General features: G+C 43.4%; 96 protein-coding genes (1 of these 96 only partly in view). 32 read left to right on the top strand and 64 right to left on the bottom strand.

Translation table 11 applies throughout. The features are described from left to right. Positions 1 to 94 carry the final stretch of a type 1 glutamine amidotransferase gene (locus tag ACFGVS_RS16180; RefSeq protein ID WP_439694727.1) on the top strand. It extends 737 nt beyond the left edge of the window, so 94 of the gene's 831 nt are visible here — the last part of the coding sequence; its start codon lies off the left edge, out of view; it ends in the stop codon at positions 92 to 94. Between the two features lie 438 nt (positions 95 to 532). Here the strand turns inward: ACFGVS_RS16180 and ACFGVS_RS16185 are convergent, their stop codons facing one another. Then, positions 533 to 1,882, bottom strand: a complete 1,350-nt coding sequence (locus ACFGVS_RS16185; protein WP_090642099.1) for an efflux RND transporter periplasmic adaptor subunit — start codon at positions 1,880 to 1,882, stop codon at positions 533 to 535. Between the two features lie 39 nt (positions 1,883 to 1,921). Continuing rightward, complete coding sequence (locus ACFGVS_RS16190; protein ID WP_274211471.1) at positions 1,922 to 3,370, bottom strand: TolC family protein; 1,449 nt, start codon at positions 3,368 to 3,370, stop codon at positions 1,922 to 1,924. Positions 3,371 to 3,464: 94 nt separating this feature from the next. Here ACFGVS_RS16190 and ACFGVS_RS16195 point away from each other — a divergent pair, with 94 nt between their 5' ends. From ACFGVS_RS16195 to ACFGVS_RS16210, 4 genes are all read left to right on the top strand, one after another. Continuing rightward, positions 3,465 to 4,091: a polysaccharide deacetylase family protein gene (locus ACFGVS_RS16195; protein WP_439694728.1), complete on the top strand. Its 627-nt coding sequence runs from the start codon at positions 3,465 to 3,467 to the stop codon at positions 4,089 to 4,091. Positions 4,092 to 4,238: 147 nt separating this feature from the next. After that, positions 4,239 to 4,613 carry a four helix bundle protein gene (locus tag ACFGVS_RS16200; protein ID WP_439694729.1) on the top strand — a complete coding sequence of 125 codons (375 nt, stop codon included), beginning with the start codon at positions 4,239 to 4,241 and terminating at the stop codon, positions 4,611 to 4,613. 327 nt (positions 4,614 to 4,940) lie between these two features. After that, positions 4,941 to 7,208, top strand: a complete 2,268-nt coding sequence (locus tag ACFGVS_RS16205) for an aconitate hydratase (protein WP_439694730.1) — start codon at positions 4,941 to 4,943, stop codon at positions 7,206 to 7,208. A 159-nt stretch (positions 7,209 to 7,367) separates the two neighbouring features. Beyond that, the gene (locus ACFGVS_RS16210; RefSeq protein ID WP_439694731.1) at positions 7,368 to 7,691 is read left to right on the top strand and encodes a hypothetical protein; all 324 of its coding nucleotides are present in this window, start codon (positions 7,368 to 7,370) and stop codon (positions 7,689 to 7,691) included. A 26-nt stretch (positions 7,692 to 7,717) separates the two neighbouring features. Here the strand turns inward: ACFGVS_RS16210 and ACFGVS_RS16215 are convergent, their stop codons facing one another. The 5 genes from ACFGVS_RS16215 to ACFGVS_RS16235 all read right to left on the bottom strand — a co-directional run bounded on the left by ACFGVS_RS16215 (position 7,718) and on the right by ACFGVS_RS16235 (position 12,942). After that, a complete protein-coding gene (locus ACFGVS_RS16215; RefSeq protein ID WP_439694732.1) occupies positions 7,718 to 9,352 on the bottom strand; it encodes an ABC transporter substrate-binding protein in 1,635 nt (544 codons plus the stop codon). 387 nt (positions 9,353 to 9,739) lie between these two features. Further along, the gene (recA, locus tag ACFGVS_RS16220) at positions 9,740 to 10,762 is read right to left on the bottom strand and encodes a recombinase RecA (RefSeq protein ID WP_090642077.1); all 1,023 of its coding nucleotides are present in this window, start codon (positions 10,760 to 10,762) and stop codon (positions 9,740 to 9,742) included. Positions 10,763 to 10,944: 182 nt separating this feature from the next. Beyond that, on the bottom strand, positions 10,945 to 11,703 hold the full coding sequence (gene nth / locus ACFGVS_RS16225; protein ID WP_439694733.1) for an endonuclease III: 759 nt from the start codon (positions 11,701 to 11,703) through the stop codon (positions 10,945 to 10,947). 233 nt (positions 11,704 to 11,936) lie between these two features. After that, positions 11,937 to 12,080, bottom strand: coding sequence for a hypothetical protein (locus ACFGVS_RS16230; protein ID WP_158642931.1), 144 nt, complete (start codon positions 12,078 to 12,080; stop codon positions 11,937 to 11,939). 277 nt (positions 12,081 to 12,357) lie between these two features. Continuing rightward, positions 12,358 to 12,942, bottom strand: a complete 585-nt coding sequence (locus ACFGVS_RS16235; RefSeq protein WP_090642067.1) for an RNA polymerase sigma factor — start codon at positions 12,940 to 12,942, stop codon at positions 12,358 to 12,360. 708 nt (positions 12,943 to 13,650) lie between these two features. On the opposite strand from ACFGVS_RS16235, the gene ACFGVS_RS16240 reads away from it, so the two are divergent. The 4 genes from ACFGVS_RS16240 (at position 13,651) to ACFGVS_RS16255 (ending at position 16,803) form a co-directional block, all read left to right on the top strand. After that, positions 13,651 to 14,142 carry a hypothetical protein gene (locus ACFGVS_RS16240; RefSeq protein WP_274211465.1) on the top strand — a complete coding sequence of 164 codons (492 nt, stop codon included), beginning with the start codon at positions 13,651 to 13,653 and terminating at the stop codon, positions 14,140 to 14,142. Positions 14,143 to 14,176: 34 nt separating this feature from the next. Then, complete coding sequence (gene asnS, locus ACFGVS_RS16245; RefSeq protein ID WP_274211464.1) at positions 14,177 to 15,613, top strand: asparagine--tRNA ligase; 1,437 nt, start codon at positions 14,177 to 14,179, stop codon at positions 15,611 to 15,613. Positions 15,614 to 15,748: 135 nt separating this feature from the next. Then, positions 15,749 to 16,234: an SRPBCC family protein gene (locus tag ACFGVS_RS16250; RefSeq protein ID WP_439694734.1), complete on the top strand. Its 486-nt coding sequence runs from the start codon at positions 15,749 to 15,751 to the stop codon at positions 16,232 to 16,234. Positions 16,235 to 16,266: 32 nt separating this feature from the next. Further along, entirely contained in the window at positions 16,267 to 16,803 is a 537-nt protein-coding gene (locus ACFGVS_RS16255) for an RBBP9/YdeN family alpha/beta hydrolase (RefSeq protein ID WP_439694735.1), read from the top strand. Positions 16,804 to 16,956: 153 nt separating this feature from the next. Here ACFGVS_RS16255 and lepB (ACFGVS_RS16260) read toward each other — a convergent pair whose 3' ends face one another. From lepB (ACFGVS_RS16260) to ACFGVS_RS16290, 7 genes are all read right to left on the bottom strand, one after another. Further along, complete coding sequence (gene lepB, locus ACFGVS_RS16260; protein WP_439694736.1) at positions 16,957 to 18,426, bottom strand: signal peptidase I; 1,470 nt, start codon at positions 18,424 to 18,426, stop codon at positions 16,957 to 16,959. A 23-nt stretch (positions 18,427 to 18,449) separates the two neighbouring features. After that, complete coding sequence (lepB, locus tag ACFGVS_RS16265; protein WP_439694737.1) at positions 18,450 to 19,592, bottom strand: signal peptidase I; 1,143 nt, start codon at positions 19,590 to 19,592, stop codon at positions 18,450 to 18,452. Between the two features lie 614 nt (positions 19,593 to 20,206). Next, complete coding sequence (gene lepB / locus ACFGVS_RS16270; RefSeq protein ID WP_439694738.1) at positions 20,207 to 21,664, bottom strand: signal peptidase I; 1,458 nt, start codon at positions 21,662 to 21,664, stop codon at positions 20,207 to 20,209. A 14-nt stretch (positions 21,665 to 21,678) separates the two neighbouring features. Then, entirely contained in the window at positions 21,679 to 22,428 is a 750-nt protein-coding gene (gene dapB / locus ACFGVS_RS16275) for a 4-hydroxy-tetrahydrodipicolinate reductase (protein WP_439694739.1), read from the bottom strand. Between the two features lie 186 nt (positions 22,429 to 22,614). Next, positions 22,615 to 23,265, bottom strand: a complete 651-nt coding sequence (locus ACFGVS_RS16280; RefSeq protein WP_439694740.1) for a DUF5683 domain-containing protein — start codon at positions 23,263 to 23,265, stop codon at positions 22,615 to 22,617. A gap of 360 nt (positions 23,266 to 23,625) precedes the next feature. Further along, entirely contained in the window at positions 23,626 to 24,549 is a 924-nt protein-coding gene (locus ACFGVS_RS16285) for a ParB/RepB/Spo0J family partition protein (protein ID WP_439694741.1), read from the bottom strand. Between the two features lie 4 nt (positions 24,550 to 24,553). Next, positions 24,554 to 25,357, bottom strand: coding sequence for a ParA family protein (locus ACFGVS_RS16290; protein ID WP_090641197.1), 804 nt, complete (start codon positions 25,355 to 25,357; stop codon positions 24,554 to 24,556). A 288-nt stretch (positions 25,358 to 25,645) separates the two neighbouring features. Between ACFGVS_RS16290 and ACFGVS_RS16295 the strand changes: the two genes are divergently transcribed. Beyond that, positions 25,646 to 26,167, top strand: a complete 522-nt coding sequence (locus tag ACFGVS_RS16295) for an NADPH-dependent FMN reductase (protein WP_090641195.1) — start codon at positions 25,646 to 25,648, stop codon at positions 26,165 to 26,167. Positions 26,168 to 26,295: 128 nt separating this feature from the next. Here ACFGVS_RS16295 and ACFGVS_RS16300 read toward each other — a convergent pair whose 3' ends face one another. From ACFGVS_RS16300 to ACFGVS_RS16350, 11 genes are all read right to left on the bottom strand, one after another. Next, the gene (locus tag ACFGVS_RS16300) at positions 26,296 to 28,242 is read right to left on the bottom strand and encodes a gliding motility-associated C-terminal domain-containing protein (RefSeq protein ID WP_439694742.1); all 1,947 of its coding nucleotides are present in this window, start codon (positions 28,240 to 28,242) and stop codon (positions 26,296 to 26,298) included. Positions 28,243 to 28,537: 295 nt separating this feature from the next. Then, a complete protein-coding gene (locus ACFGVS_RS16305) occupies positions 28,538 to 28,846 on the bottom strand; it encodes a GIY-YIG nuclease family protein (RefSeq protein ID WP_439694743.1) in 309 nt (102 codons plus the stop codon). A gap of 246 nt (positions 28,847 to 29,092) precedes the next feature. Continuing rightward, positions 29,093 to 30,019: a hypothetical protein gene (locus ACFGVS_RS16310; RefSeq protein WP_439694744.1), complete on the bottom strand. Its 927-nt coding sequence runs from the start codon at positions 30,017 to 30,019 to the stop codon at positions 29,093 to 29,095. A gap of 235 nt (positions 30,020 to 30,254) precedes the next feature. Continuing rightward, positions 30,255 to 31,439 (bottom strand): M20 metallopeptidase family protein, encoded by a 1,185-nt coding sequence (locus tag ACFGVS_RS16315; protein WP_439694745.1) that lies wholly within the window; start codon positions 31,437 to 31,439, stop codon positions 30,255 to 30,257. Then, positions 31,432 to 31,896, bottom strand: a complete 465-nt coding sequence (locus ACFGVS_RS16320) for an SPOR domain-containing protein (RefSeq protein ID WP_439694746.1) — start codon at positions 31,894 to 31,896, stop codon at positions 31,432 to 31,434. The genes ACFGVS_RS16315 and ACFGVS_RS16320 overlap by 8 nt, the downstream gene beginning before the upstream one ends. Positions 31,897 to 32,108: 212 nt before the next feature. Further along, the gene (gene secA / locus ACFGVS_RS16325) at positions 32,109 to 35,420 is read right to left on the bottom strand and encodes a preprotein translocase subunit SecA (RefSeq protein ID WP_439694747.1); all 3,312 of its coding nucleotides are present in this window, start codon (positions 35,418 to 35,420) and stop codon (positions 32,109 to 32,111) included. A 321-nt stretch (positions 35,421 to 35,741) separates the two neighbouring features. Next, positions 35,742 to 36,671, bottom strand: coding sequence for a bifunctional riboflavin kinase/FAD synthetase (locus ACFGVS_RS16330; RefSeq protein WP_439694748.1), 930 nt, complete (start codon positions 36,669 to 36,671; stop codon positions 35,742 to 35,744). A 134-nt stretch (positions 36,672 to 36,805) separates the two neighbouring features. Continuing rightward, positions 36,806 to 37,507 carry a tRNA pseudouridine(55) synthase TruB gene (gene truB, locus ACFGVS_RS16335; protein ID WP_274211450.1) on the bottom strand — a complete coding sequence of 234 codons (702 nt, stop codon included), beginning with the start codon at positions 37,505 to 37,507 and terminating at the stop codon, positions 36,806 to 36,808. 493 nt (positions 37,508 to 38,000) lie between these two features. Next, a complete protein-coding gene (locus ACFGVS_RS16340) occupies positions 38,001 to 38,804 on the bottom strand; it encodes an undecaprenyl-diphosphate phosphatase (RefSeq protein WP_439694749.1) in 804 nt (267 codons plus the stop codon). 122 nt (positions 38,805 to 38,926) lie between these two features. Then, positions 38,927 to 39,214, bottom strand: coding sequence for a DUF3098 domain-containing protein (locus tag ACFGVS_RS16345; protein WP_090641179.1), 288 nt, complete (start codon positions 39,212 to 39,214; stop codon positions 38,927 to 38,929). A gap of 88 nt (positions 39,215 to 39,302) precedes the next feature. Beyond that, complete coding sequence (locus ACFGVS_RS16350; RefSeq protein WP_090641177.1) at positions 39,303 to 40,181, bottom strand: cell division protein FtsX; 879 nt, start codon at positions 40,179 to 40,181, stop codon at positions 39,303 to 39,305. Between the two features lie 334 nt (positions 40,182 to 40,515). Between ACFGVS_RS16350 and ACFGVS_RS16355 the strand changes: the two genes are divergently transcribed. Continuing rightward, complete coding sequence (locus ACFGVS_RS16355; RefSeq protein ID WP_439694750.1) at positions 40,516 to 40,719, top strand: hypothetical protein; 204 nt, start codon at positions 40,516 to 40,518, stop codon at positions 40,717 to 40,719. 77 nt (positions 40,720 to 40,796) lie between these two features. Here the strand turns inward: ACFGVS_RS16355 and ACFGVS_RS16360 are convergent, their stop codons facing one another. The 4 genes from ACFGVS_RS16360 to ACFGVS_RS16375 all read right to left on the bottom strand — a co-directional run bounded on the left by ACFGVS_RS16360 (position 40,797) and on the right by ACFGVS_RS16375 (position 46,053). Further along, positions 40,797 to 42,545: an ABC transporter ATP-binding protein gene (locus ACFGVS_RS16360; protein ID WP_090641707.1), complete on the bottom strand. Its 1,749-nt coding sequence runs from the start codon at positions 42,543 to 42,545 to the stop codon at positions 40,797 to 40,799. Positions 42,546 to 42,753: 208 nt separating this feature from the next. After that, positions 42,754 to 43,479, bottom strand: coding sequence for a LytR/AlgR family response regulator transcription factor (locus ACFGVS_RS16365; RefSeq protein ID WP_090641173.1), 726 nt, complete (start codon positions 43,477 to 43,479; stop codon positions 42,754 to 42,756). Between the two features lie 57 nt (positions 43,480 to 43,536). Further along, positions 43,537 to 44,871 (bottom strand): 3-keto-disaccharide hydrolase, encoded by a 1,335-nt coding sequence (locus ACFGVS_RS16370; RefSeq protein WP_439694751.1) that lies wholly within the window; start codon positions 44,869 to 44,871, stop codon positions 43,537 to 43,539. A 129-nt stretch (positions 44,872 to 45,000) separates the two neighbouring features. Next, positions 45,001 to 46,053 carry a sensor histidine kinase gene (locus ACFGVS_RS16375; RefSeq protein WP_090641169.1) on the bottom strand — a complete coding sequence of 351 codons (1,053 nt, stop codon included), beginning with the start codon at positions 46,051 to 46,053 and terminating at the stop codon, positions 45,001 to 45,003. A gap of 234 nt (positions 46,054 to 46,287) precedes the next feature. On the opposite strand from ACFGVS_RS16375, the gene ACFGVS_RS16380 reads away from it, so the two are divergent. Genes ACFGVS_RS16380 through ACFGVS_RS16390 form a run of 3 tightly spaced genes read left to right on the top strand, consistent with a single transcriptional unit; the run spans position 46,288 to position 48,196 of the window. Next, positions 46,288 to 46,500: a hypothetical protein gene (locus tag ACFGVS_RS16380; RefSeq protein ID WP_090641167.1), complete on the top strand. Its 213-nt coding sequence runs from the start codon at positions 46,288 to 46,290 to the stop codon at positions 46,498 to 46,500. Next, positions 46,494 to 47,393 carry an ABC transporter ATP-binding protein gene (locus tag ACFGVS_RS16385; protein WP_439694752.1) on the top strand — a complete coding sequence of 300 codons (900 nt, stop codon included), beginning with the start codon at positions 46,494 to 46,496 and terminating at the stop codon, positions 47,391 to 47,393. The genes ACFGVS_RS16380 and ACFGVS_RS16385 overlap by 7 nt, the downstream gene beginning before the upstream one ends. A gap of 5 nt (positions 47,394 to 47,398) precedes the next feature. Then, positions 47,399 to 48,196 (top strand): ABC transporter permease, encoded by a 798-nt coding sequence (locus ACFGVS_RS16390; protein ID WP_439694753.1) that lies wholly within the window; start codon positions 47,399 to 47,401, stop codon positions 48,194 to 48,196. A gap of 85 nt (positions 48,197 to 48,281) precedes the next feature. Here the strand turns inward: ACFGVS_RS16390 and ACFGVS_RS16395 are convergent, their stop codons facing one another. Together ACFGVS_RS16395 and ACFGVS_RS16400 are read right to left on the bottom strand one after the other, a co-directional pair. Further along, positions 48,282 to 49,085 carry an alpha/beta hydrolase gene (locus tag ACFGVS_RS16395; protein WP_439694754.1) on the bottom strand — a complete coding sequence of 268 codons (804 nt, stop codon included), beginning with the start codon at positions 49,083 to 49,085 and terminating at the stop codon, positions 48,282 to 48,284. Between the two features lie 168 nt (positions 49,086 to 49,253). Continuing rightward, the gene (locus ACFGVS_RS16400) at positions 49,254 to 50,564 is read right to left on the bottom strand and encodes an OmpA family protein (protein WP_274211442.1); all 1,311 of its coding nucleotides are present in this window, start codon (positions 50,562 to 50,564) and stop codon (positions 49,254 to 49,256) included. A 148-nt stretch (positions 50,565 to 50,712) separates the two neighbouring features. Here ACFGVS_RS16400 and ACFGVS_RS16405 point away from each other — a divergent pair, with 148 nt between their 5' ends. Continuing rightward, entirely contained in the window at positions 50,713 to 52,005 is a 1,293-nt protein-coding gene (locus tag ACFGVS_RS16405; protein ID WP_439694755.1) for an aminopeptidase P N-terminal domain-containing protein, read from the top strand. Between the two features lie 80 nt (positions 52,006 to 52,085). Here the strand turns inward: ACFGVS_RS16405 and meaB are convergent, their stop codons facing one another. Next, positions 52,086 to 52,952: a methylmalonyl Co-A mutase-associated GTPase MeaB gene (gene meaB, locus ACFGVS_RS16410; protein WP_439694756.1), complete on the bottom strand. Its 867-nt coding sequence runs from the start codon at positions 52,950 to 52,952 to the stop codon at positions 52,086 to 52,088. A 184-nt stretch (positions 52,953 to 53,136) separates the two neighbouring features. On the opposite strand from meaB, the gene ACFGVS_RS16415 reads away from it, so the two are divergent. From ACFGVS_RS16415 to ACFGVS_RS16430, 4 genes are all read left to right on the top strand, one after another. After that, positions 53,137 to 54,132, top strand: coding sequence for a glycosyltransferase family 9 protein (locus tag ACFGVS_RS16415; RefSeq protein WP_439694757.1), 996 nt, complete (start codon positions 53,137 to 53,139; stop codon positions 54,130 to 54,132). Beyond that, the gene (locus ACFGVS_RS16420) at positions 54,129 to 55,190 is read left to right on the top strand and encodes a glycosyltransferase family 4 protein (protein WP_439694758.1); all 1,062 of its coding nucleotides are present in this window, start codon (positions 54,129 to 54,131) and stop codon (positions 55,188 to 55,190) included. Before ACFGVS_RS16415 ends, ACFGVS_RS16420 begins: the two co-directional genes overlap by 4 nt. A gap of 143 nt (positions 55,191 to 55,333) precedes the next feature. Further along, complete coding sequence (locus tag ACFGVS_RS16425; protein WP_439694759.1) at positions 55,334 to 57,202, top strand: ABC transporter ATP-binding protein; 1,869 nt, start codon at positions 55,334 to 55,336, stop codon at positions 57,200 to 57,202. A 22-nt stretch (positions 57,203 to 57,224) separates the two neighbouring features. After that, the gene (locus tag ACFGVS_RS16430; protein WP_143065356.1) at positions 57,225 to 58,022 is read left to right on the top strand and encodes a DUF5672 family protein; all 798 of its coding nucleotides are present in this window, start codon (positions 57,225 to 57,227) and stop codon (positions 58,020 to 58,022) included. A gap of 6 nt (positions 58,023 to 58,028) precedes the next feature. On the opposite strand, the gene ACFGVS_RS16435 is transcribed toward ACFGVS_RS16430, so the two are convergent. Continuing rightward, entirely contained in the window at positions 58,029 to 58,922 is an 894-nt protein-coding gene (locus ACFGVS_RS16435) for a glycosyltransferase (RefSeq protein ID WP_090641142.1), read from the bottom strand. A 287-nt stretch (positions 58,923 to 59,209) separates the two neighbouring features. Here ACFGVS_RS16435 and ACFGVS_RS16440 point away from each other — a divergent pair, with 287 nt between their 5' ends. Beyond that, positions 59,210 to 60,238, top strand: coding sequence for a hypothetical protein (locus tag ACFGVS_RS16440; RefSeq protein ID WP_439694760.1), 1,029 nt, complete (start codon positions 59,210 to 59,212; stop codon positions 60,236 to 60,238). An 81-nt stretch (positions 60,239 to 60,319) separates the two neighbouring features. Here ACFGVS_RS16440 and ACFGVS_RS16445 read toward each other — a convergent pair whose 3' ends face one another. Further along, on the bottom strand, positions 60,320 to 61,003 hold the full coding sequence (locus ACFGVS_RS16445; protein ID WP_439694761.1) for a porin family protein: 684 nt from the start codon (positions 61,001 to 61,003) through the stop codon (positions 60,320 to 60,322). A 213-nt stretch (positions 61,004 to 61,216) separates the two neighbouring features. Between ACFGVS_RS16445 and ACFGVS_RS16450 the strand changes: the two genes are divergently transcribed. Beyond that, entirely contained in the window at positions 61,217 to 62,941 is a 1,725-nt protein-coding gene (locus tag ACFGVS_RS16450) for a glycoside hydrolase family 3 protein (protein WP_439694762.1), read from the top strand. 158 nt (positions 62,942 to 63,099) lie between these two features. On the opposite strand, the gene ACFGVS_RS16455 is transcribed toward ACFGVS_RS16450, so the two are convergent. Both ACFGVS_RS16455 and ACFGVS_RS16460 read right to left on the bottom strand, forming a co-directional pair. Next, the gene (locus ACFGVS_RS16455; protein ID WP_439694763.1) at positions 63,100 to 63,528 is read right to left on the bottom strand and encodes a hypothetical protein; all 429 of its coding nucleotides are present in this window, start codon (positions 63,526 to 63,528) and stop codon (positions 63,100 to 63,102) included. Positions 63,529 to 64,071: 543 nt separating this feature from the next. Beyond that, positions 64,072 to 64,305, bottom strand: coding sequence for an addiction module protein (locus ACFGVS_RS16460; RefSeq protein ID WP_439694764.1), 234 nt, complete (start codon positions 64,303 to 64,305; stop codon positions 64,072 to 64,074). 126 nt (positions 64,306 to 64,431) lie between these two features. On the opposite strand from ACFGVS_RS16460, the gene ACFGVS_RS16465 reads away from it, so the two are divergent. Further along, positions 64,432 to 67,605, top strand: coding sequence for an ATP-dependent helicase (locus tag ACFGVS_RS16465; protein ID WP_439694765.1), 3,174 nt, complete (start codon positions 64,432 to 64,434; stop codon positions 67,603 to 67,605). A 52-nt stretch (positions 67,606 to 67,657) separates the two neighbouring features. On the opposite strand, the gene ACFGVS_RS16470 is transcribed toward ACFGVS_RS16465, so the two are convergent. The 23 genes from ACFGVS_RS16470 to ACFGVS_RS16580 form a co-directional block, all read right to left on the bottom strand. Beyond that, on the bottom strand, positions 67,658 to 69,673 hold the full coding sequence (locus ACFGVS_RS16470) for an alginate lyase family protein (RefSeq protein ID WP_439694766.1): 2,016 nt from the start codon (positions 69,671 to 69,673) through the stop codon (positions 67,658 to 67,660). Between the two features lie 79 nt (positions 69,674 to 69,752). Continuing rightward, positions 69,753 to 71,420 (bottom strand): hypothetical protein, encoded by a 1,668-nt coding sequence (locus ACFGVS_RS16475; protein WP_439694767.1) that lies wholly within the window; start codon positions 71,418 to 71,420, stop codon positions 69,753 to 69,755. A gap of 13 nt (positions 71,421 to 71,433) precedes the next feature. Beyond that, entirely contained in the window at positions 71,434 to 73,068 is a 1,635-nt protein-coding gene (locus tag ACFGVS_RS16480; protein WP_439694768.1) for a glycoside hydrolase family 43 protein, read from the bottom strand. Between the two features lie 57 nt (positions 73,069 to 73,125). Next, complete coding sequence (locus ACFGVS_RS16485; protein WP_439694769.1) at positions 73,126 to 74,055, bottom strand: ROK family protein; 930 nt, start codon at positions 74,053 to 74,055, stop codon at positions 73,126 to 73,128. A 109-nt stretch (positions 74,056 to 74,164) separates the two neighbouring features. Then, complete coding sequence (locus tag ACFGVS_RS16490) at positions 74,165 to 76,060, bottom strand: glycoside hydrolase family 97 N-terminal domain-containing protein (protein ID WP_439694770.1); 1,896 nt, start codon at positions 76,058 to 76,060, stop codon at positions 74,165 to 74,167. Beyond that, positions 76,061 to 77,338, bottom strand: a complete 1,278-nt coding sequence (locus tag ACFGVS_RS16495) for a glycoside hydrolase family 88 protein (protein WP_439694771.1) — start codon at positions 77,336 to 77,338, stop codon at positions 76,061 to 76,063. It abuts the gene before it with no gap. Positions 77,339 to 77,654: 316 nt separating this feature from the next. After that, positions 77,655 to 78,884 (bottom strand): DUF2264 domain-containing protein, encoded by a 1,230-nt coding sequence (locus ACFGVS_RS16500; RefSeq protein ID WP_439694772.1) that lies wholly within the window; start codon positions 78,882 to 78,884, stop codon positions 77,655 to 77,657. Positions 78,885 to 78,889: 5 nt separating this feature from the next. Beyond that, positions 78,890 to 80,242 (bottom strand): BNR repeat-containing protein, encoded by a 1,353-nt coding sequence (locus ACFGVS_RS16505; protein ID WP_439694773.1) that lies wholly within the window; start codon positions 80,240 to 80,242, stop codon positions 78,890 to 78,892. 48 nt (positions 80,243 to 80,290) lie between these two features. Further along, on the bottom strand, positions 80,291 to 81,913 hold the full coding sequence (locus ACFGVS_RS16510) for a RagB/SusD family nutrient uptake outer membrane protein (protein ID WP_439694774.1): 1,623 nt from the start codon (positions 81,911 to 81,913) through the stop codon (positions 80,291 to 80,293). Between the two features lie 19 nt (positions 81,914 to 81,932). After that, on the bottom strand, positions 81,933 to 85,202 hold the full coding sequence (locus ACFGVS_RS16515) for a TonB-dependent receptor (RefSeq protein ID WP_439694775.1): 3,270 nt from the start codon (positions 85,200 to 85,202) through the stop codon (positions 81,933 to 81,935). 226 nt (positions 85,203 to 85,428) lie between these two features. Then, positions 85,429 to 86,580 (bottom strand): FecR family protein, encoded by a 1,152-nt coding sequence (locus tag ACFGVS_RS16520; protein WP_439694776.1) that lies wholly within the window; start codon positions 86,578 to 86,580, stop codon positions 85,429 to 85,431. A gap of 75 nt (positions 86,581 to 86,655) precedes the next feature. Continuing rightward, on the bottom strand, positions 86,656 to 87,237 hold the full coding sequence (locus ACFGVS_RS16525) for an RNA polymerase sigma factor (protein ID WP_439694777.1): 582 nt from the start codon (positions 87,235 to 87,237) through the stop codon (positions 86,656 to 86,658). Between the two features lie 244 nt (positions 87,238 to 87,481). Then, positions 87,482 to 88,321 (bottom strand): SDR family NAD(P)-dependent oxidoreductase, encoded by an 840-nt coding sequence (locus tag ACFGVS_RS16530; RefSeq protein ID WP_439694778.1) that lies wholly within the window; start codon positions 88,319 to 88,321, stop codon positions 87,482 to 87,484. Positions 88,322 to 88,325: 4 nt separating this feature from the next. Continuing rightward, positions 88,326 to 89,414: an NAD(P)H-dependent flavin oxidoreductase gene (locus ACFGVS_RS16535; RefSeq protein ID WP_439694779.1), complete on the bottom strand. Its 1,089-nt coding sequence runs from the start codon at positions 89,412 to 89,414 to the stop codon at positions 88,326 to 88,328. A gap of 9 nt (positions 89,415 to 89,423) precedes the next feature. Continuing rightward, positions 89,424 to 89,876, bottom strand: coding sequence for a nuclear transport factor 2 family protein (locus ACFGVS_RS16540; RefSeq protein ID WP_439694780.1), 453 nt, complete (start codon positions 89,874 to 89,876; stop codon positions 89,424 to 89,426). A 1-nt stretch (position 89,877) separates the two neighbouring features. Then, positions 89,878 to 90,612, bottom strand: coding sequence for an SDR family NAD(P)-dependent oxidoreductase (locus ACFGVS_RS16545; RefSeq protein ID WP_439694781.1), 735 nt, complete (start codon positions 90,610 to 90,612; stop codon positions 89,878 to 89,880). Between the two features lie 4 nt (positions 90,613 to 90,616). Next, complete coding sequence (locus tag ACFGVS_RS16550) at positions 90,617 to 90,835, bottom strand: tautomerase family protein (protein WP_090641102.1); 219 nt, start codon at positions 90,833 to 90,835, stop codon at positions 90,617 to 90,619. A 29-nt stretch (positions 90,836 to 90,864) separates the two neighbouring features. Then, complete coding sequence (locus ACFGVS_RS16555; protein ID WP_439694782.1) at positions 90,865 to 91,383, bottom strand: YceI family protein; 519 nt, start codon at positions 91,381 to 91,383, stop codon at positions 90,865 to 90,867. 109 nt (positions 91,384 to 91,492) lie between these two features. Then, positions 91,493 to 92,065 (bottom strand): Crp/Fnr family transcriptional regulator, encoded by a 573-nt coding sequence (locus tag ACFGVS_RS16560; protein ID WP_274211407.1) that lies wholly within the window; start codon positions 92,063 to 92,065, stop codon positions 91,493 to 91,495. Between the two features lie 548 nt (positions 92,066 to 92,613). After that, positions 92,614 to 94,242 (bottom strand): GH35 family beta-galactosidase, encoded by a 1,629-nt coding sequence (locus ACFGVS_RS16565; protein ID WP_439694783.1) that lies wholly within the window; start codon positions 94,240 to 94,242, stop codon positions 92,614 to 92,616. A gap of 67 nt (positions 94,243 to 94,309) precedes the next feature. Beyond that, complete coding sequence (locus ACFGVS_RS16570; RefSeq protein WP_439694784.1) at positions 94,310 to 95,146, bottom strand: alpha/beta hydrolase; 837 nt, start codon at positions 95,144 to 95,146, stop codon at positions 94,310 to 94,312. Positions 95,147 to 95,156: 10 nt separating this feature from the next. After that, complete coding sequence (locus ACFGVS_RS16575; RefSeq protein ID WP_439694785.1) at positions 95,157 to 96,266, bottom strand: glycoside hydrolase family 43 protein; 1,110 nt, start codon at positions 96,264 to 96,266, stop codon at positions 95,157 to 95,159. Positions 96,267 to 96,289: 23 nt separating this feature from the next. Next, positions 96,290 to 98,473 (bottom strand): alpha-glucuronidase family glycosyl hydrolase, encoded by a 2,184-nt coding sequence (locus tag ACFGVS_RS16580; protein ID WP_439694786.1) that lies wholly within the window; start codon positions 98,471 to 98,473, stop codon positions 96,290 to 96,292. A gap of 364 nt (positions 98,474 to 98,837) precedes the next feature. Here ACFGVS_RS16580 and ACFGVS_RS16585 point away from each other — a divergent pair, with 364 nt between their 5' ends. Together ACFGVS_RS16585 and ACFGVS_RS16590 are read left to right on the top strand one after the other, a co-directional pair. Beyond that, positions 98,838 to 99,878: a LacI family DNA-binding transcriptional regulator gene (locus tag ACFGVS_RS16585; protein WP_274211402.1), complete on the top strand. Its 1,041-nt coding sequence runs from the start codon at positions 98,838 to 98,840 to the stop codon at positions 99,876 to 99,878. Positions 99,879 to 99,884: 6 nt separating this feature from the next. Continuing rightward, a complete protein-coding gene (locus ACFGVS_RS16590; protein ID WP_274211401.1) occupies positions 99,885 to 100,631 on the top strand; it encodes an SDR family NAD(P)-dependent oxidoreductase in 747 nt (248 codons plus the stop codon). A gap of 90 nt (positions 100,632 to 100,721) precedes the next feature. On the opposite strand, the gene ACFGVS_RS16595 is transcribed toward ACFGVS_RS16590, so the two are convergent. From ACFGVS_RS16595 to ACFGVS_RS16610, 4 genes are all read right to left on the bottom strand, one after another. Then, positions 100,722 to 101,519 (bottom strand): polysaccharide deacetylase family protein, encoded by a 798-nt coding sequence (locus ACFGVS_RS16595; protein ID WP_274211400.1) that lies wholly within the window; start codon positions 101,517 to 101,519, stop codon positions 100,722 to 100,724. Between the two features lie 24 nt (positions 101,520 to 101,543). Further along, positions 101,544 to 103,073 carry a glucuronyl esterase domain-containing protein gene (locus ACFGVS_RS16600; RefSeq protein ID WP_439694787.1) on the bottom strand — a complete coding sequence of 510 codons (1,530 nt, stop codon included), beginning with the start codon at positions 103,071 to 103,073 and terminating at the stop codon, positions 101,544 to 101,546. 21 nt (positions 103,074 to 103,094) lie between these two features. Next, positions 103,095 to 105,035 (bottom strand): sialate O-acetylesterase, encoded by a 1,941-nt coding sequence (locus tag ACFGVS_RS16605; protein ID WP_439694788.1) that lies wholly within the window; start codon positions 105,033 to 105,035, stop codon positions 103,095 to 103,097. A gap of 351 nt (positions 105,036 to 105,386) precedes the next feature. Beyond that, positions 105,387 to 108,146 (bottom strand): glycoside hydrolase family 2 TIM barrel-domain containing protein, encoded by a 2,760-nt coding sequence (locus ACFGVS_RS16610; protein WP_439694789.1) that lies wholly within the window; start codon positions 108,144 to 108,146, stop codon positions 105,387 to 105,389. Positions 108,147 to 108,509: 363 nt separating this feature from the next. On the opposite strand from ACFGVS_RS16610, the gene ACFGVS_RS16615 reads away from it, so the two are divergent. The 8 genes from ACFGVS_RS16615 to ACFGVS_RS16650 all read left to right on the top strand — a co-directional run bounded on the left by ACFGVS_RS16615 (position 108,510) and on the right by ACFGVS_RS16650 (position 114,432). Further along, positions 108,510 to 108,938 (top strand): ubiquinol-cytochrome c reductase iron-sulfur subunit, encoded by a 429-nt coding sequence (locus ACFGVS_RS16615; RefSeq protein WP_439694790.1) that lies wholly within the window; start codon positions 108,510 to 108,512, stop codon positions 108,936 to 108,938. Between the two features lie 10 nt (positions 108,939 to 108,948). Next, on the top strand, positions 108,949 to 109,386 hold the full coding sequence (locus tag ACFGVS_RS16620) for a thioredoxin family protein (RefSeq protein WP_274211395.1): 438 nt from the start codon (positions 108,949 to 108,951) through the stop codon (positions 109,384 to 109,386). Positions 109,387 to 109,441: 55 nt separating this feature from the next. Continuing rightward, entirely contained in the window at positions 109,442 to 109,672 is a 231-nt protein-coding gene (locus ACFGVS_RS16625) for a DUF4266 domain-containing protein (protein WP_439694791.1), read from the top strand. Positions 109,673 to 109,688: 16 nt separating this feature from the next. Further along, positions 109,689 to 110,897, top strand: a complete 1,209-nt coding sequence (locus ACFGVS_RS16630; RefSeq protein ID WP_439694792.1) for a DUF3570 domain-containing protein — start codon at positions 109,689 to 109,691, stop codon at positions 110,895 to 110,897. A 110-nt stretch (positions 110,898 to 111,007) separates the two neighbouring features. Then, positions 111,008 to 111,940: an FAD:protein FMN transferase gene (locus ACFGVS_RS16635; RefSeq protein WP_439694793.1), complete on the top strand. Its 933-nt coding sequence runs from the start codon at positions 111,008 to 111,010 to the stop codon at positions 111,938 to 111,940. A 13-nt stretch (positions 111,941 to 111,953) separates the two neighbouring features. Further along, positions 111,954 to 112,175: a DUF4266 domain-containing protein gene (locus tag ACFGVS_RS16640; RefSeq protein ID WP_090641074.1), complete on the top strand. Its 222-nt coding sequence runs from the start codon at positions 111,954 to 111,956 to the stop codon at positions 112,173 to 112,175. Positions 112,176 to 112,210: 35 nt separating this feature from the next. Further along, complete coding sequence (locus tag ACFGVS_RS16645) at positions 112,211 to 113,509, top strand: DUF3570 domain-containing protein (protein ID WP_439694794.1); 1,299 nt, start codon at positions 112,211 to 112,213, stop codon at positions 113,507 to 113,509. Between the two features lie 68 nt (positions 113,510 to 113,577). Next, positions 113,578 to 114,432 carry a hypothetical protein gene (locus tag ACFGVS_RS16650; RefSeq protein ID WP_439694795.1) on the top strand — a complete coding sequence of 285 codons (855 nt, stop codon included), beginning with the start codon at positions 113,578 to 113,580 and terminating at the stop codon, positions 114,430 to 114,432. 173 nt (positions 114,433 to 114,605) lie between these two features. On the opposite strand, the gene ACFGVS_RS16655 is transcribed toward ACFGVS_RS16650, so the two are convergent. Next, positions 114,606 to 115,274, bottom strand: a complete 669-nt coding sequence (locus ACFGVS_RS16655) for an MgtC/SapB family protein (protein ID WP_439694796.1) — start codon at positions 115,272 to 115,274, stop codon at positions 114,606 to 114,608. Positions 115,275 to 115,343: the final 69 nt, after the last annotated feature.

Here is a 115,343-nt window from a genome sequence, read left to right on the forward strand (position 1 = left end):
CCTTGCCGACCCGGATAAAATTAGTCACACCCAACAAACCCTGATTCCTAATTTTTTAGATCAGGCTGTAATGAGTTTGCAGGGGTTGGCGTAGGGTTGTTACTCAACCATCGTCATCGTGCCTCGTAGTAATGGCGTGATTATCTTCTTTAGAGAACTATCATGCTGAGGCACGAATCTGTTCGGGAACTTTATAAGTGAAATAAGCATGGTGTAGAATAGATTCTTCGTACCTACCCATGACATGCTGTCTTTTCGAGGTGCACGGGCCTGTCAGCCTGAGCCGGTCGAAGGGTCGCGCGGAGAGACCTTTGCCCACTATGGTTCGACAAGCTCACCATGACAGCCCTTTTTACGATGTCATTCCCCCTTCAGAATTTCGCGAAATTTTACTACTCAGAATGACAGTAAGGATAGCTTTCAAACCGGTTACAGGTAACACCACGTAGTAAGATGATATCCTAAATCCTGCAAAACAACAAAGCCGCGATCAATTAAAGATCGCGGCTCCAATGATTTTATCTTTTATAGCTTAGTTCGCCTTGTTGTTATTATCGGCATTAAACAGTTTCGATTTGTCAACCTTTTCTACAATCATCCCATCGGCAAGTGTTTTAGTAATTGCTGCATAAGGGGCAGACACTACTTCTTCGCCGCCTTTAAGGCCACTTAATATTTGAATGTAGGTATCATTCTGGATGCCTGTAGTAACCTGCACTTGTTTTAGCTTGTTACCTGCAGTTAACACAAATACGTATTCTTTTGATGGCTGTGTAATTGATGGTTTACTCTTGTCGTCGTCCTTTTTAGGCGGCCCGTTCTGATCTTTTTTCTCCTCGCGGGTGGTTACCGATTGAATAGGTACCGATAATGATTTTACCTGGTTGGTGTTAATGTCAACAGTAGCTGTTAATCCCGGACGGAAAGGAGACGGGTTATCTGCAGATTTTTTTAATAACGACATGTATGAATCTGCGTTGATGCGTACTTTAACAGTAAAGTTAGTCACCTGGTCGGCAGTGGTACCAACCACATTGGCCGAACTTCCTATCTCAGAAACAACACCTGTAAATTTCTTACCCAAAAACGCGTCAATCTCGATATTCGATGAATCGCCTAATGAAATGCGGTTAATATCGTTTTCGTTCACATCAACGTTAACATCCATTTTGCTCAGGTCAGATATGGTCATGATCTCGGTACCGGCAAATTGCTGGGTACCTAAAACACGCTCGCCCAATTCAATAGATAGTTTTGATACCACGCCATCAACAGGTGAATAAATGGTTGTTTTGGCCAGGTTATCCTGCGCTTCTTTTACCGAAGCAGATGACTGTGCCAAACCATATTGTGAGCCAATAACGTTTTGCTTGGCAGCTTCTAAGGAAGCTTTGGCGCCTTCATAAGCAGCTTTGGCATTTTCATATTCAGATACGGTAAGCACCTTATTTTTATATAGCTCCTGGCTGCGTTTAAATATACCAGCCTGGTTATCAAATGTAGCCTGGGCTTGTTTTAGCAATTGACCAGAGTTACCCACACTGGCTTTTTGAGTATTATAAGATGCGATGGCTCTATCGTAACCCGACTTTAAAATGTCCGGACGGATTTTACAAAGCAACTGGCCTTTTTTAACAACGTCGCCTTCTTTAATGGGCAATTCAACCACTTCGCCAGATACTTCGGGGCTTATTTTAACTTCGATATGCGGTTTTATTTTGCCGCTGGCAGATACGGTTTCGTTAATAACGCGTGTATCAGCTTTTTCGGTGGCAACCTGGGTTAAAGGCGGCTTACCAATAAGGCCGGTTACCTTGGCAATGATCAACAGAACAATCAGCGAACCAAGTCCTATCAGAATATATTTAGTAGTTTTTCCCATGATTATGAGTTTGGATATTTACGGTTTTAGTTTTTTTATTTACAATGATATTGGTTTGCCCAGGTAGTAATCAATAACTTTCGCCCTAAACACAACCATATATTGCGCATTGATCATGTCAAACTGCGATTTATTGAGGTTGGTTAACGATGTATTATAGTCAAGCGAGTTTACCAAACCAACATTATAACGCTGTTGTATAATATTAAAGGCTTCTTTATTGGCCTGGTAAGTTTGCGTATATGACAGGTATGATTTTTCGGCAGCTTTTACATCCAATACCGCCTGGTAAATAATCTTGCTCAGGTTATTACGGGCCAACTGTGTTGTTACCTTAGCGTTTTCATACTGTATTTTTGCTTTGCGTACCGATGTACGTGAGCTAAAACGGTTAAAAATGGGTATCTGCAAACTAACCCCAACCGATTGGTTAAAGTTATCGCTCAGCTGCTTAAAAAACGGATATTTATTATACACAGCGGCATATTGTGGTACTGTGGCCGGCTGGTTACGGTTACCATTAACAAAACCAACTGTATCTATCCTGCCGGTGGGTGTTATCCCTCCTAATAAAGTACGCGCGTCTGAATAATTGGAACCTAACTGGCCAAACAATACCACGCTTGGATAATAATTGCCCTGGGCTATTTTAATACCCTGCTGGGTAGCCTTTTCCCGTTGCTCTGCCAGCAATAAATCCGGGTTAACCAATTCGGCGCTTTTTAAAACTTCCTCGGCATTATATAATGTTTGAACGTCTGTCAGCTTACTTATATCCGGTTTCTCAACAACAATATTTGTTTGCGGGGCCATTTCCATGTATTGCTTTAAGGTAAGCAACGAAATTTCATAGGCATTTTGAGCATTGGTATAATTCAAATCGGCTGTTGACACAGTTGCTTTAGCCTGCGACAGATCTGCCAGCGTTTGGTTGCCAACATCGAAGTTTTTTTGAGCCCTATCTAAAGTAATTTTAGATACATCTATTTGCTGTTGAGCCGCTTTTACCAAATCCTGGTTGGTTAATACCTGTAAATAAGTGGTAACCACGTTTAAAATAAGATCGTTCCTTACTTTTGCTGTGGCAGTCTTATCAGCATCAAGCAATAAACGGTTCTGAATGATAGTATTGCGCAACTGGCCACCCTGAAACAGGGTTACCTGTGTTTGTATGGTACCATTTAACGCAAAAATGCGTTGGTTGATGAACTGGTTGGTAGATGGGTCGATGTTACGGCCAAAGTTAAATGATGCCTGCGGGCCTGCGGTAAGGTTTGGGAGCTGATTATATTTCGACTGTTTTAAAGTTTCATCATCCAACGCCTCGGTAAACTGCGATTGTTTGATGGTAAGGTTACGCTCCAGGGCCATATCAACAGCCTTTTGCAACGATATTACCTCCTGCGCATTAGCCCGGAAACTTAACGACGAAAACATGATGGCGCAAATTACAGTAGCTTTAAAAGATGGTATAAATTTTAGTTTCATAAGGTTTTTCTATACAATGGTAAGCAACTGATTACTACCTTGCGGTGTTGTTTTCTATCTACCGGAAAATTTAACATTAACTTTTGTTTTGAATATGTACCTGGTTAAAACTCCCTGGCTGCTAAAAAAGCTTTATCCCGAGCTTATCTGGAATGTAAACCAAACTAACCGTTGTATTTATCTCACTTTTGACGATGGACCTATACCTATTGTTACACCATTTGTTTTAAATATTTTAAAACAGTACAATGCCAAAGCAACGTTCTTTTGCATTGGCGACAATGTAGGCAAACATCCCGATATTTTTGAGCAAATTGTTAACGATGGGCATGCTATTGGCAACCACACCTACAACCACCTTAAAGGATGGAAAACTGATAACAGAACCTACGTTGATAATTTTCTCTCAGCAGATAAAATACTGCATACTAATTTATTTCGGCCACCATATGGCCGCATCAAAAAACAACAGGCAAAGGATTTAAAATCTGTTAAACCCGACATCAAAATCATCATGTGGGATGTACTGAGCGGCGATTTTGACATCAAACTAAAGCCGCAGGACTGCCTTAAAAATGTTATAAAACATACGGAAGCAGGCTCAATAGTGGTATTTCATGATAGTTTGAAAGCCTTTGACAGGTTGAAGTATGTTTTGCCAAAGGCGATGGAGACCTGGAGTAAGGAGGGGTATAGTTTTGAGTTGCTTGGGTTGGATTGAGTTGATTGGGTTGATTGAGTTGATTGGGTTGATTGGGTTGATTGGGTTGATTGGGTTGATTGGGTTGATTGGGTTGATTGGGTTGATTGGGTTGATTGGGTTGAAAATTAACTATGAGGAAGTACTTCACAAAAAATAAAATATTAAATGGCATCATTTATCGAACTGGAAACTTGGAAGCAGGCCCGAAAAATACGGATGTCGATTTCTGACATTGTCAAAAGCTTTCCAAATGAGGAAAAATTCAGGTTAACGGATCAAATAATTCGTTGTTCGAGATCAATAGGTAATAATATTGCCGAAGGCCATGGACGTTTTCATTTTCAGGATAATATCCGTTTTTGCATCATCGCTCGCGGCTCACTGTCAGAAACGCTTGACCACATGATTATTGCGAGAGATGAAAACTACGTTGATGACGCGGTATTTAAATCGTTTCAAAATGACTACGATCAATGCCTTAAACTATTAAACGGCTACATCTCCTTTATCAAAAAGAAAAAAAATGACGAGTTAGGTTGAGTGAGTGGTTGATTGGGTTGGATTGAGTTAATTAAGTTATAAATTTCATTAAATTAAATTAAACAGTCCAACCTAATCAACCTATTCCAACCCGATCAACCCAATCCAACTGAATCAACTTATTCTAACCTAATCAACTCAATCCAACCCAATCAACTTATTCCAACCCAATCAACACCCTAACCTATTTAGAACCTATCCAAATAAGAATTGACGAAACCTTGATTATTAATTAGATGTTATATTTTGTAAATTCGCCGCACTAAGTTTCTGACAATCAATTTTAGTGTCAATTTCTTTTACTTTTCACCTAAAAATCAAATACAAATGGCTTTTGATTTAGATATGATCAAAAAAGTTTACGACCGCTACAGCACCCGCGTGGATGCTGCCCGTAAAGCGACTGGTAAACATCTTACTTTAACCGAGAAAATTTTATACGCCCACCTTTCAGAAGGCGACGCTAAGACAGCGTTTGGCCGCGGTGTGGATTACGTTGATTTTGCACCCGACCGCGTGGCTATGCAGGATGCAACAGCGCAAATGGCTTTATTGCAGTTTATGCAGGCTGGCCGTCCGCAGGTTGCTGTTCCATCTACCGTACATTGCGATCACCTGATACAAGCAAAAGTTGGCGCCGTTGCCGATTTAAATACTGCCATTGACATTAACCGCGAGGTTTATGATTTCCTGGCTTCAGTATCTGATAAATATGGTATTGGTTTCTGGAAGGCCGGCGCCGGCATCATTCACCAGGTAGTGTTAGAAAACTATGCATTCCCGGGCGGTATGATGATTGGTACAGATTCGCACACGCCAAATGCGGGTGGTTTAGGTATGATAGCTATTGGCGTTGGTGGCGCCGATGCCTGCGACGTTATGGCAGGTTTACCATGGGAGCTTAAATTCCCTAAGTTGATTGGTGTTAAATTAACCGGTAAATTATCCGGATGGACATCAGCTAAAGACGTTATTTTGAAAGTAGCAGGTATCCTTACTGTAAAAGGTGGTACCGGTGCTATTGTTGAATATTTTGGCGAAGGCGCACGCTCACTTTCTGCTACAGGTAAAGGAACTATCTGTAACATGGGTGCCGAAATTGGCGCAACCACTTCGGTGTTTGGTTATGACGATAAAATTGCCGCTTACCTTAAAGGTACCAAACGTGCCGACATAGCCGAATTGGCCGATGCTGTTGCTGAACACTTAACCGGCGACCAGGAAGTTTACGCCAACCCTGAGCAATATTTTGACCAGGTTATCGAGATTAACCTGAGCGAACTGGAACCGCACATTAACGGTCCGTTCACACCGGATCTGGCATGGCCTATATCTAAATTTGCTACCGCTGTTAAAGAAAACAACTGGCCTGCAAAATTAGAAGTTGGCTTAATTGGCTCATGTACCAACTCATCTTACGAAGATATCACCCGTTCTGCATCTATCGCAAAACAGGCTGTAGATAAACGCCTTACTACCAAGGCTGAATTTACCATCACCCCCGGATCGGAGCTTGTGCGTTATACGGTTGACCGTGATGGCTACCTGGATACCTTTGCACAAATGGGCGGCGTGGTATTGGCAAACGCTTGCGGACCATGTATTGGTCAGTGGGCCCGTCATACCGACGATCCTACACGTAAAAACTCAATCATCACCTCGTTTAACCGCAACTTTGCTAAACGCCAGGATGGTAACCCAAACACACATGCGTTTGTAGCTTCACCAGAAATTGTAACAGCTTTGGCTATTGCAGGCGATTTAACTTTTAACCCACTTACCGATACTTTAACCAACATTAATGGCGAACAAGTTAAACTTGATGAGCCAATGGGTATAGAAATGCCGGTTAAGGGTTACGCTGTTGAAGATGCCGGCTACCAGGCCCCTGCCGAAGATGGTAGCCAGGTACAGGTATTGGTTGATCCAAAATCGGCACGCTTACAGTTATTGGAGCCGTTTGCCGCATGGGAAGGTGTAGACATTAAAGGCCTTAAATTGCTGATTAAAGCAAAAGGCAAATGTACAACCGACCATATTTCGATGGCTGGTCCATGGTTAAAATTCCGTGGCCACCTGGATAACATATCAAACAATATGTTGATTGGTGCCATCAATTACTTTAACAACACTGCCGATAGCGTTAAAAACGAATTGACCGGCGAGTACGGCCCGGTTCCTGCTACTCAACGTGCTTATAAAGCAAATGGCATTGGATCAATAGTAGTAGGCGACGAAAACTATGGTGAAGGTTCATCACGTGAGCACGCTGCCATGGAGCCACGTCACCTTGGTGTACGTGCCATATTGGTAAAATCATTTGCCCGTATTCACGAAACCAACCTTAAAAAACAAGGTATGTTGGGTATCACCTTTGCTGATAACAACGATTACGACAAAATCCAGGAGGACGACACTATTGACATTACCGGCTTAACAGAATTTGCCCCCGGCAAACAGTTAACTGTTGTATTAAACCACAAAGATGGTTCAGTTGAATCGTTCCCGGTTAACCATACCTACAACGCTCAACAAATTGAGTGGTTTAAAGCAGGTGGTGCGTTAAACATCATCCGTAAACAAATGGCATCTTAATAAGGCTGAAAGCCGAAAGGTTAACGCTGAAAGTTAATTATATGAGCCTCCCTTTGGGGAGGCTTTTTTGTTTGCACTATTAATTGTAATATCACTTTTACATAATATTCAGTAAACTGTCCCGCGATATCTTAGTCTCAGTTATCTAAGTACGCACTTATGAAAAGGTTCCTTTTATTCTCCGCTGGCTTTTGCCTTATTTTATCTGCCTGCAATACTCCCATCACCTATTTTGGCGACAAGCTTAGCCCCACAAATTCCGTCGATATTTATTATTCCGCCCACGATGTCAAGAGGGAATATAAAGTAATTGGGCATTTAACCTGCCCCAATTATATTCACCAGGAAACGGTAATGAAAAAACTTTCTGCTTACTCAAAAACAATCGGGGCTGATGCTATAGTCATTTTAGGTACTGCTGCCGTAAAAGATTCCCAGGCAGCTGTAGTTAATGCCGATGCGCTGAAGTATGCGGATAAATAGAACGGAGGCTTTTCCATTGAATGATATCAGGGTGTTTTCATCACCCGTTTCAACACCAACAAATTCTGACCATTTAAGCTAAAGCCCGATATATTATTTTGATACAGATTTACCAATTTATCATAATACAAAACCACCACCGGCGACTGCTCCATTACCAGGTTATCCATTTGCTGGTAAATGGCATAGCGAGCCGAATCGTTTTTTACCTGGTAGGTTTGTTCAAACAATGCATCAAACTTTTTATTGTTGAAGCCGGTATAGTTGGGGCCAAACGGGATCTTATTTTTTGAATAGAAAACCGACAGATAATTTTCACCATCGGGATAATCGGCAATCCATTGACCGTAAAAAAAGTTGATGCCATTTTTAGATACTAATTCGCGCAGGCTCGCTCCCTGGGTTATTTCTACGCTGGTTTTAATGCCTATCCTATCCAGTTGACCTTGCACATATTCAATCAGGCTGCGATAGCCTACGGTAGTAGCCAACGATATTTCGGGTAATCCCTTACCGTCGGGAAAGCCGGCTTCGGCTAATAGTCGCCGCGCTTTATCAGGATCGTAAGAGTACCCTTTAACACATTTACCATCAAAACCTGGCATACCATGGGGAATAAAGCCGGCATAACCGGGAGTTCCCATGCTATTACGCAGGTATTTAATCATCTTTTGGCGGTCGATAGCGTAGTTTATCGCCTGCCTCACTTTCAATATTTTCAGGGGCGACTTTTTGACGATGGCCAAATTACTGTCGACCAAAATGCCGAGGTACATGGTATTAAGGTAAGGCGCCGTATTTAAAATGAACTTCCCCTTATATTTTTGTGTAACCGCGCCCGATTTGGTGAGGATATCATCGCGATAGCTGCCATCTATATCATTTAAAAAATCAAGCTTCTTTTTTACAAACTCTAAAAACGACGTTTGCTTATCGGCAATAAATGTAGACCTTACAGCATCCAGATACGGCAGATGCCTGCCATTTTTATCGGTTTCCCAGTATTTATCGTTTTTAAGCAGCACCAGCACCTCCCCCTCTTTCCAATACTTAAACCTAAAGGGGCCGGTTCCTATAGGATGACTCCTGAAATCTTTGCCATAAAACTCAACAACCTCCCTGGGAACAACCGAGCAATATTGCGCGGTAAGCATGCTCAAAAAAGGCGCGAAAGGTTGTTTCAGCCTAATCAGGAAAGTACTATCATTGGGGGCCGTAAAGGCATTGCAACCCTTTACTTTATCACTAAAAATCCAGGAACCCGATGAGGCAACTTTAGGGTCTATTAACCTGCTAAAGCTGTAAACAAAATCAGATGCCACAGCCCTCCGGCCTATGCCATTTTTAAAATGCGGATCATCGTGAAAATAAACATCATTGCGCAGGTGAAATGTATACAGCAGCCCATCAGCAGAAACCTCCCAGTTTTTTGCAATACAGGGCGTAACTTTTAAACTGTCGTTAACCTGCACCAACCCATTAAAAACCTGGTTATCCATCCAGATGGTATAACGATTGCGGCAAAAAGCAGGATCAAGCGAGGTGAGGCCCTCCTCCAGGTTAATGTTAAAAACCGTTTTATGCGAATCTGCAGATTTTGAAGAGCAAGCCGAAAGCTGGATCATCAATCCCAAAAACAGCAATAAGACCAGTTTATTCATCAAAAGCTAATGTAATAATTATTGAATTAGCGATTTAACGCATTAGTGATTTATTACGCAGGGATGAAGGTTTACAATTAATGATTTATTGAATTACTGAATTATTGATTTTTTTATTTTTATTGGAATTAACGGTTCCGTGTTCGCACATTTAACCAGCTTAGCGAGGTCTTTATTTTATCACCTTACAAATCCTCTTCGCACCCGTTCCGGTATCTTTCAACACCTCCTCAACACCCCAACTTACCCCTCCGGGAACTAAACTTACACCAAGCTAACAAATGCAAAAAGCCTCCCAAATTGAGAGGCTTTCAAATATCTATAAGCTTTTAAAATCGAACAGGGTTTCAAGAAATCCTGTCAATCACGCTAAATCCTAAAATCGTGTTATACTTCGGCTAAATGTTCGCCGGTAACGGTTTCTTTAATTTTAGTTTCCAGTTCTTCCATCAGCTCGGGGTTATCCAATATTAATTGTTTAACCGCATCGCGGCCCTGGCCTAAGCGGGTATCGCCGTAGCTGAACCACGAGCCTGCTTTTTTGATGATGTTGTATTCAACACCCAGGTCGATGATTTCGCCGGCTTTAGAAATACCTTCGCCAAACATGATATCAAACTCGGCAATGCGGAACGGCGGTGCAACTTTGTTTTTAACAATCTTCACCTTAACGCGGTTACCGGAAACCTCGTCGGTATCCTTAATTTGTGATATACGGCGTACATCCAAACGTACCGACGCATAAAACTTCAAAGCATTACCGCCGGTGGTAGTTTCGGGATTACCAAACATTACGCCGATTTTATCGCGCAGCTGGTTGATAAAAATACAGCAACATCCTGTTTTGCTAATGGTACCGGTTAATTTACGCAAGGCCTGCGACATTAAACGTGCATGCAAACCCATTTTTGAGTCGCCCATTTCGCCTTCAATCTCAGCCTTTGGCACCAACGCGGCAACAGAGTCAATAACCAGGATATCTATCGCTCCTGAACGGATCAGGTTATCGGCAATTTCTAAAGCCTGCTCACCGTTATCCGGTTGAGAGATCAACAGGTTTTCCACATCCACCCCCAGTTTTTTAGCATAGAAACGATCAAACGCGTGCTCTGCATCAATAAATGCAGCAATGCCGCCTTTCTTTTGCGATTCGGCAATGGCGTGGATAGCCAAAGTTGTTTTACCGGATGATTCCGGCCCGTATATTTCAATGACCCTGCCTTTAGGCAAGCCGCCAACGCCCAGGGCGATGTCGAGCCCCAATGAGCCGGTTGATATTACCTCCGTAGCCTCAATAACAGAATCGCCCAACTTCATGATGGTGCCTTTTCCGTATGATTTTTCAAGCTTATCCAGCGTAAGCTGTAATGCCTTTAATTTGTCTGAGTTATTTTTATCTGTGTTAGCCATCTTCAAATTATCTTTAGCAAATATAAATGTATTATTTAAAAATACTAATTTTTTTAGTAAATATTTTTGTTTGGTGAGTGGTTGATTAGGTTGGATTAGGTTGATTAAGTTTTAGCTGCCCGAATAGCATCAAATATACAAACTAACTACTCACTCAATCAACTTAATCAACCACTCACCAATTAACCTTTCTCCACACTTCTTTTCTTCAGTTCCTTGCTTATCGAGTTCAGAGCCTTTTTCTTTTTTGCTTCCTTGGCTTTTTTAATCTTGGCGGCCTCGGCTTTCAATAAAGCGGTTTCGGTATTGTTTCGCTCGTAATACCTGCAAAACCAGGTGAGCGGGCAAATATCGCATTTGGGGCTGCGGGCCACGCAAATGTACCTGCCATGTAATATAAGCCAGTGGTGGGCTACGGCTATATGCTCTTTAGGAATGTGTTGTATTAATTGCTTTTCAACAGCCAGCGGCGTAGTTGCATTATTGGTTAAACCTATACGGTTGGCTACTCTAAAAACGTGCGTATCTACTGCCATTGCCGGCTCTTCAAATACTACAGATGCAATAACATTGGCAGTTTTACGGCCAACGCCCGGCATTTTCTGCAGGTTATCTATACCCGATGGCACCTCGCTGTTAAATACATTTACCAGTATTTTGGCCATGCCCACCAGGTGCTTTGCCTTATTATTAGGATAACTTACACTACGTATATAAGTAAAAACCTCATCGGATGTTGATGCCGCCAACGCTTCAGGCGTAGGGAAACGTTCAAACAGCGCCGGGGTTACCTGGTTAATGCGTTTATCGGTGCATTGTGCCGACAGGATGACCGCCACCAATAACTGGAACGGATTTTCATAATGCAGTTCGGTAACAGGGTTAGGCTGATTTTTCGAAAAATATTCAACAAAGTGTTTGTAGCGGTCGGCTTTCAGCATTCTTTAGTTCATGGTTGATAGTTCATAGATCATGGCCAAAAGCAAAGTTACGTTTGATATCCAGTTATCCAAATTCAATGTATTTTCAAACTATGATCCATGAACCATCAACTATGAACCACATAGAAATAGAAAGGTTCATAAATCATTTATCGGATTCTGGCAGGGTCGATTCACATCGGGTACCGTAATCAACAATTTATGATCTATGAACCAGTGAGGGGATGCAATGCTTAACGCAGGCTCTTCGAATAGTCCAATATCTGGTGTATGGTTTGCACTTTGGGCTTTTTAGCTAAAAGGTCCAAATCGGCACGAATTGAATTATAAAAAATCAACTCGTCGGCGTCCAGGTTTAAATGTACATTATCGTTCATCTCAGCTTGGTTAGCATTAGCATTTAACGTTTTTGTAAAGGTTTCATCCATAAGCTTTATTACTGTAATTTTTATACGATTTATAACGGTGGCTTAAAGATAATATTTTGTTAGATGAAAATTAAATGAAATATTTTTTATTAATTAATTTTTCCTGATTATTTAATTAACTGGAAATGTGATTAATAAAGTTACTTCCACAAAAAATCCGGTTAATTGATAATTAATCAACAACCGGATTTAATATTAAAATAGCTTATTACTTAATGTTTAATGACTAATTTTTTAGGCTAAGCTCCCTGCCCTGCATCATTTTACGCAGGTTATTAAGTGCATAGCGCATACGGCCAAGCGCAGTATTGATGCTTACATCGGTAATATCGGCAATCTCTTTAAAACTCATATCGCCAAAGTGACGCATAATCAGCACTTCCTTTTGTTCAGATGGCAAAAGCTGTATCAAACCTTTAAGGTCCTTATAGGTTTGCTCCCTAACCATCTTATCTTCAGTACTTTCATCGTAATTACCTAACACCTCAAAAATATCAAAATCGTCGCCATTGCTCACCATTGGTGCGCGTTTTTCACGGCGAAAATGGTCGATAACCAAATTATGTGCAATGCGGGTAACCCAGGGCAAAAACTTACCTTCTTCGTTGTACTTCCCGGCTTTGAGGGTATTTATCACTTTTATAAAAGTATCCTGAAAAATATCCTCGGCAAGGTATTCATCCTTTACCAGCAAATAAATAGAGGTGTATATTTTTGATTGGTAACGCCTGATCAATTCTACAAGCCCCGCTTCATCACCGGCAATGTATAGATGGATTAGATCCTGATCACTATTCAATTGAAAATCCATAGAAAGTACTACTTTAAACTTAATTTTTAGTTAAACTCTTAAAAAGTAAAGTATATTCTATAGCGTGCTCGTTAGGGTAAAAAAATTGTTACGTCAAATAAAACAAATTCTACATTAAAAAACAAATTATATTTTTTTTTGCAGTGCTTTTTTAATAATACATCGGGTTTAAAACCCACAAAACAATTTATTATTTGGCAACAATAATATTAGACTAATTTATATTACCAAAGGTTTAACCAGCACCAAAATAAATTCTCAAAATCAAATTGATTAAAAAATATGATACTGTTAATTTGTATTAAATCCGTTACAAATATTTTGTATTGTAAATTTATTAAAAGACATCAACTTATTGCCCGGCTATATGTTAAAAAATGTTAAATATTAAATACTATTAGTGTTAAGTTGCAGCGTTTACACATTTCTTAATAAAAGAAAATGTAATTACCGGGCCGGAGGCGAAAATAACATCCTCTTTTATTTTATTGATAAGATCCAAAAGATGCGGGCACATGGCAGCCCCAAAAGAGCCCCGGCAGCGATTCAACAAAAGTTGGCTTTAGTTTAATTAACGGATATCAGGCTATCACCTTCAACAATGTTCATTTAGCGCCAATTTGATTAACGCTCCTATTTAAAAGCTTACCCAATAATTTACATATCTTTAGTAAACCTTTTGCTGCCACCCGTTTTTGTTTCACCGTTATGAAAAAATGCCTGCTTTCATTTTTTTGCGCCACCCTATTGCTTTTGAGCTCGTGCGCTAAAAAAAAGTGCTGCGATTTCCCGGTATACAAGGATTTTATCCTTGCCGATAAAAACGGGGAAGCCTGGAATATTCCTCCTTCAAATTCAACCATTAAACAAGATACCTTCATTATATCGGGCAGTAATACTATCGCAGGTACCGAGGAGCGGTTTGGTTTTAAAATACGGTTTGATGGCCTGGGCTATTATGAATTAAAAAGCAACGAGGCTTATTACACATTTATTAAAAACAATGCCACCGTAAGCAACTATAAACTCAGCTTAACACAGGGCAGCACCATCGCCGTGTTTGGAGCCAATGAAAGTGACAAGATAATCCAGGGCTTTTTTGAGCTTCATTTTACCCGGACAACCGGTACCGGCGGCCCCGGACAACCAGACAGTATACGCTTTTTAAACGGAAAATTCAAAGTGCGGTTACAGAATTAATTGTATTTTTGCGGCTCTAAAATTTATACTTATTATGAGTCAGCGCACAAAGATCAAAGCATTGCTGCAAAGCCAGCAAACGGATATTGATGTAACAGTTAAAGGATGGGTTCGCGCCTTCCGGTCAAATCGTTTTATTGCTTTGAATGATGGCTCAACTAATAATAACATCCAGATTGTTGTTGATTTTGAAAACACCGACCCTGCATTGCTAAAACGCATTACAGTTGGCGCGGCACTAAGTGTATCGGGTAAACTCATCGCTTCGTTAGGCAAAGGCCAAACAGTTGAAGTTATAGCGCAGGATATCGAAATTTTAGGCGACAGCGATCCCGAAAAATATCCTATCCAGCCCAAAAAACACAGCCTGGAGTTTTTAAGAGAAAACGCGCACCTGCGTTTCCGTACCAGTACGTTTGGGTCGATATTCCGCCTGCGTAACAGCCTGGCATTCGCGGTACACCAGTTTTTCCAGGAGCGTGGCTTTATTTACCTGCATACACCGGTTATCACACAATCAGATGCCGAAGGCGCAGGCGAAGCTTTTCACGTAACCAACTTCGACCTGAACAACGTACCTAAAACCGATACCGGCGAGGTAGATTACAAACAGGACTTTTTCGGCAAATCAACCAACCTTACCGTATCCGGTCAGCTGGAAGGCGAGCTGGGTGCTATGGCCCTGAGCGATATTTACACCTTCGGACCAACATTCCGTGCCGAAAACTCGAACACTACCCGCCACCTGGCCGAGTTTTGGATGATTGAGCCGGAAGTAGCATTTAACGACCTGCGCGATAACATGGACCTTGCCGAGGACATGCTGAAATACGTGATCAAATTTGCCCTGGATAAAAACCCGGATGATATTGAGTTTTTATCCCAGCGCCTGGCCGAAGAAGAAAAGCAAAAACCACAGAACGAACGATCTGACATGACCTTGTTAGAGAAGTTGAACTTTTGTTTAGATAACGATTTTGAGCGCCTTACCTATACCGAGGCTATCGGGATATTAAAAGAATCGACGCCGAATAAAAAGAAAAAATTCCAATATATCGTGGAAGGCTGGGGTACCGACCTGCAAAGCGAGCACGAGCGCTACCTGGTTGAGAAACACTTTAAAAAACCGGTGATCCTGACCGATTACCCTAAAGAGATCAAATCGTTTTACATGCGCCAGAACGACGATGGCAAAACAGTAGCCGCTATGGATATCCTTTTCCCGGGTATAGGCGAGATTGTAGGCGGTTCGCAACGTGAAGAGCGTTTGGATTTGTTAGAGAAACGCATGGACGAAATGGGCATCCCTAAAGACGAACTTTGGTGGTACCTGGATACCCGCCGCTTTGGCTCGTGCCCTCACTCAGGTTTTGGTTTAGGCTTTGAGCGCCTGGTGCTGTTTGTTACCGGCATGGGAAACATCCGCGACGTGATCCCTTTCCCAAGGTTCCCAAAGAATGCGGAATTTTAATCAGGGTTTCTGTTGAAAAAAAACATGTCATTGCGAGGAGGAACGACGTGGCAATCGCAAACTTTGCATTTCCGCTTTGCAAATTCGCGATTGCTTCGTACCTCGCAATGACATGATGGCTTAATTTTATTTACCATGCCCATTATCGAATTAGCCACCCACATTAATGCCCCCGTTGCCCGGTGTTTCGACCTGGCCCGGAGCATTGATATGCATGTAGATTCGATGCAGCAAAGCGGCGAAACAGCCGTTGCCGGGCGTACCAGCGGCCTTATTGAACTGGGCGAAACCGTTACCTGGCGGGCAAAGCACTTCGGCATCTGGCAAACCTTAACCTCGAAGGTTACCGAAATGGATTATCCCAAATACTTCACAGATGAAATGGTTCAAGGAGCATTTAAAGCCTTCCGCCACGAACATTATTTTTATCCCATCAATAACCAAACCCTGATGAAAGATGTTTTTATGTTTGATGCACCCTTGGGATTTTTAGGAATTATAGCTAACTTCCTGTTTTTGGAACGATATATGACCCGCTTGCTGAAACAACGTAACCAGGAAATTAAAAAAGCGGCAGAAGCCCCCCGGCCTCCTGAAGGGAGAGTTGGAACGCGGCGTTAAGGTTTCAAAAAGCCTGTTAACTTTGTAAAATCATGTTTAAATCAACTATCCTCATCATCCCGGGCCTGGGTAATTCGGGGCCGCAGCATTGGCAGTCACTTTGGCAAAAGCAGTTTGGTTTCATCCGCGTTGAACAGCAGGACTGGGAAACACCCGTTTGTGCCGATTGGATAACTATCCTGCAGGCTTATGTAGACAGACATGATCCTAAAGACGTGATATTGGTAGGCCACAGCCTGGCCTGCGCCACTATAGCCTACTGGGCAAAGGAATATAACGTAGCCATCAAAGCTGCCCTGCTGGTTGCCCCAAGCGACACAGAAGCCCAAAGCTACCCAACCGGAACAACCGGCTTTGCACCCGTGCCGCTGATAAAGCTGCCATTTAAAAGCACCACGGTAATGAGTACCAATGATTTTTATGTAACGCCCGAGCGTGCCCAACTATTTGCCGATTCCTGGGGCAGTAAGTTGGTGAATATAGGCGATGCCAGCCATATTAACGCGGCATCGAATTTAGGAACATGGGAAGCTGGCCTGGAGCTTTTGCAGGAACTGGACGGATTTTAGGCGAAAGGTGAAAGGCCAAAGGCAAGCCGCATACTTCGTAAGTCTAATTCAACTTATTCAATCGTTTATATTATAAAAAACAAAAAAGGCAGTAAACCAATTAGCTTACTGCCCTTTTTTTGAATTTTTCCTTTTGAATTTTGACTTTAGTCCCTATCTAATAACATTAAACAACCTGCTCCACCTGATCTTGTGCAGGAAGCTGGCCTGGTCATCAACACTCATCCAGATAAACAGGGCTTTGCCAACAATATGATCTTCGGGAACAAAACCCCAGAAACGCGAATCTTCAGAGTTATGGCGGTTATCGCCCATCATGAAATAATAATTCATTTTAAAGGTATAGCTATCTACTTTTTTACCATTAATCAGGATGTCTTTACCAACCACTTCCACTTTGTTGCCTTCGTAAATTTCGATAGCGCGGCCGTATACCGGGAATGTTAAGCTATCCAGCTTTACCGTCCAGCCTTTTTTAGGCACAATGATAGGTCCGTAGTTATCCTGGTTCCAGGTAAAACGGGGAAAACTTGGGGTAATTTTATAGTTAGGGTATTTCAACGGAAAAACAGTATACCCGTCAAAAGCGCCGGGCTTAGTCAAATCGGGTGTAACCGACTTAATATTCGCGTACCCTTTTAAAGCATTGGCCGATGCTACCGTAGTGTTTGTTATAAACTCATTAGCCCTATCTGTTGTGGCAATATCGGCCAGGTGCAATTCACTTATCAGGTCGGGGTTAATTGCCGTCCCGTCGTATTGTACACGGTAAGTAATTTCGCCATTTACAGGAGTTGTTTTGGCTTTACCATTAATAAACACCTGCGCGTTTACCACACTAAGCGTATCGCCGGGGGTACCCTGGCAGCGTTTTATAAAATTCTCTCGTTTATCAACCGGGCGGCTCAAAGGCGCATCAGCATCCATAGGGTAGTTAAATACCACCACATCGCCTTTTTTAATCTCGCTTAAACCGGGCAGGCGGTAATAAGGCAGCTCGATGCCGTCCCAATAAGCCTTGGTATTAATAAGGGGCATGGTATGGTGTGCAAACGGAAAGGCTACAGGTGTCATGGGCAGCCGTGCGCCATAGTTTACCTTGCTTACAAACAGGTAATCGCCAATCAGTAACGAACTTTCCATAGATGCACTCGGGATTACGTAAGCTTCAATAAACAGCGTGCGAATCAGTGTAGCAGCTATCACCGCGAAAATAATGGCATCGGCCCACTCGCGCGCAACAGTTTTTTTAAGTGCCTTTTTATATTTCTCCCTAAACTCCAGGCTGACCGATGGGCCAACGTACTTAGTATCTTTATCAAAACCCCATTTTGGCAAAAATATAAAGGGCAGGGCAACACCGCCAATATGTTCGCTCAATGAAAACTTGCCATACGACTTTAAAAAGTCGACCATAAGGCCAATAAACACCAATATATTTAGCCCTGGCAATAACATAAGTGCCAGCCACCATAACGGCCTGCCACTCAGTTTTATCATTACGTAAATATTATAAACGGGTATTACACCCTCCCAACCCGGCCTGCCGGCTTTTTCAAATAATTTATATAAACCAATAAAAGGCAGAACAACAAATAACAAAAACGCAATTATAATATTCACTATATATTTTCTTTAAGTAACAGCTATTTTATACCCCTGAACAACCTGCTCCACCTTATTTTATTTGCAAACGATGCCGTACTATCAATACTCATCCAGGTAAACAAGGCTTTGCCAACTACGTGATCTTCGGGCAAAAAGCCCCAATAGCGCGAATCGGTGGAGTTATGGCGGTTATCGCCCATCATCCAATAATAGTTCATTTTAAAGGTGTAAGTATCGGCTTTTTTTCCGTTTATAAAAATATCCTTGCCATTAACTTTAACTGTATTATGTTCATAAACGGCAATAGCGCGGCCATATAAAGGAAAATTAAGGCTATCCAGCTTAACCGTCCACCCTTTTTTAGGGATGATAACGGGGCCAAAGTTGTCTACATTCCAGCCGTAGCGAGGCATAGTACCTATTTTATAGTCGGGGTGCGATAGCGGGTAAACCGGGTTAAAATCATCAACCACGCCTTTAATAGCAATATCAGGCGTTACCGACTTAATATTGGAATAACTTTTCAACTTATTGGCCGATTCTATCGTGGTGTTTGTTCTAAAATCGGTAGTCGAATTTTCGTAATAAGCTATGTCGGTCAAATGCAGTTCATTGATCAGTTCGGGGTTAATTGTACTGCCGTCGGTTTTTACCTTATATGCCATCTCACCGGTTACCGAAGTCAGTTCGGGTTTGCCGTTGATGTATACCTGCGCATTTACCAGGCTTAAGGTATCGCCGGGCGTACCCTGGCAGCGTTTAATAATGTTCTCGCGCCTGTCAACCGGGCGGTAATATGGCGAATCGGCCTCCATTGGCAGGTTAAATACCACTATATCGCCTTTTTTAATGTCGCTAAGGCCTGGGAGGCGATAGTAAGGCAATTTCACATCCAGGTACGATTTGGTTTCGGTAAACGGAATGGTATGGGCGGTAAACGGTATAGCGAGTGGTGTTATAGGCATCCGTGCGCCATAGTTAACCTTGCTTACAAAAAGGTAATCGCCAATTAGCAATGAGCTTTCCATCGATCCGCTGGGGATTACATACGCTTCGATAAAAAGCGTACGGATGAGGGTAGCCGCTATAACTGCAAATAAAATGGCATCGGCCCACTCACGGATGGCCCCTTTTTTCTTTTTCGGCGTGGTTTTATCTTTCTTCCAGAATTTCCAGTTCATTTTTGATCAGATGTGCAAATTTCAAATTTCAGATGTGCAGATGATTAAGATCAATGCACACTCATACTTCACAAATTTGTCTATTTTTTGATGAATATATTATTAATTATTTTCCTATGACTACCATGTAAGCAATATGTTACCCGCTTAGCGGTGCAAATATGCAATTTCAAAAAGGCAATATGAAGATTAAGTCCGAAAGTCTTTTGTCGGCAAGTCCGAAAGTTGAAAAATATGGTTCTTTACTTCAAAAATCTGATACCTAATACTATTTGCAGGTACTTTTCAGGGCAATCTTGAACGACTATACGCATTGCTCATATGGATCGAACCTACGGCGCTCACCCGTTTTCTTCACGGGTTAAAACCCGTGGCTACCAAATTGGCCGAGGCTACGCCTCTGATTCGTGTTGAACAAGCCCTGATGTGCAAACAAAACATATGGCTATAAACAGAACAAACCAAAACAACCTCATTTTAAACCAAATCATTGCTACTTTTTCGAGCCCGGCCGCAGCTCACCCGTATGGCATGGGGATTTCATCTCCACATCTAAAATTTGCATATCTGTACATCCACAATCTGCACATCCACAATTTGTACATCTAAAAACATCACCTGATTATTCGCATCACCCTGTCCCAGCGTATTTTATCGGTAAAAGGGGCATTGGTATCCCAGCTCATCCAAACAAAGATGGCTTTGCCTACAATATGGTCTTCGGGTACAAAACCCCAGAAGCAGGAGTCGATGGAATTGTGCCGGTTATCGCCCATTACCCAGTAGTAGTCCATTTTAAACGTGTAGGTATTGGTTTGGTGGCCGTTGATGCTGATGGTGCTGCCTTTTAACTGAAGCTTGTTATTTTCGTAAACTTCGATAGCGCGGCGGTAAATCGGGAGGTTAAGCATGTCCAATTTTACTGTGAGGCCCCGTTTGGGCAGGGTGAAGGGGCCAAGGTTATCCACATTCCAGCGGTGGCCCGGATTATGCGGAAATACTTCGGGATCATACACGCCCCCAAACTGGATATTAGGCCTGATGTATTTGACACCCCCAACTTTTTTTAACGCCAGCGACGATTGCCGCGTCATGGTCATCAGATAATCGGTACTTGTAAAGCCCTGGATATTGGATATATGAAGTTTATAAATCAGCTCGGGATTTAAGTTAAATGTGTTGCTATCGGTGTGTATGGCATATTCCATCTCGGCATTAGGCGGTGGTGGCACGGGCTGGCCATTAATATACACCTGGCCGCTTATCAACCTCACATTATCGCCGGGGGTTGCCTCGCAACGTTTAATGTAATGCTCGCGCTTATCAACCGGCCGGTACCACGGCGAATCGGCCTCCATCGGGAAGTTAAAAACCACTACATCGCCCTTTTTGATATCGCCAAAACCCGGCAGCCGAAAGTATGGGAGTTTGATGCCATCCCAATATGATTTGATACCCATGCCGGGCATGGTATTATGTGTAAACGGAAATGAAACCGGTGTTATAGGCAACCGGGCGCCGTAGTTAAGCTTACTCACAAACAGGTAATCGCCTACCATGAGCGAGCTTTCCATAGATGAAGATGGTATGGTATAAGCTTCAATAAGCAGCAAACGGATAAGCGTAACCGCCAGCACAGCAAAAAAAACAGTCTCGGCCCATTCGCGGGCCGATGATTTATGTAAAAGGTGGTGATATTCTTCGCGAAACTCATGGCTGGCCGATTGGCCCAGGTACCGGGTATTTTCATCAAAACCCCATTTGGGCAAAAAGATGAATGGCAAAAGTACCGCGCCGGCTATCTGGCGCATTTTTGTTTTGCCAAAGCTTTTCACAAAATCAATGGTGATGCCAATAGTTACAATAAAACCGATACCTGGTATCAATAACAGCAACAGCAACCACACAGGCCTGCCGCTTAACTTTAGCATTACATAGGTAGCGTATACCGGGATCAACGATTCCCAGCCATGGCGGCCGGCTTTTTGAAACAGCTTCCAAAGGCCAACCTGCATCAATAACAATACAGGGGCCAACAGCAAATAAACGCCTGCGTAACCCGCTATATCCATTGATAAAACGGGGGTTAGCTTTTAAAATCAAACATGGCATCAACCGTGTAAAAGCCCTTTTTGTCCTGTATCCATTCGGCGGCCAATACCGCGCCAAGGGCAAAGCCGCTACGGTTATGCGCAGTATGTTTAAATTCGATAGTATCCACCTCCGAATCGTAAATAACGGTATGCGTGCCGGGTACGCTGTCAATCCGCAGCGATTCTATCAATAGCTGATCGGGCAGCGGGGTTTCGTCGTCGGGCCGGTCATCTGTAGTCAGCACGTTCAGCCAGTCTTTTTTGGAGTCGAGGTTATCGATAATCCCTTCGGCAATAGTAATGGCTGTGCCGCTTGGGGCATCCAGTTTTTGCATGTGGTGAATCTCTTCTACCTGTACATCGTAGTAGGGATAGTTATTCATCACCCTGGCCAGCATCTTATTGATATGGAAAAATATGTTTACCCCTACGCTAAAATTAGTGGCATACATTAATGAAGCGTTACTATCCTGGCATTGTTGTTTTACCTCATCCAATTTATCATACCAGCCGGTGGTGCCTACTATTATAGGTACACCGGCATTAAAGCAATGCTGAATATTGGCCAATACCGTTGCCGGCATGCTAAACTCAATTACGGCATCGGCCTTTTGCAGGTTTTCGGCAGTAAGCTCGTGCAGGTTTTCGTGATCGATAGTTAAAACAATTTCATGATTGCGGCTAAGGGCAATTTTTTCAATCATTTTGCCCATTTTTCCGTAGCCCAGTAACGCTATTTTCATTTTTAATGTATGTGTTGAGTTAAAATCAAGAATCGTGATGTTAAGGTCAGGATTCAAGACAGAAAACAATAATAGGCTAATTTGCAATAATTACAGGAATTTTTGTGTTAACCCCTTTCATCGTCATGCTGATAGCTGATCCTTACCCCCCTGAATCACGTTGATAGCTAAACTATAAATGTGCTCTTAAAACGTAAAGGTAACTTTTACAGCCGGAATATAGCTACCGAATGCTGTTTGCGCATAAACCGGCTGGTTGATTAAGCCCGGGCTAACTTTAAAACCAAAGTTATTATCAACCGAGTACGAATGAATAAACTTGGCATCAATATAGGCATCAATGGCTTGAATGCCCCATGCACCCAAAATACCCAGGATACTTAAATCGCGGTTGCGGCGATAGCTGTCGAGCGCATCATATATATTTTGGGCGGGTACCTGGTTAGTTGTATAAGCTATATATTCTGCATAATAGGCATCGCCCTTTACCGGGGCTACCCCACTTTTATAGTAATGGGCAAGTACATTAAACTCGTTATAATACCGCTGGTTAAATATAACCGCAGACGCCAGCAAACCAATACCTGTGTAAATAATAGGCACTTTCCACCAGCGGTGGTTGTACAACTGCCCCCAGCCGGGTATCATCAGCGAATGCATTACCGCCTTATGCGGACTATGGGTGGTATCGGGATGGTATACTTTCTCTTTTTTTATAGGCGGCGCAAATGAGCCCGGCGCAGTACCTGATGCCTTTTTAACAGTATCTTTTTTGGTTACCGATGCCGTATCTGTGTGCTGTTGCTGCGCTGTGGCCGCAAAGGCAAATAGCATCATAAAACCAGTAATTAACAAATATTTATACATGCAGCTGATAAAATTTAAATAAACCCGGGCCTTTAAAACAGTGATAAGAGGCCTGATTTTATTTGATTACAAAGGTAATTTTTATAGCCGGATTAAGAAGCTATATCCAACCATTACAAAAACACCTTATTAAACAAATCATTAACAGGTTTAATCACTAATTATTATGTACGTATTAACTATTACACAAAAAGGCCGACCGCCGATAAATATTTATCAGCGGCCGGCCTTTTATTTCTTGTATTTTAATTACATCTATCCGAATCGCACAAAAATCAGCCTATCATTTTCTATCTTGATTCCTGACTCCTGCATCCTGATTCTCACTACTTACCAGTCCAGCATCTCGAGGATGCGGCCCAGGTCATCTTCCGACAGGAAGGGGATTTCGATAACCCCATTGCCTTTGGCACTAACCTTAAGGGTTACCCGCGAACTAAACCTTGAAGCCAGATCGTCCTGGATTTTTTGCAGTTGATAGGATACCGGCTCGGGCTGTTTGCCTTCTTTTTTAACCGGCGCCTTCTGCATCTCCCTCACTAACTCTTCCACCTTGCGAACGGATAAACCCTGCTGAATAATATGCTGGTGTAAATATAATTGCTTGGCAGGGTCATCAATATTGATAAGCGCCTTGGCATGACCCATAGTAAGCGCCCCATCGCGGATGGATGCCTGGATGCTTGGCGGCAATTTTAATAAACGCAGGTAATTGGTAACTGTCGACCGGTTTTTGCTTACCCTGTCGCCCAGTTCTTCCTGTTTCAGGTTACATTCCTCAATCATCCGCTGAAAGCTCAGGGCTACTTCAATAGCGTTCAGGTTTTCACGCTGGATGTTTTCAATGAGGGCCATTTCCAGCATTTGCTGGTCGTTGGCTGTACGTACATAAGCCGGCAACTGGGTTAGGCCGGCCAGCTTTGACGCCCGGAAACGGCGTTCGCCCGATATCAGCTGGTATTTATGTGCGTTGATACGCCTAACAGTTATAGGCTGTATAAGGCCCTGCAGTTTGATGGAGTCGGCAAGTTCATTTAAGGCAAGCTCATCAAAATCAGTACGGGGCTGAAAAGGGTTAACCTCTATCTCATCCAGCCTGATCTCATTAACCGAGCCCAGGCTACTCACCTCGGCGGCCGAAGTTGATGCCTCTTCCTTTTTGGTATTTTTGTTTTGGTATGGTTGTACGTTTACCGAGTCATTCAACAGCGCACTTAATCCTTTGCCCAGGGCGTTTCTTCTTTCACTACTCATTTACTTATACTGTTGCTGTTACCGTTGTTGCTTCGGCCTTTACAAGGCCGTTTTTCTGGATAATTTCGCGGGCCAGGTTTAAATAATTGATGGCACCTTTACAGGTAGCATCGTGCATAATAACAGATACGCCAAAGCTTGGCGCTTCGCTTAAACGGGTGTTACGCTGTATAATGGTATCAAAAACCATATCCTCAAAATGCGTTTTCACCTCATCAACCACCTGGTTGCTCAGGCGCAGGCGCACATCGTACATGGTTAATAATATACCTTCAATTTCCAGCTGCGGGTTAAGGCGCGATTGCACAATTTTGATGGTATTTAACAATTTACCCAAACCCTCCAATGCAAAGTACTCGCACTGTACCGGTATAATTACCGAATCGGCTGCGGTTAACGCGTTGATGGTGATTAAACCCAACGAAGGCGAACAATCAATTATAATAAAATCGTATTCATCGCGCACGGCCTCAAATACCTGTTTCATTTTGTACTCGCGGCCACTCAGGTTAATCATTTCAATCTCGGCACCTACCAGGTCAATATGGGCAGGCAGCAAGTCAAGATTAGGTGTTTCCGTTTTCTGGATAGCCTCGTGCGGGTCAACCTGGTTAATAATGCACTCGTAAATACTGTTTTTTATGTTGCGTGGATCAAAACCGATACCCGAAGTAGAGTTAGCCTGCGGATCGGCATCAACCAATAATGTTTTAAAATCTAATACAGCCAAACTTGCAGCCAGATTTATAGATGATGTAGTTTTTCCTACGCCACCTTTCTGGTTGGCTAAAGCAATAATTTTACTCATTCTATAGTATAAAAAATTTGATGTTACAATGATTTATATAAACGTAAAGTAGGGTCAGAAATTTCTACTTTCGTAAAGTTTTTATCTGGTGATAAAGATACGGAATTAAACAATTAGGAAATCCACAGGTTTAGTCAATTTACAAACATATTCGTTTAATTAGCGAATTAGTGATTGAGTGAATTAGTGATTAGCTTGAACGCTGATAATTAAGGCTTAAGCTACTACAAAGTTGTTCTTATTCAAAATCGCTCAATCACTAATTCACTAATTCACTAATTAAAAAGAATGATAACAATCATCGCATCAACCAACCGTCCCGGCAGTTCTACCTTAAAAATGGCCAAATATTATCAGCAAAAACTGCAGGAAAAGGGAGTTGAAGCGGGTTTACTTTCATTGTCCCAATTGCCGCCAAATCTTATTGAAACCGATCTTTATGGTAAAAGAAGCCCTGAATTTGCCGAAATTCAGAAAATCATTACCCAAACCGATAAGTTTATATTTGTAATACCCGAATACAATGGCAGCTACCCCGGCGTACTAAAAGTTTTTATTGACGCCTGCGATTTTCCGGCGAGTTTTTATGATAAAAAGGCAGCGCTGGTTGGCGTGTCATCGGGCAAATACGGCAACATCCGGGGCATCGATCATTTTACCGGGGTTTGCCACTATGTACACCTGAATGTGATGGCTCTTAAACTCCACGTATCAGGCATCCACAAAGAGTTTGACGGAACCGGCCAGCTGTTAAACGCCGATACCATTAAGTTTACCAACGAGCAGATAGATAAGTTCATCTTGTTTTAGTTTTTATTGGTGATTCCACCGGTTAGGATCGATTTTACTGATTTTACATCGCTGGATGATCTCATAATAACCCATTCGGCGAAATCAGTAATCTGTGAAATCACATAAAATCAATATAATCTATAAAACTAATTTACAATCAACACCCATCCGGTTAGCCTGGGCTGGCCGGTTTTAAGGTCGATGATGTAGTAGTAAGTACCGGGCGGTAATTTGGCGCCGTTGTAGGTGCCCTTCCAGGGTTTGGTGTAGCCAATGCTTTTAAATACCTGCTGCCCGTAACGGTTAAACACCGTTGTTATGCTTTCCGGGTATGTAAAAAGGCCCTCTATTTCCCAACTGTCATTAACGCCATCGGCGTTGGGCGAAAATGCGTTGGGGATGCCAATCTTATGATAAACTTTTACAAAAACGCTGCTGGTATCTTCGCCGCAATTATAGCTCGATTTTACATGCAGGGTATATTTTATATCATCGACAGGGTTGGCAACGGGGTTTAACACATTGGCATCGCTAAGGCCGGTGGTGGGTGTCCAGCTGAAAACATCGGCACTCTGCGCCGACGCTACCAGGGTAATCGGCCTGTCCTGGAACATGCTCTGTTTAGTTTGCGTAGTGGCAACCGGCGGCGGCAATACATTAACAGTTAGCATTGCTGTATCGGTACAACCGATATTGTTGGTGGCTATTACCTTGTATATCGTAGTATCTGCCGGCGAAGCTACGGGGTTAGCTATAGTGCTATCGGACAAACCTTTGCCAGGCATCCATTTGTAGCTAATGGCACCCGGAGCGCTCGCGCTTAAATTAGTGGCAGCTCCTTTACAAATGGTAACCGTTGGGCCACTCAAGGTGATAACCGCCCTGGGGATAACCGTAACCGTTGTCGACTTAGAAATGGAGCAGCCGGCGGCGGATGTTACTATAACGTTATAAGTACCGGCATCGGCAGGTTTTATGTTTGTAAGTACCAATGGGTTTTGATTTTTATTAGCCGCAGTAATTCCGGGGCCAGTCCAATCAACGGTTGCCCCGCCAAATACATTTAAAGTAACGGTTTTGCCCTCGCATTCCTGAACGGGCGGCACATCGGGCACAACGGGGTATGGGTTTACGCCGACACTCAACGGCTCCGAATACACCCGGCAGGTAGCCGAGTTAATGTTTGCGCCCCCCGCCGCGGCAAGCCTGTATTGGTACACACCGGGTGTGTTGCTGCCCACTGTAAAAGTATAGGTATCCGTAGTTTCCCCGGCAATATCAAGCCAGCCATTGCCATCGTTTTTGTTTACCTGCCATTGCATTTTAGGGTTGGCGTACCCGGCCCCTATCTTTGATTTAAGCGTATAAACCTTACTTTCGCCCACACATTGATTTTGCGGCTGATTGGCGTCGACAGTAGAAAATCCGGTTTGCACCACTGGTCCACATGCCCTAAAGTTAATATCGTCAAGCAACAGGTCGTTGCCGTTGCCGCCGGGCGCCTGGTTGGTCATTTTTAAAACCACCTGGCTGGTATTTGGCGGGGTTGTAAAAAAGAAACTCTTGCGTATCCAGTCATCGCCACTATTTGATTCCAGGATATCGCCGGTAACCAAAGAATCCAGCACAAGGCCGTCAACAGTTTCGATAGTGAATTTAATATTTGGCCGGATGCCTGACGAACCCGCCCTGATCAGGTTTAAAATATATGCCGAAAATTCATACGTCGTATTTTCGCATAACACCGCGGGTGTAGTCTTTGTAAAAAATATACTTGGCGTATACGATGCATTAATCATCATCATATAGCCGTTTGCATCACCGGTATGGTCATGAAACACGTCCTGCCAGGTTGCGGGATGGCAATTGCCTGTTGCCCCACCGTATATATTGGTAGCATTTACAATGGTGTAGGAACCGTCATTGGGGCAATAACTGGTAAACGCCATGTTGCTTATGCCCGCCGGCAGCGGATTACCCGGATTTGAGCCCGATCCAAAGGTTTCGGTAATCACCGGATCGCCCAAACTACCTACACAATTTACCGACTGGCCACGCGCCAGCGTAAAATCAAGAATAGCAGTAAAAATCAAAATTAATTTAAGGATACGCAATCGCTTCAATTGGTTTAACTTAAAAAGTTATCCATCAAAAATATATCTTTTTATTGAGGCGATGTGTATAAATAACACCCTATATTGAAATACTTACAATGCAGGTTGTTACCAAAATAAATGAGTGTTAAAAAAGTTAACTGCAAAGAGAATCAGCAAGAACATCCCGCCTGAAAAAGGATAATGACATTTCAAAATATGTCATTGCGAGCGTAGCGTGGCAATCGCGAACTGCGCATCACCAGCATGCCCCGACATACTTTTTTTTCCGAAATCAGCATGACACATAGTCGTACCACCCATTGCTCAAATCATCCCACGATAGATTGTCTTCGATAATTAAATCGATCTTTTTCTGCCGGGATCCGGCTTTCAATTGCTTTTCTCTTGCGATAGCGTCCTGTATCCACTGAAATTCTTCGTAATACACCAATTTATTACAGTTATACGTAGCCGAAAAGCCTTTAAATAACTTTTGCTTGTGCTGGTACACACGGCCAACCAGGTCATTGGTAACGCCAACATATAAAACCGTATTTAATTTATTTGTTAAAATGTAAACATAGTATTGGTGTATTTTCATGTGATAAGGCACTGTTTTTGAGTAAGGCAAAATACACAAAAAAGGACTTAGATGTTAGTAATTATTCGTGCTTACAGGGGCTTTTTGTTCCACAAATATCATCCTGCCAGAATAGTTCGCGATTGCCGCGCTGCGCTCGCAATGACATAATTGAGTTATTTGATTTTGCTCCACAAATATAATCCAGCATTCATAGTTTGCGATTGCCGCGCTGCGCTCGCAATGACATAATTTTGAAAGACGCCCCTACTCCCTTTTATAATCCTTATGTACAATTAAAAAGCTGGCGCGCTCTTCTTTGTGAAAGGGGATATCCCAATTGCCCTGGTAGGTAATTTTGATAGGCAGCAACTGCCCATTGAAGTTATTGAGTTCGATATTCATCTGCACATTAAAATCAACAAACATATTGCTGAACTTTAAATCGATGTAACGGCCCAGGATCTCGAAGGTGCGCTCGTCAAAAATGGTGGTCATTTCCTTGATCATCGTATCACTGTCGGATGTACTGGGTTTGCACCTTACCTTAAAACGATATACAGGAATGCTATCCAGGTATTTGCCGCGGGCAAATTCATAGTAGTAAAACTGCTGCATATCCCTGCTGAATATCTCGGTTTTATCGCCGATGAATGGGATGCCCCGTACCCGGCGACCAGGTGTAAATACCAACGTTTTTAATTTGGCTTTGTAACCTTCGTTTTTCCCCTCTATCGGGACGCCATCGCCCTGTATAAAATCGGAGTTATAGGCGTTCATAAAAATATAGTCGAACATCTCTACGGTGTACAGCTGGTACTTGCCGTTTTTTTTGTACACTGTGCCGCTGTCCTGTTTAACCAAATATTCAATTTTATGCCCACCTACCACATTGCTGTGCTTTAGCTTACGGTAAACCTTGCCATCAACTTTGTTTTTTTTATCGTAGGTATAAATTCGGTTTTCGGCGGTAAAGGCATATTTTTTCATATTTTGAAAAGCCTTATAAAAACTGGTATCGGCCATTACTGCATCGATAAAGTCCTGAGCGCGCAGCTTGTGCGAACGAATATCAACTGTTGAATCGATAACAATGGTGCGGATGGTATCGGGGTTAAAGCGCTGTATTTGCTGAGAGAAGGCAAAACTGCCGATAATAGTAAACGCTACAAGTAATAATAATTTCTTCATCATGTTAATATTGACGGTTGCAGGCAGCGATTATTACATAATGTGACTCCCGCCATGTCATTGCGAGGAACGAAGCAATCGCGAACTATGCAGGACGGACCTGCACAGTTCGCGATTGCCACGCTGCGCTCGCAATGACATAATTGTTGTGATGCTCTAAAGCCAGCACATCATTCTTGTTGTTTCAGGGTTATCCTGATGGATGCGCACAATGACATAGTTTACAAACGCGTTTTTACTAATTCCCTAACTGCTTAATAGCCAAATAAGCCATCAGTCCGGTGCTTATTTTAAATGCATCTTCTTCCACATCAAACGTAGGGGTATGTACTGATGACGTGATACCGCGGGCTTCGTTGCGGGTACCTAAACGGTAAAAACAGCTATCGGCAGCCTGCGAGTAGTAGGCAAAATCTTCGGCTGCCATCCAGATATCCAGGTCCAATACGTTTTCTTTGCCCAGGTAGTCTTCGGCATGGCCGCGGGTGGCATGGGTTAATACTTCCTCGTTAATCAGGAATGGGTAACCGCGCATAATATTAAAATCGCAGCTGCCGCCCATGCTTTCGGCAATGCCTTCGGCCATTTTTTTCATGCGCTTATGTGCTTCGCCGCGCCAGTTCTCGTCCATAGTACGGAAGGTACCTTCCAGGTAAACTTCGTTGGGGATTACGTTGGTGGCGCCATTGGCTATTACTTTACCAAATGACAATACCGATGGGCTCTTAGGATCTGCAAAGCGGCTTACAACCGTTTGTAAGGCTGTTAATATATGTGCGGTGATAATTACGGGGTCGATATTTTGTTGCGGCTGGGCGCCGTGGCCGCCTTTACCTTTTACTGTAACGTACAGCTCATCGGTTGAGGCCATGTATTTACCAGCACGGAAACCTACTTTACCTGCCTCAATCAATGGCATTACATGCTGGCCCAAAACGGCCTGTGGTTTTGGATTTTCAAGCACGCCCTCTTTAATCATCAGGCTTGCACCGCCGGGCAGCTTTTCTTCTGCCGGTTGAAAAATCAGTTTTACCGTACCACCAAACTGGCTTTTCAGCTCTGTTAAAATACGGGCTGTGCCCAATAACGACGAGGTATGCGCATCATGGCCGCAGGCATGCATTACCCCCACATTTTGCGATTTATAAGGAACATCATTAGCCTCGGTAATAGGCAAAGCATCCATATCAGCCCGCAAGGCTACCACATTATCTGACGGCAAATCTCCTTTGATAAGGGCTACCAGGCCGGTATCGGCCATTTTTTCGTAGGTTAAGCCCAGTTCTTCCAGTTTACCGGCCACAAAAGCAGATGTTTTTTGCTCGTGGAACGATAGTTCGGGATTGGTGTGCAGGTGGCGGCGATTGGCTACCACATCATCAAATATTTTTTGGGATAGCTCCTGTATTTTTTCTTTAATCATTGTCAGTGTCGGCTTTGGGCAGGTTTATTTTTTCGGATATGATGAACAGGCTCGGAAACGAAGGCCGCAATTCCTGTATAAGTTTCTGAGCTTCTAACCGCGTTCTGAAATCGCCTGCACGTACTTTAAAATTAGGTTCGCTGTATAATATGTAGGTACGCAGTTCAGGATAGTCGCGTTGCAGCCGGGCCTGGGCATTATAAGCATCCTGCCTGCTCGATCCGCTGAAGAATTGCACCCGGTAGCCATAAGATGATGTTACCGCCGGCGCTACACCTGTTTCCTTGTTCAGCATAAAACGCTTAGCAATAAGGGTATCAACCAGTGGATCTTTAACTACCTCAACCCTCCCACGGGTTTGGGCAAGGGTTTGGGTGGATGCGAGTATTAGTATAAAAAAAAAGCAATACCTGATCAAGCGATGTTTGGCTTTATGATCAAGAATTGCTTTTTTCATGGTTATTAATCTAAAAAAAACTGTCATTCTGAACGTAGTGAAGAATCTATTCTACGTCATGCATAGTACACTTGCAAAGTTCGCGAATAGATGCTTCGTACCTCAGCATGACAGCCTTTATATTCGAATGTCATTTTCCCTTCAAAATTAGTGGATTTCACCACCCCCGATGACGGGCTTTCTTTCCTCCTCCCTCAGGGAGGCCGAGCTTCTTAATTCTGCCCTACACCGTGGCAGTTTTTATATTTTTTACCGCTTCCGCAAGGGCAAGGGTCGTTACGGCCAATTTTTTGCTCAACCCTTACAGGGGTAGCTTTTTGAATTTCCTGCGGAAAATCGTCCATCGGCACACCGTTGCTTTCGCTTACCATTTCGGCTTTGGTGGTTTTTAGCTTACGCAGATCCAGTTTTGGTTCTGGTTTGGCTTCCCTCACCTCTTCGGCTTGCTGCTGAACAGGGATACCGCCACGGAACAGGAAGCTCACAATCTCTTTATTCACATTGGCCAACATGCCGCGGAACAAATTAAAAGCCTCAAATTTGTAAACCAACAGCGGATCCTTTTGCTCATAAACCGCGTTTTGAACAGATTGTTTCAATTCGTCCATTTCGCGCAAATGCTCTTTCCAGGCATCATCTATCAGGTACAGAGTAACGTTTTTCTCGAATGATTTAAACACCTCGTGACCATGGTTATCTACCGCTTTTTTCAACGGAACAGAAACCTGTATGCCATGGATGCCATCGCTAAACGGAACCACAATATTTTCTACATACTGGCCTCGGGTATCGTAAACATCTTTTAATACGGGGTAAGCCTGGGCAGATACAGCATCGCCTTTACGTTTGTAAAAGTCCATCACCGTTTGGAATACGTGATCAACCAGGGCATTAATTGAATTTACAGCGAATTTATCGGCATCAACTTCCACATCAACCGAGAACAGGCGGATCATTTCTAAATTAAATCCTTCGTAATTGTTAGCCTCTTTATATTCCGTAGTGATATCCTCAACCACGTCAAAAATGGTATTGCTCAAATCAACATCCAAACGTTCGCCAAACAGCGCATTACGGCGTTTGGTGTAAACAACGGTACGTTGCGAGTTCATCACATCATCATACTCCAGCAAACGCTTACGGATACCAAAGTTGTTTTCTTCTACCTTTTTCTGTGCACGTTCAATTGATTTGGAGATCATGGAGTGCTGGATAACTTCGCCCTCTTCGATGCCCATACGCACCATCAGGTTCGAGATCCTTTCCGATCCGAATAAACGCATCAGGTTATCTTCCAGCGATACAAAGAACTGTGAAGAGCCCGGATCGCCCTGGCGACCGGAACGACCGCGCAACTGCCTGTCAACCCGGCGTGATTCATGGCGCTCGGTACCTACAATGGCTAAACCGCCTGCTTCCTTAACACCAGCACCCAGTTTAATATCTGTACCACGGCCAGCCATGTTGGTAGCAATGGTAACTGTGCCTGCCTGCCCGGCTTCGGCCACAATATCGGCCTCTTTCTGGTGCATTTTGGCATTCAGTACGTTATGTTTAATACCACGCAGTTTAAGCATACGGCTTAATAACTCCGAGATCTCTACCGATGTAGTACCCACCAAAACCGGCCTGCCGGCTTGCGTTAGTTTTACAATTTCATCGGCTACGGCATTATATTTTTCGCGGATGGTACGGTATACCAAATCCTGCCTGTCTTCGCGGCTTGCAGGGGTGTTGGTTGGTATTTCTACCACATCCAGCTTGTATATTTCCCAAAACTCACCTGCTTCGGTAACGGCAGTACCCGTCATACCGCAAAGCTTGTGGTACATTCTGAAATAGTTTTGCAGGGTTACGGTAGCAAAAGTTTGGGTAGCATCCTCAACCTTAACATTTTCTTTAGCTTCAATTGCCTGGTGTAAACCATCAGAGTAACGGCGGCCATCCAATACACGGCCTGTTTGCTCATCTACAATTTTCACTTTGCCTTCGTCCAAAATGTATTCGGTATCCTTTTCAAATAAGGTATACGCTTTCAGCAATTGGTTAACAGAGTGAATACGCTCAGATTTGATCGAGAAATCGCGCATCAGCTCGTCCTTGCGGGCAATCTTTTCTTCGGTACTCAGGTTTGATTTTTCAATCTCGGCAATTTCGGTGCCTACATCAGGCATTACAAAAAAGTGAGGATCTTCGCCCGATGAGGTAATCAGTTCGATACCTTTTTCGGCCAGCTCAACCTGGTTGTTTTTTTCGTCGATAACAAAATAAAGCTCCGAATCTACCTTAGGCATATTCTTGCTTTGATCCTGCATGTAATAATTTTCAACCTTTTGCAGGGTGCTCCTGTTAGCGCCTTCGCTCAGGAATTTAATTAACGCTTTGCTTTTGGGCAAACCCCTGAAAGCACGCAATAAAGCCAATCCACCTTTTTCCGGATCGGTGTCACCATCGTTAATGGCTTTTTTAGCCTCGTTCAATACCGTATTCACATACGCTTTTTGGGCGTTAACCAAACGCTCGATGCGTGGTTTCAACTCGTAAAACTCGTGCTCGTCGCCACGTGGGATAGGTCCAGATATAATTAAAGGTGTCCGGGCGTCATCAATTAAAACCGAATCCACCTCATCCACCATGGCGTAATGCAATTTGCGTTGAACCAGCTCTTCAGGACTACGTGTCATATTGTCACGCAGGTAGTCGAAACCAAACTCGTTATTTGTGCCAAAAGTTATATCGGCCAGGTAAGCGGCGCGGCGTTCCTCGCTGTTGGGCTCGTGTTTATCAATACAATCAACCGATAAACCATGAAATTCGTATAAAGGGCCCATCCACTCGCTATCGCGGCGTGCCAGGTAGTCGTTAACCGTTACAATGTGTACACCCTGGCCGGCAAGCGCGTTAAGGTATGCAGGCAGTGTAGCAACCAGTGTTTTACCTTCACCCGTAGCCATTTCAGATATTTTACCCTGGTGCAATACTATACCGCCTATCAGTTGTACATCGTAATGAACCATGTTCCAGGTAACCTCGTTACCTGCAGCAAGCCAGGTATTTGCGTGAAAAGCTTTGTCACCTTTAATCGTTACATTGCTTTTGCGGGCAGCCAGTTGGCGGTCAAAATCAGTTGCGGTAACTTCTATAAATTTATTTGCAGCAAGGCGACTGGCGGTTTCTTTAACCACGGCAAACGCCTCGGGCAATATATTGATCAATATATCCTCAAGCTCTTTATTACGGTCTTTCTCCAGCTTATCCAGCTGAGTGTATAACTCAACCTTTTCGGATACATCCATATCCAGTTCGTTTTCGGTACGATCTTTTATGGCTTGTATCTCGCTGTCGATGCCCGATAGGCCTTCGGCAATTGTTTGTTTAAAACCTATTGTTTTAGCTCTAAGCTCATCATTGCTGATGTTACCGAGTTTTGCATATTCAGCCTTAATTTTTTCGACTATAGGCTTAATACTTTTTACATCCCGCTCTGATTTGCTTCCAAAAAGCTTACTTATAAAATCTAACATATTATTTTTATATGATGCAACAAACTCAATAATTACGCCACAGCGACAATTAAAGTCATATTGACAGGCAAAGGTACAGTTTTAGTTTTTAGTTTTAAGGGATTTATGAGGGATTTGATGCGTGGGGTGAGGTTTGATGCGCGGGTATTTTGCCAGATTTGTTTGTCCGAATCAGAATTTCTCGCGTTTGATTATTTGTGGGTGCTCAAGAGCGCTACGCGGTTTACAGAATTATAAGATTAACAGAATTATAAAAGACTTACTGCTTGTGCTCTCAGTTTAAAGACATTCTGAGAATTCTAAAATTCTGTAAATTCTGATTCAGACAGCCAGCAACCTCAGTACATCCACCTTATCCTGCGCCAGTTGCGCCTTCAGCTCATCAAGGCCGGCAAACTTTACATCGCCGCGCACGTAGTGGTGAAATTCCATTTTGATGGTTTGGTTGTAAATCTCCCGGTCAAAGTCAAAAATGTTTACTTCGATGTTGCGGGTGAGGCCGTTTACGGTTGGGCGGCTGCCGATGTAGGCCATACCCTTGTAGCTTTCGCCGGCAATTATTACCGTTACCGCAAAAATGCCATCAGCCGGTATAAGCTTGTATTTTTCCTCTACCACGATATTGGCTGTAGGGTAGCCTATCTGCCTTCCAATCTGGTCGCCCCGCACTACCTTGCCGGTTATAAAAAAAGGGTAGCCAAGAAAGGCATTTGCTAAATCGATCTTATCGTTTAACAACGCCGCGCGGATGCGAGTTGAACTTATGGCAACTTCATCAATATCCTGCTCGGGAATTTCCACTACATCAAAACCATAAACTGGGCCAAGTTTCAACAGGTCTTCCAGGCCGCCCTGGCGGTCTTTACCAAAACGGTGGTCGTACCCTATCACAATTTTTTTGGTGCCAATTTTATTAACCAGCACATCGTGTATATAGTCTTCGGCGGTTTGATTGCTAAAATCGCGCGAAAATGGGGTGATGATCAAATGATCGACGCCAAGCTGCTCCATCAATTGAGCCTTTTCGGTAATGGTGGTTATCAGCTTAATACTTTCATCCTCGGGATGCAGTATCATCCGCGGATGCGGAAAAAAGGTAAGGATAACGGTTTCACCGCCGGTTTGCTGCGCCAGCTCTTTAATACCCGCAATAATTTTACGGTGGCCAATATGCACACCATCAAATGTGCCAATGGTGACAACCGCGTTGTTTATCGCCGTAAATTCGTCAATATTGTTGTATATCCTCATTTGATGAGTAAAAACGCAAATTTAGTTTTTTAGTTTAAGTTCGGATGTTAAGTCCGTAGTCTCAAGTAGTCAGTCTTAAGTCAAAAGTCGCGCGAAATCACTTCCATTCCAATGACAAACTTAATACTAACGACTTAGGGCTTAAGACTTTTAATAGTATTAAACAACTCCATCACCTCCCAGGCATCCTCTACCTTATAGCTGCCGCTGCGGGTACGCCTTAATTCAGACAGGTATGCCCCATTGTTTAAAGCGGCCCCAAAATCATGTACCAAACTACGTATGTAAGTGCCCTTACTGCATACCACCCTGAAATCAACTTCGGGCAATTCAACGCGTGTAAGTTCAAATTCGCTTATGGTAACGCTACGCAGTCGTCGTTCCACTTCTTCGCCGCGGCGGGCTTTTTCGTACAAACGCTCGCCGTCTATTTTAATTGCAGAGTGCGCAGGCGGGTATTGCTGTATATCGCCGGTAAACTGTGCGCAGTTACTACGCAGCTGTTGTTCGGTAAGTTGGCTGGTATCAAACTTATTGTCGGGTTCGGTTTCCATATCATACGATGGCGTGGTTGCGCCAAGTACCATGGTACCGGTGTACTCTTTTTCTTCGGCCTGGAAGGTATCAATCTGCTTGGTCATTTTACCGGTGCAGATGATGAGCAATCCGGTAGCCAGCGGATCGAGCGTGCCAGCATGGCCAACCTTCAATTTTAAAGGCTTAAAAGAATTGCGGATTTTACCCACCACATCAAAGCTTGTCCATTGATACGGTTTGTTCACCAGCAACAGCTGGCCATCGGCAAATTCCTGGATGTTTTGGTAAGTACTTTTCAAGTAATGTTGTTAAAGCGGCAAAGGTATGGAAAAGCCACCTCTAAATTGCATAGCAATCATGAGTACAATAAAAATCAAATCCCGAATACCCCTCCGGGGTTGCCAGGGCAAACGCATCTAAATAGCTAACGGCGATTAGCTGTTGTTTAATAATAGCTGATGTGATAAGCTTATAGCGCCGGGAAGATATAAGTATCAAACAACACCTTATTTTTGTTGGCTGATCGTGGTTAATGATCGAGGTGCCAAACGGACCTGCTTTGGCCTGCGACAGGTACAAATATTTGGATGCGCCTAAATTGCCCGATCAGTTTAGTGTTAACCATGTTAAAATTCAAAACATTGATTATCAAATATTTACAAAAAACATATCTGAAATATGTTAAGTTATGTTAACCCAGTTAGATGCATTTGCATGCCCCGGTTGGGGAGAATTCAAATAATCTTCAATTTGCTTTTGAAGTCCTCCCTTCCGGGGAGGGTTTGGGTGGGGCTACAATACCTGTAGTTGGTGACCGCTTAATATCAAAACGATAATAAAAGCGCCAACTATAATACGGTACCAGCCAAAAAGCCTGAAGCCCTTACGCTCAAGAAAAGTAATGAATGATTTGATGGCCAGCATAGCCACAACAAATGCTATAACATTGCCAACAACTAAAAATTTAATCTGCTCGCCGGTAAATAGCGGTCCCGTAGCATGGGCTTTATGAAAATCCCAGATTTCTTTCAGCGTAGCACCAAACATGGTAGGCACGGCCAAAAAGAACGAAAACTCGGCAGCCGCGGTGCGGGTAAGTTTTTGGCTCATACCACCCACAATGGTTGCAGCCGAACGGGAAACGCCAGGGATAACAGCCAAACATTGAAAAACGCCAACTTTAAGCGCGGTTGCATAGCTTATTTGGCCTTCTTCTTTAACGGCCGGCTTATTAAACCATTTATCAACAAATAACAATACTACACCGCCTATTAGTAATGAACAAGCCACTACAAGCGGGCTCTCTAATAAAATATCAATTTTCTTTTTGAATAATACGCCTACTATAACAGCCGGTATAACGCCTACTACCAGTTTAAAATAAAAATCAAACGACTTGAAAAAACGCTTAAAGTATAAAATTACAACTGATAGAATGGCACCTAACTGTATGGCAACTTCAAACAGCTTTACAAAATCGTCTGTACCGATTCCCATAAACGCCGAGGCAATAACCATATGCCCGGTAGATGATACCGGCAAAAACTCGGTAATGCCTTCTATAATTGCAAGCACGATAACGTGGATCAGATTCATTGTGATTTTTTGGGGTTGGGGTAGATATTATGATGTATTGGAAAGATAATGAATCCGGTTGATTTGGCAAACAAAGCTGAAACGGTTAACCCAATCAGCCATTCACCTAATCAACCAATTAGCTACTTGCTAACTTCAGGCTTCTTTAAAATAGCGTAAAAACCTAAAGCAAAGCCAGCCAGTACTACAATAGGGGCTATAACAATTTTGGTATTGCTATAAATATCGGTAGTACCAGACATCAGCACAAAACCAAAGGCTACTATTAATACGCTGATGATTAAAAACTTGTAGTTGCTTTTATCAAAGATAAACTCTACAGGCTCATTACTGATAGTTTTTGCCGCTTTTGGCGCCGAAGCAGTTGCCGATGTTTTTAAAGGCGTTGTTGGTTTAAATTTTTGTGCCATGTTTTTTTAATTAGTGATTTAGTGAGTTGGTGAATTAGTGATTACCAACCTGCAAATCAATTTTTGACTTTTTAATTTTGACTTTAGCTTACCTATATAGGTCGTATATTTTTAAACGTAAAAACTTGTTAACAGCCAGGAATGTGCTAAAGGCAGATATAAATATGCCTAACCCTACCACGCCTAAAAATACCATTCCAAATTCCGAATAGCTTTGCAGGAAAACCAGGTCGGGCACTTGTTGATAAGCCAGGTATAGTGCACCAATTAACAGGATTATAGCAATTAAGCCCCCTAAAAGCCCGTGCCAGATGCCATATAGTAAAAATGGCTTACGGATAAAACCCTTAGTTGCACCAACCAACTGCATAGATTTAATTAAAAACCGTTGCGAATAAATGGCAAGCCGGATAGTATTATTAATTAAAGCTACTGATAACACTACGAAAATGCCCGCGAAGGCTAAAATGATGAGACTGATAGATTTCACATTCTCGTTCATTTTATCAACCAGCGATTGCTGGTATTTAACTTCCTTAACCAATGGGTTTTTCAGCAGGTCGGCTTTAAACTTTTCGATATCCTTGTTATTGGCAAAATCGGCCTTCATATAAATATCCAGCGATTGTGATAAGGGGTTATATCCAAGGAATTTCACAAAATCTTCGCCTAAGTCTTTTTGCAGGTTACGGGCAGCCAGTTCTTTACTTACATATTGGGTTTGCTTCACCATAGGGTTGGCATCCAGTTGTTTTTGCAACTGCAGTACGTCAGTTTCGTGTGCGGCGTCGTCAACAAAAATATTCAATACAATATTTTCCTTAACGTATCGCGAAATGTTATTGGCATCTATGAGCAGTAATCCTAACAAACCCACCATTAACAACACCATGGCAATACCAAATACGGTTGAAATGTATATGGTTTTTACCTTTTTTGACGATGAGCTTGCTTCAAATTCTTCCATATTTGTTTAGATATGAGAAGTGAGATTTGAGATTTGAGATAAAAACAATCGCATTCGGCAGCTTGTCTCACATCTCATATCTCATATCTCACATCTATAATGTGCGAAATTAAGAAACACGGGTTAAAGGTAAAAGTTTATTGTTTATAAAAATGGTTTAATAACGTAATAGTGTGCGGGTTTTAACATTTATTAACGTCTGAATCAGAATTTACAGGATTTTAGAATGGACAGAATGCTTGTCAGTAGCGCATTGATTCTGAATATTCTAAAATCCTGTAAATTCTGATTCAGACAAAATAAACAATTCCCGTCCCCACCCTGTTATACCTTCATGACAAAGCCAGCAAACGATAAACACAAACAATCGCCTTCGGATACACCAACCCACAGGCCAAACGATAATGGCGGCAAAAGCAAGGTAAAACCCCAAGACAAGCAGTATCATGCCGACGAGCCACATGGCGGCAACATTGCCAAAAAACACGAACGGGAAGAACAACCGGTGCATTCAGTAAAGGCGGTGCCGAAAGATTGACGAGGTTTTACGTGCTACGTTATACGTTTAGTTTAGCACAATTAAAAACGTATAACGTAGCACGTAAAACATACAACCTATCTCGCTATCCCGGCCGAGTTAAACTGTAAATCGTAAAGTTTACGGTAGTGCCCGTGCTCAATTTTAAGGAGTTCCTGGTGGGTGCCCATTTCCATGATCTCGCCGTGGTCAAGTACGATAATCCTGTCGGCATTTTGAATGGTGGAAAGGCGGTGGGCAATAACTATCGCCGTACGGCCCTGCATCAGTTTATTGATCGCATTTTGGATCAGTATCTCGGTTTCGGTATCTACCGACGAGGTAGCCTCATCTAAAACCAAAATGGCCGGATTGTATACCAACGCGCGGATAAAAGATATCAATTGCGATTGTCCCGCCGAAAGGGTCGATCCGCGTTCCATTACATTATAATCATAGCCGCCGGGCAGGCGTTCTATAAACTCGTGGGCGCCAACATCTTTTGCTGCCGCGACGATCTGCTCGCGGGTGATTAATTGATTATTGAGGCTGATATTGTTGGCAATGGTATCAGTAAACAGGAATACGTCCTGTATAACCGTTGCTATTTGCGACCGGAGGAACTCAACCTCATAGTTGCGAATGTCATGGCCATCAACTTTGGCGCTGCCTTTTCCTATCTCGTAAAAACGGTTAAGGATATTGATGGTCGATGATTTGCCCGCTCCGGTAGCACCTACCAGGGCCAGTGTTTCGCCGGGTTTTACGTGGAAGCTGATGTTTTTTAGCACCCAATTTTCGTCGTTATAGGCAAACCACACTTTGTCAAATTCTATTTCGCCCTGCAGTCTGCCGGTTTTCAGGGTGCCGTTGTCAATAGCAACCTCGTCGGTATCCAGTACTTTAAAAATCCTGTCGGCGCCAACCATACCCATTTGCAGGGTGTTAAATTTATCGGCCAACTGGCGGATGGGCCTAAAAAGCATATTCAGCAGCACAATAAAGCCGGTTATCAATCCTGGGGTAATCCCTTTTTTTGAAGCTGATAAGCTGGCCAGCTGCCCATCGGTAAGCATCCGTTTACAACCGTACCAAACCAGGAGGCCTATGCAAATGGCAAACAAAATCTCGACCACAGGGAAAAATATAGAATAATACCAGTTACTGCGGATGTTGGCATCACGGTACTTTACGTTAACCGCTTTAAACTTACGCATCTCCTGGTCTTCCCGTGCAAAAAGCTGTATAACGCTGATGCCCGAAATATGCTCGGCCAAAAAAGTATTCAACTGGGCCACCTGGGTACGCACTTCCTGGAACGATGATTTGATGGCCTCCTTAAAAACGTACGTTGATGCAAACAGGAAAGGCATTGGGATAAGGGTAATTAAAGCCAGCTTCCAGTCCTGCCAAAGCATCAGGCCGATAACGGCAAACACCAGCAGCATATCGCCCATGATGCTGATAAGCCCTTCAGAAAAGATATCGGCAATGGTTTCCAGGTCGGATACCGTACGGGTGATAAGCATGCCAATTGGTGTCCTGTCAAAATACTTTAGCCTTAAACTGGTGATATGGTTAAAAATGTCAATCCTCAAATCGCGAATAACGGATTGACCCAATGTATTGGTTAAATAAGTTTGATAATACTGGGCCACAGTTTGAATAATCAGTTGCGCCACCATCAGGCCAACCATAAAAACCAGCCCATCGTAATCGTCATTCAGTATATTTACATCCAGCGTACGTTGAATCAGGATAGGTTGCAGTAATGCGCCAACCGCCAAAAATACCGTTAAAAAAACGGCAATCACAAATGTGGTATTGTAGGGCTTTACATAGCGCATAACCCGTTTTAACAATTTCCAATCAAGCGCTTTACCGGTAACGGAGGAGCCCCCTCCGCCCCCTGAAGGGGATGCTTTTTGATTAACTGCATCACCTGCTTTTTTTTCGGTATCTTGTTTATTTGTACTCACCTATTTCAAAATTAATGTAATTACAAATTATAGAATTTTCTTGCAAGCCACAATTGTCTTAATTGGCTTGGGAATACTAAACGTTTTTATCATCAATGATCTTGAAAAACTCATCGCGGTAGGTGTCGCCAACGGGGATAATTTTTTCGCCTATCTGGATGCGGCTTCGCTCGATGCTGTCAATTTTGTTAAGTGCTACGATGTATGATTTATGCACCCGTACAAAATGTCTTTCGGGCAGGGCATCTTCCATTTTTTTCATGCCTTGCAGGGTAATAATCCGCTCTGCAGAGGTAAATATGGAGATGTAATCCTTCAATCCCTCAATAAACAAAATATCGTGCAGGTAAACCTTCTGAATTTTATGTTCGGTTTTTACGAAGATAAAATCCGTCGAAAAATCGTCCTGCTGAGCAGGTTCGGCCTGTATTACAGTTTTGGTTACGGGCTGTATAATGCTTTGGGCTTTTTGTACCGACTTAAAAAACCTATCGAAAGCGATGGGTTTCAATAAATAGTCAACCACATCCAACTCATAGCCCTCTAAAGCGTATTGCGGGTAAGCGGTGGTAAGTATCACTTTGGCTTTACCGTTGGCTATCTTCAGGAATTGAATACCGGTTAACTCAGGCATTTGCACATCTAAAAATACCAGGTCCACATTGCCCGCCTGTACCAGGGTAAGGGCTTCAATAGGATTGGTTGTGGCTTTCACCAATTGCAAAAAAGGCATTTTAGATATATAATCTTCCAAAATGTGCAGCGCTAAAGGCTCATCATCAACTACCAGGCATCTGATCATGTTGTAAAAATAAATACTAATTAATGTAATTTGATAAAATCCGTGTCAATTCGTGTGTCAAAACGGTGTTAACTCCACCGACTTGTAAAATAATTCGGCGCCCTCCGATTGTAATAATATCCTACCTTCGGTTACCGAACCTGTACCCCAGTTTACCAGGTGCCCGTTTACATAATGTTCAATTTGGTTACCGTTGCAAATAATCTCCAGCGTATTCCATTCGCCTCTTGGCTTTTCAAAATTTTCTGTGCGGAAAATGTGCTTTTGATCCCAGGCTACTTCCCATTTGTTTGGCGAATCTACATTGGTATGCTTAACGCACCAAAAGTCGCCGCAATCTTGTTCCTGTATCTGAAATTCTATTGATTTTGGCCAAACGGTATCTTTTTCCATCAATCCAAAATGATAAAGGATACCGGCATCCCGCTTACCGGTTTGGCGTGGAAAGTATTGTTTGGTGCCCCATTTAAATACCACTTTAAGGTAATAATTGGAGTAGGATTTTAGGGTACTCATATAGCCAAAATATTTACCCATTACATGCACCGCACCATTTTCTACAATGAAATTGTTATGGATATCGTTGTTTTTGCCCAATGTATCTAAAAATGTATACCAACCTGTTTTATCCCGGCCGTTAAAAAGTTTTTGAACGTTGATCTCCCTGATCCAGATGTTGCGGAACGATACGGGGAATTCATGCTCCTGCAGCAATAACGGCTGTGCAAAATTGTGCTTGGTGTATTTAGGCTGGCCAACGTGAGCTACTGTGCCTTTTATAGCCACATGGTTTTGTACCAGCACGCCGTTGTGTAAAACCGTAATGTAAGCCGGTGTTTTAAGCGAACTATCTAAATTAAAACGCGGCGCGGTATAAATGATATCATACCTTTGCCATTCACCGGGTTTAAGCGAAGCATTTACCAAAGGCACGTATTGTTTGTAAACAGAGCCAGCCTGCCCGTTGGAGTAGGTGCGATTTTTATAACTATCCAGTATTTGTAGCTCGTAACGGCTTTGCATTATTACGCCGCTGTTGCCGCGCTCCTGGCCTTCGCCTTTTACAATGGCCGGTGTGCGCCATTCAATATGCAGCTGGCAATCGGCAAAGTTTTTTTTGGTGATGATGGAGCCACTGCCGGGTTTCACGGTAAGGATACCGTTTTTAATTGTCCAGCCGGGGGGCATTCCTTTTTGATCTGTCCATTCGTCCAGGTTTTTTCCATCAAACAAAACAATGGCATCTGACGGCGCTTTATTGCCAACGCCCGGATGCACTATGGCTGGTTCCGGATCCCAAACTTCGGTAAGTTTTGGATCATTTTGTGCCGAGGCGCTGTACCTGCATACGGCTAACAACAGCATTAATAAAATGGTTTTTAACTGGTTCATGGTTTGGGTAATGTTTATGTTTATCCAATTTTCCTGTCATCCTGAGGTACGAAGGATCTATCAGCTTTGCATGACCGATAGAAAAGTTGTCGAGCAGATGCTTCGTACCTCAGCATGACAGAGGAACTTTCACAAGATTATTGATAATTCACAAGTATAGGTATCTTCTGTATCCCTGATATTTAAAGTATACTTACCGGGATATAAAAGATTAAGACGCCTTTGCACATTGGTTAGTCCTATCCCGCCAATGGCGTCGCGGTTATGGGTATGTTTTTTATTTTGAATGTAAAAGTGCAGTTGGCATTCGTCAACATTAATGAGCAGTTTAATTGGCGTCATCACATCATTGGCCACGCCATGCTTAAAAGCGTTTTCGATAAAGGCTATTAATAATAAGGGTACAATTTGCTGGTTGGTTACATCGCCCATTACCTTAAAATCAATAAAAGCCTTGTTGCCAAAGCGGATTTTTTGCAAATCGATGTAGTTGTGCAGGTATTGCAACTCCTTGCTTAAATCAACCCGGTTGTCATTGCACTCGTAAAGCATGTAGCGCATAATTTCGGATAGCTTCAGGATAGCTTCGGGCGTTGTTTCGGATTTTTGATAGGCCAGCGAGTAAATACTGTTTAAGGAATTGAATAAAAAATGCGGATTTATCTGCGATTTTAAAAAAGCAAGCTCGGCGCTTAATCGCTGGTTTTCAAGATCATGCTGAATGCGTTCGTTCAGGAACCAATCGGTAGTGAATTTAAGCACCGTACTTAAAAAAATAAAAATCAGGCTGGTAAAAACGGTGTTGAAAAAGTAAGCGGCAAAGCTTATTTGCTGCCCCTTGTTGTGTATCAGTATCACATCTTTAAACAACAGGCCTACCCCATATTTAACAACACCGAAAACTATAATGGTTATCAGAGCTACACAGGCATAAGCCCAATACCTTTTTTTATCCAGGAAGCGGGGAATGTATACCAGGAAATTAATGTAAAACAACCCGATATTGATGATCGGGAACACCAGAAATATAATAACCAATTGCCTTAGTGTTATATGGTCATTCATTCGGGCCAGGAAAATGAACAGCGAGATCATCCCAAGCCAAAAAAGTAAATGCCAGAAAATATGCCAGGCCGTTTTTAAACCGCGTGTTTGATTATCAGGTGAAATAGTGTTCTGCATGTGCCGTTTTATCCCTTAATAAAAAGGTTTAATGTGATGTAATTTAGTATTTTGATTGTTATACGGGCGTTTATTTATATATAGTAATTCAATTTGTCGATGAACTGGCTTTTATAATCGATAAACTGGTTAAAATGTTTAAAAAGGCGTTCATCTATAAACTCCGTGTGTTGGTCTAATACTTTTTAGCAGGTGGTAAAATAAGTATTTCTTTGTTCTATCAAATCACTCGCAATGAAAACGCTTATCAAAAATTCTAACCCTTTTATCATGTTGTTGATACCGGTAATGTTCGCCCTTATTTTAGGTGTAAGCTACCAGTTTGAACAAAAAAAGGAATCAGCAGTAATGGGGACATCAGCGGTACACGCTACCTCGTTGTTTTACAAGGGCATTACCCTTGTTAAAACTGTTTGCTCAGTTGCCAAAAGCAACAATGTATGGTAATTAGTACCGAAGGGTTATCCTTCAACTTCGGTAACCAGCAAGTAGTTAAATCACTTGCGCTACAGGTACCCGAAGGAAGCATATATGGTTTTCTTGGCCCAAACGGTGCCGGGAAAACCACTACTATCAAACTCCTGTTAAACCTGCTCAAAATCCAAAGCGGCAGCATCCAAATATTTGAACAGGACATTCAACATCACCGCGCTCAAATTTTATCGCAAATAGGCTCGCTTATTGAGCAGCCTGCTATATACCAACACCTTACCGGGAAAGAGAATTTATTAAACAGGGCCTTGTTATTACAGGTGCCTGTTAAACGCGTTGACGAAATGCTGGCTCTTGTGCAGCTTACCAATGCGGCCCACAAAAAAGCCGGACAATACTCCCTGGGTATGAAACAGCGCCTGGGCATTGCCCTTGCCCTGCTTGCCGATCCCAAACTTTTAATCCTTGACGAGCCCACCAACGGCCTTGATCCTAACGGGATCATCGAAGTGCGTGAGTTACTCATTAAACTGGTTTGTCAGTATAAAAAAACGGTATTTATATCAAGCCACCTACTGGCCGAGGTTGAACGCATGGCCACCCACGTAGGTATTATTAACCATGGCGAGCTGCTGTTTCAGGGCAGCATCGGCGAGTTGCAGGCCTTGAGCCAGCCGCTTGTATGCATCGAGACAGATAACACAGTTGATGCCGCTAACCTGCTTACCCGTAACGGTTATACCGTTACCGATGTTACCGATACTTACCTGTATGTTCCGTACGCGAGCAAGCAAAAAACGGCGGGAATAAATGCACTGTTGCACAATAACGGCCATGCCATATTTAGTATAGGTAAACAGCAAAAAGATTTGGAACGCCTGTTTTTAGATATCACCCAAAAAGCCTGAACCCCATGAAAGGATTTATACTATCGTTCCGGTCGGAATTTTACAAAAGCCGAAAAACGTTGGGTTTTTGGGCTGCCATTATACTACCGCTGTTTATTTCCACTTTACTTTTTGTGGGCTTTTACCTCAAGGCCGAAAAACTTACAGGCACACCACCCATAATGCTGTGGCTGCAATTTGCCGGCGCCATATTAGGCGTAATGGGTTCATTACTGCTGCCCATGTTTATTATTTTTATAGCCTACTCGGTAAATAGTATTGAGCACAAGGCCGATACCTGGAAAAGCCAGTTCAGTTTGCCTATTTCGCGTTGGGCGGTATACGGCGCCAAATATACTTATGCGGTATTCCTGGTGTTTTTAACACTTGCGCTGTTTGTGCTGTTTACAATAGGGTTTGGCAACTTATTGAGCATCGTAAAACCCGAACTTAGGTTTGATGATTACCACATGGAAAAGGAGCTGGCGCAGATATATTTTAAATTATTTTTGTCATCGCTGGGCATCTTATCCATCCAGTTTTTGCTCAGTTTACTTTGGGCCGATTTTTTAAAGCCGATGGGCATCGGCTTTGTGTGCACCATTACCGGTGTTATCCTGGCCTCAAAAAACTGGGAGTATTGTTATCTTTTCCCTTATTCGCACCCCATGCAAGCTATTACTACCATGATGCATCGAGGCGAAGGGGTGCAAAAAGGCATTCAAATAGATGTGTTTACAAAAGATGTTTTTGTAAGTATGGCAGTAGCCATAGTTGTATTTATTGCAGGATACTTTATTGTGCAGAAGAAAAGCGTTAAGTGATAAATGTGCGGATATGCAGATTTTAGATGTGCAAATTGCCTGCAGAATAAAAATTGGATAGACGTGTAGCACACGTCTATTTTGTTTACAGGACTTTTTTCAATGAATCCTTGTATTTGGCATTATCATCTATGCCGTTATGATGCTGCCCTTTCAGGATAATTAGCTTGTCGCCGGGCTTAAAGTATTTTTGGAGTCGGAAGGACGAAGAGTGGTTTATCAACTCATCTTCATCACCGTGAAAAATGACAATAGGAGCAGAAGTATGCTGAATGTACTCATAAGTTTGGAGTGGGTATTTTAAAATAGAAGAGGGCAAAAATGGGTACAGCGTTTTCGCCTCATCAACCAGGCTATAGTAAGGAGCAAGTAGGATGAGTTTTTGTGGATGATTTTGTGATGCCAGCCAGGCTGCCGGGCCTGTGCCGATAGAATAGCCTAATATGACAATTTGATTTTCGGGATATAATGTTTTGACATGTTGGTATGCCATTTTTACAGCATCAAAAAGTTGCTGCTGCGATTTAATATTGCCTGTACTTTTGCCGTATCCCGGATAATCAAGCATAAATACATCATACCCTACGTTATTGTAATTACCTGCAACTGTATGCCAGCTATCAATTGTACCGCCATTGCCATGCAGGAAAAAAACAAGCCCTTTTGGTTTTTGGGAGAGGAATAAAACGCCGTTTAATGTAGTGCCATCGGCAGTTTTTATATTATACTCTTTGTAAGCGGACCGAAAATCGTACCGATATCCGGCAGGATATCGCGTTCCCTGAAAGATCAAATCATCCTGTGAAAAATAAAAGAAACAACAAATGACCAGGTAAATGCCTGTAAAAATACCTATAAGCCAAAGTGTTACTTTTAAAATGATGTTCATGAATTACTTAAAGATAACATTCCTGCTAAACATAGATGTCAAAAAAGAGTAAAGAGCAGGGAGATGCGTTTCCAAAGTCATCTTAATACTGCAAGAATCCTTAAATCGTGTTAAACGAAGAAAGCCCCGGGTTATCCGGGGCTTTCGCAAATAATGTTTTATCAACGATTATTTTTGTTTAAACTGAACACGACGGTTTAATACACGACCTTCTTCGGTTGAGTTATCGGCAATTGGCATGGTTTCGCCGTAGCCTTTGATTTTTACTTTTTTAGCATCAACACCAGAGTTAACTAAGTAAGTTTTTACTGAGTTAGCACGATCTTTTGATAAAGACATGTTGTGAGCGGCAGTACCTTCAGATGAAGCAAAGCCGTCAACTTCAACACCTTTGCCAGAAGCACGCAAATCTGCAGAAGTAGCATCTAACACCGGGTAAGATGAAGTGCGTAATACCGAGCTGTCAAATTCAAACTGGATGTTTGAGTAAGCAGTAGGTTTAGCAACAACTGAATCAGCAGCTGGTTTAGGGAATACGATAACGCAACCAGAACCATCAACTACGCTGCCTGCAGCAGTACCTGGACATTTGTCAAACTGATCAGCAACACCGTCACCGTCTGAATCTTTTTTCAGGTCGTTAACAGCAGTTTCTACGTTTGTTACACGGCCTTTTAAAGCTTCAACTTCCTGACGTAATGCAGCATCGTACAATTCGTCATACATCTGAGCAACCGGGTTTACCCACTCTAAGTTCTGTTTTGTTTTCGGACCGAAAGTGTACTCTAAACCACCGTAGGTGTAAGAGTAGTGGCTAAACTGAGGATAAGTGTGAATACCGCCAAAGTTATAACCTTGTACAAAACTAACAGTGTAACCTAAATTTAAGGCCAACGCATCGTTAAGTTTGAATTTTACACCTGCACCAACTGGAGCAAATAATTCTTTAACTGTTTTGTCACCAAAAGGCAAAGTGTTAACAACGCCTGCAGCAGTTGTATTTTCTTTAATTTTGTACATGTCTAAACCCAAACCGGCAGAAGTGTAAAAGTTAACACTGTTTTTGCGATGCAGGAAACTAACGCTTGCAATGTTAAAAACGGCGCTAAGTGCTCCTGAATTAAACGAAGTTTTGTATTCGGTATAACCATATTTTTCAGTGCCGGCTTTATCAATGCCATGAACTTTACCACCCAGATAATCTAACTGCAAGCTAAAGGTATGAGATAATTGTTGCCTTAAAGACACGCCATAGCCCAAATCAGCTTTAAATTTGTTAGTGGTGTTAATTGTAAATGGCACTAATCCATCAGTTATACCAACGTTCACGCCGATACTAAATGTGTTGTACTGTCCGATCCCGCCAAACAATTTGGCAGATCCAGTTTTTGTCGAGTCGGTTTGGGCGCTAGCCATACCCGCAACCAGCAAAGAAGCAAACGACAGTGCTGCTGTTTTCTTTAATGTAGAATAATTCATAGTTTTTAAGATTAAACGATTTTAATTGTGATTTTTTTCAAATTTAGTAATTATGTTTGAAACGATGACCAAACATTGTTCCAAAAATTGTAATAGTTACACAAATAAGGAAAAAAAAATGATTTATTAAAATAATCAAGAGTTAAATATGAAATATTTGGAAATTTTCCATTCGCTATTTACAAATAATAGAAAAAATTTCGTTTCGAGAACAAAACCAAACTCACTGGCTGTTTTTCACTCTAATGATGAGTTTCCGGTGAGTGGTGACCAGGTTTTTGCTTTTAAACAAAATCCGGATTTTTTTTACCTTACGGGTATCGACCAGGAGCAAAGCATATTGCTGCTATACCCCGATTGTCCTAATAAGGCATACAAAGAAGTACTTTTTTTAAGACAAACCAACGAGCACATTGCCATTTGGGAAGGACACAAGTATACAAAAGAGGAGGCGAGACAAGTTTCTGGTATCGAGAGTGTTTACTGGCTGCATGAATACGACGCTATTTTACATAGCATTATCAATTATGCCGAAAATATTTACATAAACACTAACGAAAACGACCGGTATGTACATACTGTACCATACCGGGATATGCGGATGTATGAAGCATTACGCCAAAAATATCCGCTGCATAAATACGAACGCTCGGCGTTGATATTAAGAGATTTAAGAGTTATAAAATCGGAGCCGGAAATTGAGCTGATCCAAAAAGCCTGTAACATCACCCACGATGCTTTTGTACGCGTACTTAAATTTATAAAACCCGGTGTTGCCGAATATGAAATAGAGGCCGAAATTATACACGAGTTTTTACGGCAAAGGGCTACCGGTCATGCTTATAGCCCAATAATTGCCTCGGGCAAAAATGCCAACGTGCTGCATTATATTGATAACAACCAGGTTTGTAATGATGGCGACGTAATTCTGTTTGATTTTGGCGCCCAGTACGCCAATTATAACGCTGATATGAGCCGGTCGGTGCCGGTTAATGGCAGGTTTACCCCACGCCAGCGAGCTGTTTATGATGCCGTTTTACGTGTAATGCGCGAGGCGAGCAGCATGATTGTGGCCGGCACTGTTTTAACCGAATACCAGGACGAGGTTGGCAAAATAATGACCAGCGAACTGATAGGCCTTGGCTTACTTGATAAACATGATGTGGAAAAGCAGGATGCCAACGCGCCATTATATAAAAAGTATTTTATGCATGGCACATCGCACCACCTGGGTTTGGATGTTCATGACTTTGCCAGCAGGTATAAACAATTCGAGGTTGGCAACATACTAACCTGCGAGCCAGGTATTTATATACCTGAAGAAGGCCTGGGTATACGAATTGAGAATAATATTTTAATTACCAACAATGGTAATCGCGACCTGATGGCCAATATTCCCGTTGAGGCAGAGCATATTGAAGAGATTATGAATAGTTTTTAGTCGAAAGGCTTAAGTTCTAAGTCGAAAATGACAATTCAGGCTCAGAACTTAAGGCTTTCGACTTAAGCCTGGTCAAGTGGTTATAAATACGAATCAACAAAACTATAAAGGTTAAAATCTTTGTAATTTAAAGCGTCGGTAACATCTTGCTGAAGCTTTTTTTTATCTATATGATGCGTTAATTTATGTGCTAACAGCTTGTAAGCCTTTTCGGTAAGCAGTAACTGCCGACGTGGGTTTTTTACTTGCATTGATGTTTTGATAAACCCGGCAACCTGGGCAATCCCCGTACCCTGCAATGCTGTTGTTTTAAATACAGGAGGCTGTCCGTCTTTTTTTTGTCCTATAATTTTTTTCAGGTTATTGGCAAATACATCTGCATCGGCCCTGTCGGCTTTGTTAACAATAAAAGCATCAGCAATTTCCATCAGGCCCGATTTAATATGCTGCACTTCATCGCCCCCCTCGGGTACCAGTACCACAAGGGTAACGTCCGCCAGTCCGCTTATCTCAATTTCCGACTGGCCAACACCAACCGTTTCTATCAGCACATAATCAAATCCGGCGGCACGTAATACATCGGTCATTTCTATGGTTTTGGCCGATAAGCCACCTAATGAACCGCGGGTAGCCAGCGAGCGAATAAAAACATCGGGATGATTAAAGTGCGAAGACATCCGAATCCTATCGCCAAGCAGGGAGCCGAAGTTAAAAGGCGATGTGGGATCAATAGCCAAAACCGCTATTTTACTGCCATCTTTTAAAAGCAAATCTATCAAAGCATTTACCAGGGTGCTTTTGCCTGCGCCGGGCGGGCCGGTTACGCCAATTACCGGGGCAGGTTTATTAAATGTAAGGCCCTTTAATAGTTGCTGGCTTCCGGGCAGGTCGTTTTCAACAATGGTTAAGGTGCGGGCAACCTGTTTAAAGTTAATGCTATTTGTCATTCCGGTTTTGTTAAAAACAGCTGCCACATTCATATTTGTAAATGCAAATGACGAAAATTATCATAATAAAAGGCAATTTAATCTTTATTATTGCACTTGTGCGGTCTGTGTTGAGTTTTAAGTTCTGAGTAAAGAAAGAATAAATACGGTATTCGGCCCCATAGCATATTCAACGTTTGCAACAATGCCCCAGCCCCTCAAAACAAAAATACAACACATATTAATAAACCGTACAGATGCTATCGGCGATGTGGTGCTTACATTGCCCATGGCTGCTTATATTAAAGAGATGTTACCGGGAGCTGTGGTTTCGTTTTTAGGACGCACTTATACCCAGCCTGTTATAAATACCTGTGCAGCGGTTGATCTTTTTATTAATTATGATGAGATAAAGAAACTATCCCAAACAGAGCAAATTAACTATCTGAAAGAAAAAAAAATAGACATTATTATTCACGTTTTTCCTAATAAGCATGTGGCTCAAATAGCCAGGGCTGCTGGCATTAAATTACGTATAGGCACCACAAACCGCGTTTTTCATTGGTTTACCTGTAATAAGCTGGTAAAACTGAGCCGTAAAAAATCAGATCTGCATGAGGCACAGCTCAATCTTATTTTATTAAAACCTTTAGGCCTGGCATCTGTACCATCGTTGCAGGATATTATTGAACATATTAGTTTTGAAAGCAGGGCGCTACTTCCGCCAGACTTGGCCGGTAAACTATCCGGCGATAAGTTTAACCTCATCATCCACCCAAAATCGCACGGCAGCGGTATGGAGTGGGGCCTTGATAACTACGCGGAGCTTATCGATACCCTCCCTTCGGATATATTTAATATTATTATAACCGGATCTGATAAAGAAAAAATATTACTGACCGATTGGATTACAACCCTGCCCGGTGCAGTAGTTGATATGACCGGAAAATTCAGTTTGCCGCAACTTATTAGTTTTATCAGCCAGGCAGATGGATTGATAGCCTCGGGTACAGGCCCCCTGCACATAGCAGCTATGGCGGGGATAAATACCCTTGGTTTGTTCCCCTCGGTAAGGCCGATTCATCCTGGGCGCTGGGCGCCATTGGGTAAGAAAGCTGAATTTATGGAAAGCGGAACAGTTGATATAAAACCTATATCTGCAGAAATAATTAATGAGCAAATTAAATTATGGAAAAAATGAGCACCTCCAAAATATTAGTTACGCTGGATTCCATGCGTTACCCAAACACAGGCTTGTATTACTTTGGTAGAAGCTTAGGAGAAGCGCTCCTTCGGAAAAATGACGGGCAGTTTGACCTGCATTTTTTTTTGCACCCCAATACATCAGAATTTGACGCAGTTGATGTAAAAAAAGAATATTTTAAAAAATACAACAAGTTTTTTTATGTCAATAACAAGAATATAAACCTGTTTCACTTTACAGATCAGCATTCAAGGTTAAAGCCGAAGAAGGTTAAATCGGGAAAAAAGATCATGACTATACATGATATAAATCAGGTACATGAAAACCAAACAGCTAAACAATTAAAACTTTATTTAAAAAAATTAGGTGAACGGATATACCCTTGTGAAAAAATTATTACCATATCTAATTTCGCGGCCAACGATGTATTAACGTATTTCCCTGATGTTGCCGACAAGATAAGTGTGATCTATAACGGTGCCGATAAACTGGAGGTACCGCCTGGTCATCAACCTGCGTTTAAACCCCAAAAGCCGTTTTTGTTTTCGATAGGTATAGTTGCTGAAAAAAAAAACTTTCATGTATTGCCGGCGTTGCTTGCGGGTAACGATTACGAATTGATTATATCAGGCATATTAACCCCCTATAAAGATGTTATCATAGCAAATGCAAAAAAGTTTGGCGTAGAAGAAAGAGTTAAGCTTACCGGCCCAATTTCTGAAAACGACCGCGCCTGGTATTATGAAAATTGTGAGGCTTTTGTTTTTCCTTCCATTGCCGAAGGATTTGGTTTACCGGTTATCGAAGCTATGCATTTTGGCAAACCGGTGTTTGCCTCAACGTCAACATCGTTGCCAGAAGTCGCCGGCGATGCCGCTTACTACTTTAACACTTTTGACCCGGACGATATGCAGACTTCCTTTAATAATGGAATGCATCATTTTAGTAATGGCGGGCAGGCCGCTAAAGCTATATTACATGCTAATAAATATAACTGGGACAAAACCGCGCAGCAATATTTGCAATTGTACCACAATTGCCTTCATAATAAATAACTGTATTTGCGTTTTAGTTTGCTGGCAATGATGCATAACCGGCAACCTATTTGGCGCCTTTATTAAGCGTTGCCTTAAGGCCCAGAAGTATTCAATGCCTTCACATGGCTAATTTTGCATAGTTTTGCACTTTAATATAAAAAATGAAAATCTATTTCAGGCTTCTTTCTTTTGCCAGGCCGATTGGAAAATTTGCCGTACCATACTTTATTTTAACACTGCTATCTATAGTATTTAACACCTTAAATTATGTGTTGTTAGCACCACTATTAAAGGCAATCTTTAATCCCGGATCGGCCGGAAAAGCGCTGGTGCAGCCTGCAAATTGGTGGAACCCTATAAATGACCTATCCTATTTCGCTCAATTAGCAAATCAGCGGTTCGGCACTTTAGGCGCACTTGAATTTATCTGCGCGGCCATTATATCATCAGTATTACTGAGTAATGTATTCAGGTATTTTTCACAGCGTATTATGGAAAACCTCCGCATTTTTACCTTGCTTAATTTACGCCGCACAGTTTTTGATAACGTAATGAATTTGCACCTTGGCTATTTTAATAACGAGCGCAAGGGTGATATACTTTCAAAAATATCTGCCGATGTACAGGTGGTGCAGTTTTCGGTTACCGGTACTTTACAGGTGGCGTTTAAAGAGCCTTTCCAGCTTTTGTTTTATCTGGTTACCTTGTTTGTAGTATCGGTTAAGTTAACCTTGTTTTCGATGCTCATCATTCCGGTATCGGCCTTTGTAATATCGCGCATAGTAAAACGGCTTAGGGAGCAGGCAAAAGAGTCGCAGCAAACATATAGCAATATGATCAGTAACCTTGATGAAGCGCTGTCAGGTATCAAGATCATCAAGGCATTTAACGCAGCCTCGTTTATTAAAAAGAGGTTTGATCATGAAAACCAGGAATATTCAAGAATAACCAGGTCTATGGCCAAAAGGCAACAAATGGCCTCGCCGGTATCAGAGTTTTTAGGTGTGTTAATGGTTTCAGGCATTGTTTTATACGGAGGTTCGTTGATCATTAACCATGACGACTCGTTAACTGCGGAGAACTTTATATTATACATCGCCATGTTTTCGCAGATCATGCGCCCGGCAAAGGCGATTTCGGATTCTTTTAGCAATATCCACTCGGGCATAGCTGCCGGTGAACGCGTGCTTGCCCTTATTGATGAAAAGCCTTTAATAAACGATGCCCCAAACGCTGTTGCAGTAAAAGATTTTACCGACTGTATTAAATTTGAAAATGTGTTTTTTGCCTATAACGATAAACAGGCCGCAAACGATATCGCAGAAACAGGTAAGGACGACATAGATAAGTGGGTATTGAAAAACCTAAACCTGGTAATACCCAAAGGGAAAACAGTTGCCCTTGTGGGGCCGTCAGGCGGTGGTAAATCAACATTGATGGATATGCTGCCCCGTTTTATTGAACCGCAGGCTGGTGCAATATTTATTGACGGCGTGGATATACAAGCTGTAACCATGGAATCGCTAAGAGCGTTAATGGGTATTGTAAACCAGGAATCCATCCTTTTTAATGATACCATATTTAATAACATTGCATTTGGTAAAACAAACGCAACCCAGCAACAGGTAGAAGCCGCAGCCCGGATAGCTAATGCCCATAATTTTATTATGGAAACCGATAAGGGCTACCAAACCAACACCGGAGACCGGGGGACTAAATTATCCGGCGGGCAACGACAACGAATTTGCATTGCCAGGGCGGTACTCAACAACCCGCCAATTATGCTGCTTGATGAAGCAACATCTGCTTTAGATACCGAATCGGAAAAGCTGGTTCAGGATGCCCTGAACAACCTGATGAAAAACCGCACTTCATTAATCATCGCGCACCGTTTGAGCACCATTCAAAATGCCGATTTAATACTGGTGCTTGAAAAAGGAACTGTTGTTGAGCAAGGCACCCATCAGGAGCTTTTGCAAAACGGCGGCGTTTACAAAAGGTTGATTGACATGCAGGCCTTTAACGGTTAAAGGCTATAGTATAAAAATAAATATGGAGGTAGTTGTTGTTATCCCTTTTTATAAAGACAATTTAACCGGGCTTGAGAAAATAGCTTTGGAGCAGATAGGTAAGGTATTGTCGGGCTATCCCATTATCGCCATTAAACCCGCCAGCCTTGTACTAACCGGCCACGCAGCGACTTTTCCTTTTACATCAGTAATAAATTTTGACGATAACTATTTTAAAGATGTGCAGGGCTACAACGCGCTAATGCTCTCTGATGTTTTTTATAAAGAATTTTTAGCCTATGAGTTTATGCTCATCCATCAGCTGGATGCGTTTGTTTTTAGTGATAAGTTAAGCTATTGGTGTAATCAGGGGTACGATTATATTGGTGCCCCATGGATAAGGGTAGCCGAATATCCCGATTTTATCAAAGCTGTGAAATCAAAAATTCAGTTTTATTATCATGCGCGTTTTGATGTTCAAAAACATGGATTTCCATCGCCAATGCAATATGAGTTTAAGGTTGGCAATGGCGGTTTTTCGTTACGTAGAGTAAAAAAATTTCATGACCTGAGTATCAGTCTTCGCCACAAAATGGATAAATACCTAACCCGCACCGAGCATGAGTTTAATGAAGATATTTTTTGGGCTATTGAAGTAAACCGGAAACGCAAAATACTCAAGATTCCTGCTTATAGAAAAGCGCTGAAATTTGCCATAGAACTTGCGCCTGCCAAATCGCTAAAACTCAATAATAATGAAATACCTTTTGGATGCCACGCCTGGGATAAACACCTTGATTTTTGGCGACCTATATTTAAAAACTACGGATATGATATTTAATTCACGCTAAGCCTGCGTGGTACTAACCGAAGCATACTTTTTAAAGATATAAAACTTAAGTTTAAAAAACAGCTTGAAATTAAGCCGTAAAAATTTCTGATTTTTCCACAGCATTCCCAAAGCTGTTTTCATAGGGAAGTTGAAGCTTATAAGTTGATCGATAAAATTTTTAAAGGTCCGCTTTTCTATATAGGCGATCTGTTCTGGTGTAAACGAGCATACGGTTAAGGGCAGGTGCTTATTCCATTTATTATGCAATTTCAGGTTCTCAATCATCCAGATGTCGTTGTATAAACCTTCCGAAAAATGATCCAGCAGAATATCAAACGTAACCATCACTTTGTATTTTTGGCTTACCGATAGCGAAAAATCAATGTCGTAACCGTGAAATTTTTTAAATGTTATTTCATCAAACATAAATTCTTCGGCAACATCTTTTGTTGTTGCCATAAATACGCCGTCTATACACACTACTTCGGCAATGCTTTGGTTATCGGGATTGCTATAAACGTGTTTCGATTTTGTTTTTTTATATTTATATGATTGGATAAGGTTACTATAATAAGTATTTATCCCAATTCCGCCCACCCCCGAAGGAGTTAGCGGTTTATAACTGCTGCCCGCAATGCCAACCAAACCTAATTTGGGGTCTTGCTCAAATAATGCCAACAGTTTTTGCCCCCAGTTATTGGTTTTTATCAATACATCTTCGTGTATAAAACATAAAATATCATATTGAGCACGCATCATCCCCTTATTGTATACCTCACAGATGCCCATTTGGCCTTTGCTGTTATCGGTAGCAACAATTTCAAACGGCACTCCGATTGTGGCATTGATATTTTCACTTACCTGCTGTAGGTTAGCTTTATTAACGGATGAAATAATAATTGATATCATTCAGTAATATGTTTTTCCGGTAAAAAAAGTAGCTGTTAGTAATATAACGAATAAAAATCGTATTTAATACAATTTTTATTGCGATTAAATCAATTACGTGCGTTTTCGTTAATGTGATACAACTTTTACTAAAAAAAGTTTTTTATTTTTTTTTCAGATAACAAAGAAATACAGGATAGTATTTGTTGATTTGTTGTAGATATATAAATAATGCCGTATTGCAATAAAGCGGGAGTTACAATAATGATTACACCGGATTTTAAATTGCCAAAAACAACAAGCCAGTTTTGACGAAGAATTTGACCGAAATAAATTGCCTGCCCGCAACCAAAATTTATATTTTTTGCCCGGCAGGATATGCCACCGGGGGGCCCGAGGCATTGCACCAGTTGGGAGCAAAACTAAAGCGCCTGGATTTTAATGCATTCATGTATTACTATTCAACCCCCGGCAGTGTAGATATTGTGCATAAAAACTATGAAAAATACAACGTACCTGTTACCGAAAGCATCGAAAACAGTGCGCAAAATATCATCATACTGCCCGAAACGCACCTGCTGCCCATTTTTGACGATAGTTATAAACAAGTGCGCAAAGTTATCTGGTGGCTTAGCGTGGTTAACTATTATATTACCCAAAACAATCTCACCCAAAGTTTACAGCACAAAAAACATTTTAAACTAAAAAGTTACCTGGGCAAATATCCTACCGCCTCATTCGGCAGGCTTAAACGCCGCAACGATGTACAGCACATCAGCCACTCTTACTTTTCGCAGGTGCACCTGGCCGAAAATGGTATAAAGCCGATTGGTCGGATATCAGATTACATGAACAGTGCTTTTTTTGATATGGTAAATGAAGGTACGCCCAAAGAAAACCTGGTAATATACAACCCCATTAAAAACGACGTTTTTTTAGACAAGATTATTGCCCTTACGCCAACGATAAAATGGGTGCCCATTAAGAACATGACACCTGCCGAAGTAGCCGCACTGATGAACAAAGCCAAACTATATGTCGATTTTGGCTTTCATCCCGGCAAAGAGCGTATGCCGCGCGAGGCTTGTATTATGCGGTGCTGTATGATTATTGGCAAAACAGGTTCGGCGGCATATCAGCAGGACATGCCCATTCCTGAAAAGTACAGGTTTGATAAAAGCGAGGATCAAATCCCAGAAATTATCAATCGGATAAATGAATGTTTAACTAACTACCATGAATTGGTAAAAGATTTTGCACCTTATCGGCAAGCACTTTACAAGGAAGAAGATCAGTTTGAACAAGATATTCAAAAAGTATTTGTGAAGGATAAATAACAAGAACCACCCGGCAATCCCGGAATGGCTCTTGTTCAATAGCTTTTAGCTTTAGGCCTTCGGCTTTAAGCTTAACAAGCTTTATTGAAATTTAAACCCTAAACCAATTTGCCAAACCTGGTTGCGGTAGTTAGGCAGGTAGGAGTTATCATCCGGGCGACTGGTAGTAAGGTCGATATTGTAGCGCCCCCTAAGCTCAATATTCCGGCTCAAATCAACACTAAGGCCAATAACGCCGCTTACGTCGGTATGGTCGCCGCGGTTGTTATAGTATTGCTCCTGCTCGGTAATAAAACCGGTTTCATAAGTATTTTTGGTTGATACCAAAAAGTTAATGGATGGGCCTACCAAAAAGTTGAATTGCGGTGCCAGCTTAACCTTTAACAACAATGGTACATCAATGTAATTGGTGCGTTGCGTAAACTTCCCGTAATCGGTATTGGCTGTATAACCCTTGCCCGAATACAAAACTTCGGGAGCAAATGATATTGGGTAAGCGATAGGAATATCCAAAGTTAAACCTCCGTTAAAACCGGCGATAGAATTGGTGCTGAAGTTGGAGTTATCGGCATCAATGGTGTTTGAAATATTTAAGCCGCCGGCTAGGCCAACTTTTATGCGATAAAAATCGTCCTGGCTTTGGCGCGGGCGTTCGCGGCGTTCTTGGCGGTAACGGGGCCTGCGGCGTGGCGGGCCGTAATATCCTTGTGCGCTGGCGTCATATACTGCAAACAGGCAGATGGCAAAAAAAATAATCTTCTTCATGTTAGTGTGTTTTTATATAGCCATAGATTAAAAAATATCGCAAAGGTTTAATGTGCACACTAATGCCGCGGAATTTTTCTAATTACACCAACCCGCGGGCAGGCCTTGTCTATGCCACTATCAATTCGTGCAATTCGCTTTAATTAGCAGTAATTCGTGTTTCAAAATTCGATTTAATTAGTAACAATTGGTGTTTCCTGTTTACATTTGAACATGCCAAAATTGAAAACCAGCCATCGTTTCGCATTCATAATCTCCCTTAATTTTATCGTTATAAGCGCTTTCGCGCAAAAAGAAAGCTATATACAAAGCCTCAATACGCAAAACCATTGGGTGGATTCTGTTTATCATAAACTGAGCCGTAAGCACCGTATTGCACAATTATTATTCGTGCGGGCACACACCAATAAGGGGCAGGCCTATGCCGATTCGGTAGGTAAGGTGATCAAGGATCAGCAAATTGGCGGCCTGGTATTTTTTCAAGGCGGCCCGGGCCGGCAGCTAAACCTGGTTAACCAATATCAAAAACTGGCAAAAATTCCTTTGCTGATAGCTATGGACGGCGAATGGGGCCTGGGCATGCGCCTGGATTCGACTGTATCATACCCATACCAAATGACGCTTGGCGCCATACAGGATAATACACTGATATACAAAATGGGGCGCCAGGTGGCCGCCGATTTTAAACGCATAGGCGCTCATTTTAATTTGGCGCCCGATATGGATGTAAACAATAACCCTAATAACCCCGTGATCAATTACCGCTCATTTGGCGATAATAAATATAACGTAGCCAAAAAGGGTATAGCCTATTTTACAGGTATGCAGGATGCCGGTTTGCTAACCGCCGCCAAACACTTCCCCGGCCATGGCGATACCAATGTCGATTCGCATTTCGATTTACCCCTGTTGCCTTATAGCCGTGCCCGGCTGGATTCGTTGGAAGAATACCCCTTTCGCGAGGCTATTGCCGCCGGCATCAGCGGGGTGATGATTGCTCATATGAGCATCCCGGCATTGGATACTACCACCCATTTGCCGTCTACCTTATCGCGCCCCATCATTACCGGTATTTTAAAAGATTCGCTGAAGTTTAAAGGCCTGGTGGTATCAGATGCCATGGAAATGAAAGGCGTTGTGAAATATTTTCCCAATGGCGAAGCTGATGTAAAGGCATTTATTGCCGGTATGGACGTTATTGAGCTATCTGAAAATTCCGATCGTGCAATTAATCTTATCCGCAAAGCATTGCGTCACGGTGCCATCAGTAAAGCCGAGTTTGAAATCAAGGTTAAAAAAGTACTTGCTGCCAAATACTGGGCCGGGCTTAATCAATACCAGGCAGCGGCACCTGCTAATTTCAGCGCTGAAATTAACAGCCCTGCGCAAAAAGAACTGGTACAGCAATTAAGTGATGCCGCTGTAACCGTATTGAAAGGTGATGCATCAACCCTTAAGCTTAACCCATTTTTAAAAACCGCCATTGTGAGTATTGGTGTATCCTCGCCAACCTTGTTTCAGCAAGAGGCCGCCAAAAGTTTCCCCAATTGCAAGCTATTTATGGTTGATAAAAACACCCCGGCTATCGGCCTTAAAAATATACTTTCGTTGTTAAGCCAGTACCAGCAGGTAATAGTTGGTGTACATGATACCCGCCTTAGGCCCCAAAGCAAGCTGGACTACAGTAGCGACGTAAAATTGATGATAGCCGACCTAGCCGGTCGGCCTAATACGGTGATCAGCGTTTTTGCCAATGCCTACACCATAGCCGGCCTGCCCGGTATCGAAAAAAGCAACGCTCTGATGGTATGCTACCAAAACAGCCCCGAACTGCAAAAATCAGTAGTGAAAGTATTGGTGGGAACATTGAGGCCTACCGGTAAATTGCCGGTGAGTGTTAATATGTTTTTCCCTACGGGGGCGGGGATAGGGTTGTAGTAAGAGAGCCGCCCTCGCCATCATTGCCACTAACGACAGCACCAGCGGGGAGTAAATGCTATTTGTCTGCCAATGAAAACGGGCTGTTTCGCTTTGTTGTATAACACAGCCCTTTGTAGAATACTTAAGAAATTGGATTTACTTGTTGTTTTACCAGCTCAATTAAAATTACTATCACTCAACAGTTTTTTATTCCGCAGGATATTTAGCAGGTGTTTTGCTTCAGCTTCATCAATGGCTTCTCCAAATTTTATTGTTTTCAACCCATAGTCAAAATTGATGGTCCCAGATGTTGCGTTGCCTCTAAATGGGCTCCGCCCGCCAATCATTCCAAAGTTGTTAAACAATGCATCCTCTTTCACTCTAAAAGCTCTACATTCATTTAAATCGTATGTTTTTGCCTTTTTAAACCATTCCCCTTGCCTGTTAATAATAAGTACGCCTTTGCCTACCTCTATAATTTCTTTCCCCGTAATTTGCCATAACAGCGTTTTTATGACAAAGGCTCCGCCAACCGTCCAGCCAGCCACCCATACTAATAAAAATAATTGGGGTGCGCCGCCGCCTAATCCAAGCAGGTTACTCAACGCAAAAAATTCGCCGGCAACCCACCCGCAAAGCCAAAAACATAAAAATATGGTAAGAAAATAATTCCGCTTCACAGGAATAGCGAATGTAACTGAATCGAAATTTTCTTCAACAATTGTGCGGCCGGTATAGGGTAGTTCCATCATTAATAATATCTGTGTTAAATATGAGGTTTATTATTTTGAAAGCAAATTTTAGATAGTGAGGTTCTCAACGTTAGGGATGGGCGCGAATACCGGCCGACGAGCGTAATGCCTGAAGGCATATGAGCATACCGGACCATAGGTAACGCCAAAAGACTATTTTCGAAATTTCTTACTTGGATTACGGCTTGTATGAAATATCTCCATTACAGTAATTTCCTTCAATTCATCGTCTATGGTATAAACGATTTACCGATCTGATTTAGTTTCCGTTGAACAGCATTAGCAAAAACTACTCCAAGCCCTTGTTGTTGTTCTTCATACCATACAAATGCATTTGAAAATTCTTTTGAGGCCTCCTGGCGGATCTTCAGATCATAATTCATTAACAAAAGGCGGCTATTTTACTAATGCTTGCTTTGCCATAGCCAAAGTCTCATCCCAGGTAAAAGATTGACCGACTCCATTTTGATGGTCATGGTATCTCCTGTCTAATTCATCCCTCTGATCTTTGGTGAGTTCGTAGCTATCGGAGATTCCATTTTGCAGCAAGGTATATATCGCTCTTAATTTATCGTCCTCTGCGGTTTCAATATATTCATGCAGTTGTTTCCGTATTTGAGATGTGCACATATAATTAGCCTTTTCACAAATTTAATAAAACTCAGGCATTGGGAATATGGAATTTAAGATCAAAATAAGTTTAATTTTGAAAAACGAAACAAATCTTCTCTTCAAGTGGAGATTTAAAGAGGGCTTATGCAATCCAACTTCAACAAATACAACGATAAATTTCAATCTGCCTTAGCCGGGCTAAACCCCGAGCAATTGGCTGCCGTAAATAAAATGGACGGGCCGGTACTGGTAGTAGCCGGACCGGGTACCGGCAAAACGCAGATACTGGCGGCGCGGATTGGCAAAATATTAACCGATACCGATGCCCTGCCCAATGAGATCCTTTGCCTAACCTATACCGATGCCGGTGCCGTGGCCATGCGTAAGCGCTTGTTTGAGTTTATAGGACCCGATGCATATCGCATCAACATCTACACCTTCCATGCCTTTTGTAACGAGATCATCCAGGAAAACCTGGAGTATTTTGGCAAGCTAAACCTGGAATCACTGTCGGACCTGGAATCGGCCATGCTGTTTCGCGAATTGGTGGATGAGTTTGATAACGACCATCTGCTGAAACGTTTTACCGGCGATGTATATTACGATACCAAACGCCTGAAAGACCTGTTCAGCATCATGAAACGCGAGAACTGGGATGCGGTTATGATCGAGACAGCCGTGCAGGAGTACCTGGACGATATCCCAAACCGCGAAGAGTTTGTTTACAAACGTGCCAACTCCAAAACCGGTATTAAGGTAGGCGACCCCAAACAAAAGGATATTGATGCCGCGCATGACCTGATGAAAAAACTGGTTGCCGCCGTGCGTGAGTACCAGAACTACGATGTTAAAATGAAAGCCAAGGGCCGTTATGATTATGACGACATGATCATTTGGGTGCTGCATGCTTTCCGTGATAACGAAGAGATATTACGCAAATACCAGGAGCGCTACCAGTATATTTTGGTAGATGAGTTCCAGGATACCAGCGGATCGCAAAACGAGTTGCTGCGCTTTTTGCTGAACTACTGGGATGTGCCCAACGTGTTTGTGGTTGGCGATGATGATCAGTCGATCTTCAAGTTCCAGGGTGCCAACATGAGCAACATACTTGATTTTGCAAGCGATTATGTGAGCACCCTTAAAACGGTGGTGCTGAAGCATAACTACCGGTCGAACCAGCACATACTTGATATCTCCAAAGCGCTGATTGACAACAACCAGGAGCGTTTAACCAAGCAGCTTAAACTGGATAAGGATTTGCAGGCCTCCCATCCGCGCTTCACGGACATGGCAATTGAGCCGCTGATTCGCGAGTACGAAAACCCCGACCAGGAACTGGTAGATGTATCGGCACAAATAAAACAGTTGATTGACAAGGGCACCGAGCCCGGCGAGATAGCCGTAATTTACCGCAACCACAGCCAGGTAGAGGAAATGATCCAATACCTGGAGGTGAAAAAAATAGCGGTGAACACCAGGCGTAAAATAGATATCCTGACCCAACCCTTCGGCGAAAAGATCATCAACATTATGCGCTACCTGATGCAGGAATTGGATTCGCCTTATAGCGGCGATGAGTTGCTGTTTGAGATACTGCACTACGATTTTTTTAACATTGCACCCATAGAAATTGCCAAGGCCAGCATAGCGGTATCGCAGGAAAACTTTGCTGCCAATAGCCGCGATAAGGTTAAAACATCCATCCGCCGCTACATCAGCGAGCTGCGCCCACCTGCCCAGCCGGATCTGTTTGCGCCGGATAAGTACATGGAGATGAGGTATCTCATGAACAACATTGATGATTTGCTTAAATCGGCCGTAAATTCAACGCTGCAGGCGTTTTTCCAGGATGTGATTGCCAAAATGGGCATCCTGAAATATATTATGCTGCAAGAGGATAAAGGTGGCTATATGCAGATGCTCACCAGTTTCTTCGATTTTTTAAAGGACGAAAGCCGTAAGAATCCCGATATCAAACTATCCGACCTGATAGCCACCATCGATCTGATGAAAAAGAACGGTATCCGGCTTGATTTGAACAAAGTGATCTTCAGTGATAACGGCGTTAACTTTTTAACAGCCCACGGCTCCAAAGGACTGGAGTTTGAGTATGTATTTTTCATAGGTTGCGATAAACGTACCTGGGACAGCAAGGGCCGAAACAGCGGCTTTAGCCTGCCAGATACCCTTACCCGCGCGGTATCTGACGATACTGCCCAGAAGGAAGAGGCCCGTCGCCTGTTTTATGTGGCGGTTACCCGTGCCAAACAATGCCTCATGATATCATACGCCGGCAAGGATAAAAAAGGCAAAGACCAGGAAGCAAGCCAGTTTATAGGCGAAATTTTAGCCAGTACCGATACCCAACTGCAATACCCCAAGGTGCCCGCTGATACCATGGTTGATTTTATTGCCACCCAGTTTAGCGAGGTGGAAAAACCAAAGGTGGAATTGCTGGATAAAAACTACATTAATCAACTGCTGCAAAGCTACACCCTATCGGTAACGCATTTAAACAACTACCTTGACTGCCCGCTGCGGTTTTATTTTCAGTGTTTAATCCGGGTGCCATCGGGCAAAAGTCCGTCGGCTACGTTTGGGCAGGCGGTACACTGGGCACTGAATAAAACATATCGCCTGTTAAAGGAAAACGAAAACGAGTTCCTGTCGACCGAGCAATTTATGAACGAATTTAAATGGTATATGGCCCGCAACCGCGATTCGTTCACCAAAGATGAATATAAGCTACGCCTGGCCTACGGCGAGAAGATATTGCCGCCTTATTATGAACAAAACGTAGGCGGTTGGAACAAAATAGCCGTAACCGAAAAATCGATTAAAAACATCGAGATAAACGGTGTACCCATTAAAGGTAACCTGGATAAAATGGAGTTCGACGGTAAAAACGTTACCGTAGTTGATTATAAAACAGGGAAAGTACGGAACGCCAAAGACAAACTGTTGCGGCCTACATTTGATGCCCCCATGGGCGGCGATTACTGGCGCCAGGGCGTATTTTACAAAATTTTGGTCGACCATGACCGCACCAACGACTGGGAAGTTATCGACACCATTTTTGATTTTGTAGAGCCCGTAAGCGAAGGCGAATATTACCGGGAAAAATACGTGATTAGCCCGGCAGATATTGAAATGGTAACGGAACAGATCACCGATACCTACGCAAAAATTATGGCCCACGAATTCAGCACCGGCTGCGGCAAAAAGGAATGCGACTGGTGCCATTTTGTAAAAACGAATTTTAAACAGGCGGAGGTGGTTTTAAACGCGGTGAGCGAGGAAGAAGAGGACATATGATAAATTATTTTTGTGACTTGTCTTAATAAATCTGGGTTTACATTGTTGCCGCCTAATAAACCGTAACCTGATCGAATTTGACTACAGTAGGGACAGATGCTAAACCGGACGAAACAACTAAACCAACCAGCGCATTCTTTTTTACCTGCCTGTTTATTGAGCCAATTTTTGCCCAGTTTTTCCCATCAACAGATGAATAAGCAGAAATTATTGCTCCCTTTCGTTGCAACCGGAGCCAGTAATAACCGGTAAGGCGGCTGAAAATAACAACCGGTTCGGACAATACAGGGCCCGACGCGATATCTTTTATAATACCATCCTTAACATTGCGAAAAAAGAGTTTTGTATGCCAGCCTGGTGATTCGGGCTGCCCATTAAGCTCCGGCTTTACTATCAAAGCTGCCTGTATATCACTATCTTCCAGTCCTTCGCGGATGGCCAGACCAAAACCGGAAAATTGTGAACTAACCTGCGGCACATACCGGGCTGTGATAGTTCCGTTAGGTTTTAAAGTTGTATATATAAACTTAAACTGGTTCTGCACACTATCGATACCCATTCCCCCGGATGTTATAGTAAATTGCCGGCCATCAAATACCGCCGAACCTTTCGGTTCGCCATTACTTCCAATATCCGCCGCTTTCCATTTGATTGGAAAACCAGTTGTAATACTAACCGGGTACGCGTTCGCACTCCCGCCCGATTTATCAGAAGCAGACACGGTATAATAATAAGTTCGTCCCTGCAGCGCCTTTGTATCCCGGTATAACAAACCAGTGATATTGCCGGCTAAAACCGTATAAGGCCCGTTTTTCTGTTCTGATCTTTTTAAGGTATAATAATTTGCTCCCCTGCAGGCCACCCAGCTAATTGTATTGCCATTTGTTGATGTTGTTTGGGCCAATAACCCTGCCGGGGCAGCGGGAATAGTATTTATATCATCACTACCTGCCGTCCTGGAGTAAAGCAATGTTCCAAACCCTACATGATCGGCACCCGGGAGCCCCTGTTGTTCGGGCCTGATTTTTTCAGCTGCCGCCTGGGTATAAGGCGCGGCTAAGCCCATGCGATTAACATAATGGTTATAAATTTGCTCATATACAGCCCTTAGCCTTCCCCTCCCTTCAACCGAGATGCGCTGGTGCCAATATTTACCGGTCATGTCCATTGCAGGCACATAAGGCACATCCTGGCCCAGGTTAAATTTAGCTGTATATTCAAACCCCTTTAGTAAGCGATTATCGGCATATGCATACAGGTTTAATCCCTGGTGCCATCCCATTTCAGCACAATCGCCCAGATGCGCTATGCCCAGTTGGGTGTGGCTTTGGTCGCGCCCGCTTTCCTGGCACTGCCCGGTTTCATTAATAATATAATTAAGCAGGCTGCCATCGCCCGCGCCATTAATATAATAGTGTAAAGCCCGCTCAAATATGGGGCGGTCATTGCAAAAAACACCAATCGCCATCATGGTTTTCATAGCTGCAGAATCCCAGTTGCCGTTGGCAAATGGCGCGAAATCTTTGATAACCGGGTAAATCACTTCCCTGAAATGGCTCTCTGTTCTTTCAATATCCGCCGCCGACCAGCCCGAGTGGGTATACCGCAGTATCTCGGCAGCGTTCACCATTTTGAAGGGCCCAAGGCCGGCCATTAACACAGCGTCCCGCCCGGTTATTGATTTTAATGTTGATGACCAGGCGTTAACTATTTCGATGGCTTTATCAGCATATAATTGCGTGCCGGTAAGCGCCCATATCAATGCATTCTGATAAGCAGCGTTAGCATCAGCGTCATATATACCCTGCCCAACTGTTGGATTTCTGCCTACCATCTCCATAGGGCCCTGCATATGATAGGTATTTTGCGACTGAGAATGGGCCTGAAAAACCAGGAAACCGCTATATACGGGTTCTTGCTTCGCCAGTATAGCCGCTTTCATCCGCGCTATATCCTGCGCATTTTGCAGCAGTCCCGGATGAATGAATGATTGCGCCTGTAACTGTCCGGATAAGCATACTGATAAAAAACTGCATAATAGTAAGCATAACCCTTTGATATAATTCATAGTTTCTTTATGATAGTTAATTCCTCTGTTGCTTTTAATACCTAAAAAAGTTCATTTCTCGATTTTGGGCAAAGTAACGTCACCTGGATATATAAAAGGTTTGTTCAACCGGTGTAGCAGATTGCCACAAAGGCCCTGTTATCCTCCCCCACTGATAGGCCACGATGTTTACTTTTACCGGGTATTTACTTTTGAGCGGAACAGGCGTGAACTTAACTATACCGTTTTCCACGTATGCCGGCCCCGAAATAATATAATAACCCACAGGCAATCCCGAATCTGAGGTGGCATGTAAAGCCAATTCTTTCGTGCCATATATAACATCTTGTATTTTCTGAAAGGTTATTGCCTGGGGCTTCCCAATTGTTAGTTTAGCAGGTATCGTCATTTTGCCGGGTTGTACAGCGTGGCGATATGCCGCATCGCCGGCATTTTCTTCCTGTATCCAAAGCTCGCCGCCCATTCCCATCCTATCAAACTGTAACCTGAATAACGATGGCCCGATTTGTACCGCCGGGCCAGAAATCACCCTGAAATTAATTGCCCCCGATGCGTGACCCAGCTTTTGGCCTGCGCCAATAAGTTCTGGTGGCATTTCCGGTAAAAAACCTCCTTTTAGCCGGAAAGAAACACCATCTTTTTCCGGTTCAAACTTCAAATCGGCATAACCCAATTTGGCTACCGGTAATAACCGGCCATCCTGTATAAACGTAAGCATTTGCCGTTTGCGCTTTGCGCGGTCACCCTCAAATTTCATGGCTGCTACCGCCGTTTCCTGGTCAAAAAACCAATAGCCATTGGCGTTTCCGCCTTTAAATGCGCTATAAGGAGCAGGTAAAAACACCTCTTTTTCCATGCCGCCGGCACCGGTTAACCAGCCCGATGATCTTTCAACGGGTTTTAAAACCGTTTGCCCTTGTTCGGGCAAACGGTACAGGCATGCTTTACTGATATACAATGCAATAAATTTTGCCAGGTGGGCAGACCAATCGAAATGCCCTCCGCCGGGATCTACCACTACACTAACCAGGTTACCGGTATCACGGGCACGTAAAGCTAATGCAGTTTGCTTTACTACCGGCCAGTAAAAGTCCCGGTCGCCCGGCTGGGTGGCCGGGTCGGGTACCCGGTATTGAGGCCATTCGGTAGTTTCGCCCACGATGTAACAAAGCGGAATGTTTTTAAATTTCAGGGAATCAGGTAAGGGAATAGTTTTTACGGGGATGCATACTATTGTTCGTTCGGGCAAGGCATTTGCAAAGGTCCAGGCAAAATGCCCGTTGGCCGAATGCCCCATTGGTATTACCGGCGCATTTTTCAATTCATAATAGCCCGACTCCTGTGCCAGGTTATCCATCATTTGCTGAAAAACTATTTCCATGCCGGGCTTCATATCGGCAGTTAAAGATTGGTCGTTCCGTTGCCCCGGCCCAATCCAAATAATGCCTAAACCTATCTCTGCCGCTGTTCGGCGTATCAACGAATCCTCGAGCCAGTTACGTTCAAGCAAGTTGGCCAGGGATATTATTACTCCTTTAACCCGTTTGCAATCCGGTGGTATCCATAAAAAGGCAGTCCGGGTACCAACCTTCACGCTGTATTGATAAACATGCAGAGTCGGACTATCCTGGGCTTTGGAGCTAATTGACACAAAAATAGCCAGCAGCAAAGGAACTATCTTAGCTATCCACAAAAATGCTCTTATTTTGTTGCTCCTTTTCACCTCACCATGTACTTTTAAAATCATCCTGAATAAGGGCTTATGGTGTTATCCTAAACCAGTCAAAATCGGCATATCCGCCCGTGCGCACATCCGGTTTGCCAATACAGAACAGGCCTACTTTTGCTCCTATCCATTTATCGGGCAGGGCCGTAAATGATGTTCCTATTTCTTTAAAATTGACTCCATCCTCGCTGTAACTGAAAGTACATCGGGCATCAGGCGCACTTACATGAACCCTGAGATAAACAGCAGATTGACTGATCCTATTTTCGGCCACAACCTGTTCTGTATTGCCGTTTAATGCCTCTTTACAAATTACCTGGCTTATTTTAAACCCTTTTTCATCTTTGGAAACAGATAGATAGGCATAGTCATTCCCCATAATAAGTAAACCTGCTTTTTTACTTTGCCATACATCCCATTCCACTTTATAATTAACCTTTGTTGTTGCCGTAAAATCGGCAGCCGGAAATTTTTGCAACAACAGATTAGGCACAGGCCAAAGGTTAGCCACACCCGGTTCTGTTGGATAAGCAAACAACCGCAGATAGCCCGAACCCGGGATTAATGCACTCCATTGTATTTTGGGATTAGCGTGCCATTGCCATTGTAAACCAGGCCGATCTGCATTAAACTCGTCACTTTCAGCCGGAGTTATCACCGGGTAGGTTTTACCTACATTTGGCTTTTTATAGGTAAGTACGGGCTCTCCGATGCCATCACCATCGTCGTCTTTACCAATTACCGGCCAGTTATTGATCCATTTTACCGGTTCCAGGTGGAGGATTCTGCCGTAAGTGCCTTTATCCTGGAAATGAATAAACCAGGGCTCGCCGGTTTGTGTCTGCACCAGCGCACCCTGGTGTGGACCATTCACCGCGGTTCGGCCCTGGTTAATCACTATTTTAGCCTCATATGGCCCATAGATATATTTCGACCGCAATGCAAGCTGCCATCCGGTGGCTACACCGCCTGCCGGCGCCAGTAAATAATAGTAGCCATTACGTTTATACAGTTTAGGGCCTTCTATAGTGGGATTCTTGTCATGACCATCGTAAACGTGTTTACCATCATCCATGACATTTGTCCCTTCGGCATTTAGCCTAAAGATGGTTAGCAAACTGTTAATACCGGCGCGGCTACCCGCCCAGGCTACCGCCAAATAGGCCTTCCCATCATCGTCCCAAAACGGGCAGGGGTCAATAATTCCCTTGCCCGGCAAAATCAACAGTGGTTTACTCCAGGCACCCGCCGGGTCTTTGGTTTTAATCATGTAAATGCCATAGTCGGGATCGGGGTAATAAATATAAAACTCGCCCTTATGAAAACGGATGCTGGGCGCCCAAACGCCCTTGCCATGCTGTGGCTTATCATAAACAGTTTCGGGAACTTGCTTTTTTAACGCGTAATTGATCAGCTTCCAGTTAACCAGGTCTTTAGAATGAAGAACAGGCAGGCCCGGCATACAATTAAAACTTGAAGCAACCACGTAATAATCATCTCCAACCCGTATAGCATCAGGATCTGAATAATCTGCGTACAAAACGGGGTTCTTATAAGTGCCGTTCCCCTGATCTGCTACCCAAACTTCAGACACAGAGCCCTCGGCTGTTGCGCCCTGTAAATGCCCCTGTTGCGCTATAACAAACTGATTGCATGCCTGCAAGCTCAAGAATAATATGTATAATTTGAACCGCATCAATGTTTCACTTTATTGGTCATTGGTTTTTTATTTTTTAACTGAAGCTACGGTTTTTTCAACTGGCTTAAACAAATTGGCAGCCCCTATAAGCGGCGCGTACTCCCCTAACCGGGCAAGTTCAATAGTGGTGTTTGGTAACCGTTTTTTTAAAGCCGGCAAAAAAAGGTCGGACGCAAGGGTTATATTACCGCATAGGATTAAACATTGCGGAGATATGGCCAGGATATGAGGTTCGAGAAAACTACTTAGGTTTTCGGCAAAGTCTTCAAATACCTGTTTAGCAACCACATCCATATCGGCTATAAAAGCAAGCTCCTTTACGTTTTTAACTAATTTGCCAGATAGTTCATGATATCGCTTTACAAATCCCCGGGTTGATAAATAATCATCTGCAATGGTCTCCTTAAATGATAAACTACCCAAATTCAAATCAGTGATTTCGCCATTAATAAAATGTGCCGATCCAAAACCAGTCCCCAGGGTAACCCCTATCACATTTTTATATCCCTTTCCCGCTCCTGCAATGCATTCTCCTGCAACAGTAGCTTCGGCATCGTTCCGGAATTTAATGCGTTTATGATGTATTTGTAATGTGTTGGCCAGGTGAAATTTAATGTTAATACTGTAGATAGATTCGTATTTATTGAGTCCTTTGATGTACGAGATTCCATTGTGGTAATCAAATGGCCCCGGCATCGCCAGCGACAGACCAGATATATGAACATTGGCCCTTTCTAAAACCTGTTTTAATATATTGCTCCAGGCAAATAAAATATCTGCCGCCGAACCCTGGCTGTTAATATCAATCCTTACCTGGCTTTGTTCAACAATCCTGTTTGTTTTATAATTACATATTGCTGCCGTTATATGTGAACCGCCAATATCCGCGCTTAAAATATATGGTGTAAATACGTTTTCAATTGACATGTCGCGGTTTGGTATTACTGTAAAACTCATTATTGATTATGCTCATTTATAGGATCTGTTAATTAATTTCATATATATTCTTTATCAAATAGAAAATCAATGAGTCTGCTTTAAGCTTTGTGCATTCTGCTTTTAGCTTCTATTTAATTTCTTCTATATGCATTGCCTCACCTCCTGATGGTTGCAGACTAATGTTTAACACTGTTTTACTACTGACCACGCTACTGCTAACCCGCACATGCGTAGCTGTAGCCACGGTGGCATCGTCACTATATATTTTGACCCTGTACTTTTTGCCCGGGGCCAGAAAAGTGAGCGGCACGTTCAAAGTTCTTGCTTCGTTATTGGTAATGACACCTACAAACCATTCCGTTCCTTTGCGCCTGGCAGTAGTAATATATTCCCCCGGTTTACCTTGTATCACCCTTGTCTCGTCCCAACTGGTTGGAATATTGTCCCAAAACTCCAGTTCGGGTTCGTTATGCTCTGCCAATGTCTTATCATACCAGTAAAGCGTTTGCAGGGGGCTATAATAAATGGCGGCCAATGCCAGCTGATGGGCATGGGTAGTTTTTATTCGTTTATCAAAATAACAAATAGTATAATCGGCCGGTCCGGCTATGTAACGGGTAAAAGGTAATATGGTATTGTGGGTTGCATCGGGCATTTCTTCGTTACCGCGTACCCCTTCAGCTGTCATCAGGTTGGGCCAGGTGCGTTGTTCGCCGGTGAGGCGCCAATCGTCATGGATGTTAACCATTATATGGCTTGCCGCCGCCTGCTGAATGGCTTTCTCTACCCAGGTAGTCCAGCGGTGCGAACCCACCTGTACAAAACCAAATTTTACGCCTTTTACCCCCCACTTATTATATACAGCAAACAGGCTGTCGCTTTGCGCCAGCAACGCTTGCTGGTTAACGTATAGCCATATTCCAATGCCTTTCTCCTTACCATATTGAATAATGCCCGGCAAATCAAAATCAGGTATAGCCACCTTTGTCGCATCGGAATTAAAGCTGAATGCCGGCCCATACCATTTCCAGTCGAATAGGATATATTGCAGCTTATGTTTTACAGCAAAATCGATATTGGCTTTGGCATCGGCAGTGGTTTGGGTCATCACGCGCATAATTTTACCGGGTTTTATCCACTCCGTATTGGCTATTCGTGATGGTTCGTTCAGGTTAAGCATTATGTAATTATGCGTTATCAAATCGCCCGGAGTTGTGGCCACCATAATTACGCGCCAGGGCGTACCAACCGGCGACACGAGCTGCGCCCCGCCAAACATAGACGTTACAAGGGTATTTGGCTTATCGTCGCTTAACTTAAATTTGGTGCGGGCATAATCAACCAACTGCGCTTCGCCAAGTGCAACAAACAGCCCGTTGGGTAGTTCTAATGTAAGCGGGCGTTCGCTTTCACCGGGCCAGTTGGCCAGGGGCAGCTTGTAATAAGGTGCCTGGGCCCAGTTGGCAAACCAGGCCTGGGTACCTGCCGGGAAACTAAATCCGGTATTTTCGGCGGTGACGTTGTAATACGTTCCTTTTTCATTTTCGGGGAAATAGTAGCGGATGGCGACACCTTCATCATAAGCCCGAACCTGTACCTGCATCACATACATTGGGTTATCATCCTTCACCAGTGTGATATCGGCAGCATTATAATGATCCCTTATCCGGCTGCGTTCGCCATTTACCGGGATCCAGCTGGTATCATGCGTGGTGGTTTTTATATCTTTTATCACCAGGTTTTCGCACCAGTTTTTATGCTGATCTATCTTCAGCGCCATCGCTTTTTCTGACAACTGGTTATCCAGCTGAATATCCAGCACCGACTCGCCTATAACCTGTTTATCCTGGTAAGTTACCTGATAATACATCGTCCTCTTATTATCGACTGACTGTTTCTGATAAAACTTCAATGTGAGGTTTTTGTCAGGCGATTGAATTACCGGGGGAGCACCCGTCGCCGTGTTTTGCGCTTTGGCAGCTAACGTGATAAATGAAACTACAGCTAATAAAAAATATCTCATTTAGTGCGATTTATATTGACGATAAGCAGCTTTGCCATGTTGTAATTTATTCAATCTTAACAAGGCCTCCAAATAATAGTAATCGGCATAAATAATTGATGCGTCAATTTCTGTTCCGGCTGGGTGATGCCCGGTAGAATGTAGTAAAAAAGCGTTGTTTACATTATGGCTTTGATAAGTAAGCGAGGAAAGCGTTTGCAGCATAGCTTCAGCCTTCTGCCGATAAATCCTTGCCCTGGCCTTATCTTTTACAAAAGTGGATAGCTCCAACAATGCAGAAGCCGTTACACATGCAGCCGAGGCATCTTTAGCAGCATTGGGTATAGCCGGATCATCAAAATCCCAATAGGGGATTAAATCTGCGGGCAAACGGCCCAGGTACACATCAGCCACTTTTTGTGCAAAGTTTAAAAACTCCGCTTTCCCGGTTTCGCGGTAGCACATGGTAAAACCGTATATCGCCCATGATTGCCCCCTGGCCCACATGCTGTTATCTGCAAAACCCTGGTGAGTTATGCCTTTTATCTTTTTCCCGGTAATGGTATCATATACCACTACGTGGTAAGAAGTATAATCGGGCCTGAAATGATTGTGCATGGTGGTTTCAGCATGTTTAACCGCGATATCATATAGATGCGCATTACCCCCATTTTTTGAAGCCCAGAATAAAAGTTCGAGGTTAATCATGTTATCGATAATGGTATTGTGGGGCCAGCCCATTTTTTTAACCATTGGCGGCCACGATAAAATAGTACCAACTTTGGGGTTAAACAAAGTGGCCAATGAATCTGCCGATCTTAATATAACCTGTTTATACGCTGAGTCTCCCGTTAGCCTGTACCCGTTGCCAAAACTGTTAAATATCATAAAACCCAAATCATGGTCGAAGCCACTATGTTGGGAAATTGGCGTTAATTCCTGTGTGAATTTGTCAGCTGCTATTTTCCATTTTTCATCGTGGGTACCTTCGTACAGATACCATAAAATGCCGGGCCAGAAACCGCTGCACCAATCCTGGGAATTTACATATCGCCAGTCTGTTTTGCCTTTATCTATATTACGGGGTAGGTTATTGCTATTTGCCGGAATATTACTTAGCGTTTTTTGGGCTTGCTCCGCGCAATAATTTATGTTGGCCTGTACCTCCACTCCTTTCTGAGCATGTGCTGATAACCACATGCATAAAAGGACCAGAAAGGCTATAATTCTGCTTATTTTTTTGACATAAAAATCAACTTTTTGGTAATCTATTTCCATAAATGCTACAAACCTTTCCATTTTTATATTATGCCTTTTCACAGATGCCCGCTTAGTGAATTATGAACCGACTGGTTCAATAGCTACCAAAGGCATTTGACCACATGCGCAAAACACATCTGGAAAATTCATTTATAATTGAGTTCCGAAAGTAGATCAAAACAGGAACTCCCAAGGGGGTTCAGTAGGCCAAATAAGGGGGAGAAGAAGTCAATTTGACCAAAAAAAGAACATATTTTTAATTAATACCAAAATTGCGGACTGCTTTAAACAAAAACGGTATGAACTAAGCCCATACCGTTTCTGTTTACTTCACCGAAGTAATTTCTGGTTTTCTTTATTTGAGATCCAGGGCGTGATCGGCTTTTACATCTTCTCCGCTCCAGATTTTAACTGCCGTCCATTTGAGGGGTGGGGCGCTCCAGAATTCGTCAGTTTCGGGCAAGCCAAGGGATACAAAAACATTACTGCAAATGTATAAGCTGCCGGTAGTAATATAAAAATCGGCCAGGCCGGGTTGCTTGCCGTAAAGGCCGATATTGAGCCATCCATCCGCGGTAAATGTAGCGGGCGACTCTAATGTTTTTTTGATAACAGCGGTTAAGGCGCAACGTACCTGAGCCGGTGCCAATGATGCCGGGAGTTGCTTAATATAAGCCATATTGGCCAAATGATGAAAAACCCCTGCCCGGTAAACTATAGATCGGCCGGTTGCCGGGTAACTGCCATCGGCGTTAATTAAGCGTTCCAATATTTCGGCATAGCGTTGGCCTATGGCTTTTACCCGCTCCTGCTCGTGTTGGTAGTTCTTCTTTTTTTCGCCCTGCACCTGTAGCATGGCGGCTAAATTGGGCTGTATCACAATACTGTTGTAATAATCCAGGTGAAAGGTCATCCCATCAGAAAACAGGCCATCGCCAACATACCAGTGCTGGGTAAATTCACGGATACCATATTCGGTACGTAAAGGATCGTCCCCTAAATCGTATTTACAAAAGAAAGCCTCTATCATCCCCGAAAACAGGATCCAGTTGGAGTAAACCGGCACCGTGTTACGGGTTATCTTCATCGCATCAACCACCTGTTTTTTTACATTATCGTCCAGGTGTTCCCATAACCAGGGGCTCCTGACAAGCGCAAAGGCTACGTACGATGCATCAACCAAAGGCTGCCCGCCATTCCATTGCAAATAATCTTTAGCCTGCGGATTAACCGCGTTGGCTATCGCCTTTAACGCCCATCCGCGGTACTGGTTACGCAGTTTTACTTCAGCAGCATCGCCGCCTTCCAGGTTAAGCCAGGGAGCAATTCCGCTTAAGGTGCGGCCAAACGCTTCCAGGTAAGCTACTTTTGAACGCCCTTCCTTATTGTCTATACGATCAGATAAACTAACAGGCATATTTTGCTTCAGCTTATCTTCGGCCAGGTTTGATATTACGGGCCGGGCTATTTTATCCATGTACGCCAGCCACAGTTTCCTGTCGGCAAGGCCGTTTGATATATTTTTTTGCGCCCATAGGTTAAGCGTCAATAACATTATGCAAAGCAAAAACAATAATTTTTTCATAGCAGTTATTTTTTCTTTAAAGTCGCAGACAGAATTGAAGCACAATCCACCTCCAGCACCTGTACCGGCTGGGCAGTAATATTGGCCTGCCCTTCACCATCCACCTGTACTACTTTTTGTATAAACAGGTTAAGTATCTTTTTATCCTTCCATAGTTCGGTATCATAAGTTGGTTCCCAGGCGCCGATGGTAAAAGCCGACAAATCATTAACCGTCCACTTATTTGCGGTCAGGTTACCGGTAAGCGCGACAGAAATTTTATTTCCCCGTTCTATATCTCTGAATATTAAGGCCGCGGCCATATTTTTACCCTGTTTCCAGGCAATTACCTGCGGGCGTGATATGGGGATACTCTTTGTGCCCATTCCGCTTAAACTAAAAGGGGTTTTGCGAAAATTGAGGTTACTGTTGGCCCACCGGCCATTATTTTTATAGATAATATGATATTGCGGAACCGTTTGCCCTTCCTCGCGCCAATAGCTGGCTATGAATGGGCTGCCTTCGTCGTCAATAACCATAGATGTTTGGTTAATAAGCTCGCTTTTCTGTGGAATTTCGCAAGCGTGTTCGGCAGTAGCGGCGGTAATTGGCAAATTATACATTTGCCCGGTTGAGCGTTCCCAGTTTATACCGCCATCTTTTGATAGCGCATAGCACATATCATGGTTGCTGGCCACATCAGGGCTTTCGCGCCATACCCACGACAGGTGTATAAATCCTTTTTTATCAATGGCCATTTGCCAATAAGCGTTTCGTTTACCTTCGCCATCAATAAGGTTACTTTGCACATTTACCCATTTTTTGGTTGCTGCAAGGTACCGGTTAATAACCAGGTTGCCATTACCAGACGCTCCATTCCTGTAAAGAAATAACAAATCGCCGTTGGGCAGCTTGTAAAACTCAGGGTAGCTTACACGGTTTTCAGCAATGCCGGTCATTGATTTTTTTGCCGATAAAGCAAGGCTGCCGGGCACAATGCCCACAGCATAGTTTAATGGCTCATTATGCAAGCCCCAGGCCACATGCAGGTATCCTGCCCCGTCAACCATAATGCTGATGGTTTTATGGGCATCAGCGGCATCGCCTTTGTAAGCCGTCACTGCAATTTGCCATCCGTCCGATCCGCTTTTTCTTTTGGCCAAGGTTAAAAACTGTTCCTGGTTATAGTAAGCAGCATATTGTTCCCCTTTAAAAGTAACCAGCGAATTTTTACGAAAAATAACTGTATTCACCGAGTTATTAGCCCATCCAGCGCCAATGGTGCTAACCTTTACCGGGTAAGTTTGCGCACCTGAATGCAGAAAGCTACCTATCAGTAAAACTATAAACAGGGAATGTTTGAAGTGGTTAAAAAGCATAAGTAGTAAAGTGTGTGGCAATATACACCGCCACACACTATGATTATATTAATAACCCGGATTTTGTTCTAAAACAGCATCCTTATTCAACTGAATTTCTGATAGGGGGATGGGCAACAGCAGGTTTTTTGCTGCCAGGCCGGTTGTTGGGTGCTGAACGTCATTTGAATTGAGGCGTGTTGCACGGTCAACCAGGGTTCCGGTACGCATCAGCGTCATCCTGCGGTTTTCCTCTCCAATCAATTCGCGGGCACGCTCGTCAAGTACAAAATCCAGCGTCATTTGGCTGGCGGTGACCTGCGGTGCCTGCGCTCTTGTGCGCAAAACGTTAATGGTGTTTGCTGCCTCGGCTGTTTTGCTTTGCTTCACCTGTGCTTCAGCAAGCAACAGGTAAGTTTCGCCCAGCCGCATCATCATAAAATCTTTAATCATGGCATAGCCAAAGGTATCGTTAGGGTCAAACGCGCCCCATTTGGTTATGCTTGGGCATATTTTGTATAAGGTATCAGGCCCCGTAAATGGTACTTGTTTGCCATAGTTGGCGGAAGTTGGGTTGTTGATATAATAACGCCTCCTGATACTATATTGCGAGTTACGTAGATCGCCTGTTGGATATAAACCGTACAACACCCAATTACTCAACCTTAACCTTGCAATACTACGGCCGCCAAGCGAATCGCAAATTACCATGCCGCTGATATTGTAATAAGCAGCTCCCCACACACGGCGTTGCTGGGCATTATCTGTATTACCACCGACTACCGAATTTGGATTTTCCTGCTCAATAACCCATATAGCTTCAGAGTTGCCCTGGCTGCGCCGCTGGTTACCATACACAAACATATCTGAGTAATAATCGCCGGCGCCGCTTGCCCTTACACCGTAACGGCTGCTTATCAGGCTAAATTTACCGCTGCTGATAACTGCCTGCGCCTGTTGCTCGGCCAGGTCGTTTTTACCCATGCGCAGGTAGGCTTCGGCCAATAGCTGCATGGCCATGTATTTATTAGCCCTATCCACAGGTTTGCCCTGTACGTTTAGTTTAGATGTACCTGCATTTAAGTCAGCCAGGTTTGCGCTTGCAAACGTAAGATCGCTTATAATAAGATTGTTGACCTGATCAAGCGGGGCACGCACAAAATCTGTTTTTGGTGCCGCAAGCGGTGCCGTTACTAATGGCACTTTGCCAAATAATGTAGCCAGGCTATTGTAAGCATATGCCCTAAAAAACTTGGCTTCGGCATCTATCATGTTTTTGCCTTTAGCGGTAAGCTTGGTGTTTGATGGGTCTTCAACAGCCTTGATGATAATGTTGGCGTTGTTAATTAACGCGTAATATTTACCCCAGATATATGAAGCTGCCCCATCTGTTGGTGTAAGCTGTGCATAATTATAATACGGCACTTCAATACCTTGCTGGTTTGCAGTAGCATTGGCCACATCGGTACCCACCTGCCAAACGCTTGGCCAGCCCTGGGCGCTTGAATAGGTTAAAATAGTGCTTTCGTAGTTATAAAGGCCCACGGCGGCGGCTTCAAAGCCCAATGAATCGTTAAGCGTTAGCGGTGTGTATGAGGAGTAAGGCTTTTCGGCCAGGTATGACTTTTTACAGGATGCAAATGCGATAATAAGCACTGATACAGAAGCCACTATAATTGAATACTTTTTCATATCGTTATCTTTTATCAGTTTATTTTAATGAAATGTTGGCACCAAAAACAAATGTGCGGGTAGTTGGATAATTGTTTGTCCAGTCGCCGGACCCCCTGGTCGAATAATTATTTTCAGGATCCCAGCCAATCCACTTGGTAAAAGTGTGCAGGTTTCGGCCGCTTACATAAAACGTTAAGCCGTTGATGTGCGCTTTATCTAACAGTACCTGCGGCACAACGTAACTAAATGTTACATCTTTAATGCGGGTGTAGCTGGCATCGCGCGGATAGCCGTATCCCCGGGTATTGGTATAAGATAAAGACTGGAACGAATTGTTGCCGTTTGATGGTGTCCAGTATTCTATGGCCGCCGGTGTATTCCTCCTGCCCGATTCATCAGCATAGTTTAAATCGGCATTGTTTTTAAGCATACCTTGTGCTGTTTGTATAAATATGCTCAGGTTAAACTGCTTATAGTGAAAAGTATTGGTAATACCACCGGTCCATTTTGGCGTAGTTTGCCCCTGGATAACCCTGTCATCGGCAGTAATTTTGCCATCGCCATTGGTATCGGCAAATTTCAGGTCGCCTGGTTTTGCACCCGGATCTTGCTTGGAGGCATCCTCGCCTGTTTGCCAAACACCTGTCATTTTGTAATCATATATTACGCTGATGGGCTTACCTATAAACCACCTGTTGCCTATGTCATCTTTCCCATCGCCATAAAGGCTCACAATTTTATTCCGGTTTATGGCGTATACAATGTTTGATTCCCAACGGAAATCCCTGCCATCAATGTTCTTTGTGTTCAACGTAACCTCGATACCCTTGTTGGCCACTTTGCCAATATTATCCCATACTGATGAATAACCCGTAATAGCCGGAAGGCTCCGCTTTAACAACAAACCAGATGTGCGCGTTTTGTAAGCATCAACCGATCCGTTAATTCGGCTGTTAAATAAGGAGAAATCGGCCCCGATATTGGTTCCCACCGTGGTTTCCCAAAGCAGGTTGGCATTACCCAGGTTACTGGCCTGTACCCCAATAGTGCTTACCCCATTAAACGGCGAACGAACAGTACCATCTGTTGTAATGGTTTGATAAACACTTATTGCCTCGTTTCCGGTTTTTCCGTATGAGCCTCTCAATTTTAAACTGTTAACTATTTTTGAATCCTTCAAAAAGTTTTCTTGACTAATGTTCCATCCAAGCGCTGCCGATGGAAACACACCATACTTGGTAGTATTAGCGCCAAAAACCGACGATCCATCGCGGCGGGCGGTAACAGTGAACAGGTAACGGCTGTTATAGGAGTAATTGACACGCCCCATCTGCGAGTTAAGCGCATACCTGTCTGAATATGACGACGAGGTTTGCGTTGCACCTGCACCAATATTGTTAAATGAAAGTTCATCGTTTACGAAACCAGTAGCAGCTGCTGTCGAAGTAAAATACCTGCGGCGCTGCGCGCTATATAAACCCGTAAAATCAAAGTGGTGCTTGCCAATGTCCCTGTTATAGTATAACAGGTTTTCAATAGTATAGGCTGTTGTTTCGGAGCTTGCCGCACTGGCCGACCCTAAAGGTGTATTTGCCAAACGGCCGCTGTAGCTATCAACACGGGTTGGCAAATAGGTGTAACCGGCATTTACCCGGTATTTCAACCCTTTAAGTACGCCGCCAAATTTAATCTCGGCATAGCCGTTGCCATTTAAATTTACGCTGCGGTTTACCTGGTCGGTAGTTAAACCCAATAAGGGATTGGTATACAACAATTCAGGCGACATAGGGTAAATGGTATAAGTACCATCGGCATTATATAAATTACCATAGGGGCTCATGGCTGTAGCGAATAACAGGTTGGCCCTGCCGCCATCGTAATTATTGTTGGAAAAAAAGGATGACATACCAACAGTTAAAAAATTGGTAACGTTAACATCGAGGTTTGAGCGGATGCTTACCCGGTTATACTGGTAACCTTTTACCACGCCTTTTTGCTTCATGTAATCGCCCGATATAAAATATTTAACATCGGGGCTACCGCCAGAAACGCTGAGGTTATGATCTTGCATTACCCCTTGCTGGGTAGTTTCTTTAACCCAATCAATGGTTTTACCTGCCTGGTAATTAGGCAGCTCGGAGCTATTGGGCACAGGGCTGGTTTGCGTTTGGCCCGTTTGCGAAAGGTAATCGGCATACTTTTGAATATAGGATGCCGGGTCGCGCGGCTCCAGGATATGCGCAAGATTTTCTATACCAGCATAACCGCTATAACGGATAACGGGTTTGCCGCTGTTCCCTCTTTTGGTAGTAATCAGGATAACCCCGTTGGAGCCATTGGTTCCGTAAATGGCCACTGCCGATGCATCCTTTAATATTTCCATAGAAGCGATATCATTAGGGTTGATATCGTTAAGTGAGCCGCCGGTTTTACTAAGCGGGATACCGTCTACAACCACATACGGGCCGGTACCCGCATTAATGGAGTTTTGTCCCCTCACTATTGAGCCGGGCACTGCCCCCGGTACAGATGATGTATTGGTTATGGTAACCCCTGCCACGGCACCTTCTAAAGCTTGCAGTACGTTGGTAACCGGCAACTCCGATAAACGGGCTTTTGGTACCGATGCAACCGCACCAGTTATATCCGACCGTTTTTGGGTACCATAGCCAACCACAACCACCTCGGTTAAATCCCTTGAAGCCGGCTCTAAAGAGACATTTATCAGGGATTCGTTATTGATAAGCCTTTTTACAGTTTTATAACCAATAAATGAAAACACCAAAGTTTGCCCTGCATTAGCCTTAATGGTATACTTACCATTATAATCGGTTGATGTGGCGTTGGCTATACCCTCAACAGCTACGGTAACACCTGGCAAAGGTTCGCCTTTTTCGTCCTTAACGGTACCGGTAATGGTTATTATAGCATTACTTGTTTGCTGGTTGTCCTTTTCCTTAATTACAATGGTGTTGTTGCTGATGGTATAGGAAAGCGGCTGATCATGAAATACCTTATCGAGTATAACATCGATAGAAGCATTACTAACATGAATGTTAACCGGCCTGGTATCCTTCATCATACCTTCGGTATAAATAAAGTTGTAGCCGCTTTGCTTCCTGATCTCTTTAAAGAGTTTTTTTAATGGTGCGTTTGTTGCCGAAAGATTAATGTTTTGCGCATAAGATGAAGCGCTGACATGCATAATAGCGACAAAAAAAAGGAGTACAGTTATTTTCACAACTAATAATAACTTTTGAGGTATGCATAGTTTGGGCATACCTATGTTAAAAGTAGATATTTTCATACTTTTGAATAGTTTGGGTTAAAACAAGGTTTATTGACAAATAATTTTTCTATGCGCCGGAACGGCGAACAGATTAACGGGTTAACTCAAATTTTTGGCGTGGAAGTGGTGGTACACTTTCACGTTTTTTTTAAGTCCCGTTTTTAGGGTTACGTTCGTAGTTTTCTTTTCATTTTTTTCTCGGTTTTTTAGATTACTATATTGGTTGTTTATTGGCTTGGTTAATTTATTCTGATACGGATATTTTTTTACCCGATACTTTAAAATGCACTTTCCGGGTAAGTTGCAACGTGTTCAGCACTTCAGATACATTGCTGAACCTGGATACCGAGCCGCTGAATTTGTCGGTTGGTAAAGTACCTGCGTACGCCACATCAACATCATACCACCTGGACACCATCCGCATAATTTGCTGTATATCATTACTTTCAAAAACAAACAATCCATTTTTCCAGGCAGTGGCTTCATCTACATCAACATCACTTACGTTAAATGCAAGCGCATTTAAAAAAGCCTGCTGCCCTGGCTGTAAAATCCGGGTTTGATTTTTAGCGACCGAGGTTACCTTTACTTTCCCTTCAAGCAGGGTGGTTTTAACAGCCGGCTCATCATCATAAGTATTGATATTGAAATGTGTGCCCAATACCTCCACAATTTGCGATTTACTGTAAACCCTGAACGGCTTGGCGGCATTGCGCGCCACTTCAAAATAAGCCTCGCCGGTAAGTTCAACTTTACGTTCGGCGCCGCTAAATGTGGTTGGATAGGTTAACGAAGAGGCCGCATTTAACAACACCCGGCTGCCATCGGGCAAAACAACCCAATATTGGCCGCCGCGGGGCGTAGTCATGGTGTTGTACGCAGTTAATTTTGCATTATCAGATGCTGATTTTTCGGATGAATCATAAACTATTCTTCCATCGGCAGTTTTATTAATTGCTACCGCGCCCTGTACAGCAAGGGTGCCGTTACGGGCGCCGGTTAAAGTAATTTGTTTGCCATTTGCCAGGGTAAGTATGGCTTTATTGCCGCCTGGCAAAATATCATTTTTAGGGTTAGACTGATGGACAAGCTGCGCAGGTGCCTGCCGTTTTTTAATAAACAGGTATGCGCCAAATGAAACAAAAACAAGGATGGCAGCAGCCGAAGCAATAGAGTACCATTTTTTAAAGTGCCGGATTTTGGCAGTTTCGGGAATTTCATCAATAATCCTGTTCCACATCAACTCCTCTTCCATTAACGGATCGGCCGGCCCTTCGGCTACAGGTTGCTTATCGGCTTCGTGCAAATACCAGTTATCCAGCATTTGCTGTTCTTCGGGCGTGCAGTTGCCGAGTTGATACTTATTTAATAATTCCTGTGCTTGTTCCCTGGTCATGGTTTATTGGCTGTTATTTAATGAAACGGCCTGCCAGGGATGAAGTAGTAGATAAAATTAAAAAAAAGTGAAAAATTATAATCCCGACAAAATTAAAACGATTGCCGAAAGATGGTTAAGCTTAGGCCTGATTATCCTGATAGCGTTGCTGATTTGTTTTTTAACGGTTTTGTCGGATATATCGAGTTCGTCGGCAATTTCTTTGTAAGTAAGGTGCCGATGTACCCGCATTTCAAATATTTGCTTCATTTTAAGGGGAAGCTGTGCAATTTCTTTTTCCAGCGCTTCCATTATTTCTTTTTCCTCTATCCGCTCCATCGTCTGGTTACTATTGGCTTCGGCAAAGGCGGCTAACGAGTCCAGGTAATCCAGCCGTACCCGCTTGCGCGCTACCAGGTCAAGCACCTTATTTTTTGTCGATATAAAAAGATAACCGGCTAAATTAGCGTCTGAGCTTATGCATTCCCTTTTCAGCCATAACGAAGTGAAAGTTTCCTGTATAATATCCCTGGCGTCATCTTCGTCGCGGAGCATTTTCAGCGCATGCATATACATTACCGTCCAGTACCGTTTATAAATTTCGGCAAAGGCCTCCCTGTCGTCGTTTTTTAACAACGCTATCAACTCCTGGTCAATAAGCAACCGTTTTAGGGGCATAACTGGTTTAATTAACGAATGTAATGCATTTTTTACAAAAATTGCAATACGTGTAAACCATCGTGACCTTCCCCGTCTTTTTACAAGAAGGTTCTTTTTTTCCATGCCGGCAAGGCTCAACCTATCGGTTTTCACAAACGCCTGGCTTAAAGTAGTAAGTAGTATTCCACTCTATCACCAGGTGAGAAATGAAACTGGAACCGGATATTGCTTTAAAACAAAAAACTGTAGTTAAGTAGTATTGTTATTTAAAATCTGCCGCGATAGTTGTGGATTTCCACTGTTCTAATTCTGCAGACATGGCGGCCAGTTTTTCTGATGCCCTTTTATAGGCATCATTCCCCAGAAACAGGTGCATCGGCGGCTGCGGAGTTTCGGCTAATTCAATAAATATCTCCGCGGCGCGATCCGGATCCCCGGCCTGCTGTCCGTTCATGGACAGGTAACGGTCCTGCGTATTTCTTACGGCTTCATAGCCTTCTATCTTGCTGACTGTTAGGCAAAGTGAGTTTTTGGTTAAAAAACCTGTGCGGAAGCCTGATGGTTCGGCTACAGTTACCTTTATTCCAAATTCTCTTACATCAAGCGCAATCACTTCCGAAAAAGCGGCCACCGCAGCTTTGGTGGCCGAATAAACAGACCAGCCTGGGGCACCCACAAAACCGGCCACCGAACCGATATTTATAATATAGCCCGATTTTTGACTACGCATTACCGGCAGTACCGCCCGTACCACATTTATGGTTGCCAGCACGTTAACATCAAAAATATTCCTGATTTCCTGTTCGGCTATTTCTTCCACGGTTCCCGCCATTCCGTAGCCGGCATTATTAACTACCACATCAATCCGTCCGAATGCGCCCAGCGTTTGTTGTATCGATTCATCAATACAATCCGGGTTATTTAAATCGACAGCCAGCGCAAGAAAACGCTCTTTGTCTACCAACCCAACGGACTGGCTTAACGCCCTGGCATCGCGCGAACTTGCGGCCACCCGGTAGCCACGATCAAGCAGCTTTTTTACAAGGGTCAGCCCCAATCCCTGGGAGGCCCCGGTTACATACCATACTTTTGAAGTGTTCATGATATCATACTTTTAAATGGTCAAAATACACTGTGGTTTCTTCCAATATAGACTTCATCAGTTCGGCGGCCTTTGTATGTTTCAGCACCGGCGCTATCTGCCCACCCCAGAACAGGATCATATCCCATTTTTCCTGTTCATTAGCGGCTTTTCGTAAATGCGCCATAAACTGTGTTTGTAGCGGGAAGGGAAGAAAACCTTTTTCCTTATACACCAGGTCCTTTGCAATGCGGCTGGTTATGCCTCTGCCCAATCTCCCGGTAAATGCCCTCGATAAGGTGGTGTACTTAGCCGCATCAGAAAACAGCATTTGCCGGTGGATTGCAGTAGCATTCGATTCATCGGTTGCCAGGAACGCGGTACCAATTTGTGCGGCATCTGCGCCAAGTGCCAACGCGGCGGCAACACCTTTTCCGTTGGCGATACCACCTGCAGCTATAACCGGGGTTTTTACCTTCTCCTTAATCAGTTGAAGCAACACAAAGGTCCCCGTGGTAGATGATTCTGCAGCCGCCAGGAATGATGGCCGGTGCCCACCGGCTTCAAAACCTGAAGCGATAATGAGGTCGACCCCGGCTGATTCCAGCACTATGGCTTCATCCAGCGTAGTTGCCGCGCCTACGGTAACAATGCCCAGCCGGCGGCATTGTTCAAGAATATCGGCAGATGGGATGCCAAACATAAAGCTAAATACCGGCGGCCTTTGATGCAGGATAACTTCGACCTGATTTTCAAAACGCGATGTAAACACCATAGGTTTTTGGGGCAGGGCAATTCCCAACTCATCAAAATAAGGCCTGAATAATTCTTCGGCCTGTTTAAACTGCTCGTCCGAAACAGTACCGTTCACGGCATCTGTATCCGAAACCCACAGGTTAATATTGTAGGGCTTATTGGTTGCCGTTTTGATTTGCTTATCTACTTCGATTATTTCCTGCGGACTTAACGTGTAAGCTCCGTAACCACCAAGCCCGCCGGCGTTAGATACTGTTGACACCAGCTCAACAGACGACAGGTTGCCGCCGAATGGCCCTTGCAGGATAGGGTATTGGATACCCAGTATTTGGGATGCTTTTGTTTGGTACCACATCATCTTTAAAATTTATTGGGCTACATCGCTAATCATTTTATTAACGATAAGCCAGCTGTTATCCATTTTATGAAACGACAGGAACTCATCATAATTAAAATCGTACATTTTAACATGCACCCTGGCCACCGCTATTGAATTGACCACATCAATTGAGATGATTGTCCCCTTAAAAGGCTTGCCGGAATCTTTCGGGCTTTGACGATGAGCGACGCCATCCAGATATTCATCGAGCGTTTTGGCATATGGCTGCCCCTTAACATCGCCGAATAATAAAGTGCCGGGATTGTAAATCTGTTTCAGTGTATTAATATCACCTTCGTAGATGCCTTTAAAGTAATAATTTTCCAGCACCTGGGTGATGGCTAATGAATCTTGATTATTGGTTTCCATTTTCTTTGAATTTTGCGCTTTTAATACCAGCAAGGTGCGTGACAAAAAAGCGGTCAATAAAAGCGTTTTCATATTAATTCAAATTGTGACCGGCTCCCATACCACCGTCTACGTTGATGATGGCACCGTTTATAAAGTTGCTTTTAGCAACGGTATAAACCATTTGAGCCACATCTTCCACCTCGCCAACGCGGTTTACCAGGTGCAATCCCGCGCCTTTATCAACCTCGGCGCCGTGCATTGGTGTACGGATAACGCCTGGCGCAATTGTATTAACCCTGATGTTATCTTTCCCAAATTCGGCGGCAAGTTGTAAGGTGAGCGAGTGTATCGCTCCTTTTGATGCAACCGGTGCGGTGGAGGGAGCACCTCCAAGAGCATGGACTACCAGCGGTGTGCCGATATTGATAACTACCCCATCACGCTGTTTAAGCATTTGCGGAATAACAGCCTGGGTGGTGAAGAATGTACCCTTCAGGTTGGTATCCAAAAAACGGTCGAGGTAGGCTTCATCCACTTCAAGGAAGGGCCTGGTTTCATAGATGCCTGCGTTGTTCACCAGTACATCTGCCGAGCCAAATTTTTCAAGTGCGATTGCCAGGAGTTTCTCCCCGGTACTTTTGTATTTCACATCACCGGCTACCATAGCCAGGTTATCGCCCCCGCCCAGTTCGTGGTAAGTCTGCTCCAATTTTTCAGCAGTCGCGGAATTGATTACTACATTGTCGCCGTTTGCCAAAAAGTGGCGGGCTACTTCTTTACCTATGCCAGATGAGGCACCTGTAACTATTATTGTTTGCTTCTTCATTTTCTTATTTTCTATCAGCAGTAATACCTCTTTCTCTCAACACAGATACCTGCTCTCCGGCATGGCCCCAGTTGTCAAGGTCAACCTCCTGGATAACTACAAAGGTTAATTGCGGGTCTTTGTTCAATACATCACTCAACAGATCGGTAACCCCTTTAATCAGTTGCTGTTTTTGTTCTCTGGTAACGCCTTCACGGGTCACCTCAATTTTTACGTATGGCATGGCTTTAATTTTTATGCAAAAGCTGCTTATCAGGCAGCTTTTGCGGTTACATTTACATTCAGTTCAAAATCATTGTAAATCAGCGTATCGCCCAGGTCTTTGAAGAAATTACCTGAACGAAATTTTATGCCGTATTTAGTACGGTCAATTACCAGTTTTCCGGTTGTAGTCAGCACGTTGCCATTTACATTGATATCCGCATCAAAAGCAACAGCGTGGGTGATACCTTTGATAGTCAGATCGCCTTTAACATGGCTGCCAGAAACTGAGGTGATATGCAAAGTTGCTTCGGGGTATTTTTCAATTGAGAAAAAATCATCGGAAGCAAGGTGGCCTGCAAACTGCGCATTGGTTGCAGGGTCGGTTACATCCAGTATTTTGATGGATGTGGTATCGATAGTGAATTTACCACCGGCAAGTTTACCATCATTTAAAATAAATTCGCCTTCTTTAACGGCGATGGTACCATTGTGTGCCCCGGTTACCTTACGGCCTACCCAGTCAATATTGCTTTGGGTACTTACGATTTCAAATTTTTGAGTTTCCATTTTATTTGTGTTTTTAATTACACAACAAAGTACGGCAGGAAATTTCAGGGGCACGTGTGACCTACATCACATTTAAAATGAATCGATATTTATGTGATATACATCACTTTCAGGTGTTATAAAGCCGGCTCAGGGTTTCTCTCGAAACGCCTAAGTATGCTGCAATCAGGTTTTTAGGGACTATATTATAAAGCTCCGGATAAAGCTTCAAAAGCTCTTCATACCGGTATTTCACATTATTATTCATGAACGATAACAGCCTTTTTTGAGCGGCCACGTATCCTCTATTAGTCCTCCATCTAAAAAAATGTTCGGCATTGTGGAGTTCATTACATAGTTTCTCCCTATCCTCATTACTAAGGCAAAGAACCTCCGTATTGGTAATACAATCTACATTGATGGTAGCCCTGGTATTGTTATATAACGCATTATAATCTGATGCCCACCAGGTGGGCATGGCAAATTGCAGGATAAACATTTTGAGATCGTCGTTGATAAAGAAGGTTTTCAAGCAGCCGGAGATTACAAAATATTCACAATCTACCTTATCACCTTCGGTAATAAGGGCCTGCCCTTTTTGAAAACGCTGCTGTTTAAAATGCGAAAAGAAATAGTCAAACTGCTCGTCGGTCAAACTGGCTATTTTAGCTACGTGCGCTTTTAAAATTTCTTTGGTTTCCATTGGCAGTTATAACTGGTGCAACTAACAATTTAAAGTTAGGAATTAATTGTAAATTCCTCATCAGTTGGCAATGCACTTCAGGGCAAACGCATCTAAATAGTTAACGGCGATAAGCTGTTATTTAATAATAGCTAACGGAATAAGCTTATAGCGTCGGGAAGATATAAGCATCAAGCGATACCTTATTTTTATTGGCTTATCGCGGTTAAATGATCCAGGCACACAAGGGACTTGTATTGGCTAACAACAGGCACAAATATTTGGATGCACCTAAATTGTACGATCAGTTTAGTGTTAACCATGCCAAAATTCAATATGTTGATTATTAAGTATTTAAATTAAAAAATATCTGAAATGTGTTAAGTTATGTTAACCCAACTATGTGCGATTTTCCTGGCAATGCGCTTGTGGGAAAATCACTTTTGAAATCTTCTGCCATATAATCGCTGTTTACCGTTTCTTGCCAAAAACACTAAGAAAAAACAAGCCAGTCATTTTGCTTATCAGCGTCTTTTGCGTGAAATAAATGTCATAATTGAGGTCGCTGCTTATTCATAGCTGTAAAGCTTAATACGCTGGATGCCATATTCGCCCGTCGGGATCCTGAGGTGCCGGCCCTGGTGGTCTTCATCGCCGTTTAAACGACGGCGTGCCTGCCATTTACCGTTAACAAAAGTGCCCTCATCAACACTTTGTATTCCTGCCCGTTGCGACTGGTTTTTGGGTTTAAAACTTATTACCAGCCCGGTGCCACCCACATAAAACTCATCTTTTGATAAAGCGATGATGATGCCGCCCGTCAGCGGCCAGGTTGCTTCTTTGGCCTTTGGTGACCAACCTAAGGTTAAATCGTGCGCAACGGTTAATATATAATCGCCCATTTCCAATTTCACAGTATCGGCAGCTTTACTTAACAACATCCCTTCCATCAAACCTTGTTTTTTGGCTTTGCTAATCTCGCCCGATAACTGGTTAATAATATCATAGCATTTGCCCAACGATTCTGTTTCGGGCTTTTTGCCGGACTCAATCGAAAAAGGAGAAAAACCCATGGCCTTATAGTGGCCAATTGCATAAAAAGCCTTTGCATCCACGCCTTCTTCAAAACGGTGTTCGGGAATCAGCAAAGCATTATCCGGCCGGGTATAGCGGTCATTCCAATACTTAAAATTGGGGTTATAAAAATCAGGCGAAAGTAGGTCGATATCCGGGCCGGCAGCTTTCCAAACATCAATTAAATGCGGCAACGGCCCACCGCTTGGGTACTGCCCGGGTTGCTTACCCGGCGCATTTAGGGCAGCGTTTACATACATTGGCAGCGGATAAACCGCTTTACCTGCCCTGGCTACTTCATTGGCATAGCTGGCAAAATACCAGGCTATAAACATTTCATCGGTAGCCGTGCTTTTACCAAAAACAGCCTCCCAGCTACCTGCTTTTTTATAGCCATTGCCCTCCCAGGCCGTTTGAATTTCGGGTACAAGTTTATCCCGATGCAAATTCAAATAAGCGATTAGCTTTTCGGGAACAGCCTGGCTAAAAGCAGCGTCGGCCGACTTTGAATGGTCGCGGGCACTGGGCAGCATGCCTATTTCATTTTCTACCTGTATCATTACTACCGTATGCTGCTGGCTGTCTGTTTGTTTTAAGTGCTGCATGAACGCGGCAAAAGCTTTACAATCTGCCTTCAATGCGTTTTCAGAAAACGGCGTAATGATTTCCTCAGATCGGCCTTCGCTGCTTTGCACACGCGGAAAGCGTTTTTGATCTGTTTTAACCCACGCTGGCGCGTAACAGCTCATGCTGTTTTTCCAGGTGCCAAACCAAAGTAATACCAGTTTAATTTGATGTTCCCTGGCGCTTTTTATAAGGTAATCAACCAGCGTAAAGTTATATACGCTTTCCTTTGGCTCCATCAACTCCCAATATACCGGGGCTATCAAGGTATTCAGGTGCATTTTTTTGAGTTTGAGCCAAATAGAATCCATGTACGCTGTACTTGAAGCGCTTGAGTTTCCTAATTCCCCGGCAGTCATCAGCAAGGGTTTGCCATTCACCAGCAATTCGGCATTATCACCCCAGTATTTAATTTGCGGCATTGCCGGGCTGCTGTTTTGCGCTTTGGTTTCAAAAGCCATCAAGCAACACCAAATAAATGCTAAAACAACTGATTTCATAACGGTTGAATTACTTTAATGCTTAATCCCAATGATAAAACAATTAATACCTTTCCAAATGATCCTGTTACTTGCCCGCGTATACCCACTGTAGCGCCTTAAGCATTGTAACCGGCTTACCCGATAAATGGGTAACATCGTCGATAATGATGTGCTTAAAAACAAGCTTTTGGTAATTACGCTCATCAAGTAAAGCAACCAGTTGTTTATTGGGCACTACCTGCCCCGGCGCTTCAAGCCCGCCTACTTCAATAAAAACATTTGCAGGCAGGCTTTTATGTTTGCCGAAATAGCTTTTTTCTACACCGAAAATACTGCCGTTATCATAACCTAAAGCCGGACTACCTATAAGAATGTTTTTAAAAAGGGTTGGCTGCGTAAACAAGGCATACGTGGCAAATAAGCCACCCATAGAATAGCCATATAAGGTTCGATTAGCAGTATCTGTTTTTAAACCCGCGTCGATAGTGGGGATAAGCTCTTTTTCGATAAAGGCTAAAAAAGCAGGTGCCCCACCGCTTTCGGGTATTGCAGGGTTCTTTGTCGGCGTAAAATCGCGATTGCGTTTATTACCCGGCGTACCTATTAAACCGCCATCGCCAATGGCTACCAATATAGGCTCGGGAATATGGTATTCCGCCATCAAAAGCCCAAGATATTCCAGTGAAGGCGAAAAATCATTATCGCCATCAACAACATACAATACCGGGAATTTTCGCTTAGCGGTATCATAACCTGCCGGGTAATGGATATAAATATCATATTGATTACCCGCCAGTTTGGAATGCATCTGCAGATGATTAGAGTTGGGTATGGTAACCAGCCTTGCCTGCTGGGCAAAGCCATACCCGCACAGCATACAGCTCAACAACAAAGTTGTTGATATTAATTTGAGCACCTTCATAGCAACGTTATTACAAAAATGGATCGATTAGTTTAATAGAGCCATCTGTATTATGCTGTAGCTCCGTCACCTTTACATTACGCAGGTGGGTTTTACCCGATATTTGGGTATCATGGTAAAATATATACCATTTGCCTTTTATTTCGATAATGGAGTGATGGGTAGTCCATCCTTGTACCGGTTTCATAAATACGCCTTTGTAGGTGAATGGCCCAATCGGTTTATCGCCTATCGCGTAGCAAAGCAAGTGCGTATCGCCGGTTGAGTAAGTGAAGTAATATTTACCATTGTATTTGTGCATCCATGACCCTTCAAAAAACCGGCGGTCATGATCCTTAGTTAATAACGGTTTGCCAAGGCTATCTAAAATAACAACATCTTTTACTGCACCGTCAAAGCTTTTCATATCAGGTGTTAACAGGGCTACACGGCAGCTGATGGCCGGGGCATCTTCCTGTTTCGAATCGGTTTTTGAGCCATCTGCCTCATATTTTCCGGTCGACCAGCGCTGTAATTGCCCGCCCCAAATACCGCCAAAATACATATAGGTTTTACCGTCGGTATCGGTAAATACAGCCGGATCAATGCTGTAGCTTCCGGCAATAGGTTCAGGCTCTGCCTTAAACGGCCCAACGGGGCTGGCCGATGTAGCCACGCCGATATGGAAAACGTCTTTTTTATCCTTTACCGGGAAGTATAAATAATAGGTGCCATTTTTATAAGCGGCATCGGGCGCCCAAAGCTGGCGGCCGGCCCAGGGAATATCTTTAATATCAAACCCAACGCCGTTATCAGTAACCTTGCCGCCAATGCTATCCATCGAAAGAATATGATAATCTTTCATGGCAAAATGGTCGCCATTGTCATTTTCGGGGATGCCTGCATTAATATCATGCGATGGATAAATATAAATTTTGCCGTTAAACACATGAGCCGATGGATCGGCAGTGTAAATGGAGCTGATAAGCGGTTGCGAAAGGAATTTTACCTTTTTGCCGGTATCAGCTTTGCTGCTGTCTGCATCGGCGGCTTTTTTTGTGGGAGGGTCGCATGCACTTAACATGCCTGCGGCTATAAAAAGCGTAGTAATTAATTTTGCGGTGGTAAATTGCTTGCTCATTGGCGTTTGGTTTATGGTGATGATTAATTGGTCATATAATTGTTGCCCCCGATACCCGGCACATAGTAAAACTTCATTTCTTTATAGTAAGATAGCGGATGCTCCGGCTTAGGATATAAGGCCCCGACACGCATTTTTGAAAAGGCTTGAAAATATAAAACACAGGCATCCCGCCATGCAGTGGCTTCAGTTAATTGAACTTTCATTAGCTGCTGTACCTGGTTAAAACGTTCCGCATCTATTTTGCCCTGCATTTTATCCCAGGTTAAACCCATTTGCTTAACAGAATCGGCACCCATATAATAGTGGTGAACCAACTCGTCCCATAACGACCTGCCAGAACGCATTTTAAAGGTCCAGCTTAAATGGTGGAACCATAAAATGTATTCATCGGGGCAGGTTTGAAGGTTTTCCCAATACGATTGTACCGGCTGCGCGTATTGTGACAGCGCATTGCTGCCCGCGCTGGTACGGTTAAACCCGATACCGGACGAATCGGCCTTGTGGTAATAAGTGGCATTCCAATCGGGCCGGCCGGCATTGTCAACCCATGGGCCGGGGCCATAATGGGTAGATACACCCATGATGTGGTGCAAACCAAGCGGAGTCATATAATTAACTGTATTCTCCCTTGATTGTAGCATAATTTTTTTTACCGGGGATACAAAGCCAGCGTCATTGGTAAAAGTCATTTTTAGCCAGTCATCGGCTATAGCCGCCGGTGACTGATCGGGGTTCCAGGCCATGCGGCCAAAGGCATACCAATTAGCCTGGGCAAAGGGATGACCGCACCAGTTTAAATCTGTGCCAATATTTGCTACACCGGCCATACCTGTTATTAGTTTTTTATTGAAATTACCCTGAAGGATACGTAATACGGTTGAACCCTTCCCCTGCGTGTAAGTGTCTGATTGCAGTGTTTCTGCAAATAACGGCGCTTCATAAACCAAATGGGTCGAAAAGCCAAGGTACTCCTGTGTTAGCTGGAATTCCATCATCAAGGCGGTATTGGGCATAGCTCCAAATAAGGGATGAAAAGGTTCCCTCGGCTGAAAATCAATCGGTCCGTTTTTTACCTGGATGATTACATTATCTTTAAACTTCCCATCAAAGGGCTTAAATTCATTATATGCCTGTTTCGATCTATCGTCGGGCACGTTGTTATCATACACAAAGGCGCGCCACATTACTATTCCGTGGTGTGGGGCCATCGCATCGGCCAGCATGTTGGCGCCATCGGCATGGCTGCGGCCATAGGTTTGGGGACCAGGCTGCCCTTCGGAGTTTGCCTTCACTAAAAACCCGCCAAAATCAGGAATGTAACGGTAAATTTCGTCGGCCTTATCAGCCCACCATTTTTTCACATCGTCATTAAGCGGATCGGCTGTTTTCAGGTGACCTAACTCTACCGGGCTGCTGAATTTTACCGACAAATAAATTTTAATACCGTACGCCCTGAAAACATTGGCCAGCGCCTGAATTTTAATTAAATACTGAGGCGAGAGTATTAACGCGTCGGCATTCACATTATTGATAACCGAGCCGTTGATTCCTACCGAGGCATTGGCACGCGCGTAATCAATATACCGCTGGTCTATAATCCCCGGCAGCTTATGCCAGTTCCAGATAGATGAACCTGCGTAGCCACGCTCTACAGTGCGGTTCAGGTTATCCCAATGATCAAGCACCCGGTACGTTATGCGCGGGCGATCTGTGATACTAAGATTATTGATTGGCTGCCGGGTTTGCAGCAGCTTTAAAAAATTAAAAACACCATACAACACGCCAACATCGGTATTGGCTGTGATGAGGATACATTTTTTTTGATTTATAAGCGCTGTCTTTATAAGATAACCCTCGCTTCCTAGGCTGTCCGCAACGACAACAGCCAGCCCTTTTAACGATTGCGGTGTGCCAATGATAATTGTTTGCCCGCCTGCTATGGTTTTAGTATCGGCAAGATGCATCGATAACATACCCTCCAACCCTTTTGTCAGTTCGGCTTTAGCGGCCTTTAGCTGATCGGATTCCGCCGGGAAAATCATATACTTCAGTTGCTGTTTATAAACCGCTACCGCCGCCCGGTTGGCTATTTTGTTATACCCGAGCCAAAGTTTATAGCCATCATCGGCAAATGCGTTGCTTACCACACCTAACAAAAGCAGGATTAGCAAACACCTATTTTTTTTTACAAAATATTTGGCCATGGCGTTAATATTTCAGCGTTGGTAAAGTTTTTTGCCCGGTTATAAAAACAATAAAATGATGCATTAAAATTTCTGAAAGCACACGTGTTATACATGTCCTATCCACAATGGTTTATAATGACTTAAGCCTTATGCAATCGATTGCAAATATATAAACCTTTATTTATATTTAGCAATTCAAAACCAATTATTCAATTATTGCTGAAATCATTTTGGTCAGTCCCAGGTAATAGGACATAAATCGATGCAATCGATTGCCCTAAATTAGCTAAACAAGCATTTAATTTTTACATTTATCCATTAAATAATCGTCGGCCATTTATGGCACGTTACGCAGTTAGTTTTAAGCGCTTTAATTAAACCCATGCCCGGCAGCGAAAAAGAGATTACCATTTACGATATAGCCAAAAAGCTCAATGTTTCGGCAGCTACAGTAAGCCGCGCACTCCAGGATCATCCACGGGTAAACAAAAACACCAAAAAGATGATTGTTAAGGCCGCCGAAGAAATGGGTTACCGTTCCAACTCGTTTGCCAGCAACTTACGCCGCAAAAACAGCAACATCATTGGGGTAATTGTACCAAGGCTCAATAGCAGTTTTACATCTGATGTGATAGCGGGTATAGAGAAAGTGGTGAACGATAATGATTATAACCTCATCATCAGCCAATCATTGGAAACAATGAAAAAAGAAATTAATAACGCGAAGGCAATGCTAAATAACCGGGTTGATGGCCTGCTGGTTTCGTTGGCCTATGATACTACCAATGTTGAACATTTTGAACCGTTTATAAAACGCAAAATCCCGGTAATTTTCTTCGACCGGGTGTTTGAGCACGACCATTATCCGCAAATTTATATTGATAATTTTAAAGCAGCTTACGAAATTACCGGGCACCTTATTGAGCAGGGCTGCACACGGATAGTGCATATTACTGCCAACGTTTTAAGAAATGTTTATTCGGAAAGGTTACGGGGATATAAAGCCGCGCTGGAAAAACACGGTATTCAATTCAACGAAAGTTTACTGTTCATTAATGATTTGAGCGTCAAAGCATCAGCCATAACCGCCCAGGAAATACTAAAAATGAACCCGCTGCCCGATGGTTTATTCTGCGCTAACGACGCAAGTGCGGTAAGCTGTATACAGGTACTCAAAAAAGCAGGGATAAAAATACCCGGGGATATTGCCGTGGCGGGTTTTAACAACGACCCGGTATCGTGCGTAATTGAACCCAATTTAACCACCATTAACTACAAGGGATTTGAAATGGGCGAAGTTGCCGCCAATTTGCTCATCAACCATTTGGTAAACAAAAACGACCTGCAACAAACCCATAGCCTGATACTAAGATCGGAGTTGATTGTACGGGAATCATCGACAAGGAAAAGTAATGACCACTAACAGATAATGGAATCAAAAACAAAACTCGCTATAGTTACAGGAGGCGCTTCGGGCCTGGGATTAGCCACGGCAAAAAAATTTATTGAACAAGGCATCAGGACAATTATTATCGGTCGTGACGAGCAGAAGCTGGCCCATGTGGCTCATGAACTTGGCGAACTTTGCAGTTATAAACCGTATGATTTGAGCCAAACCGCGGGGATACCAGCTTTAGTGGCTTCAATTGTGCAGGAGTTTGGTATACCAGACATCCTGGTGAACAATGCCGGCATTAACCATAAAAAGCCGTTTACAGAGGTTACCGACGAGGATTTTCAGCAAATTATACAAACAAACCTGGTGGCAGTATTTGCCCTGAGCCGCGAAGTTATAAAAAACATGCTGACTGCAGGCTGCGGCAGCATTGTTAATGTAAGTTCGATGGCGGCGCAGTACGGTATTCCTTACGTGATAGCTTATACGGCATCAAAAACCGCTATTGAAGGCATGACCCGCGCTATGGCCACCGAGCTTTCGCCGCAGGGCATCCGGGTTAATTGTGTGGCTCCGGGTTTTATCGCTACAGATATGTCGGCAAAGGCATTAGATAACGATCCCGCCAGGAAACAAAAAGTTTTAGGCCGCACCCCAATGGGCAAACTGGGCGAACCAGCTGACGTAGCCGAGGCCATTTATTATTTAGCCACAGATAGCGCCAAATATGTAACCGGCGTAATATTGCAGGTGGATGGCGGTAATTCGATTGGGTTTTAATTTATTTCACCTTGCTGCCTTCGCGCCTATTATTCAAATTTGTTATATCAGCACACATTTGCAAACCTGCCCGATTGGGCAGCAGGCTTATCATTTTTGCTGGCCGCTTTTGATGTAAGTGGCAACATCAACCATTGGGGCAACCCAAATGTCCTTTTGGTGTTGTTTAAGGTAGTGCAGCAACTTACTGTGGGCATCCAGGCTAACGTTAAGATTGTGCCCGCCCCCAACACCATGAAACAAAAACACCAGCAAAGTGCGCGATTGCATGGCCTGTTTAACCAGGTTAATCAAATAATCGGCAGATTGCCCGTTAATCATGAAACTATCAATGTTATCCAGGTTTACCTGTTTTAATGTCTGTAGTCCTGGGGCAACGCCCCGTGCGCCTGCAAAATCATTTTTAAGGTAATCGTAAAAATATTTATCCCCTATTTTAAGATCGCCGCATGGGAATGCAAAGGTACGCGCCGTTTTGCCGTCAATCGCTTTAAGCAGGGTATTGGTTGCTTTTATTTCTTTAACGGCACGGTCAAGCGAGTATTTGCTCAGGTCGGTTTCGGCGGTTACAAACCCGCGGCCGGGCAAACTGCCATCGCAGGGGTGATACAGGGAATGATTGCCCAACTCGTGGCCATGCGCCGCAGCTTTTCGCCATTCTGCCATCCGGTTTACCACAACCGGCGATGAGCCGATAAGGTAAAATGTTCCTTTCAAGTTGAGCGAGTCGAGCGCAGGCAGTACGTTATCAAGGTCAACATTAATTGCGTCATCGTAGGTTAATACAACCGCGCACTGTTTATTATTCCACAAGGGCTTATCCTGCGACCTTGAAATTAGCGCAAACAGTAGTAAAAAAAACAGGATGGCGTATTTGACTGGTTTCATTTAATATTCCGTTTTTTGATTTGGTTATTTAGCTGCGGGATTACCTGCCTTCTCCTGTTCCATCATTTTTTTAGCCCAGGCAATAAAGTATTTTACGTTTGGCGCATCGGTATGGCCGCCGTCGTGCTGCCGCCAGGCCAATGCCCCGTCCAGCATCCCGGTGTTTACGGGCGGCATTTTTTCTGTTTTATAATCGTTTGATACGCCAATGTCTTTTACCCCCAGTAATTTAAAAACCGCCCCCGCGGCAACTGTAGCCATATAACTCCCTTGCTGATCCAGCCACTTGGCGTCGCCCTGTTCGGGAATACCGTAGCTGATAAATGTAAGCCTTGGCGCACAAAGGGCTATCAGTTCATGCGCATCTACGGGTAAGTCCTTTGCTGTTTTAGCGCCAAAGGTAGCCTCGCTGGCCCCGTATTTCATAAAGTTGCCTGCCATCCAATAATACTCGCCACCGGTTAAGCTTTCAACCGCTTCACCAAAATTGCGGCGGTGTAATTTGGCGCCACCCTCGCCAGACGAACCGATAAGCCCCATAGCAAAGCGTTGCTCAAAGGCCAGCGTAACCAATGCGGCTTTGCCATAGCGCGATACTCCTTCAATGCCCACGTGTTTGGCATCAACGGCGGGTTCGGTCTCCAGGTAATCCAAAGCCCTTGCTGCGCCCCATGACCAGGCGCGTAAGGCCCCCCAATCGTCGGGTTTACGGGGCTGCCCTTTATTTACCAGGCCAATTATACCCCTGGTAAGCCCCTCTGCATTATCTGCCTGTATTGATGAAGGATCAATCAGCACATAACCCCAGCCATTGGCTATCAGCTGCATGGCCGTAGGCGGATCGCCCTTTATTACCGGGAAACCACCCGGCCCAAACGGCGATTGCTCTGCTACCGGGTTATAAGCGGGATATTGCTCAAAAATGGCTTTCAGCTCCGGGTGTTCTTTTACAAGTAACTCCTTCAAAGCGCTGTTTATCTTTTCCAGCTCGGCCGGTGATGGTTGTGCCGGCGCCGGAAGCGTACTGCGGGCAAACATCATTAGTACCGGCACAGGGCCTTTGGCATTGGCCGGCAGCACCAGCGTCATTTCAATGTTGACACTAATTGACGGGCAGGCGGTATTATCAACATGACCTATCAGTTGTTTGGCTATTACGGGATAAAAACCCACACGTTCTTTATCGGTTACCTTAACCGTCCAGGTTACTTTGGGTACATTAGCCGGTATCCTGCCGTAAACTTCACGCTCCATATCCTCTATAATTTCGGGGCGGCGTTGTTTCCACCACACATCAGCAGTGCTTACTTTTTTACCGTTTTTAAGGGTAAGCGCATCCGGCAAACCGGGGAAAGGGTTAGCCAAGGCCTCATCATAGTTAGCGTGGTTGGGGGCATTTTCATCACCACTTGGGCCATTACGCAGTGTTTTAATACCCAACTGTTTCATCATATTCTGATGATCCTGTTCGGCTGTAAAATTTACCGGGGCCAGGCTTTGGGCGCTAACTACTACGGGTAATGCGAGTAAAAAAAAGAAAATGGCAGTTTTCATTTTTACGGGTTTTATGGTCAATTATGGTTTATCAGTACGGAAAGGCGATGCAGGCAAACCTTCTTTGTTATACAGGTTGGCCCCATCGGGGTTATCGGCCCAGGCATACCTTACATATAATGGTATCGATATCTTATCACTCCATACCAACACTTTATCGCCCTTAATAACGGCGGTGGCCCAAACAAACTTTTTATCAGCCCCAGCTATAGCAAATTGCCACAGTTCATCCCCATTTTTAGCAACAAGCCCGGTGCCTGTGTATTTAAAAGTCAGTTCAATTTTATTACCATCTACCCGTGCCGATTGATAAACCGGGCCGCAGGGCATTATATCGTCACCGCCATAAGCTACGTTTTCGGCAGCCATGGCCAGGCGCTCGCCTACCGTTTTTTTATCGAGCGGATGAATATCGTTCCATTCGCCGGCATCAATGGTTACAGCCATGCCTGTGCCTGGTAAGGCAAGCGCCTCAAGTTGTCCCTCCCGCAACACAGCCCAATCACTTTCGGCCGGCGCGTATTGCGCCTCGTTGAAATTAGGGAGCTGGGCGTATACAAACGGAAGGTTGCCCTGCTGCCATTTATCGCGCCAGTCGGCAATAAGGGCTTTTAATAAAACGCCGTATGCTTTTGCGCTATTGACGCTACTTTCGCCCTGGTACCAGGCCAGCCCTTTGACGGTGTAGTTAATCACCGGCGCAACCATGGTATTGTAAAGGCCGGTCGGTTCATTTTGGGCAATAAATTCGGCAACGGGCTTAACCGGCTCAAACACTTGCCCTACTTTATATTGCCAATCGCCGCGCAGGTCGATGGTGTCTGCCGCCACACTCAGATAATATCTTTTATCGGGCACAAAACCGCCTTTGTCCGCGGTATTTACCACCCGCACAATTATTATGTTTTTGCCCGGCTTCAGCACACCCTCCGGTACATTATAACGCCGGGGCGGATACTGGTAGGTAATGCTGCCTACAAGCCTGCCATTAACATAAGTTTGATCGGCATCAATTATCCTCCCTAAAAACAATTTAGCTGCTTTGCCATCAAAAGATGCCGGCAGGTTTACTTCTTTACGAAACCAAACCACGCCATTCAGGCCTTTAACACCCTGGTCGGCCCAATAACCGGGTAGCCAGTAATGATGCCAGTTATACGGTATGTATGCGGTATCGTACCACGGTTTATTTTCTGTTAAGCCCTTATCAATTCCGAGCGCTGATGTATTGAGCGGATTATTAGGCGACAAATGCTTTTTTAAAACGCTATCCATAAAAGCGGCATCGCCAAATTGCTTTACCCTATTATTATAAGGTTTGATATCCGTGAGTCCCTGTTCACTAATCCAGGCCTCAATGGGTGTGCCCCCCACGCTTGAGTTAATGATACCGATTGGCACATGGTATTTTTGATAAAGCCGCTTGGCAAAAAACCAGGACGTGGCGCCAAAACCCAGCACCGTTTCAGGATCGGCCTTTACCCATTTACCGGGTAGCAAATCGGTATGTTGTCTGGTTACGTCAGCCTCTGTCTTCACAAAAAAGTTCCTGATTTGGGGGTAGTTGGCAGTAGCTATCTCGTCGGGATATTTCTCCTTTACCCGCTCCATTTGTAAAGCCATATTTGATTGGCCCGAACAAAACCAAACATCGCCAACTAAAATATCGCTGATGGTGATGCGATTATTGCCCTGTATATCCATTGTATAGGGCCCGCCCGCGGGCATTGCCGGTAAAACCACTTTCCATAAGCCATTTTTATCGGTAATAGTATGCAAAGACTTGCCGCGAAATACAATGTTGATCTTTTCGCCTGCGTCTGCCCATCCCCAGATATTCACATGTGTATTGCGTTGCAGCACCATGCCATTTGCAACCAGCTGCGGCAGCCGCACAAGGGCATAAGTGGGCAGTATAAAACTGGTGCACAGCGCGATAAGCAATAGCTTCACTGATTTCATAATTTGCCGGAACTTTTAGTTTGGAGGTTTACTTTTACGAAGTAACAAATAAAAAAAGATTTGTGCAATCGATTGCACAAATCTTTTTTTGCGTTCTTGCTCAAAACAACCATGTTATTGACCCTGCGGTCAGCTGTCTTCGTACCTCCTATGACAGTTAACTTTCCTGTCATCCTGAGGTACGAAGGATCTGTCAGCTGTGCATGACCGATAGAAAAGTTCGCGAATAGCTTCGTGCCTCAGCATGACAGTCTTTTATTTTTGAATGTCATTCCTCCTTCAGAATTCACGGATTTTGTGCCTCATTAGAAGCAACAACTTGATAACCGACTAAATCCAGCTTCATAAGGCTCAATGCATAAAATCAAACCAAAGTATTCCGCTTATCTTATCGCCGCTGGCATGGTTGGTTTGGCTTTGCGGCCCCATTACTTTTGCCGGTTGAAATTTGGTGCCGATAGGTGCAATGGCATTTAAAAACCCAATGCTTCCTTCAGGAAAAGCCGGCTCCACATTGTTATTGCTCAGCGCATCTTTTTCCCTTGCCGGGTGCAGCATTTGCAGGTAAGTGTTTTTATCGGCAGCGTAAACGGTAAACGGCGACTCCTTATTTTCGATAGTTACCCAGTTAACTTCGGCATGGTAACCTTTAAATTCCGGGTATCCCCAGGTTTCGCCGGTAATAGTATTGTTATAGGCTTTGTGCCAGATGCCAAACTGCTGGCCTTTCAGCCGGTTTTTCCAAACGCGGTAGGGGCCGCGGCCAAGCCATTTCATGCCGGTAATTTTTTCTTCGGGGTAATTGAAGGTGATACCCATAAAATCGGCATCGCCCTGTTGCACGTACTGGTACTCCAGTTTAACAGGGTGCCCGGCAGCGAAAGTCCAGCTTACGTGTAATGAACCCGCACCCTGGTAATCGGCTTCTACAACATATTTGCCGACATCGGCTTTGTGTGTAAACTGTTTTAACTGGGTACTAACACCGGCCAACACAGGCCCGCCCGATAACGAAATTGCGCCTGCCGGTTTACGCACTTTTTGAATGTAACCCGTAACCTTATCAAAATCATAGCTGATGTCATCGCATTTGATGGTTAATATTTTATCTGTCTCGGTTGTTTTTATAGCCGATTTGGCCGGAGATGACGCGATTTTGCCGGCAATGTCAGCCGGTGCGCCAATAGCCCAGCTCCAGGTAAATAGTTCTTGCTTATCCGGCCCGTAAGCTGCCAGGTATAGTGCATCATTCTTTTTCCACGATGCGGGCAGTGTTAAGTTCAATGTCCCTTTCCTGCCGGATTTAAGCTCAATAGTTTTTAGTAAGCCTGTTGCGGTTACTATAGCAGCGGTGGTTTTACTTTGTGCCGATGGGAATTTAACCAGTTTCCACTTAAAACTACATTGATTAAGGTTTGTGAACGAATAGCGATTTTCGACAGCTATTTTACCATCAAAACCTGCATCAATTGGTTGCGGGTTAATATAAACCGGCGACCATATTTCTTTTATCGCATAAAAACTGCCCTCTTTTTCGCGGTGCGGGCCAACAATGCCGTCAGGGGCGTGGTTGCCGTCAGAATCATAGGTGCTGTTTTTATCGGTTCGGATTACAGCCTCGTCTAAAAACGCCCAGATAAAGCCGCCCGCCCCATGCGGATGTTTTATCATCTGTGCCCAGAAATCGTCAAGCCCGGCTGCGGCCCCGCCGTCATACAGGCCATGCATAAACTCTGTGGGGAAAAAGACTTCCTGTCCGTTGGCCGCTGCATTAACCATATAATTGTAATCAGGGTAATGTTTAGTATCGGTGCCGTTAAATTTTTCCCAGGGGTGTATCACCGTACGTTTTTGCGGATCATATGAAGCATAGTCATTATCAAGCCCCCGGTTAAAGCCTCCCTCGTTACCGTTATCCCAAAACAGGATGGAGGGGTGGTTTACATCGCGTACTACCAATTCTTTAACCAGTTTGCGGCCTACCACGGTATCGTATTTAGCCTGCCAGCCGGTAAGCTCATCCAACACATATATGCCCAGGGAATCGCAAACATCCAAAAAATCACGGTCGGGCGGGTAGTGCGACATACGGACTGCATTCATGTTCATTTCCTTCATCAGCTTCACATCCATTAAGTGAACGCCATAGCTCAGGGTACGCCCGGTTTCGGGCCAAAAGCTGTGTCTGTCGCTACCCTTCATCATTATTTTTGCACCGTTTACATACAAGCCATCGTTGGTGCGCAGCTCTACCGTACGAAAGCCAAATTTTTGTTTAACCCGGTGAAGAATGCCTGTTTTGTTTTTTACAGCAACCACAACCTGGTATAAGTTAGGAAACTCGGCACTCCATAGTAACGGTTTAGCAAAATTGGCTTGTAATTCTATATGGTCGGCTGGCAGGTTTGCTTTTGCATTAAATGGCTTACCTACATTTTGGCCATTAAGGTTTTGTACCTGGGCTTCAATCAGCTCATCGCCCTTTAAGTTTTGAGCATATACATCTAAGCGGAAGGATCCATCGGCCTTCGCGTTTACCGCCATCCTGTCAATAAAAGTTTCCGGAACAATTTCCAGGTAAACGGGCCGGTAAATTCCGCCGAAAACCCAAAAATCGCTATTGCGGCGCTCGGCATCATTTACTGATGGGTTTGCCGATGTTTTATCAACTGTTACTTCGAGCAGGTTTTGCGCATTGGGCTTTATCAAACCGGTTATATCATATTTAAACTGATAAAAGCTACCCTGGTGTACCGGGCCGGCCAGTTTGCCATTGATGGTCACTTTGGTATCGGTCATCGATCCTTCAAAAACGATATATACTTTTTTACCGGTTAGGTTACCTGCAAAAAAATCATGTTTATACAACCCCTGCTCGTTGCTTTTAACCTTGTCATGCCCGTAGTTATAGCTGCCAAAGCCCTGTAATTCCCAGTTTGACGGTACCGCGATTTTTGTCCATACGCCGCTTTTTCTTCCTCCGGTGCAGTAAAAATCCCAGGGTACGGTATGGTCCTTATCCGTTCCCGACAGGTATTTAACAATGGTTTCCTGCGAAAAAACATCGAGGCAAACAAGTATGAGCAATAATGGCAATAGTATCTTTTTCATAGTTGGGTTTACAAAAACAGGTGGCACAGGTTTAATCAGCAAACAAGGTTAATTACTACTAAGCGATTTAAAAAAAATATCCCCAACTAAAACTGTGCAATCGTTCCCGGAAATGGTTTCAGGAAAATTTAAACTATCGCGGCGGCATGCCCTATCTTCTGTCAAATAGCGGTAATCACATTGTCAGGCAGTTGTTAAAATCTGTTAAATACCTCAATTTTCATGTGAACTACAGATTTTGCCGGTAATATTGAAGTATAAAGATTAACGTCAGCTGGTTAATCGACACAATATTGGCATTCATCCGTACCTGCACCTTTACTAAGCTGATTAAGTAGAACTTAGAATATTAAACAAGGCAAAATGGATAGAAAAGAGTTTCTTTCGGCAATCGGATTGAGCGCAGCATCATTAGCTGTTACAACATGCATAGGGTGCTCCAAAAAAGGTGATTCAACATCTACCTCGGGCACTACCGGCCCCACCGGCGTTGATTTTACACTTGATTTAACAGCATCGGCAAATTCGGCCTTAAATACAAACGGTGGGTATTTATCGTCAAACGGGGTACTTGTAGCCCGAACTACAGCAGGCGCTTACATTGCTGTTCAATTATCATGTACGCATGAAAATTATCCTTTAGTATACCAAGGCTCGGCCGGGCATTTTTACTGTAACAATCATGGTTCGGCGTTTACCGAGGCAGGTGTTGTTTTAAACTCACCGGCAAACAGAAATTTAACCACTTATCATACCGCCCTTACCGGCACATCATTAAGAGTTTACGCATAATTAAAACAAAATGAAGTTATTATTTATATCCTTGATCGCAGGTTTATTTGCCAACGTTACATGGCTGGGCGATTATAGCCAGGCCACAAATGAGGCTGCAAAAACACATAAACTAATTTTAATAAACTTCTCCGGATCAGACTGGTGCGGCCCTTGTATCAGGGAACGTAAAGAGATTTTAGAAAACGATGCCTTTACAAATTACGCTGCCGATCACCTGGTTTTGGTGAGGGCCGATTTTCCGCGCCAGAAAAAAAATCAGCTTAGTAAAGAGCAGGTAAAGTTAAACGAGGCGCTGGCCGATAAATTTAACCCTGACGGTAAATTCCCCTACACCATTTTGGTTGATGAGCATGGCAAGGTTTTGAAAGACTGGGATGGTTTTCCTAATGAATCGCCAGATCAATTTGTTGACCAGATTGCCGCAGTTGCCAATACAGGCAAATAATACGATAACACATCGGTTATGTGTCCTGAATATCTTAATAAATAAAACCCCTGATATGAAAAAGTTCCAAAAAAATATTGGAGTTACTGTGTTTTGCCTGTGTATTACGGGTTTGTTGCAATCATGTATGTCGGTTAAGCAATATCAAAAAAGCCGCATCAATGATTCTGAAATGGAACTTTCGGCCCGAAAGTCTCAAAAGTTCGAACAAAGTTTCCAATTATACCGCGAAGGTGGTTCCGGTGCCAATGGAGGCAAAAGTGGTGGTGGCTGTGGTTGTAATTAATTAAGCATCGTATTAAATGAGAAAAATATATTTAGGGGTGCTTGCGCTGTACATGGGCATCCTGTCATCGCACGCGCAAACCAAGGATACTACCGGTTACCAGGCCCGCAAACTAAAAGTTGATGAGGTTAATTTTGTTTCGGCGTATTACCACCAAAACGGTAATAATTCGGCAGTTACCGGTGGTATCGGTACAGAAAATTTAACCGATTTTGCAAACACGCTCGATCTGCAAATGTCTAAGCTTACCAAAGCGGGCAATAAAAACACCTTTGTGTTTGAATTAGGGGTTGATCACTATACCTCGGCCTCGTCAGATAAAATTGACCCTTATAGTGTATCATCAGCTTCAAGGCAGGATACCCGCGTTTACCCTTCTTTAAACTGGACACACTCCAACGAAAAAACCGGAACCGCTTATGGTTTCACCGGATCTTATTCGCACGAGTTTGATTACCAGTCAAAAGGTGTTGGGTTTAACTTTACCAGTGTTTCAAAAGATAAAAACACCCAGTTTGATTTTAAAGCGCAGGCATTTCTTGATAGCTGGAAAGTGATATTACCGGTTGAATTACGGCCGGCAGGCTATGGTTCGGGATCCGACAGGGACGGGCGGGGCTCAGTACCGCATAGTCCGCGTAACTCATTCAGTACATCGTTCTCGTTGTCGCAGGTTATTACGCCGCGTTTGCAAGCTTTGCTGATAGTTGAACCCTCATACCAGCACGGATTGCTGGCCACCAAATACCAGCGCGATTATTTTACGGATGGTACTGAAAGGGTGGAGAACCTGCCCGGCCAGCGGTATAAGCTGCCTATTGCTGTGCGTTTCAATTACTTCCTGGACGATCATTTTATTATCCGCACATTTTACCGGTATTATATGGATAACTGGGGGATAAGAGCGCATACTGCCGAAATTGAGCTGCCTGTTAAATTAACTTCATTTGTTTCGGTAAGTCCGTTTTACAGGTATAACAACCAACAAGGTACCCGGTACTTTGCACCTTACGGCCAGCATAACCCAACGGATACTTATTACACCAGCGACTATGACCTATCAACCCTGCACAGCAATTTTGTGGGTGCCAATTTCAGGTTATCCCCGCCAAACGGTGTATTAGGATGGCAGCATTTAAATACGCTTGAGCTTAGGTATGGGCACTATATGCGATCGACAGGTTTAAACAGCGATGTGGTAACGCTGGCTTTAAAATTTAAATAGGACAGTAATTTTTTCTTATAAGATATACGCAGCAACCTGTGGCAACCTGAAAACTAAGCCACCAAACATGTAGCAGCCGAACACGAATATTATCGATTAAATGTTAAAATATGCCTGATCTTCAAATTTTTAAAAGGAGCTGCAAACTGATGGGCAACCGCTTTGAATTAAGCGTTGTGGCCGATAGCGAGCAATGGGCAAATGACCGGATTGATGATGGAATAGCCGAAATAAGCCGGATTGAAAAGCTGCTTACCACCTTTAGCGAGGATAGCGAAACCAACCAGGTAAATCAAAACGCGGGCATCAAACCCATGCCCGTGAGCCGCGAAACTTTTGAATTGGTAAAACGATCTATCATGATATCAAAAGTAACGCAGGGTGCTTTTGATATTTCGTACGGCTCGATTGACAAACGGCTATGGAATTTTGATCAGCAAATGACGGCTTTACCCGATGCAGAAACGGCCAGGCAAATGGTTAGGCTTATAAATTACCGCAACATTATATTAAACGATAATGACTGTACTATTTTTTTAGCCGAAAAGGGCATGCGCATAGGCTTTGGCGGGATAGGAAAAGGGTATGCCGCCGAGCGTGCCAAACTGATTATGCAACAACAGGGTGTTACAAGCGGCGTGGTAAACGCATCTGGCGATTTAACAGCCTGGGGTACGCAGCCAAACGGCAACAAGTGGACGGTTGGTATAGCCAATCCCGATGCATCGCAACAAATTTTCTCCTATTTGAGTATATCGGGCCTTGCGGTAGCTACCTCGGGTAACTACGAGAAGTTTATTATGATAGATGGAAAAAAATACTCGCATACTATAAACCCGCGTACAGGGCTGCCAGTTACCGGCATTAAAAGCGTAACCATTATTACCACCAATGCCGAAATTGCCGACGCCATGGCCACGCCGGTAACCATAATGGGTGTACACGCCGGCCTGGATATGATTAACCAGATGAAGGATATTGAGGCTATAGTTATTGACGATAACGACAGGCTTTACACCTCAAAAAATATAAACATTAAATAAATCCCCTATAAAAATGACTAAACAATTGATTAAAGTTACGGCCTGCCTGCTATTGGCAGGCTCGTTTACATCATGTGTTCAACTAAAAGAATACCAAAAAAACAGGATAAACGATTCTGAAATGGCGTTAAGCAACCGTAAAGTTGAAAAAAACGAGCTGAATTTTCAATCGTACCGTGAAAGTGCTTCAGGAGCCAATGCCGGTAAAACCGGCGGCGGTTGTGGCTGTAACTAATCGTTTTCATTCCCTTTCTATTGGTTTCTTAAAACATGAAAAAAATATATTTATCCGTATTAGGGTTTTCCCTGATATGCAGGATGAGTGCGTATGCACAAACATCAAAAGATAGCATTATTCGCCTTAACCCGGGTTTCAGCCTGGCAACATCAACCAGCCAGGATACCAACGCCTACCGGCCGCGCGCTTTGCGGGTTGACGAAGTAAATTTTGTAACCAGCTACTACAATCAAAATGGTAACCACTCGGCCGTAACCGGCGGCATTGGTACCGAAAAAGTAACCGATTTTTCAAATGGTATCGATCTTAAACTGGTTTGGCTAAACAATGCGATGAATAAAAACACGCTATCTGTGGGCCTCGGTATCGATCATCACACTTCTGCTTCAGCAGCTTATGTATCAACAACCGGGGCATCAAATACCGGCGGAAGCAGAATATACCCATCGTTGGATTGGACTGTTGAAAACTCAAAAAAAGGCACCAGTTTTGGTATTGGCACTTACTATTCCAGCGAGTATAACTACAAATCGCTGGGCGCCGACCTCCACTTTTCGGCAAAAACAGCCAATAAAATGGGCGAGTTTGGTGTAAAACTACAAGGCTATTTTGACCATGTAAAGCTGATATATCCATCGGAGTTTATCCCGCAATCAACCACAACGGTTACAACAATTACAACAGCAAGCGGCAATTCATCAAGTTCCGAAAGTGAGGGCAAAGCCAGGATTCCATCAAGCCCAAGAAATACATATACAGCATCATTCTCTTATTCACAAATAGTAACATCAAGGTTGCAAATCATGTTCCTGGCCGATGTGGTTACCCAGCATGGCTTTTTAAGCCTGCCATTTCACCGGGTATATTTTTCGAACGGAAAAGATACCATAGAACGATTGCCATCGTCGCGGTTTAAGCTGCCTTTAGGCTTCAGGGCTAATTACTTCCTGGGCGATAACGTTATCCTGCGGTCGTACTACCGCTATTATACCGATAATTGGGGCAGTAAATCAAACACCGCAAATCTGGAAATAGCATACAAGGTTACGCCATTCTTTTCCATATCTCCGTTTTACAGGTACTATACACAAACCGCGGCCAAATACTTTGCGCCTTATGAGCAAAACAGCCCAACACAAACATACTTTACCAGTAATTACGAGTATGCAAAGTTCAACAGCCAGTTTTTTGGCGCTGGTTTCAGGATAGCACCGCCAAAAGGTGTGTTAGGCTGGGAAAGTTTACATGAATTGGAACTACGATACGGCCATTATAAACAAAACGTTGGTTTGGTATCCGATGTGGTATCGTTAAGCCTTGGCTTTAAATAAAATAATCAAAATTAAAAGCCTGGTAAAGTTTTAAATTTTACCGGGCTTTGCCTATTTTGTTCGTCACTATGGAAAACACCGACGACCTTTTTGACAAACCCCTGAGCGACGACCCGGAAGAAAACCTGCGGATGGAAAACGAACTGCTGCGTTTAAAATTACAGGCCGAATTGGGCGCCGACCCGCACATGATTAACCCTGTTGACCCGGAAATTGAAAATATATTTTTAAAGAACATTTTTGATTTTGAACATAACTACGCCAACGCCAAACGGGTTAAGGTTTACGATTTATTGGGGCAGCCCGAATTTAAACCGGCAGGCGGATTAACTGATGAACAGGTAGAGGACGCCTTGCAGCAAATTACCGATTTGCTATTGAGCAAGAATATCGTTGTCGATTTTTCTGACGATTTGGACAACCGCACCAAATACGTTTTCATTACCGAAGAGTTGTTTGATCACGAGACTGACGACTTTACGATCCCGGGCATGACAAGCCATTTTGATTATGAAGAGTTTCATCCCAACCATAAAGCTAACATTGAAAACAAGGCCCTGGAGTTTTTATCCAAATGGTTTAAGCAAAGCTTTGACGACCACAGCTGGGTACTGGGCGATTCGTTTGTTGCCCCCGACCGGAAAACCTATAGCAGGGCTGAAATAGTACACCAGCTTAACAATATTTTTAACGCTTACACAGCCTTTAGTAACGAAGAATATTTTATTTACGATATCGGTTTTCAACTGCAACCTGGCTCAAATTCGGGCCTTGGCCATGCCGAGGGATCGGTAAAATATGATGCCGTATTGGAAAACAACGAAACCATTTATTTTGAAGGGCCTTTTAAACTGTACTTTTCGCTGGAAGACAATTGGTGGAGCATTTTCCATCTTGTATTCCCCGGGTTTAAATATCCCTGAAGATAAGTTTTAAGTCGGAAGTCTTAAGTTCTAAGTCGAAAGTTATTTATTCTCTTTTGACTTAGAACTTAAGACTCCAGGCTTAGTACTGCAGACTTAACACTGCCCGCCATCCAGCGTTGTAAAGCACCTGGCGCTTAGCTTCAGAAAATAGACCTGCTCAACGGTTCATTCTACCATTCAAACGAGAGGATTTCCTCACTATCTATGAGCCATTGATTAAACAAAGCAAGGTTTTTCTCCCGCCCGGATATTTCAAACTCCAGGATGGTTTGTACGTCCTTACGTGAAGTTTTCATTTTAACTATTTTCAGCTTAAGCGGGGTTACCTGGTTGTACAAGGTACTTAACTGGCAGGCGTTTTTAAAAACCAGCCGGTAGTGGCGGTGTTCAAATTTATTATCTATCCAAATCTGTATAAAATCAAGTGCGTACAATACAAACAGGGTGGCCACCAGTGAAACGCCGGCAAGGGCAAATTCGCCAATACCTAAAAGCATCCCTAAGGCCGCCGATATCCATATAGATGCCGCCGTGGTAATTCCCGATACAGACGAGTTATTACGAAAAATTACCCCTGCACCAATAAAGCCCACACCGGTAATAATGTTGGCCGCAATCCGGTCGCGGTTGGTTTCAATCCCCAGCATATAGGAGCATATGGTAAAAACAGTTGCACCAAGGCAAATCAATGCCAACGTTCTGAACCCCGCAGATTTACCCCTGATCTCCCGCTCCAGCCCAAGAATACAGCCGGTTATAATGGCCAAAAACAGTTTTAATATTTCGTGGCCATATATATTATGGTTAGGATTCAGTAAAATGGTACTATCAAAGTTCATGGATAACAGGCATTGGTTAATGCTGCATAACACAGCATATACTGATATTAAAAGTAAACGTTTGGCACA

Origin of the sequence: Mucilaginibacter sediminis, assembly GCF_051903035.1 — a bacterium.
Classification (GTDB): Bacteria; Bacteroidota; Bacteroidia; order Sphingobacteriales; family Sphingobacteriaceae; genus Mucilaginibacter.

What these genes read in the sequence shown, in the direction of transcription:
- ACFGVS_RS16345 (WP_090641179.1), bottom strand. Translation starts at nt 39,214, where the DNA reads ATGGCACAAAAATTTAAACCAACAACGCCTTTAAAAACATCGGCAACT.
- asnS (WP_274211464.1), top strand. Translation starts at nt 14,177, where the DNA reads ATGAGTCAGCGCACAAAGATCAAAGCATTGCTGCAAAGCCAGCAAACG.
- ACFGVS_RS16215 (WP_439694732.1), bottom strand. Translation starts at nt 9,352, where the DNA reads ATGAATAAACTGGTCTTATTGCTGTTTTTGGGATTGATGATCCAGCTT.
- ACFGVS_RS16195 (WP_439694728.1), top strand. Translation starts at nt 3,465, where the DNA reads ATGTACCTGGTTAAAACTCCCTGGCTGCTAAAAAAGCTTTATCCCGAG.
- ACFGVS_RS16400 (WP_274211442.1), bottom strand. Translation starts at nt 50,564, where the DNA reads ATGAATTATTCTACATTAAAGAAAACAGCAGCACTGTCGTTTGCTTCT.
- ACFGVS_RS16510 (WP_439694774.1), bottom strand. Translation starts at nt 81,913, where the DNA reads ATGAAAAAGTATTCAATTATAGTGGCTTCTGTATCAGTGCTTATTATC.
- ACFGVS_RS16320 (WP_439694746.1), bottom strand. Translation starts at nt 31,896, where the DNA reads ATGAAAAAAGCAATTCTTGATCATAAAGCCAAACATCGCTTGATCAGG.
- ACFGVS_RS16600 (WP_439694787.1), bottom strand. Translation starts at nt 103,073, where the DNA reads ATGAAAACTGCCATTTTCTTTTTTTTACTCGCATTACCCGTAGTAGTT.
- ACFGVS_RS16415 (WP_439694757.1), top strand. Translation starts at nt 53,137, where the DNA reads ATGCCCCAGCCCCTCAAAACAAAAATACAACACATATTAATAAACCGT.
- recA (WP_090642077.1), bottom strand. Translation starts at nt 10,762, where the DNA reads ATGGCTAACACAGATAAAAATAACTCAGACAAATTAAAGGCATTACAG.
- ACFGVS_RS16425 (WP_439694759.1), top strand. Translation starts at nt 55,334, where the DNA reads ATGAAAATCTATTTCAGGCTTCTTTCTTTTGCCAGGCCGATTGGAAAA.
- ACFGVS_RS16530 (WP_439694778.1), bottom strand. Translation starts at nt 88,321, where the DNA reads ATGAACACTTCAAAAGTATGGTATGTAACCGGGGCCTCCCAGGGATTG.
- ACFGVS_RS16555 (WP_439694782.1), bottom strand. Translation starts at nt 91,383, where the DNA reads ATGGAAACTCAAAAATTTGAAATCGTAAGTACCCAAAGCAATATTGAC.
- ACFGVS_RS16585 (WP_274211402.1), top strand. Translation starts at nt 98,838, where the DNA reads ATGCCCGGCAGCGAAAAAGAGATTACCATTTACGATATAGCCAAAAAG.
- ACFGVS_RS16460 (WP_439694764.1), bottom strand. Translation starts at nt 64,305, where the DNA reads ATGTGCACATCTCAAATACGGAAACAACTGCATGAATATATTGAAACC.
- ACFGVS_RS16650 (WP_439694795.1), top strand. Translation starts at nt 113,578, where the DNA reads ATGGAAAACACCGACGACCTTTTTGACAAACCCCTGAGCGACGACCCG.
- ACFGVS_RS16515 (WP_439694775.1), bottom strand. Translation starts at nt 85,202, where the DNA reads ATGAAAATATCTACTTTTAACATAGGTATGCCCAAACTATGCATACCT.
- ACFGVS_RS16200 (WP_439694729.1), top strand. Translation starts at nt 4,239, where the DNA reads ATGGCATCATTTATCGAACTGGAAACTTGGAAGCAGGCCCGAAAAATA.
- ACFGVS_RS16575 (WP_439694785.1), bottom strand. Translation starts at nt 96,266, where the DNA reads ATGAGCAAGCAATTTACCACCGCAAAATTAATTACTACGCTTTTTATA.
- ACFGVS_RS16495 (WP_439694771.1), bottom strand. Translation starts at nt 77,338, where the DNA reads ATGGAAAGGTTTGTAGCATTTATGGAAATAGATTACCAAAAAGTTGAT.
- ACFGVS_RS16525 (WP_439694777.1), bottom strand. Translation starts at nt 87,237, where the DNA reads ATGCCCCTAAAACGGTTGCTTATTGACCAGGAGTTGATAGCGTTGTTA.
- ACFGVS_RS16430 (WP_143065356.1), top strand. Translation starts at nt 57,225, where the DNA reads ATGGAGGTAGTTGTTGTTATCCCTTTTTATAAAGACAATTTAACCGGG.
- ACFGVS_RS16565 (WP_439694783.1), bottom strand. Translation starts at nt 94,242, where the DNA reads ATGAAATCAGTTGTTTTAGCATTTATTTGGTGTTGCTTGATGGCTTTT.
- ACFGVS_RS16365 (WP_090641173.1), bottom strand. Translation starts at nt 43,479, where the DNA reads ATGATCAGATGCCTGGTAGTTGATGATGAGCCTTTAGCGCTGCACATT.
- ACFGVS_RS16330 (WP_439694748.1), bottom strand. Translation starts at nt 36,671, where the DNA reads ATGAGGATATACAACAATATTGACGAATTTACGGCGATAAACAACGCG.
- secA (WP_439694747.1), bottom strand. Translation starts at nt 35,420, where the DNA reads ATGTTAGATTTTATAAGTAAGCTTTTTGGAAGCAAATCAGAGCGGGAT.
- ACFGVS_RS16475 (WP_439694767.1), bottom strand. Translation starts at nt 71,420, where the DNA reads ATGATTTTAAAAGTACATGGTGAGGTGAAAAGGAGCAACAAAATAAGA.
- ACFGVS_RS16310 (WP_439694744.1), bottom strand. Translation starts at nt 30,019, where the DNA reads ATGATGAAGAAATTATTATTACTTGTAGCGTTTACTATTATCGGCAGT.
- ACFGVS_RS16615 (WP_439694790.1), top strand. Translation starts at nt 108,510, where the DNA reads ATGGATAGAAAAGAGTTTCTTTCGGCAATCGGATTGAGCGCAGCATCA.
- ACFGVS_RS16355 (WP_439694750.1), top strand. Translation starts at nt 40,516, where the DNA reads ATGACAAAGCCAGCAAACGATAAACACAAACAATCGCCTTCGGATACA.
- nth (WP_439694733.1), bottom strand. Translation starts at nt 11,703, where the DNA reads ATGCTGAAAGCCGACCGCTACAAACACTTTGTTGAATATTTTTCGAAA.
- ACFGVS_RS16655 (WP_439694796.1), bottom strand. Translation starts at nt 115,274, where the DNA reads ATGAACTTTGATAGTACCATTTTACTGAATCCTAACCATAATATATAT.
- ACFGVS_RS16450 (WP_439694762.1), top strand. Translation starts at nt 61,217, where the DNA reads ATGCCAAAATTGAAAACCAGCCATCGTTTCGCATTCATAATCTCCCTT.
- ACFGVS_RS16350 (WP_090641177.1), bottom strand. Translation starts at nt 40,181, where the DNA reads ATGGAAGAATTTGAAGCAAGCTCATCGTCAAAAAAGGTAAAAACCATA.
- ACFGVS_RS16340 (WP_439694749.1), bottom strand. Translation starts at nt 38,804, where the DNA reads ATGAATCTGATCCACGTTATCGTGCTTGCAATTATAGAAGGCATTACC.
- ACFGVS_RS16255 (WP_439694735.1), top strand. Translation starts at nt 16,267, where the DNA reads ATGTTTAAATCAACTATCCTCATCATCCCGGGCCTGGGTAATTCGGGG.
- ACFGVS_RS16545 (WP_439694781.1), bottom strand. Translation starts at nt 90,612, where the DNA reads ATGAAGAAGCAAACAATAATAGTTACAGGTGCCTCATCTGGCATAGGT.
- ACFGVS_RS16570 (WP_439694784.1), bottom strand. Translation starts at nt 95,146, where the DNA reads ATGAAGGTGCTCAAATTAATATCAACAACTTTGTTGTTGAGCTGTATG.
- ACFGVS_RS16550 (WP_090641102.1), bottom strand. Translation starts at nt 90,835, where the DNA reads ATGCCATACGTAAAAATTGAGGTGACCCGTGAAGGCGTTACCAGAGAA.
- ACFGVS_RS16210 (WP_439694731.1), top strand. Translation starts at nt 7,368, where the DNA reads ATGAAAAGGTTCCTTTTATTCTCCGCTGGCTTTTGCCTTATTTTATCT.
- ACFGVS_RS16610 (WP_439694789.1), bottom strand. Translation starts at nt 108,146, where the DNA reads ATGAAAAAGATACTATTGCCATTATTGCTCATACTTGTTTGCCTCGAT.
- ACFGVS_RS16560 (WP_274211407.1), bottom strand. Translation starts at nt 92,065, where the DNA reads ATGGAAACCAAAGAAATTTTAAAAGCGCACGTAGCTAAAATAGCCAGT.
- ACFGVS_RS16240 (WP_274211465.1), top strand. Translation starts at nt 13,651, where the DNA reads ATGAAAAAATGCCTGCTTTCATTTTTTTGCGCCACCCTATTGCTTTTG.
- ACFGVS_RS16595 (WP_274211400.1), bottom strand. Translation starts at nt 101,519, where the DNA reads ATGAAACCAGTCAAATACGCCATCCTGTTTTTTTTACTACTGTTTGCG.
- ACFGVS_RS16580 (WP_439694786.1), bottom strand. Translation starts at nt 98,473, where the DNA reads ATGGCCAAATATTTTGTAAAAAAAAATAGGTGTTTGCTAATCCTGCTT.
- ACFGVS_RS16640 (WP_090641074.1), top strand. Translation starts at nt 111,954, where the DNA reads ATGACTAAACAATTGATTAAAGTTACGGCCTGCCTGCTATTGGCAGGC.
- ACFGVS_RS16465 (WP_439694765.1), top strand. Translation starts at nt 64,432, where the DNA reads ATGCAATCCAACTTCAACAAATACAACGATAAATTTCAATCTGCCTTA.
- ACFGVS_RS16630 (WP_439694792.1), top strand. Translation starts at nt 109,689, where the DNA reads ATGAGAAAAATATATTTAGGGGTGCTTGCGCTGTACATGGGCATCCTG.
- ACFGVS_RS16280 (WP_439694740.1), bottom strand. Translation starts at nt 23,265, where the DNA reads ATGATGCTATTTGCCTTTGCGGCCACAGCGCAGCAACAGCACACAGAT.
- ACFGVS_RS16380 (WP_090641167.1), top strand. Translation starts at nt 46,288, where the DNA reads ATGAAAACGCTTATCAAAAATTCTAACCCTTTTATCATGTTGTTGATA.
- ACFGVS_RS16315 (WP_439694745.1), bottom strand. Translation starts at nt 31,439, where the DNA reads ATGATTAAAGAAAAAATACAGGAGCTATCCCAAAAAATATTTGATGAT.
- ACFGVS_RS16500 (WP_439694772.1), bottom strand. Translation starts at nt 78,884, where the DNA reads ATGAAAAAATTATTGTTTTTGCTTTGCATAATGTTATTGACGCTTAAC.
- ACFGVS_RS16505 (WP_439694773.1), bottom strand. Translation starts at nt 80,242, where the DNA reads ATGCTTTTTAACCACTTCAAACATTCCCTGTTTATAGTTTTACTGATA.
- ACFGVS_RS16290 (WP_090641197.1), bottom strand. Translation starts at nt 25,357, where the DNA reads ATGAGTAAAATTATTGCTTTAGCCAACCAGAAAGGTGGCGTAGGAAAA.
- ACFGVS_RS16645 (WP_439694794.1), top strand. Translation starts at nt 112,211, where the DNA reads ATGAAAAAAATATATTTATCCGTATTAGGGTTTTCCCTGATATGCAGG.
- ACFGVS_RS16590 (WP_274211401.1), top strand. Translation starts at nt 99,885, where the DNA reads ATGGAATCAAAAACAAAACTCGCTATAGTTACAGGAGGCGCTTCGGGC.
- ACFGVS_RS16190 (WP_274211471.1), bottom strand. Translation starts at nt 3,370, where the DNA reads ATGAAACTAAAATTTATACCATCTTTTAAAGCTACTGTAATTTGCGCC.
- ACFGVS_RS16490 (WP_439694770.1), bottom strand. Translation starts at nt 76,060, where the DNA reads ATGAGATATTTTTTATTAGCTGTAGTTTCATTTATCACGTTAGCTGCC.
- ACFGVS_RS16470 (WP_439694766.1), bottom strand. Translation starts at nt 69,673, where the DNA reads ATGAATTATATCAAAGGGTTATGCTTACTATTATGCAGTTTTTTATCA.
- lepB (WP_439694738.1), bottom strand. Translation starts at nt 21,664, where the DNA reads ATGGATATAGCGGGTTACGCAGGCGTTTATTTGCTGTTGGCCCCTGTA.
- ACFGVS_RS16205 (WP_439694730.1), top strand. Translation starts at nt 4,941, where the DNA reads ATGGCTTTTGATTTAGATATGATCAAAAAAGTTTACGACCGCTACAGC.
- ACFGVS_RS16635 (WP_439694793.1), top strand. Translation starts at nt 111,008, where the DNA reads ATGCCTGATCTTCAAATTTTTAAAAGGAGCTGCAAACTGATGGGCAAC.
- ACFGVS_RS16435 (WP_090641142.1), bottom strand. Translation starts at nt 58,922, where the DNA reads ATGATATCAATTATTATTTCATCCGTTAATAAAGCTAACCTACAGCAG.
- ACFGVS_RS16420 (WP_439694758.1), top strand. Translation starts at nt 54,129, where the DNA reads ATGAGCACCTCCAAAATATTAGTTACGCTGGATTCCATGCGTTACCCA.
- ACFGVS_RS16295 (WP_090641195.1), top strand. Translation starts at nt 25,646, where the DNA reads ATGATAACAATCATCGCATCAACCAACCGTCCCGGCAGTTCTACCTTA.
- meaB (WP_439694756.1), bottom strand. Translation starts at nt 52,952, where the DNA reads ATGACAAATAGCATTAACTTTAAACAGGTTGCCCGCACCTTAACCATT.
- ACFGVS_RS16185 (WP_090642099.1), bottom strand. Translation starts at nt 1,882, where the DNA reads ATGGGAAAAACTACTAAATATATTCTGATAGGACTTGGTTCGCTGATT.
- ACFGVS_RS16445 (WP_439694761.1), bottom strand. Translation starts at nt 61,003, where the DNA reads ATGAAGAAGATTATTTTTTTTGCCATCTGCCTGTTTGCAGTATATGAC.
- ACFGVS_RS16625 (WP_439694791.1), top strand. Translation starts at nt 109,442, where the DNA reads ATGAAAAAGTTCCAAAAAAATATTGGAGTTACTGTGTTTTGCCTGTGT.
- ACFGVS_RS16540 (WP_439694780.1), bottom strand. Translation starts at nt 89,876, where the DNA reads ATGAAAACGCTTTTATTGACCGCTTTTTTGTCACGCACCTTGCTGGTA.
- ACFGVS_RS16395 (WP_439694754.1), bottom strand. Translation starts at nt 49,085, where the DNA reads ATGAACATCATTTTAAAAGTAACACTTTGGCTTATAGGTATTTTTACA.
- ACFGVS_RS16375 (WP_090641169.1), bottom strand. Translation starts at nt 46,053, where the DNA reads ATGCAGAACACTATTTCACCTGATAATCAAACACGCGGTTTAAAAACG.
- ACFGVS_RS16370 (WP_439694751.1), bottom strand. Translation starts at nt 44,871, where the DNA reads ATGAACCAGTTAAAAACCATTTTATTAATGCTGTTGTTAGCCGTATGC.
- ACFGVS_RS16485 (WP_439694769.1), bottom strand. Translation starts at nt 74,055, where the DNA reads ATGAGTTTTACAGTAATACCAAACCGCGACATGTCAATTGAAAACGTA.
- ACFGVS_RS16390 (WP_439694753.1), top strand. Translation starts at nt 47,399, where the DNA reads ATGAAAGGATTTATACTATCGTTCCGGTCGGAATTTTACAAAAGCCGA.
- ACFGVS_RS16405 (WP_439694755.1), top strand. Translation starts at nt 50,713, where the DNA reads ATGAAATATTTGGAAATTTTCCATTCGCTATTTACAAATAATAGAAAA.
- ACFGVS_RS16360 (WP_090641707.1), bottom strand. Translation starts at nt 42,545, where the DNA reads ATGCGCTATGTAAAGCCCTACAATACCACATTTGTGATTGCCGTTTTT.
- ACFGVS_RS16235 (WP_090642067.1), bottom strand. Translation starts at nt 12,942, where the DNA reads ATGGATTTTCAATTGAATAGTGATCAGGATCTAATCCATCTATACATT.
- ACFGVS_RS16605 (WP_439694788.1), bottom strand. Translation starts at nt 105,035, where the DNA reads ATGAAATCAGTGAAGCTATTGCTTATCGCGCTGTGCACCAGTTTTATA.
- ACFGVS_RS16285 (WP_439694741.1), bottom strand. Translation starts at nt 24,549, where the DNA reads ATGAGTAGTGAAAGAAGAAACGCCCTGGGCAAAGGATTAAGTGCGCTG.
- lepB (WP_439694737.1), bottom strand. Translation starts at nt 19,592, where the DNA reads ATGAACTGGAAATTCTGGAAGAAAGATAAAACCACGCCGAAAAAGAAA.
- ACFGVS_RS16305 (WP_439694743.1), bottom strand. Translation starts at nt 28,846, where the DNA reads ATGAAAATACACCAATACTATGTTTACATTTTAACAAATAAATTAAAT.
- ACFGVS_RS16250 (WP_439694734.1), top strand. Translation starts at nt 15,749, where the DNA reads ATGCCCATTATCGAATTAGCCACCCACATTAATGCCCCCGTTGCCCGG.
- dapB (WP_439694739.1), bottom strand. Translation starts at nt 22,428, where the DNA reads ATGAAAATAGCGTTACTGGGCTACGGAAAAATGGGCAAAATGATTGAA.
- ACFGVS_RS16535 (WP_439694779.1), bottom strand. Translation starts at nt 89,414, where the DNA reads ATGATGTGGTACCAAACAAAAGCATCCCAAATACTGGGTATCCAATAC.
- ACFGVS_RS16230 (WP_158642931.1), bottom strand. Translation starts at nt 12,080, where the DNA reads ATGAACGATAATGTACATTTAAACCTGGACGCCGACGAGTTGATTTTT.
- ACFGVS_RS16520 (WP_439694776.1), bottom strand. Translation starts at nt 86,580, where the DNA reads ATGACCAGGGAACAAGCACAGGAATTATTAAATAAGTATCAACTCGGC.
- ACFGVS_RS16385 (WP_439694752.1), top strand. Translation starts at nt 46,494, where the DNA reads ATGGTAATTAGTACCGAAGGGTTATCCTTCAACTTCGGTAACCAGCAA.
- ACFGVS_RS16620 (WP_274211395.1), top strand. Translation starts at nt 108,949, where the DNA reads ATGAAGTTATTATTTATATCCTTGATCGCAGGTTTATTTGCCAACGTT.